Below are 115,343 nucleotides of genomic sequence, written 5' to 3'. Positions count from 1 at the left end.
ATCTGCATGAAGGTTGCCAATGAGAGGGCGATAGTTATGCACCATAGCTTCCCACCGGTTAATGGCGCTGGCGTTTGTTGAGTAATTACCATTACATTTGTCCATTACGAGATATAATTGTTTTAATTTCTTTCTCTATCGGACTGGTATCTATCACTAGCGCTTTACTGACATAAGCAGGCATAGCAGTAACAGCCGAAGCAAGAACTGGCATATCACCAATATCCTCATTTTTTGTATCAATCGTCGCCGTCATAGATAAACCAATACGTAATGGGTGTTGTTGTAATTCCTTTGGGTCGAGAGAAACATCAACAGGTACACGCTGGACAACTTTAATCCAGTTACCTGTGGCATTTTGTGCAGGCAGTAATGAGAAGGCATTCCCGGTCCCCATTTTTATGCCGACAATATGCCCATGAAAGACGATATCTTCGCCATACAAATCGCTGATAATGTTTACAGGCTGACCAATTCGTATATTCGTTAATTGCGTCTCTTTGAAATTGGCATTCACCCACATTTGGTGCGCAGGTACGACAGCCATTAAAGACTGACCCGGACTAATTGTTTGACCTACTTGCACGGATCTCTGAGAGATATAACCTGTTACAGGACTTCTGATATCTGTACGTTGAAGCGCCAGCCACGCTTCTTTTGCCGCGTCTGCAGCCTGTATGACTTGGGGTTGGCGGTTTAATGGCGTGTCCATTACTAATGCCTTATTTGCGTTATAAGCCAGAATGGCAGCATTAAGGCCAGCTTTATTGCTAACTAACGTATCTTTGGCATGTTCTAACGTTTCTTTTGAGATGACACCATTCTTTGCTAATGGAAGGCGGCGCTGGTAATCTTCTAGCGATTGTTGATACTGAATACGAGCCGAAGCGACTTCTGCATTGTATTGCTTATCCTGTAAATACAGTTTATGAGTCTCACGAACGATATTTGCCAGATTATTTTTAGCTTTATTAAGTGCTATTGTTGCATCTGTCTTATCCAATGAAACTAAAATATTCCCTTGACGAACAAAGCTCGTATCTTTATTATTTACAACAATAACACTACCTGATACTTGTGCTGAAATTGGATTTGCATTTCCTACAACATACGCATCATCAGTGCTAATAGTATCTTGTAATACCATTGACCAATATGCATATGCAAAAGTGAACACAATAAATAAAACCACGGCTAATATTGAAAAATACTTCTTTCTACTAGTCTGTTTTTTATTTAAATTAATCTGTTCCACTATTATCTCTCATATCGTATATGATTAAAGTCATGACGTGAATATGAAAATTCATTCACCATAAGTACCCGACCTGTTTACTACAGCACAAATCTTCTCAGGAACTTTAGAGTAATAATTCTACAATAGTGATAACCAAATAATAGAAGACAATGCCTCACCTTTTGAAATACAATTCTTACACGTGTAGGCACAATGAGATAAAAATAGTATAGAAACGAAACTATAATTTAACGGTATAGTCCCTCTTTTTATTATTGATATCTTATCTTTGACGTCTATTTAAAAGCTCAAAATTTCTGTTTTTTATCAAGAATAATGAGATGAAGCCTTATGTCTGTTTTGCTACAGAAAGAAGGAAGATGCTTCATTTCGAAGGGAATAATGCATGAAAGCAATAATTATTGATGACCATCCTCTTGCGATCGCCGCCATTCGTAATTTACTGACTAAAAACGATATTGAAATTTTAGCCGAATTGGTGGAAGGGGGAAGTGCCGTTCAACGTGTTGAAACACTCAAGCCCGATATCATCATAATTGACGTCGATATACCCGGGCTAAATGGTATCCAGGTGTTAGAAACGCTCAGAAAACGTCATTACGCTGGGATTATCATTATTGTTTCTGCCAAAAATGATCATTTTTACGGTAAACATTGTGCTGATGTTGGTGCTAATGGATTCGTGAGTAAAAAAGAAGGAATGAACAATATTATTGCTGCTATTGAAGCAGCTAAAAATGGTTACAGTTATTTTCCTTTTTCTCTTAATCGATTTATTGGAAGCTTAACTTCTGATCAGCAAAAATTAGATGCCTTATCCAAACAAGAAATCAGTGTTATGCGTTATATTCTGGACAGCAAAGATAATAACTATATTGCCGAGAAAATGTTTATCAGCAATAAAACAGTCAGTACTTATAAAAGTCGCCTGATGGAAAAGTTAGAATGTAAATCACTCATGGATCTCTACACATTCGCCCAACGCAACAAAATCGGCTAATATTATGAAGTTTATACCGTATATTTTTTTCCTTTATGCTTATCTGTGGTCGGCATATGGCCTTGCCAACTCAGATTATATTGACTATCGTGGAATCAGTAGCAATAGCAGTGTTACGCTTGACTCTTTACGTTTAAGTAATACAGAGTTACGTTGGTTGGCTAATAAAAAGAATCTTGTCATTGCAGTCCATCCTTCGCAAACAGCAACATTGCTGCATAAAGACTCACAACAACGAACTCGTGGTATTAATGCAGACTATTTAAATCTTTTGAAAAGAGCTCTGAATATCAAATTAATACTTCGTGAGTACTCTGATCATAAAAAAGCTATGGATGCATTGGAGGAGGGAGAGGTCGACGTAGTGCTGTCGCATTTAACTGAGTCAGCCCCTGAAAATAAGGACATTGTTGCTTCAAAACCACTGATCATTACCTTCCCCGCTCTGGTAACCACCGTCCACGATTCTATGCAGCCGCTGACCACCCCCAAACCAGTCAATATTGCACGGGTTGCTAATTATCCCTCCGATGAAGAGATTAGAAAATCGTTTCCAAAAGCAAAAATAATTTCTTTTTCAAAAACTTACCAAGCACTAGCATCAGTATCTTCAGGCAAGAATGATTACTTTATTGGTAGCAATATCATTGCCAGCAGTATGATTTCACGTTATTTCACGCATTCATTAAATGTTGTGAAATACTATGACGCTCCACGTCAGTTTAACTTTTTCTTGACCAGAAAAGAATCAGTCACTCTTCACGAAGTACTCAATCGCTTTGTTGATGCGTTAACAAATGAAGTTCGATATGAAGTTTCACAAAATTGGCTTGATACTGGGAACCTTGCTTTCCTCAATAAACCATTAGCGTTAACAGAACATGAAAAGCAGTGGATTAAACAGCATCCCAATTTAAAAGTGCTTGAGAACCCTTATTCACCGCCATTTTCAATGACAGACGAAAATGGCTCTGTACGAGGAGTAATGGGTGATATTCTTAATATTATCACTTTGCAAACCGGGTTAAACTTCTCCCCTATTACTATCTCGCATGATATTCATGCAGGGACGCAACTCGCCACGGGCGGATGGGATATTTTACCCGGGGCAATTTATAGTGAAAAACGTGAGCAATCTGTTTCCTTTGCCGAAACATTTATTACGACACCTTACGTTTTTGTCATGAAAAATGCCCCTGACAGTGAACAAGCCCTTAAAAAAGGGATGAAGGTTGCTATTCCTAACTATTACGACCTTCATTTACAATTAGAAGAGATGTATCCAGATATTGAGTGGATACAGGTTGATAACGCAAGTGCTGCATTTCATCAGGTCAAGGAAGGAAAACTCGATGCTTTAGTTGCCACACAACTAAACTCTCGTTACATGATTGATCATTACTATCCTAATGAACTCTTTCATTTTCTCATCCCAGGAGTGCCATATGCATCTCTTTCATTTGCTTTTCCCCGTGGAGAACCTGAACTAAAGAATATTATTAACAAAGCGTTAAATGCAATTCCTCCTAGTGAAGTTCTGCGTCTGACAGAAAAATGGATCAAAATGCCTAATGTGACAATTGACACATGGGATCTCTATAGTAAGCAGTTCTATATTGTCACGACATTATCGGTTTTATTGGTTGTCAGTAGCCTTTTGTGGGGCTTCTATCTGCTGCGGTCTGTTCGTCGTCGTAAAGCTATCCAGGGAGACTTAGAGAATCAAATATCATTCCGTAAAGCATTATCTGATTCATTACCCAATCCAAGTTATGTTGTGAACTGGCAAGGCGTTATCATTAGTCACAGTCGTGCCTTTGAACATTTTTTTACTGATGATTTTTACAAAATTGCTTTATTACCCTTAGCGGATAGCGGTTCCCCATTTAAAGATATCTTCTCTGACTTAAATGAAGTAAAAGTTGATACGAAAGAAAATAGAAAAATATGTAAGCAAGTCTTTGAAATTAATAATGGCTTAGAAAAAAGATGTATTAATCACTGGCATACATTATGTAATCTGCCCGCAAGCGAACATGCTGTCTATATTTGCGGTTGGGAAGATATTACGGAGACGCGTAACTTAATTCGCGAACTCGAAGTAGAAAAAAATAAAGCAATAAGCGCAACAGTTGCTAAAAGTCAGTTTCTGGCTACGATGAGCCACGAAATAAGAACGCCTATCAGCTCAATCATGGGGTTCCTTGAACTCCTTTCCGGTACTGGCCTTAACCAAGAGCAACGCGTTGAGGCCATCGCGCTTGCCTATTCCACTGGGCAGTCACTACTTGGCTTGATTGGTGAGATTCTGGATGTCGATAAAATTGAATCCGGTAACTATCTGCTTCAACCACAATGGGTGAACATTTCTTCTATTGTCCAGCTCACTTGCCACTCTTTTGATGCGATTGCAGCGCGAAAAAAAATCGCATTAACCTGTATCAATACGCTTCCCGAGCATTATCTGATTAACATAGACCCTCAGGCGTTTAAGCAGGTTCTATCAAATTTGCTCTGTAACGCTCTCAAATTTACAACAGAGGGTACAGTAAAGATCAGTACTACAATGGATCAGCTAGACGAAAACCGTGCGGTCATTAAGTTGATTATTGCCGACTCTGGAAGCGGAATTTCACAGGAAGAGCAACAACAACTGTTTAAACGTTATAGCCAAACTAGCGCAGGACGTCAGCAAACTGGCTCTGGTTTAGGTTTAGGTTTAATGATATGCAAACAGTTGATTGATAAAATGAAAGGCGATCTTACGCTGGTTAGTCAGCCCGGTGAGGGAACGACATTTACAATCACACTCCCAGTAGAATTTACTCAACAAAAAAATATTGCCAATGAAAAACCTGAACAAACCCTCGTTCTCCCAAGGCAGCTGAGTATTTTAATTGCTGATGACCATCCGACAAACCGATTATTATTAAAACGCCAGCTCAAGCTACTGGGATATGATGTTGATGAAGCCTGTGATGGTGCGGCGGTTTTGCACAAAATTGGTATGCAACATTACGACCTGCTAATAACTGACGTTAATATGCCGAATATGGATGGGTTCGAACTCACACATACTCTGCGTGAGCAACATTATTCACTACCCATTTGGGGGCTTACTGCCAATGCACAAGTTAACGAGCGTGATAAGGGGTTAAGTTGTGGCATGAATTTATGCCTATTTAAGCCGCTAACCCAGGACGTTTTAAAAACTCACTTAAGTCAATTACCCCAAATTGAGGTAATCCCCCCCCGGTATGCACATCTTGATATCGATGCGCTTAAAAATAATACTGCAAACGATCCTGAACTGATGCAGGAAATGCTGCTCACCTTTCAAAATGAGACACATAAAGATCTTATCGCTGCGCACAAAGCCTTAGATACTGGAGATAATAGGACCTTCCATCTGTGTATACACCGTATCCATGGCGCTGCGGATATCTTAAATTTACAGCGATTGATTGATATCAGTCATCAGTTAGAAATACAGCCAATATCACCTGCTAGTAAGCCTGACATTATTCAACTGTTAAATTCCTTGAGTGAACATATAGGAGAGTTAGGTCAGGAGATTAATCTTTTTTGTCAGCAGCATCCATGAAATTGATGCTCCCACAATACTTAAATGTGGGAGCTCACTGACAACTGCATTCAGTAATAAAACTTAAATTGGCCTATGAAAACTCCCGCCGAATCTGCACACCATGTTGATCGAGCGTTGCCGCTCCGGGTAAAACTTGCGGATCCGGGCAGCCACTAATCTTTATGGGATTGCCCGGCATCATTATTCCCCCCGCTTCGACCAACATATTTCTTGCCTGTGTTTGTGGCAATTGCATTGCTTGCGCCACATTCAAAAGTGGGGCCACAGGTACACCTACCTGATGAATGCGCGCTAACCAGACATCTGCTGGCTGCGTCTTTAATACGCTTTCAATGTACTGCTTTAGTACCGCTTGATTTTGTACGCGCAAAATATTGCTAACAAAGCGCAAATCACTTACGAGTTCAGGAAGCCCCATAGCCTCGCACAAAGCAGAAAAAAGCTTGTCATTACCACAACAAATAGTAATGGGTTTATCCTGAGTTTCGAAGACGTCAAAAGGTGCCATATAGGGGTGGCGATTACCAAGCCGTTGTGGTGCCTGACCCGTAGCGATATATGCCATAAGGCCATGCTCCAAAAAGCTCAAGGTTGAATCAAACATGGCTATATCCACATGAGCGCCCCGTTGACTCTTTTCACGTCCATAAAGAGCGCTGACAATACCACTGAACAGATACACCCCCGCGCAGAGATCAGAAAGCGATGTCCCAACACGCACCGGTGGAGCATCAGGATAACCGGTCTCCATCATTATGCCGCTCATAGCCTGAATTATCGTATCGTAGGCAGAAAAATCCTTTAAGGGACCGGTATGGCCGAAACCTGAAGAAGAAGCATAAATGAGTCGCGGATTAATTTGCTGAAGCGTTTCCCATGAAAAACCTAATTTTGTCATGGTGCCTGGGCGGAAGTTTTCAGCTAATACATCTGCTTGTTTGAGCATATTAATAAAAATGCTTTTATCTTGCTCATTTTTTAAATCAAGAACAACACTCTCCTTTCCGTGATTAATAAAACTATAATAAAGTGACTGACCATCAACATAGGGTCCGAAAGTTCGTGTGTCGTCTCCATGACCTGGGGGTTCAATTTTAATTACCCTGGCGCCCATATTGCAAAGAAGTTGCGTACCAAAAGGGCCATTTAAAACATGTGTTAAATCGATAACCAATAGTCCGTCAAACGGCCCTTTATTTTCTATATATTTCACTGACTGGTGCCTCGCAAAAAAAATACCGAAGTAAAATATGTACTTCGGTGGCATTATTAAATGAATAAATAACATTATTTATTATGAAACCAGTCGGCTGATATATATCCACAATGGTGCCGTGACGATAAACCCAAGCACACTGACGGCTAAAGAAGCAGTACCAGTACGGGTATAAACATTAAAACGGCTGGCAATAATGATCCCTGAGAATGCCGGAGGTAACGCACCTGCCAGAACCATCATCTGGAGTTGTTCGCTGTTAAGATGACAAGCCAGACCAACAAGAAGCAGGGCCAATGGCATTAAGATTAATTTCAGGAATGTGTTATAGGCAATTTCCGCACTGAACTCGAATTTATGTACTGCCAGAGTCAGACCCGCAGCAAATACAGCAACCCCAGAGTTGGCTTTAGCAATCAGGTCGAATGTTGGAGCCCATGCTAAAGGAATTTTAACCCCAACAAGTACCAGTACCGTCGCGAGGACAGGTGCCCATACTACCGGTTCCTTTGCCGCCGATAATAACGCGCTCAGATTACTATTCTTTTTGCCATCCGGTCCTGATGCTGGATTCAGCAAATATAGGCCAATAGGAATAGTAATAGCATTAACAATAATAGATATAATCGCTACGACTAAACCCGTTGATACCGAGTCACCATAAATAGGATCAAGGACCGCAAAACCCAAGAATCCAATAGTTGGTGAACCTGCAATTAATGCGCATACAGCGGCTTCAGCACGAGTACGCTTAAAGAATTTATAGCACCCGAACCAGGAGAAAAAGAAACATCCGACGACAACCACAAGTGAAACGAGGGTTAGACGGGCGTCTGCAAATATCATATCCCGATTCGCCCGAGTAATAGAGACAAATAAAGCCGCGGGAAGGGCGTAATTCAATACCAGTTTATTAAATGCCCGAGTTTGATCTTCTGAGAATGTTTGACGTTTGCCGCCCACATAACCCAACAGCATGATCACAATAATAGGCAATAAATCGCCAATAAAAAAAGTTAACATAATATTTTTCCGATAAGAGTCCCCCTCACCAAAATATAATTAAACGGTGAGAGGAGATGGTGTCAGTATTTAATTACCAGAAACTTTTTTAGGATTAAGTTTGGTAATATGGCCGCTTTCAGTTCCAGCGGCTGGATCGATGGCCACATTAATAATGGTCGGTTTCCGCGACAAGATGCTGGCCGCCAATGCATGACGAAGCTCATCTGATGTTGAGACGTTATAACCAACGCCACGAAATGCATCCATTAACCTGTCGTACCGTGCGTGATGCAGCAGATCAGTTGGCGACGGCGCGCCAGCTCCACTGAGATCGACTCCATCTCCCCTGTAGATGCCACCATTATTGAAAATGACAATGGTCACCGGCAGGTTATAACGACAGATAGTTTCGACTTCCATTCCACTGAAACCGAATGCACTGTCACCCTCAATTGCCACCACTGGCGAACCTGATGTCACACTTGCGCCGATGGCATACCCCATCCCAATACCCATGACACCCCATGTGCCGCTGTCCAGTCGGTGGCGAGGCTTATACATATCAATAATATTTCGCGCATTATCCAGTGTATTTGCTCCCTCATTAACCAAATAGACATCATGGTTTTCACTGAGGACATCGCGTACGGCACTTAATGCATTAAAATAATTTAATGGTTGGGTATCAGTATTTAATTTTTCCTGCATTTTCTGCGCATTTTGCTGCTTGTGAATATTTAAAATATCGCGCCATTCCAAAGAGGTGGTAAAGGGGCTGCGCTTCAGTTCCGCCAACATAAGTTTCATACTGGAGGCTATATCACCAACTACCGGCGCAGCAATTGGGCGGTTGCTGTCAATTTCCTGAGGCTCAATATCCAATTGGATAAATTGTGTATCGCTTGCCCACCCTTTTTTACCATGAGCCAATAGCCAATTGAGACGAGCCCCTACAAGTATCACCACATCCGCATTTGCCAGAGCAAACGAACGGGCTGCTGAAGTACAAAGTGGATGGGTATCTTCGAGAATACCTTTAGCCATAGACATCGGAAGATAAGGGGTCTGCGTGCTTTCAATAAAATCACGGATCTGCTCTTCAGCCTGCGAATATGCAGCACCTTTACCAAGAATAATTAATGGCCGTTCTGCCTTTGCCAGAAGCGATATCGCTTTACTTATTGACTCCGGGCATGGCAGCAGTGCTGGTGCAGGGTTTTCAACCTTCACAATGGTGTTTACAGCGGTATTTTTTTCCATCGTCGCGGCCAGTACATTGGCGGGTAAATCAAGGTAGACACCACCAGGACGACCAGAAACAGATACCCGAATAGCGCGCGCCAATGCAATACCGAGATCCTGAGGTTGGTTAACGCGAAAAGCGCCTTTTGCATAGGGTTTAGCTGCATTCATTTGATCCAGCTCTTCATAGTCCCCTTGCTGCAGGTCCACAATCGCACGATCGCTGGAGCCACTGATCATGATCATAGGAAAGCCATTTACCGTCGCATTGGCTAATGCTGTTAAACCATTCAGAAAACCAGGCGCAGAAACCGTTAGACAGATCCCCGGTTTCTGAGTGAGAAAACCGCTGGCTGCAGCGGCATATCCTGCAGACTGCTCATGGCGAAAACCAATATAGCGAATTCCTTCTGCCTGAGCGTGACGCGCCATATCCGTTACAGGAATTCCCACGACACCATATATAGTGTCAATATTATTCTGTTTTAATGCTTCAACGATGATATGCATACCATCCGTCATTTGAAGTTTATCCGGCATGTTTAATAACCTCGAATTTCTTGTCTAAAAAAGTGGGCACGAGAGGCCCCCTTAAATATCAGATGACATGGTTTCACTTCATCGCAGCGATTTGATCTTTGCTATAACCTAATTCCTGCAAAATATCAGCGGTATGCTCACCTAATAGCGGCGCAGCTTTAATATCAGGCGTAAATGCTGAGAATTTCATTGGGCATCCAACCGTCAGATATTTTCCACGCAGTGGTTGTTCAACTTCCACTACACTTCCACTTTTGCGTAAAGACGGGTCGAGTGCGATTTCTTTCATACTTAATACTGGCGCACAAGGAATATCAAACTGGGTCAAATAAGCTACAGCTTCATGCTTATCAATCGTAACCGTATATTTTTCTATTTCGGAAAATATATCGAAAATATGTGGCTGGCGAGCATGAGCAGTATTATATGCCGGATCGGTAATCCACTCTGTTTTACCAATAGCTTTACATGTATTTTCCCAGTTTTGCTCCTGAATGGTAAAATAGATATAAGCATTGGGATCTGTTTCCCAACCCTTACATTTTAATATCCAGCCAGGTTGACCACCGCCACCAGCATTACCACCGCGCGGGACGGCATCACCAAAAGTACCATTTGGGTACTGCGGGTATTCTTCCAGAAAGCCAAGTTTATCAAGACGCTGCTGGTCACGTAATTTCACTCGACAGAGATTCAAAACCGCATCCTGCATAGACATTGTTACCCGTTGACCACGCCCCGTTTTTTCACGGTGCAGCAATGCGGCCAGTAAGCCAATCAGCAAATGCATCCCAGTATTGCTGTCACCCAAGGCTGCGGCACTAACTAGCGGTGGGCCATCCCAGAAGCCGGTAGTGGACGCTGCGCCACCAGCAGCCTGAGCAACGTTTTCATAAGCTTTCACATTTACGTAAGGAGAACACTCATCAAACCCTTTGATGGAACCAAAAATCAAACGTGGATTGATCTGCTGAATACGCTCCCAAGTAAAACCCATATGATCAATGGCGCCTGGGTGAAAGTTTTCAACTAAAACATCGGCTTCACGGATAAGCTTTTCCATAACTTCTTTGCCTTCCGCAGTTTTGGTGTTCAGCTCAATAGAACGTTTATTACTATTGAGCATGGTGAAATAAAGTGCATCTATATCAGGAATATCACGCAGTTGATGGCGAGTTACATCACCAACGCCGGGACGTTCAATTTTAATAACATCGGCACCAAACCACGCCAGCATCTGGGTACAGGATGGGCCGGATTGTACACCCGTAAAATCGAGAACTTTAATTCCTTGAAGTGGAGTTGACATAGCATTACCTATTGGTTAATAAAAAATTGACTTTATCTATTTGGCGTTTATTTAAGAAATAGCCCATCACTGAATAACTCAGAAACATGGGTTATCACCGTAAATTAAATTAGCCACATATCATATATAGAGTTAATGAGTTCATCTCTACTCTAGGCTCACAATGGATTTTTGTGAGATGAGTGGTGAGGACGGAAATAATAATAAAAGAAATATGTATAAGGTGTAATCAGAGAGATTCGCGAGATTTGTGATGTTATTCTTACGCGTGTAAGAATTGGGGGTTAAGTTACACAGAGGCGAAAATAATAACCAGAATTGGTGGCATAATCCCCCAACTATAGAATTATTTTAATCGTCTACTAGAAATAGGGTTTCATTGGAGATGAGAAATAAAAGAAAGGTATTAATTGATATAAAACTGAAGAGTACTACAGAGAGTTTTATGACCACAAACAATCATATTGTGGTCATAAAAAGAAACTTGCAGGTATGACGCCCACACCTTAAATAAAATGAATATCAGGCTTAATCAACCAGTAATGCTTCGCTTTCAACGATGATTCCATCTTCAGCACCTTTGAGAGCAAGGTTTGCTTCATAGTATTGTTTTTTATCAAGTAGTTTCTGGGCTTCTGCAAGTGCATTCCGTGTTTGTTTCAACGGCATCAGATACTGATTTTCCATCACTCCGACACCAACCAGGCGAAGTTCCTCCAATGCCCCCTTTTTATCTCCTTTTGCCATTTTTTCATTAGCAATTTTTATTGCAGCCTTTTTTTCAGGTGTCGCAATATAGCTCTCAGATATCCCAACCGTAGCATTAATGACAATATACTGATCATCACTCAAATTGGTTTTCTTACCCGATTTGGCAAATTTTTCCCATTCAGTACTATCATCTGCTAACAAAGCCGAGGCTTCATTTGTCAGTTCTTTTGCCTTTTCAGGGTCGCCATGGAATAGAGCTAAACGCGCAACCTGAATGTTACGCATCGCATATAAGCCTTGCTCAGAAATCCGCTCAGCCGCCACAGATTGCTGAGTCTGTTTTTCTGTTGCTGTTGGCACCTCACCGCTAGCCCATACTGATGACGATGCCAGAGTTGCTGCAACCATAGTAGCCATAATTAAACGTTTCATACTTACCTCATTTTTAACAGTTTTTTGGAATACCGCCATCATATTTAGTAAGCATAAAAAGAGAAATCAGATAGGGGCTGCCAATATGAAAGGATTATCTGACAGCTGTAGTTATTATCGCAAAAGCATTTTAGGTCTTATACCGGTAAGAATATGACGCCAATGACAAAGAACTAATACGGTGTAACGTATTCTTTTCCTCACTATTATTTAATCCGTGTCCCTGTTTCATCTATGATTTTTTCACCATCTTCTTTCGCGAACGCCCCTTTTTGTGAATCTGGAAGGATATCCAGAACCACTTCAGAAGGACGACACAGGCGGGTCCCCAACGACGTCACTACGATCGGACGATTAATCAGGATAGGATGTTGCAACATAAAATCGATTAACTGATTGTCAGTAAAGCAGTCTTCGGCAAGCCCTAACGCTTCATAAAACTCAACGTTTTTACGCAGCAGCGCCCGCACAGTGATTCCCATATCCGCAATGAGTTTAACCAGTTCATGGCGTGACGGTGGAGTCTCAAGATAATGAATAATGGTCGGCTCAGTACCGCTGTTGCGGATTATCTCCAGCGTATTACGCGACGTTCCGCAGGCCGGATTGTGATAAATAGTGATATTGCTCATCTCAGTATCTCATGACAAAGTGAAAGAGAGACGTAGCGCCAGCGCGGCCAGCGTTACAAACAGCACAGGCAGAGTCATGACGATCCCGGTGCGGAAATAGTATCCCCAGGTGATGGTCATATTCTTCTGTGAAAGGACATGCAGCCAGAGCAGCGTTGCCAGGCTACCAATAGGTGTAATTTTCGGCCCCAGATCGCAGCCAATCACGTTGGCATAGATCATCGCTTCTTTGATAACGCCTGTTGCGTTACTGCCATCGATTGAGAGAGCGCCAACCAGCACAGTAGGCATGTTGTTCATGATGGAAGACAGGAAAGCCGTCAGGAAGCCAGTACCAAAGGTCGCGGCCCAGAGGCCTTTATCTGCCAGCTCGTTCAGTACACCAGAGAGATATTCTGTTAATCCAGCATTGCGCAGGCCATAGACCACCAGATACATCCCCAGTGAGAAGACCACAATCTGCCACGGCGCACCGCGCAGCACCTTACCGGTATTAATAGCATGACCTCGTTTCGCCACAATAAAGAGGATGACTGCCCCCACCGCCGCAATAGCACTAACGGGTATCCCCATCGGCTCAAGCACAAAAAAACCGATCAGTAGAAGGAGCAATACAACCCAGCCGGTTCTGAACGTTGCCAGATCTTTTATCGCTTTTTCTGGTGCTTTCAGGAGAGCTAAATCGTAAGTCGGCGGAATATCTTTTCGAAAGAACAAATGCAGCATCACTAGCGTGGCAATAATAGCGGCGATATCCACGGGTATCATCACTGATGCATATTCCGTGAATCCCAGATGGAAGAAATCAGCAGAAACGATGTTAACCAGGTTTGACACGATAAGCGGCAGACTGGCCGTATCGGCAATAAATCCGGCTGCCATGACGAATGCCAGTGTAGCCCCTTTGCTGAATCCTAATGCCAGCAGCATGGCAATAACAATCGGCGTCAGAATAAGAGCTGCACCATCATTGGCGAACAGCGCCGCCACCGCTGCACCGAGCAGGACGATATAGGTAAACAGCAAACGACCACGACCATTGCCCCAACGTGACACGTGCAGCGCCGCCCACTCGAAAAAGCCGGACTCATCCAGCAGCAGACTGATGATAATAACGGCGATAAAAGTTGCGGTAGCATTCCAGACGATATTCCACACCACAGGAATATCTGCAATGTGTACCACACCGGAAATCAATGCCAGCGTCGCACCCAGCGCCGCACTCCAACCGATCCCTAATCCCTTCGGCTGCCAGATAACCAAAACAATGGTCAGGACAAAAATAGCGCCGGCCAGTAACATAAATCCTCCAGACAGAGCGGCAGAACCACCCTGTGCGTGTAACAAATTAACCCGCAAGTTGTTTGAGTTGCTGATACTGGTTATGTACCGCCAATACGACAGCACGTAACCGAATAGAACACTATTAACGCGTTATCTTATGCACTATACATTCGAAAAAACATATATATTAAAGGAAAATTTTTAGGTGCAGACAGCCTTACCGCTACCAGAGCCGTGAGCCGATGCCAGCTTACGGGCGATAGCCTGTATATCCTCCTGCTGACTTAACCAAGCTTGTTCAATAACCTGAGCTGCCCATGAAGGAATATGCGGAGATAAGCGGTAATGAACCCACTTCCCCTGTTTGCGATCCAGCAATAGACCACTTTCTCGTAGCATTGCCAGATGACGGGAAATCTTGGGCTGCGATTGTTCCAGCGCCGTGCAAAGATCACACACACACAGCTCCCCCATCTCCCTGAGCAGCAACACGATACCCAGGCGGGTCTCATCGGATAGGTTTTTGAAGAGTTGTAAGGAAGTTAGTCGCATCGTTCCTCCTGTTCATTTTGAGACAGGATACTCTGCAGAGAAATAAAATCAACAATATATATGAAAAAACAAATATGAATATCTAACCAAAGAGAAATTGATGCTAAAAATTATTTAACGACCTGACTTTATTGACACCCAATGATGGCCATACAGATACTTTTTACATATATGTGAGGACAGATACAGGCCACCACAGCCGCGAAAGATGCACTGGCGAAAGGTGGTAATCTCAACCCGACCCAGAAAGAGATAGAAGCGTCGCAAGTCTATAAAGATGCCATGAAAGATTACGGCATCGGTGGCACTTACCAGAAAATTGCGCAAGCCGCCACCGCCGCCCTGCAAGGGTTGGCGGGTGGTGATATGACCAAAGCACTGGCCGGTGCATCCGCCCCGTATCTGGCACAGATGATTAAAGATGTCGCCGGTGAAGATAATGAAGCGGCACGCATTGGCGCACATGCGGTGCTGGGTGCGGTGCTCTCTCACCTGCAAGGCAACAGCGCCGCCGCCGGTGGTATCGGTGCGTTAAGCGGTGAACTGGCCGCCATCTACATCAAAAACAGCCTGTACCCAAATATCGAGACCAAAGACCTGACCGAAGCACAAAAGCAGGTTATTGTTAACCTCAGCTCCCTAGCGGCGGGACTATCCGGTGGCCTAGTAGGCGATAGCACGGGCAGTGCCGTTGCCGGTGCGCAGGCCGGGAAGAACGCGGTCGAGAATAACTTCCTGCTACAAATGATTGCTCCTCCGTCGCCTGTAGCAGGACAAACGCCACAAAGCGAAGCTAATGCTGCGATAGCGCAAAAGCTGGATGTGGCGGTGAAAGAGTTTGGCAAAGATGCTGTGACAAAATGCCTCTCCGGTGGTGATTGTCCAATGGCCGCGCAAGTTGCGATTTTGGCCATTCAGACAATGATGGGGCGAAGTGAAACTGGTCCTTCTAATACTGGTGGTGACCAGATGGCTGAGACTGGCCCAACCAACACGGGTGGAAACCAACTACCAGACCAGAGCGTAAATCATACAGGTAACAATAATGGTCAGACTGACTCGGAGCCAAATAATACTGGTGGAAACCAAACTGTAGACACATCGCCAAACAACACGGGTAATACCGAAGCTATACCTGATTTACCAAATCATATGACAAGTGATGGTTATGATAATGGGGCAGAAAAACCATCTAATATAAAAGTTGCTGACGATAAGTTCCTGAAAAATAATGGCGTGGATGCTCATCAGATCAAAAAGGATTTCCTTGGTGCTAAAGCAGAAATAAAGCTTTATGACATTTATGTTGATAAAGATAGTGGGCAGTTGTGGATTTTCAGAAAAGGTGGGAAAGGTGAAGATATCCCAACTGGCGAATTTATTAATAAGTAGGGCAGTTATATGGATAAAACAACAGTAAAAGCAGAATTTTCCATTTGCGGGGATGTCTTTGATCCCAATGAGATAACTGCTTTGCTACAGATAGAACCTATGGAGGTTCATCTCAAAGGTATCATCAGCGGAACGAGAAAAAGACCGAGTACAGAGACTAGTTGGTCAATCTGTACGGAGAAGGAAGAGTCCTATGATGTAGATGAGCAAACAAGAAAGTTATTGTCGCTATTAAAATGTAAAATTAATGTATTGGAAGAAATAAAAGAGAAATATGGTGTTACGTTCATTTTTTCTCTTTTAATCGAAGTAGAGAATGGGGAAAAACCATCTATCTATTGGTCAGCAGAAACGAATCGGTTCTTAGGTAGTATTGGGGCTGAAAGTTCTATTGATTTATATATTTATAGTTAAACTCAATATCGATTAGCTGTATAAGCTCCCGGCCAACTCACATTCCAATTGATTTTCGTCTAGCGCTTTCAGGCCAAAAACGCACGTTGGGAAAAAATCCCCGGCGGGTAAAGGCACGTCCGCTAAGAGTGGTTGTAAGTTATGGAAAGTACAAGGAAAATACGCTTTCGGGTCTGATATGCACGTCGTAGTTAGTTGTTGTGGAGAATAACTTCTTGCTCTCCCTGCTTGTACGGCAGCAAACCATCCCTCTATATCAACAAGCCAGGTCTTTTTTCTAAGCTGCCTGTACGGCAGCAAACCAATTAGGGTAAGTCTGCCGAAAGCATCTACCTTTCTAAGCTGCCTGTACGGCAGCAAACAAGGCGTAACTACCGTAGTTGACGCCGACACTGGTTTCTAAGCTGCCTGTACGGCAGCAAACGTAAAGCTCCTGATTAATATCCGGTTCTATCATTTCTAAGCTGCCTGTACGGCAGCAAACAGCTGATACTCCGCAAATGCGCGCGCGTCATTTTTCTAAGCTGCCTGTACGGCAGCAAACCGAACACCCTAGCATTGTCTGCTTTAAACATTTTTCTAAGCTGCCTGTACGGCAGCAAACCGAATGTGTTCGCTGGAATATCCGACGAAACCTTTCTAAGCTGCCTGTACGGCAGCAAACAATGCACCCAGGCCGACAATCTCATAGTCGCATTTCTAAGCTGCCTGTACGGCAGCAAACTCGCGATGCAGTTGCGCGGAAATATGACTCAATTTCTAAGCTGCCTGTACGGCAGCAAACATCACCTTGATTATTGCTGCACTGGCCGCGCTTTTCTAAGCTGCCTGTACGGCAGCAAACTACTGATTAACTTGATTAATCGCGCTGCCAGTTTTCTAAGCTGCCTGTACGGCAGCAAACATCGAGTCACGCTGAACGCCTCTCGCTTAGCTTTTCTAAGCTGCCTGTACGGCAGCAAACTCGGTGTGGGTAGCTTGCGCGAAGCTATCTATTTTCTAAGCTGCCTGTACGGCAGCAAACGCTTTGAAAATCTCGCGACACCATCTTATCCGTTTCTAAGCTGCCTGTACGGCAGCAAACGACGCCAGCCGAAAGACGGTTCGTGACCGGTTTTTCTAAGCTGCCTGTACGGCAGCAAACATCTCACGCTTGGCTTTATCCGATGCTTCCTTTTTCTAAGCTGCCTGTACGGCAGCAAACCTGTTGATGTGGCAGAGGCTATATATAACGCATTTCTAAGCTGCCTGTACGGCAGCAAACGTGATGCGCGGATTAGCATTCGCAACATTGCCTTTCTAAGCTGCCTGTACGGCAGCAAACATGGCTATGGTTACGGCGGTGGAATTGGCGTGTTTCTAAGCTGCCTGTACGGCAGCAAACACGATAATATACAGAATTACAATTTACTTTTATTTCTAAGCTGCCTGTACGGCAGCAAACGATAGTTATCCATATCCCTGACGCGCCGATCTTTTCTAAGCTGCCTGTACGGCAGCAAACTTGGCAGAGTTGGTAGGGCGCTTGGGTGATTTTTTCTAAGCTGCCTGTACGGCAGCAAACGGATCACAACGCCAAGTTCTTGCTGGATGAATTTTCTAAGCTGCCTGTACGGCAGCAAACTTCCTGTACTGGTAAATTTGGCGCACGCTATCTTTCTAAGCTGCCTGTACGGCAGCAAACATACATGCGTTTTCCAATCAAATTTAGAGTAATTTCTAAGCTGCCTGTACGGCAGCAAACCGTAACGTCTTTCGTTGTTGTGTTACTCGCAATTTCTAAGCTGCCTGTACGGCAGCAAACAATGCTGTGAAGTCTTGGGGCTTGATATCAATTTTCTAAGCTGCCTGTACGGCAGCAAACGCGGTTCGGCTACACGTGTTGTTTCGATTGTTTTTCTAAGCTGCCTGTACGGCAGCAAACGTAGATGCTAGTGAGTCGTCATTCTGGCTTAGTTTCTAAGCTGCCTGTACGGCAGCAAACTCGGCAACATGAAAGTTATTAGTGACGGTTTATTTCTAAGCTGCCTGTACGGCAGCAAACATAAACGCTAGTTGTTTGTCCGTTTCCATTAACTTTCTAAGCTGCCTGTACGGCAGCAAACAGGGTGGAAGCTTGTTCCGATTGAGCCAAATTTTTCTAAGCTGCCTGTACGGCAGCAAACCCGGTACCGGAATAATTTCAGGAATATTTTGTTTTCTAAGCTGCCTGTACGGCAGCAAACATTTTATTTAACTTGCTCACTATCCAGTTATATTTCTAAGCTGCCTGTACGGCAGCAAACACAACGAGAGGGTATCAATCCGTAAATCTAATTTTCTAAGCTGCCTGTACGGCAGCAAACATGTCACTACTTTTGCTTTGGTTGCTATTGCTTTTCTAAGCTGCCTGTACGGCAGCAAACGTAGATTGTGTTCTCGTTACGCTTGAACTCAGTTTCTAAGCTGCCTGTACGGCAGCAAACAAGCGGTTGCAGCTCAACGCAACGTGTGGAAATTTCTAAGCTGCCTGTACGGCAGCAAACGAGTTACCTCAATCAGTATGCGTTTACTGCTTTTTCTAAGCTGCCTGTACGGCAGCAAACCATTTCTATTGAAGCGTTTTCACGTTCGCATTTTTCTAAGCTGCCTGTACGGCAGCAAACCCGATATTACCGAAGCCATGTGTAAGCGTGCTTTTCTAAGCTGCCTGTACGGCAGCAAACGGTCACATCGAGATTAATCGACAGGCCTACCATTTCTAAGCTGCCTGTACGGCAGCAAACATCATGGCGTCAAATTCATAACCGACATGCAATTTCTAAGCTGCCTGTACGGCAGCAAACGATAATAACTCCCCAAAAGAAATAATCATCCATTTCTAAGCTGCCTGTACGGCAGCAAACATAATTCCGGCGCGGTTAGCTGGTGGCCCTCTTTTCTAAGCTGCCTGTACGGCAGCAAACCTCATGACCGCAATCTCACAATATTGCGTTATTTTCTAAGCTGCCTGTACGGCAGCAAACACTCAGCAGCGCTCTGCAAAGCCAGACGAGTTTTTCTAAGCTGCCTGTACGGCAGCAAACTGACCGACTGCTAGTTGGGGTCACTGGCCGCCTTTCTAAGCTGCCTGTACGGCAGCAAACGGTGATTACGTCAATCTGGATGCGTTGGTCATTTTCTAAGCTGCCTGTACGGCAGCAAACAGCTTCACTCCTCCACCTCGAAAGAGCTTGTTTTTCTAAGCTGCCTGTACGGCAGCAAACAGCAACTTACTTACCTTGCTGAGGCCGTCAGTTTTCTAAGCTGCCTGTACGGCAGCAAACTTACTGTATCAAATGGTGCGATGAACCGGCATTTTCTAAGCTGCCTGTACGGCAGCAAACATGATTATCACCCTAAACACCATGATGGCTATTTTCTAAGCTGCCTGTACGGCAGCAAACTATGTCCAGACCATCACCGCCACGGAATGAATTTTCTAAGCTGCCTGTACGGCAGCAAACGTCTATAACTATTAATGGTGATTTGTTTCTCTTTTCTAAGCTGCCTGTACGGCAGCAAACACGATGCATCGTTTACCGTTGTTGCAGTGAATTTTCTAAGCTGCCTGTACGGCAGCAAACAAAGTATTGAGTAGCCATTTTAATTTCCTTTCTTTCTAAGCTGCCTGTACGGCAGCAAACTTATGGCATTACTGCGCGGATGGTATGCAGGATTTCTAAGCTGCCTGTACGGCAGCAAACAATCTCAACCCTGATGATTGCCTATTAATACATTTCTAAGCTGCCTGTACGGCAGCAAACAATGAGTTGTGTACATATGAGTGTACATATCATTTCTAAGCTGCCTGTACGGCAGCAAACACCATCGGCAAGATGCTGGATGAAAAAGTAACTTTCTAAGCTGCCTGTACGGCAGCAAACTAGCAAATTCAGTGACCAGCTTTGCCGTTTTTTTTCTAAGCTGCCTGTACGGCAGCAAACTTCAGTTGCGGGATTAGAGGCCGCAATGTGCCTTTCTAAGCTGCCTGTACGGCAGCAAACTCGCGAAGCTAACCCAAACATCGTCCGATTCTTTTCTAAGCTGCCTGTACGGCAGCAAACCACCGCATTTACAGACCGTTGGTTCTCATCTCTTTCTAAGCTGCCTGTACGGCAGCAAACACCGTAGTCCGGCTAGTAGTGTTCCAACCTTTTTTCTAAGCTGCCTGTACGGCAGCAAACGATCTCAATGCTCTAAAGATTCTGGTGGTACATTTCTAAGCTGCCTGTACGGCAGCAAACCACATCGAGCGGGTCGCCTTTAGCAATGTGTTTTTCTAAGCTGCCTGTACGGCAGCAAACCGTAATAAAAATATGCCATCACCCTGTTTATTAAACATAAAGCAGGATAGTGACAGGAAAACCCTTTTTTCTCCCCCTTTAATTACACCATGATAAAACAATGACTTAGAAATAGTCGAAAAAAAAGGGTTAAAACCAGGGTATGGTGGTACTGCTACTTAGACCGTAGGCAGAAAAACTTCCCAACTGAGCTTGTTCCCGCAATTCACCATGCTGAATATAAATTCGCATCGTATTGCCGTTCGAAAGGCTACGCAGTTGAATAAAAGGCAACCTAAGAGATTTCTGTTGGGTGTCAGGAATTTGTTCAAATGCCTGCTGTTCAGTTAGCCACCCTTTAGCAATCGATCTCTGCCGCTTGTTATGGGCGCTTTTTGCCTGTACTCGCCTCACCGTTCGGTATTGTACTGCCTTAGGCACTGGCAATACCGCACTGCATCGAACGTAGTCACGCAGACCTTGTAACCAGTTTTGCTGCATCAGATTAGCGATGTCTTGCGCCGAGCCGTGTAAACGCAACACGCTGCCCAACGTCTTATCACTACAGGGAAAACTCACGCCTATTCTCCCTGCTGCATAATGCCCTAACGCGCGGTGTAATTTAGCAAACAGATTATTGAGCAAATCCTGTGCTGAGGTTTCCAGATCGGGTTGAACCTTAATATCCAAATAGTGATCCATAATCACCTCGTTTAGCTTGCATCACCAAAGACGCCACCGCGAATCAACATAGCAATGACATAATTCTGCTGTGCCAAATCAGGCTCTTTACCTTTCAGTACCCAAGCGTCCAGCAGGTTATAAAAATCCAACTTTTCTCGAGGTTGCCGGTAAGCCTTGCCGCGATTGGTGACGGAGCCATAAGGCTCTACCGCAATCGCCCCTACCTCAGCTGACTCTGGGTGCCAGGTATCAATCGTACGCAGAGCATTACCAATTTTTTGCGAGTGCATGGCGGCCACTTGGTTCAGTTGGAACAAGAATTTGCTCTTATCTCCTTTACCGCCCCCCATCACCAATTCCTGCGAAGGGTAAACCGCCTGCCCTTGTCCCAGTCGAACAAAAGCTTGAACCTCAATAAAGGTATACTGCTGCCCTTGCAGATCCGCTTCTATTGCTTTGCTTAACTCCAGCAGATCGCCAGTCACCGGAGGAAATTCATGCAAACCGTGTGCGTAGCCATCAAACACCCAAGTGCGGCCACCACAACTCACCCGCACCTCGACCTGCTCAGCACCCACTCGGTTACGCCATAGGAAACGACCACTGGCAATATTGGTTGCATAACGTCTGGCAAGTTCACCAAATCCTTGACGGGCAACATAGCCCTGGATCACTGCAGCCAGAGCGGCCTGATAATCGGGATCGTTACAGGTGGAAGGCGTTGCTAAATCGCCAAGCACACGCAGAGTAAAGCTCACTTTCAATGTGTCACAGTCAAAGGGTAATGCCGCTACATCCACGGTTTGCAGGTTGGCTTTTTGTATCTCTGCATCTAGTTTCGTTGAATCACTACTAATAGCGGCCTTTAAACGGTTGGAAATCGTACCGCGTACCGCCTTTTCCTGCACCAGAATAGCCTGCCAGCAGGTTACATCCGTTCTCTCTTCCCAATTGCCCGCCGCCATAATCGCGTCAGAACAAGCCAACTTGCTTTCAAATGCCAGCACGGATGCCGTTTTTAATGTAATCGTTGCCATGATCCAATTCCTTTTTTATTAGAAAAAGTCGAAATCTTCTTCGAGTTGAAAAGCGCTGCCTGTAACGGTGTTAGGTTGTGCCTGGCAGAGATACCAGTCTTGGTCATGACTGTATTGCCAAAACATCTGTCGCAAGTCGTCAATATTGTGTGGGCTTTTCCATTCACCAATACCGTATACCGCCTCTGCGAAACGGAAAGGCGTAGCCCAATCGCGGCTGTTGTTTACGATGCCTGGCTCGTAGCAAGGCGAAATAGCGCGGAATCCTGTCATGATCGGCACCAACCAACCGCTTTCTGGCTTGGGTTGATAAGCCCATTGCGCTTTGTTGTTATCATCTTGCACGCCGTTCTCATCTTGCAAAGGTATTGCCTGATATTTCAGCGCAGAAAAATCGAGCCAGGCATCCAAGAGATCGGCTTCAGGTTGGTCTTGCTGCAGGCGTAATAGATGCTGCTGCAACAGGGAGGAACGATCGAGCAAGACAAAACCGGGCAGAAGACGCCGGGTAAAACGTGATCGCTCCTGTGCCGTCATTGGAAAAGCAACAATGTCGATATCCTGTAGCCTGCTGATCGTCCCTCCAGCCAATCGCTGGCTCTGGCACAACGGAAATAAATACTCACGTAGCGCCGCAATACCAGCTTCACCGCCAGAAATCAGCCCCTGACATTCCAGAACCAGGGAGATCTCCATCTGCATACGCCCCTCTTCAACAATAGGGGCCGTATTTCCCTCTTTAGTCAGCGGATTACGCGTTAATGCAAACACATAATCTCCCCATCCCGAAGGCTGATAGGTATGAATCTGATGATGATGGCACACCACTGCGCAGCCCTTTAACTCGATACCGTGGCTCTGCTGGAGCTTGCGCGATAACGCATGGGTATAACCCAAAAGTTGAGTGATGGCAGGAAAACCGTAAGTCAGTCCGGCAATGGTGTTTACATTGCTAACCTGAAGGTGGCGTAGGGTAATTAATGTACTCATACATCCTCCCTCCGCCCAAGGTCAAACTCCCAGAGGCGTTGACTGAAGACTTTCTGCCAGGCATGGTTTTCAGCTAGGGCAAACGTCATCCGCTTATGCTCCAGTTTCTCATTCAACCAAGAAGCAAACTGCTTGGCTATCTCGCCCGGCCAATTATTTTTACTGCGTTGTTGCTGAAACTCTGCGGAAGGATGATGAGGGTCTAGCCATATTTTCTGCGCATCAAGTAATTTACAGTCAGGATGCGAGCTCCAACCTGCTAATTCGGTCAGAGACTGTATCTCTGTAGCGTAGTTTAATAAGGTATCCACCAGCGCCACTACATAGCGCCCACGCCGTTGTCGTATCTCCAACGTACTCTCTTTTTCCGCCACACTGAGCAGATAGTTTTTCAGTTGATTGACCTGTTGCCAGGTACGGCGGTTAAATTCACTGCTATACAAAATGTCTTTACCGCTGGGAGGGGTTAAGCGGCCACGCCAACTGGGCGGCGCACAAGAGAGCAATAGCATTTTGCCCCCGCGTGAGACATTCAGGCTGGATATGTTCAATGGCTTGGAGCCACCGTAGATCTGGATTGCCGTTCCGGGATAACTCACCTGAAGTTCAGCATGATATTTCCCGGCCTTTTTTGCTTCACGGATCTCTTTGGCCTGTTCACCAAAACGGCTCTGCCCGATACGGGCATAAATCTCATGCGCCAGAGAAGAGGGAAACAACGGGCTTAACAGGTGATATTTCTGTTCTGCAACAGGAAAAAAGATCTGCTTGGCAAGAGGGTGCGAACTGGGATCTTTATCCACCAATGCCAGCTTAAAACCCGCTAACCACTCCCCCAACAACTGCGGATCGTCAGTAAAAGAGGTAAAAGGAGAGATATCGTCTTGCGCGATGCAATCCGCCACGCTGATACCATCCACGGTGAGCAGTAACAACGTAGCCGAATTCGCAGCTGCTGCGTTACCAATGGTATCTATTTCCGGTTGGCTTAGTACCAATGTGGATAAGTACCCCTTGGCAACGGTTGGCTCTCTGTCATCGAGCACACCACTGCCTTTCGCATCGCCATGGGTAAATTTCGGTGCGTGAGTCACCAGGCTGATCTGTTTGGCTCGTTTAGCCGCATCGGTTAACCAAGGTATATAGGCAAACTGATTATCCAGTGCCTGAAGTTGTGCCTGATATTCCGTACTGATTGCCACACGTCTGGCTGCCTCCGGCTCCTCCTTTAACGCCTTTTCGCAACTCTTCTCTACAGGTTCCTTTTTAACTCTTCGTCGCTCATCGATATAGCCAGCAATTGCAGCTGAGAGCCCCGTATATTCCATAAATTGATCCTCACATTAATGTAGCGAGTACGACATAGAACAACTAATAGCGTTCAAATATTAACCTTCCGATAAGTTTATTTAAACCTACGTATTTATATATTTAAAATGCCAAAAAGGACTTAACATTCATCAACCAATACGATTGCACTCCTACCGAATAGGTAGCTTAGAAGTAAGTACTTATGACCTCACTATCGTGCAGGTAACCCGCGCCCTTACTCAAGGGTGCGGAACACACCTAACACAGGATGATAGCGCCATGTCACAGAGGAATGATCCGTCTTCCGCAAGCGGATCTCACCGTAGCGAGCGCTGATTTCGTTGAGCTCCAGATCAAAACGTTCAGCCAAGAGTGGGTAAACATAGTCGGCATCTAGATTGAACCAAGGCTGATTACCTACAGCGAGTGTTAGCGCTACCGGTTCAATCACACTCACCGGCACATAACAAGGTGGCCTGGCATTCATGTCATACAGGCGAAAATCGGCAACCTCGCCGATCTCTTCCAGATAAAGAAAATACTGTTCATCCGCCGCAGATTGACGAAACGGGGTGCAACGTTGAAATTCAGCGTGCCAGGTGGGCTGGTTCAACCACCAGCGAGAAGCACTGAGCAGAGGCTTCTCACCACTTTTTTGTTGGAATAAGGCACACAGCAGTTGAGCATGTTCCAGCTCGGCAAAGTTGTCGTATTGCGTTTTGAGCTTAAGCGGCTCTGGTGACAAAATACGGGGTAATGCATTAATTTCCTGGTACTTGATGTCTCGCAGCAATACGGATAAATCGTGACTGGAAAAGCGGCGCCCCTGGCTTTCAAAACCTGGGTGGCGGTAAGCAATTTCCTGCCCGGCCAACGCATTAATGTTGTGCGTAAGAATGACGATATTCTCAGTTGCAGGTGGACACTGCCGATGCCGTTGTACCCGCCCTGCCAGTTGGACCAGTGAGCGCATAGAGCTGGGTTCGACAATTGCCCAGTCATAGTCATGATCGCGCCCAACCTCTGCTACCGAGGTTGCCAGCACCACAAACAACTGATTCTCCTCCGGTGCCTTTTGTATCGCGGCCTGAATTTCTGGCTGATGCCAGAGCGCGTCAGGATCGTGACGCGTCAACGCCGCATCAAGCCGTGTTTCAATATGGGAGCGCTGTGCCAAAGGGTGTTGGCTGTGATAAACACAGTAGTGAATCCGGTAATTTGTTTGTGGTGCCGTCGCCATCAATTCTGAAGCGAGCGCCACTAATGGGTTGATATTGGCTATCCGCACCAGACCGATAGAAACCCGTTTTTTACCCGGTGTGTGACACTGGTGGTGGGCTTGATGCAAAATCGACATCTGCTGCTGGATCACGCTAGCTATTGAACGCACCGCTTCCAGCTTGCCACCATGATTGCCACTGACTGCCGCCAGCCTAACCTTACGTAACACCTGTTGCCGGCTCAGCAAATTCTTCGCACGTTGCAGAACAAAAGCCTGATGCTTTTGCTTGAAGCTTTCTCGGTCTGCGATACTACCATTGCCGGTATCATATTCATCTACCCAGGCACAACAAATCTCGCCATGTGGATTAGGTTCGCCGTTGACGCGGGTATAATCCATCCACCCTTGTTGGTAGGCTTCAAATAACGCCACAATCAGGGCCGGTGGTAATGTTGCCGACGAGAGTAATACTCTGCTACCCAGCATCCCCGCCCAGTTGACCAACCGACATAATGCATGAAGGTCTGCTTGGTCAAAATCATCAGGTTCGTCCAACACCAGATCCGACGTTAGCAAGCGCAGCATAGGCGCAATCTGCTTACCCCCTCGGACACCTTCAGTCGCGGGTATCAAATGGTCGATAGTACTGACGAGGATCGGGGCACTCAGCAATTGCTGTAGTTTTGGGCTTGCCTTCAACCAACGGCTTAAGCGGCCATCTTCAAGACTACCGTCGTATTTTACATACATATGCTCGGCAAACAGATCGTCTGCCGACTCGCTGCCTGAAGCCTGTTGTTCTCGCTGTTGCACCTGCTCGTTCAACTCCTTGACGGCGGCAGAGCCGATCATAACGGCCAGATCATCATCCTGTAAGTGCAACCTATCGCGCAACGCCTCACCAGTCTGCAATGTCAATGTCCGTAAACCTAACGCCACGCTAAAACGGCAGCCCAGCGTCTCATCCGCCAAACCATACATAATCCGAGCATTGGCAAACGTCTTTCCACAGCCGGTAGAAGCCATATTGACGCCAAAAAAACCTTGCTGCCGAGTTTGTTCTCTTAACGAGCAAGCGAGATCATATGCCTTATCCTGCCAACGAAACTGGCTTTCGGTTGCTCGCTTTTTAAAGCCTTTATGCCGAGTTATCGCAGGAAGAGAGTCTCTCAGTGCCGGTAGACTACGGGCCAGCAGGAACGCATTATGAGCAACGCCGATGTTATGTTCATCCAGTCGCTGTTTACATTCGTGGGTGATACGGTCGGTGTTGGCAAAAGCGGTATAGTTGCGATCTTGCCACTTTCCCGTCGAGGGTTGAGCTGAATAAAAGTGATCTGCCAGCATCAGAACCAGACGAGAAAGATGTAACGTAAAGCGCTGTTCAAACCACCCTTCCCCGTTATAGAGCACATTACTTTGCAGGGCACGCCGAGCAATTTCCTGCGCCTTCATGCACCAAATTGCGCTCTTGAACGGTGTCCCCTTCGGAAACTGCCAGTTATGTTCACGTACCGACTCCGCATAGTCATTCATAAACTGCGGGGAATTCCAGCCGGGTGAAAAGCATTCGCTGAGCCAACGATCATGGTATTCAAGCTTTGGTGGATTTTTATATTCCGGCCAGCGGGATGACGCAGGATAAACAGGTAACCGATGATGAGAGACAATCAACCAGGCAACAACTTTCGCCAACGGCGGCAGTGCGGTGAATGGATTCTGTAGTGTTTGTACATCATCAGCAATCAAATGAGCCAGCAGCGTTGACTCATCCTCAGTACTCACGGTTGCCAATGCTTGCAGCCACAGTGCATCCTCCCGCTCAGCGACAAAAGCAGTAAATAACCGCAATGAGACCCATTCATGCCGGCAAGGCTCAAAAGAAGCCCCTTTTTTCAATAGTTTGTTTTGAAACAATCGGTTAGCTTTACCGAAATCGTGAAACAGCCCGGCAATTCCCGCTAACAGCGCGATAACCTCCGCATTGTGCCATTGATTCTCATCCCTACTACGCAAGATATCGCGCTGCGTGCTGTTCGTCGGTACCGTGCCCTGCGCATTAAAACGGCGTAGATTGCCCACAATCCACAGCAGTTCTGTGTTGTTAGCTCCCCGGACCCAATGACAAGCCACTGCCGTATTACGCTTGGCGGTTTTACGCAGCAGTTTCCTCAACGTATTCAAACCCTCTTGGGTAACCGGTGTTTGCCAAGTACGATCCCCTTTACGCTCGGCAAACTGGTCAAGAATACGACGCGTTTCTATCAATGCCTTTTTACTGCACTGAGCAACCAGCAATATATTCATTTACCCACCTGTGACAGACTTTCTGCGGTGTCCTTAAGGGTATCAATCATCACATCCAGTGCATCCGCCTGCTGAAATCCAGTGAGGCAACGCTGGCGAAACTGCTGTTCATCCTCCCCGGCCATCGCAGCAATAAAGGCTTGTGGCAGAATCAAAGCATCTTTAATCAAATCAGCAATATCAAACACCAAACCACCGCGTCGGGTTTTTCCATGAAGTATCGACAAACCATGCGGCAGGCCAATAACCCAAGCCGCAGTAGCACCAAGGCCATAAGCCAGATAGTTACCGTGATCTAAAAATCGATTAGCGATGTCGATACCGCTGCCGCGTTTGGCACGGAGGAACTCGCCATACTTCACACCATTAGCCGCCAATTTATAGAGCGCTTTAGTCATGACCGCCTCTTGTGCCAGAACATCGTTGCTATTCTGACAAGCGGATAAGCGCTGGATAAAATTGTCCAGCACGGAATTAAGTTGAGCAGCATCGACATCGAAAGCCTGTTCACGCTGCATACGCGCCGAGAGCCAATGAGTACGAATTTGAGCAATGCGCTGTTGCTGAAAAGCAATGGCTGCAGCCAGACGCTTATCATCGTTAAACCAGAAACTCACCCAATGCTGTAGATATTCCGTTGGCCGGTATTCGCTTTGTGGCGTTAACCAGGAAACATCCACTTCAACTTCATTAGCAGTAAACAAAGGCGTGCCCCCACCGCCACAAAATCCAACCAAAACTCCCGCTTTAGCAAACTCACGCATGGCTGCCTGAGTGACTGAAGTTCCTGTTCCCAACATCACCGCCGTAGTGTTGGCAATAGGAATGTTCCAGTACAAAGATTGCTTACCTTCGTCTGTGACATATTCAACCCGCCCGCCATTGACCAGAATTCGACAATGTTGAAGATAATAGAGATTGGCGCGTTTTGAATGCAGAATGGTTTTCATATCGGAGGGCGAGAATGGATTATTCATGGAAGGGCAACATCCCTATTTTCAGCTATAACATCTTCCATACGTGATTTTTCAGGCAAGATGTCGACGGGTTTCCCCAAGTTTTAGCATGCCGCGAATTCAGATAATAAGTACAACGTTAGGTCATTATGGTGAGGAAGGGGTTAACAGCTGATAAGCTTTCCCTCTTCCAGCGAAAGATGAGCGAGTAACCATGAAGTACAGCAGCTAACTGAAGAGCAACGATACCAGATTGCCCTGTTTTTTAAAGAAAATTGTAGTTATCGTGAGATTGGTCAGCCCGTCGACGGTTTCCCGTGAACTCAGGCGTAACAGCACAGCAGAAGGCTATGCCCCAGAAAATGCTCAGCGCTTGTGTGAGCAACGGCGTGCTATGTCGGCAAAGCGGTCCATAAGTCAGAGTGCAATTGATTTTATTGAGTTTGCACCGGAGTGGAAGTGGAATCCTGAGCAGATAGGCACAGTTCGAAGGTGATAGAGTCTTCCCCGCGCACCTGGGGGTATTTCTTTTTTCACCATTACCAGTGCTCCTTCCGAAGTCCTCAATGGTAAACCCGCGTACAGGTGCCCAAGTCTAGCCAGAGTTTTTACTATTGCATCCCATGCAATCAATACTGTTCCATGTGAGCTACAAACAAAATGACATACAGACATCTTTATGCCTGGATGTCTTTTTTGGGTTATTCCTAGACTGATGGGTAATAACCAGATGATATTATTTCAATCCGTGTAGTTTAGCAAAATCAAATGGACTAACCCCCTTCTCCCGATTTGCATCCAAGAAGTCAGCCCACCACTGCAGCATCAGCTTGCGTTCATCCAGATGCTCAGCCTTATGGATATAAGCAGCGCGAACAGAGTTGCGTTCCATATGGCTCATCTGCCGCTCAACGGCATCCTTCGACCATAATCCCGACTCAATCAATGAACTACAAGCCATGGTTCTGAAACCGTAGCCACATACTTCAACCTTCGTATCATATCCCATAACTCGTAGGCCTTTGTTTACCGTATTTTCACTCATTGGTTTAGTAGTTCATAATCACCAATAAAAATCAGCTCATGACTTCTACTCACGTAGAATGAATTACGAAGATAAAATACACTCAGCCGAGGTTATAACTGGGTGACTTAAACCCTAGTTATGCTGTTTTACCAAAAGTCCCATGAACAATGGTTCCGTCATCAGCAAGGTTCTCAAGGTAATCTGAATACCACTGCATCATATCCCGTCGTCCATCCAGATATTGTACATGGTTGTATGTGCCACGAATTGAGTTCTTATCCACATGAGCAAGCTGTAACTCGATCCACGCTGTGTTATAGCCTTTCTCGTGCAGGATAGTACTCATTGTGTGGCGAAAGCCATGACCCGTTGCTCTTCCAGAATAGCTATAGCCTGTCGGGATAATGGAATCATATGTGGCCGACGCATTTTCATTCGCACCGCGGGTATCTCCCATAAGGCATTATGAAAATCAAACTCTGCCCATTCGGCCTGCCGCAATTCACCCGGGCGGGTACCGGTGAGGATCAGCAACCGCGTCGCTAATTTAACCAACATGCTGCCGCTATAACTGGCAAGGCTGGAAAGAAATTCAGGGATTTCATTAATCGTAAGATGTGGATAGTGCTCGCGTTTATGGGGAGCAAAAGCACTGGCAAGGTCAGGGGTGGGATTATATTCGGCTCGGCCAGTGATGATGGCGTATTTCCAAACCTCACCACATCGTTGCCGAACCTTACGCATTTTCTCAGTGGCACCCCGTTTTTCTAACTTGGACAGCACGACCATTAGCTCAAGTGGTTTAATTTCTTTGATTGGCCGGTAACCGATATATGGAAAAACATCTCTTTCAAACGTGCTCATCATTTCTAAACGATAGGATTCAGACCATCTATCATAACGACGCAGATACCACTCTCGGGTAATAGCTTCAAAGGTATTCGTCGCTTCACCTTGTCGGGCTAGTTTTTCCTGTTGTTTGTTCTGGCTGGGATCACCGCCACCAGCGACAATCTTCTTAGCCTCGTCACGTTTCACTCTGGCAACCGCTAACGACGCATCTGGATACACCCCCCACGGCCAACAACTTCTCTTTCCCCGCAAAGCGGTACTTTAAACGCCAATAACGCGAGCCATTGGTATTGACCAATAAGTACAAACCGCCCCCATCCGCGAGCTTATAGGCTTTGTCTTTGGGTTTGGCTGTTTCAATCTGCCGGGCATTTAGCTTCATCTGGGGGTGCCTTTTAGGTGGGTACAATTTGATACCCCCATACATACCCCCCGCTATAAGTAGATTTCAATAGACGAACAGGTATATAGGAATAACTAGATTAACCTGAGAAGTACGAATTTACTGGGGTTTTAAAGACTTCGAGAGATACTGCGAGACGTTAGATTGGAGCGGGTGAAGGGAATCGAACCCTCGTATAGAGCTTGGGAAGCTCTCGTTCTACCATTGAACTACACCCGCTTCGGTGTGCGGTTTGCATTATAACCGGTTCTTTGACATGGGCAAGCGAAGATATAGCCTAAGCGCCGGTATTTTAAGCGGTTAGATTAAATAAGGCATAACAGCCGCTGTTTTTATGGAAATATTTTGCTCAGTAAAAAGGGCGCCGTAGCGCCCTAATCGATTACCGCTGACCGGATTATCTTATTTTACCGGGCGCATAGCCGGGAACAGGATAACATCGCGGATAGTATGGCTGTTGGTAAACAGCATCACCATACGGTCGATACCAATACCCAGACCTGCGGTTGGCGGTAGACCGTGCTCCAGTGCCGTCACATAGTCTTCATCGTAGAACATCGCTTCGTCATCACCGGCTTCTTTGGCGCTAACTTGATCAGCAAAACGTTGGGCCTGATCTTCAGCATCATTCAACTCGGAGAAGCCGTTACCAATTTCACGACCACCGATGAAGAACTCAAAACGGTCAGTGATAAACGGATTATCATCATTACGGCGTGCCAGCGGAGAAACTTCTGCCGGGTATTCAGTGATGAAGGTTGGCTGGATCAGGTGGCTCTCTGCGGTCTCCTCAAAGATTTCACATTGAACACGGCCCAAGCCCCAGCTCTTCTCGACTTTGATACCCAATGACTCAGCAATCGCAATCGCTTTGTCCATATCGTCTAAATCGGCCACATTGGTTTCAGGACGATATTTGCAAATAGCTTCTTTCATGGTCAGTTTGGCAAACGGCTTGCCAAAATCGAATTCCTGTTCGCCATACTGTACAACGCTGCTACCCAGAATGGTTTCAGTCAGTGTACGGAATAGCTCTTCAGTCAATACGATCAAATCTTTGTAATCCGCATAGGCCATATAGAGTTCCATCATGGTGAACTCTGGGTTATGACGCGGTGAAACACCTTCGTTACGGAAGTTACGGTTGATTTCGAACACACGCTCGAAGCCCCCCACAACCAGACGTTTCAGATACAGTTCTGGCGCGATACGTAAATACATATCGATATCCAGCGCATTGTGGTGTGTCACAAATGGGCGCGCAGAAGCGCCGCCAGGGATCACTTGCATCATTGGCGTTTCGACTTCCATGAAGCCTTTTTCCACCATGAACTGACGGATACCGGACATCACCTGAGAACGCACTTTGAACGTATGGCGAGATTCGTCATTAGCGATCAGATCTAGATAACGTTGGCGGTAACGGGTTTCCTGATCAGCCAAACCATGGAATTTATCCGGCAGTGGGCGCAGCGCTTTGGTCAACAAACGCAGCTCGCTACAATGGATAGAAAGTTCGCCTGTTTTGGTCTTAAACAACTTACCGCGAGCACCTAGGATATCGCCCAGATCCCACTTTTTAAATTCTTCGTTATAAACGCCTTCCGGCAAGTCATCACGGGAAACGTATAACTGAATACGACCGCCGACATCTTGCAACGTGACGAATGAGGCTTTACCCATGATACGGCGGGTCATCATTCGGCCAGCAACAGTGACTTCGATATTCAGCGCTTCTAATTCTTCATTTTCTTTACTGTCGTACTCAGCATGCAGCTGGTCAGAGAGGTGCTCACGACGGAAATCATTAGGGAAAGCAATCCCCTTCTCCCGTAATGCAGCCAGCTTCTCCCGACGAGCTTGCAACTCACTATTGAGCTCTTGCGCTTGCTCTGCGACTTGTGGTTTTTGCTCTGACATCTCAGTTCCTTATAGCCCGGCTTTCAAACTTGCTTCAATGAATTTGTCTAGATCACCGTCCAATACCGCTTGCGTGTTGCGTGTTTCCACACCAGTGCGCAAATCTTTGATACGGGAGTCATCCAGTACATAAGAACGGATCTGACTACCCCAACCAATGTCAGACTTGTTGTCTTCCAGAACCTGTTTATCAGCATTTTTCTTTTGCATCTCAAACTCATACAGCTTTGCCTTCAGCTGCTTCATCGCTTGATCTTTATTTTTATGCTGTGAACGGTCATTCTGGCACTGAGTCACAATATTGGTTGGAATATGGGTAATACGTACCGCAGATTCCGTTTTATTGACGTGCTGGCCACCCGCACCCGATGCACGGTATACGTCAATACGCAGGTCCGCCGGGTTGATTTCGATATCAATATCGTCATCAACTTCTGGGTAGACAAAGGCAGAGCTGAAAGAGGTGTGGCGACGGCCACCGGAGTCAAACGGGCTTTTACGTACCAGACGATGTACGCCAGTTTCAGTACGTAACCAACCAAACGCATAATCGCCAATGACCTTAATGGTGGCAGACTTAAGGCCAGCAACATCACCATCAGATTCTTCAATGATTTCGGTTTTGAAGCCTTTTGCTTCAGCCCAGCGCAGATACATCCGCAGCAACATACTGGCCCAGTCCTGAGCTTCAGTACCACCAGAACCGGCTTGCAGATCCAGATAGCAGTTGGCGCTGTCGTATTCACCAGAGAACATGCGGCGGAATTCAAGCTGGCCTAACTTGCCATCAAGGATATCTAACTCGGCAACAGCTTCGTTAAACGTCTCTTCATCATCCGCTTCAATGGCTAATTCCAGCAAACCAGAAACATCTTCCATACCTTGATCCAGTTGATCAATGGTGGTGACAATCTCTTCCAGCGCAGAACGCTCTTTACCCAGCGCTTGGGCGCGCTCAGGTTCATTCCAGACGTCGGGCTGTTCCAGCTCGGCGTTTACTTCTTCCAGTCGCTCTTTCTTGGCATCATAGTCAAAGATACCCCCTGAGAACGGCTGTCCGATCAGACAGGTCCTGAATTCGGTTTTTTACCGGGTTAATTTCAAACATTTTTTTGATGTCTTAGGTTGAGTCGTTGATGGCGGAATGCCATTCGAACCGATAATTCTAGCGGATCTCAACGACGGTTTATAGCAAGTTGACCGTATTTATGGCGCTATCTCGGCAAATCATGCCATTTGATACAGTTTTAGCATGCTGGTTAATAGGGCCAGATATGCTGAATCAGTAGTTGAACGCTACGATTACCACGGAATTCATTAATATCGAGTTTATAAGCCAGTTTAACTTCACGCACGCTGCTGTCCGGCCATAAGGTAGTATCGATATTAAAGGCAATACCATCCAGCAAAGGCCCGCCGTTCATTGGCTCAACCATCAGCTTCAAATGACGCTCACCCACCAGCCGTTGTTGCAAAATGCGGAATTTACCATCAAATGTCGGTTCTGGAAAAGATTGCCCCCACGGGCCACCATCACGCAGTAACTCTGCGGTTTCCAGCGACAATTCGTTGCCTTTCAGTTCACCATCGGACCAGATAACGCCCTCTAGCTGCGAGGCGTCCATCCATTCACCGACTAGCTCGGCAAAGCGCTGGCGAAACTCATCGAATTTATCCTGCTCCAGTGATAACCCCGCGGCCATGGCATGACCACCAAACTTCAGCATCAACCCTGGGTTTAAGGTGTCCAAACGCTCAAGAGCATCCCGCATGTGTAAACCTGCGACGCTACGACCTGAACCTTTCAGTAGCCCATCACCCGCTGGGGCAAAAGCAATCACAGGCCGATGAAAACGCTCTTTAATGCGCGACGCTAAAATCCCCACGACACCTTGATGCCACTCTGGGTGGAACATCGCGATACCATAAGGTAATTCAGTACTAGTGCGCTCTAGTTGGTCACACAGTTGCAGAGCTTCAACCTGCATCCCCTGTTCTATCTCGCGGCGTGTTTGGTTTAGTGCATCAAGATCAATTGCCAAAGCTCTGGCCTGAGCAATGTCATCACTGAGCAGTAGCGCCACCCCAATGGACATATCATCCAAACGCCCGGCAGCATTTAGCCGTGGGCCAAGAGAGAAACCAAGGTCATTTGCCGCCAATTGGCGTGCATCGCGGTTGGCAACTTCCAGTAGTGCACGAATACCTGGACGACATTTCCCCGCACGAATACGGCTTAGGCCCTGATGCACTAAAATCCGATTATTTGCATCTAGCGGCACCACATCAGCAACTGTACCTAATGCGACTAAATCGAGTAACTCAGCCAGATTAGGTACGGCCAAAGTGCGTTGTTCAAACCAACCGCATTCTCTGAGTCGGGCACGTAACGCCAACATCAGATAAAAGGTCACCCCTACCCCCGCCAGTGCTTTGGAGAGAAAATTGCACCCGGTCAAATTCGGGTTAATGATAGCTTCGGCCGCTGGCAGGGTTTCACCTGGCAGATGGTGGTCAGTCACCAGCACTTGGATACCCTTGGCATGTGCCAAGTCCACTCCAGCATGGGAGGAGATACCGTTATCGACAGTGACGATTAATTCCGCACCACGCGCAGCAACTTGCTCGACAACTTCAGGGCTAAGTCCGTAACCATCCTCAAAACGATTTGGCACCAGATAATCAATATTGCTGCCGCCCATGCTGCGCAGGGCAAGTACCGCCAATGCGGTACTGGTGGCACCATCAGCATCAAAGTCACCGACAATCACAATGCGCTGCCGATCGGCCAACGCTTGCTGCAACAATGTGACTCCGGCATCAATGCCATCAAGCTGCTGCCAAGGCAATAAACCTTTTACGCCACGCTCCAGCTCCTCGGCGTTTTTTACCCCTCGGCTAGCATAAAGACGGCGCAACAATGGGTGTAGCTGTGCGGGCAAATAGCTATCATCCGCCACCTCACGGCGACGGAGTTGAGTTTTCAATGTCACGGATGATTAACCCGCCGCTTTTACTGATGCCTGATGCTTATTGAGCATCTGTAACATCTCTTCTGGTTTCAGATAACCAGGAACGATGGTGCCATCTTGCAGCACAATGGCTGGCGTTCCCTGAATACCAAACTGCACACCGAGCTGATAATGCTTACTGATATCTGTTTTACAGGTTGCAGGAGAAATATCGACGCCTTTCATTACATCATCGAAAGCTTTATTGCGATCCGCCATGCACCAGATAGAGCGCATGTCTTTTTCTGCCTGAGAGCTTAAACCTTGACGCGGGAATGCCAGATAACGCACGGTAATGCCCAGCGCATTATAGTCTTTCATTTGTTCATGTAACTTGTGGCAATAGCCGCAGGTGATATCGGTAAACACGGTCACAACATGTTTTTCCTGTGGCGCTTTATACACAATCATTTCGCCGCTTAATGCTTCCAATTTTTTCACCAACATTTGGTTGGTCACATTGATAGGCTGGTTACCACTGACGTCATACAGCGGGCCTTGCAACAGATGTTTACCGTCTGCTGAGATATAAAGCACGCCGCTTTCTGTCATCACCGTGCTCAACCCCGGGATGGGTGACGGTTGGATATCAGCTTGCTGAATATCTAATTTCTTCAGTGTTTGTTGGATAGCGGCATCATCAGCATGAGCCAGCCCCGTGAATGCAGCGATGAGTATCGGCAGCAGCAATAAACTTTTTTTCATTTATAAATCCTATCTCTTTCCACACCGCGACTATGCGCGTGGGTGATGCTGTTGATGTAGCTGCTTCAAACGTTCAGTGGCTACATGGGTATAAATCTGAGTTGTCGACAGGTCACTGTGGCCCAGCAACATTTGTACCACACGCAGATCCGCACCGTGATTTAGCAGATGCGTGGCAAAAGCATGCCGTAATACGTGGGGTGATAGCCGTTCACTATCAATACCGGCAAGGATCGCATAGTGTTTGATTCGATGCCAGAAAGTCTGTCGGGTCATTTGTTGGCTGCGATTGCTGGGGAACAGCACATCCAGTGATGCCCCATTAATCAGCCACGGGCGCCCGTGCTCCATATAATTTTCAATCCAGTACACCGCCTCTTCGCCCAAGGGAACCAGTCGCTCTTTGTTACCTTTGCCGATAACTCGCACGACGCCTTGGCGTAAGCTGACATCACTGATAGTCAACCCAACCAGCTCTGATACCCGTAATCCCGTGGCATAAAGCACTTCCAGCATGGCCTTATCACGCAACTCCAGCGGAATATCAACGTTGGGGGAATTAAGCAGTGCATCAACCTGTGCTTCGCTTAAATCTTTGGGTAGGCGCTGCGGTAATTTAGGCGATGAAAGCAGCGCCGTTGGATCATCTTCGCGTAATTTTTCGCGGTATAGATATTGGAACAATCGCCGCATGGCGCTGAGTAAACGAGCAGAACTGGTGGCTTTATAACCGCCCTCAATGCGCTCGGCAAGGAAGGACTGCAAGTCCTGCGAACCGGCACGCAATAAATCACTGCCATGATGCTCTAGCCATCCACTCAGTGCATGTAGATCCAGACGGTATGAGGCCAGTGTATTCTCCGCCAGATTCCGCTCCAGCCACAAGGCATCAAGAAACTGTTCAATCAGCGGGTTATTTTGCTGTTGCATGACTGTTTCTCTCTTTGATTGAACTCAGTGGCCATTATGCCTGATGACGTGACAAATCTGGTACACTCGATGCTATTCCTTATTAGTAATGCTATGGCTATACATCATGAAGATTGGTCTCTTTTACGGCTCCAGCACCTGCTATACCGAAATGGTGGCAGAAAAAATCCGCGATATTCTCGGCGAAGATTTGGTTGATTTACACAATCTGAAAGATGTCAGCCCCCGCCTGATGGAAGATTACTCCGTTTTAATTCTAGGCATTCCTACTTGGGATTTCGGTGAGCTACAGGAAGACTGGGAGACCATTTGGCCACAGTTAACACAGCTTAATCTCAAGGGAAAGATTGTCGCTATGTATGGTATGGGCGATCAATTCGGTTATAGCGAATGGTTTCTGGATGCGCTGGGCATGCTACATGACCATATTGCGCCATTAGGTGTGAAGTTTATTGGTTTTTGGCCAACCGACGGGTTTGAGTTTACCAGCCCCAAACCGCTAAGTGCTGATGGTAAAAACTTTGTGGGTCTAGCGTTAGATGAAGTCAACCAATACGATTTAAGTGAAGAGCGCATCGAACAGTGGTGTGAGCAAATTCTGCTTGAAATGGATGCCCTACTTTAGTCAACCAAACGGGCATATTATGCCCGTTTTTATTGATATTAATTGATGTCTGTTACCGATTTACTTCCACAAGCGAAATGAATCTTGAGCACCGTTTCCCGCAGGAACTACATCCATTGCCATCTCTTCCGCTTTAGGTTCACCGCGGGTCGATTCCCTGTTTTTCTGCCCAGCAAAACGCTGCGGATTAGCCACTTGATACCAATCCAACCGCCTTGTCAGTAACATGACCGCCGCCAGAATGATAAACAGTAGAGCCGCCCCCAATAGCAGCGCATTGTCCTCTGATTGCAGTAAGCCAAACAACACGCCGTACAACAATAACAGGCCACCGGCAAATAACGCACCGCGCAACCACCCACCCAATACCGCACTCAGATAAACAGCAATTAACAGGCTGCAACTTAAGCTGGCGATAAGATAGGCCAGTGTGAAGCCAAGATGTTCAGAGAAAGCCAATAACATCAAGTAGAACAAGACCAGTGCAGCGCCCACCAGCAAATATTGAATAGGATGCACACGAAGCGAGGTCAGGCTCTCAAACAGGAAGAAGCTAAAAAATGTCAGGCCGATAAATAAAATTGCATATTTAATGGCGCGTTCAGTTAGCTGATAGTGATCGACTGGCTCAATCAAGCTGGTGGTGAAAGCCGGTAACCTGTCAAAATTAAAGCGCGCATCATCACTGGCGAAATTAATGTTCATGTTGTTCGCCAACCAGTTACTGCTCCAATGCGCACGAAAACCACTGTCGTCCACTTTGCGCTGCAAGGGGAGAAACTCACCAACAAAATTCGGATGTGGCCAATTACTCTGTAAGGTCAGCTCGCTGCTACGCCCTACTGGGATGATAGAGAGGCTGTTGGTGCCCATCAGCGTCAGTTTAAAACCAACATTGAATTTACCCTGTTGAATCTGCGCGAGTGTCAGTGGTGCATGAACACCTTGCCCCGTGCGCCCCAAAAAAGCCCCCGGCTCGAAATTAATTTTTGAGCTACCCAAACTTAGTGGCGAAATCTGCTGGATCCCTCTGGAGTCACTCAGCGCCAACACCAGTGATGGTGTACCGATAGTAATACCCTCATGGTTTAAATCCTCTAATGAAGAAGATTCAAATTGCCCATGAAAATAGAGTTCCCCCTGATAGACCTGTGCTTTATAAATGCCCAATTGACGCACTTCAACATCAGGTGAGCCAGTGACTGTCATAACTTCTGGCAGTATGTAGCGGTGGCGGTTGATGCGCTGCCCTTGCTTTTTGCCATCAACTTCAGTTTCTACCCACTCGCTGTAAGGCACCACAATCAGTGGACCAAGGATCTTTTGCGCCCGGCTGGTACTGTCGCTCACTTTATCAACCACGCTCTCACGATAGCCACTGCGTTCATTGATAACGTTCAACAACATTTCTTTTGGAATCATCATCAAAAGAATTAATCCCAACAACGTGGCTATTTTCCAAAACAGTACCGATTTGAACATAACTTGCACTCCTTTTAAGGTCAGGGGAGCAGCTTAAGCGGGTGAAGTGAAAGGAGAATGAGGTTATGTGAAGTGAAAGTGAAGTCGACAGATTAAGTGATATCTAGTGGCAGAGTCAGGCGAGCACGAACCCCGCGCGGCTGGCGATTTTCAAGGGCGATACGCCCTCGGTGAATAGCAGCAACCTCGTGCACAAAATTTAACCCCAGCCCAGTACTTTTTGGGCTATTAGCTCTCGGTAGCGAATAAAAACGGTCAAAAATCTTCTCTTGAGCATAATCAGGAATACCGCTGCCATTATCTTCAACGGTTATCCAGTATTCATCATCTTGGCGTTGACCACTCACGGTAACCACCCCTTCGGGTGCGGTGAAATCCAGTGCATTATCAATCAGATTAGTCAGCGCCTGACTCAACAACAGAGCGTCGCCAGTTAATGTCGCACTATCAACACCGGTGAGCTGCAAGCGAATTCCACGACGGGTAGCCTGAGCTTCTTTGCCATTGACCGCTTGCTTGATGATGTGGCTGATTTCCAATGATGTGAGTTGAAAATCAACCCGGCTCTCTAGTCGAGCCTGTATCAACATTTTATCGACCAATTGTTGGATGCGCGCGCTTTGCTGTTCAATATTGATCAGGAAACGCTGCGCAGTGGCGGGAGGGGGCGACTCTCTCAATAGCTCGGCAGCGCCGGTAATTGCCGCCAATGGACTTTTCAATTCATGGGTCAGCGTATGAACATATTGTTCGATGTAGGCTTTACCGTCCAATTTAAGGCGCATGCTTTCTAATGCTCGAGCTAAATCATTCAGTTCACTGCTCCCCATCATGGGCAGGGCCACGGCCTGTCCTTCGGAAACACGCTCGGCATAATCCACTAACTTACCGATAGCTCGATTAATCCACCAAACAAATCCCAAGCCGATCAGTAAAGCAATGCCCAGTAGCACTCCGCCGGCCAATAAGATTTTACGTTCACTACGCTTGATAACAGGGGCCATAGAAATATTGGGTTTGCCCACACTCAGCACGCCAATAATTTGATTCTCCCCGATAACCGGGGCTGCCACATACATCACCGAGCTTTGCTCATCATTGGGGTCTGTGCGGCTACTACGAGCGCCATACTCACCCCGCAATGTTAACCACACATCATTCCAACGTGAATAATCTTGCCCTACAGCTTTACCCGATGAATCAAAAATCACCCGCCCATCGGCATCCGTGAGATAAACACGATACTCATTACGGTCCTTGCGGATACCTTCAATATTCGCACCAATTGGGCGCAGATTCAGTGAGGCAAAAGCTTGAGCCAACTGACCGCCAGCCACTTTATTCTGCAACATATCTTGGCGAGCAAATTGTGCCAGCAGCGTCGCCGTATCCACCAAAGTCCCCTCAGTGGCTCGTCGTACACCGGGCTTAACTTCTTGTACGAAAATACGAATGACAAAGTAACCGGCAATGGCGACTATCAAAAAATATCCCAGCAACAAACGCACGCCTATCTTCATGTGTCATCGCTCATGTTCGATATGTCAGGCTATAGCCCAACCCGCGATGCGTGCGAATTGGCGACTCTTCATCACAAGCTACCCGCAACTTTGAGCGCAGGGTTTTAATGTGAGTATCAACCGTGCGGTCTTGGCTCTCTTCTGCCTGCGCCCAAACGATATCCATCAGTTGTTGGCGTGAGAATACACGTTCAGGTGCCAGTAATAGAGTCTTTAGTAGCAGATATTCATAGCGAGTTAACCACAAAACCTGTTGATGATAAGTGACTCGCGCCCCTGCCTCATCCAGTGTGAAATGACCAAATTGGTGTAAAGCGGCAGAAGCCGCCGGTGTTTGCGATTTTTGTAAACGCCGTAGCACCGAGCGCACTCGGGCACTCACTTCACGAGGCGAAAAAGGTTTAGCAATATAGTCGTCAGCCCCCATTTCCAGACCGACAATCCGGTCTAGCTCTTCGCTACGGGCAGTTAAAAAAACCACGGGCAAATCTGGAACCTGTGATAGCAGGCGGCGACAGAGGTCAAAACCATTGATATCAGGCAAGCCAATATCCACTATTGCCAGAGCGGGTACGCCATTAGCCAATGCGGCAAGCGCAGGCTCCCCCCGGTCAAACCACCGGAGGGTAAAACCTTCGCTTTCCAAGGTATAAATCAAGGTATCGGCGATGCTCGGTTCATCTTCTACTAACCAGATTAAGGGTTTCATTAATGAAGACTCTCATCCGAACCAAATGAATGGCGCAGCAGCAGGCACAATTGCCGCCACTCCTCTTCGGACATGCTATCCGCGGCTAGCCATAACCGTTTGTGGATTGAACGCGTTCCCGTCTGTTGCAAACTTAATAACACGCCATAGCGGGTGATCCACGGCTGTTTAACGACAATCCATTCGTGTCTTTTCCATAGCACCACATTGCCGGGTTTTAGCCGGATCTCGCCCTGACAGGACGTAATATTTTTCTGGCTGCGGATACACTCAAACACCACTAGCGTCAGTAATACCAACCAAAGCGCGGTATAGCCCTGAGGCCAAGGCGCAACTAGCGTTAATATCACCAAGACACCATGTGCCAATAAAGAGAAGAGTTGAGTGTGCCAGGATACCCGCAGGTCACATCGCCACTGGGCCACGGGCTTTATTTCGTGCTTGAATCAGTTTAACCATTTGGCGCAGTTCGCTGTCCTGCGGTTCCCCGTGATTCATCAGCCAGTTAAATAAGTCTGGATCATCGCATTCAAGCAAGCGGATAAAAACCCGCTTCTCATTGTCACTCAAGCCATCATATTCATATTCGAAAAACGGCATGATAGAGATATCCAGTTCACGCATACCCCGACGGCACGCCCAATGAATACGAGCTTTATTATCGATTTCCATGTCCTGATTGACTCCTCAATGAAGGATATTGTCCGAAGCTGGCAACCGCCCAATTCGGTGTATGGGGTTATTGTACCTCAGAATAATGGTTAATTAAGATATTGGGATAATAATGGTAAATCCGTCGAATAACTGCTTGCAAAGCTACCCGGCTATTTTACCATTGGGGCATCAGTCACAGCACTTTTTTGATATGCGGGTAACCCATGGCCTATAACACTCCATTTGCTGCACAACCACTGCTCGCTGCTTCCGAGCTGCCATTAACCTTGATTTCACTTGATGACTGGGCACTGGTGACGTTAACCGGTGCCGATCGCGTTAAGTATCTGCAAGGGCAAGTGACAGCAGATATTGATGCCCTTCCCACTGACCAGCACATACTTTGCGCCCATTGCGATGCTAAAGGAAAGATGTGGAGCAACCTGCGGTTATTTTACCGAGGTGAAGGGTTGGCATTTATCGAGCGTCGCAGTGTGCTTGAAAGCCAATTAAGTGAGCTGAAGAAATATGCAGTGTTCTCCAAAGTAGCGATCACTGCACAACCTGACGCTGTTTTGTTAGGCGTGGCCGGCGCTCAGGCAAAAGACGCATTAGCACAAATCTTTGCCGAACTGCCTAATGCGGAGCATCCTGTTATTCAGCAAGACACTTGCACTTTGCTGCATTTCTCGCTGCCCGCCGAGCGCTTCCTTTTGGTGACCGATACCGAACAAGCGCAACAAATTGTAGAAAAACTGGCTGACCGCGCCAAGCTGAATAACAGCAAGCAGTGGCTGGCGTTGGATATTGAAGCCGGTTTCCCAATCATTGATACAGATAACAGCGCGCAATTTATTCCACAAGCAACAAATATTCAGGCGTTGAATGGCATCAGCTTCAGTAAAGGCTGTTACACCGGGCAAGAAATGGTTGCCAGAGCAAAATACCGTGGCGCTAATAAGCGCGCACTCTACTGGTTAGCGGGCAATGCTCATCGTGTCCCGGCAGCCGGTGAAGATTTAGAGTGGCAATTAGGTGAAAACTGGCGGCGCACCGGCACCGTTCTGGCCGCAGTTCAGCTCAGTGACGGTACTGTGTGGGTCCAGGCGGTATTGAATAATGATCTGGCATCAGACAGCGTATTACGTGTGCGCGATGATGTAGAAAGTGTGCTCAGTATTCAGCCACTGCCTTATTCGCTGGTAGAAGATAAGTAATCGTTGGATTAAACACCAGGAGGCTGACAATTCGGCCTCCGAATAACTCTAGCTCCCTTCGCGATATCCAGCATCAAAGTGTAGCCAAAGTCACTGGTAGGCAGCCAAGGAAGTTATCCCGATAAGCTTACTCAAGTCAGTGATTCGGGTAAGTGAGCGCAGCTAACACCCCTGTGAATTCAAGCATCAAGGTATAGCCAAAGTCATTGGAGTCACAGGTAGGCAGCCAGTGAACTTATCCCGATGAGCTTACTCAAGTCAGTGATTCGGGTAAGTGAGCGCAGCTAACACCCCTGTGAATTCAAGCATCAAGGTATAGCCAAAGTCATTGGAGTCACAGGTAGGCAGCCAGTGAACTTATCCCGATGAGCTTACTCAAGTAAGTGATTCGGGTAAGTGAGCGCAGCTAACACCCCTGTGAATTCAAGGACGAAGGCTATTTCAGACATACAGATAAATCGCCATAAAATGGCAAACACTGCCGCCAAGGACAAAACCGTGCCAAATAGCATGGCCAAAGCGAATGCGTTTAGAGGCATAGAAAATCACGCCCAGCGTATATAACAAACCGCCGATGGCTAGCAGCGCCAACCCACCTACCTCAAGTTTGACGGCCAACTGATAAATCACAATTAAAGACAACCAGCCCATCGTCAGGTAGGTCACCAGTGAAAGCACCTCAAAGCGGTGAGCAAAAGCCAATTTAAATATGACGCCAACCAGCGCCAGCCCCCATATAACGGCCATCAATCCACGTGCTAATGGGGAATCTAATCCCACCAGAAGAAAAGGGGTGTAGGTCCCGGCAATCAAAATATAAATGGCGCAATGGTCAAACTTCTGGAGCCAGAGTTTTGCCTTACGATGTGGAACTGCGTGATACAGCGTGGAGGCCAGAAACAGCAAAATGATGCTTCCACCATACAGGCTATAGCTGGTCAGCGCCTTAGTATCGGCCCCACTGTCTAATGCTTGTACCAAGAGCATAACCAAACCAATAATGCCAAATACCACCCCAATACCGTGGCTAATGCTATTGGCGATTTCTTCTGCCCATGGATAAGCGGGCGTGGTAGTCGTTACGGGAGTCGCCGACGCTGTCGGTGTTGCTGATTTATTCTTCAATACTGATTACCCTGAAATATGAAATAGTTATCTCATCCATAAGTACAATGACCACACAAAAATACCGTACTCAGGTTAACTGAGAATGATTCCAGTGTACACGTGTAAGCTTAAATAATCTGTCAGCACATGTAACCCTCCGTGTCTTCGACTCATAAGTCGAAAAAAGGAGAACAATAGCGGATAATCAGTTCACTTATTATTGGCTTATTTGCCATCTTATTTTGAGGTTAACTATGTCATCAGTTCTGGATTTTGGCCCACTGACAGAGACTATCCAGTTTCTGATGGAAATCGATAAGCTAAAAGATATACAGCGGCGAACCAAAGTGATTGCCAGCTTGCGTCAGGAAAACTCCGCCGAACACAGTTGGCATTTTGCGGTAGCCGCCATGAGCCTTGCCCCTTATACCGGCCCAGATGTCGATATCAATCGCGTGATAAAAATGGCGCTGCTGCACGATATTGTTGAAATCGATGCTGGCGACATCATTGTTTATGACCTCGCGGCCAGAGCCGCTATTCATGAGCAAGAAGTCGCCGCCGCCAAACGACTATTTGGCATGTTGCCATCAGCATTAGGCGCGCAATTTACTCAATTGTGGGATGAGTACGAAGCCGAAGAAACTGCCGATGCACGTTTTGCCACTGTACTAGACCGCATTTTGCCGATGCTGATTAACCTGCATACTGAGGGACAAAGTTGGATAGAAAATGGCATTCGGTTGCAACAAGTCCTTGATCGCAACCAAATGGTGGCTGAATACTACCCTGAAATCTGGCGATATTTATTGCCACAGTTACAGGCCGCGCAGCAAAAAGGCTGGCTAAAGTAACAAAATAGTACGGCAGTTTATTTCCCACCCGCTAAATCCAGAACACTGCCAGTGACATAAGAGGCATTGTCTGACAACAACCAGACAATGGCTTCTGCCACTTCTTGCGGATAGCCACCACGTTTCATTGGCAGCGAACTTTGTACGCGATCCACTCGCCCCGGTTCACCGCCACTGGCATGTATGTCGGTATAGATTAAACCCGGTCGAACGCCATTGACTCTGATACCTTGAGCCGCGACTTCTAGTGACAAGCCAATGGTCAATGTATCAATCGCGCCTTTGGAGGCGGCATAATCCAGATATTCGCCAGGAGCCCCCAAACGGGCAGCAGCAGAAGAGACATTAACAATCGCGCCGCCATTGCCGCCGTGGCGCAATGCCATGCGTTTGACCGCCTCTCGACTGCATAAAAAATAGCCCGTCACGTTAGTGGCCAACACCCGATTAATGCGCTCGGCAGTTAGCCCTTCAATGGTGGTTTGTGTGAATAAAATCCCAGCATTATTAACCAATGCCGTGATAGGCCCCAGTTGCGCTTCAAGTTTTTCAAATAGCGCAATCACCTGTAATTCATCGGCAATATCGGCCTGCAATGCCACCGCCAACCCACCTGCCGCCGCAATTTCAGCTACCACCTGTCGGGCTGCCTGCTCATCATTAATGTAATTCACCGCCACTCGGTAGCCGTGTTTTGCCAATAGTAATGCGGTGGCACGACCTATTCCCCGACTACCCCCTGTCACTAATGCGACTTTTTTATGCATATCCTTGCTCCTTATTGGATCCTGAGTCTGTTTTCACGTTTGCAGAGTAAGAGTAATCATTGATAGCGGGAATACCAATAAAACAAAAGGGCCGCTTGCGCGACCCTCTAAATGATATAGCAGGGAAATGTATCAAACTATTCGTAATCAGCCATTGGCACACATGAGCAGAACAGATTACGGTCACCGTAGACATCATCCAGACGTTTCACAGTCGGCCAGTATTTGTTCTCCATCACACCTGCAATAGGGAATACCGCCAACTCGCGGCTGTAGGGATGCCGCCAGTCACCGACTAACTCACCCTGAGTATGAGGTGCATTGACTAATGGGTTATCTTCCAATGGCCATTCACCGCGGGCTACCTTCTCGATTTCAGCGCGGATAGCCAACATGGCATCGATAAAGCGGTCTAGCTCGACTTTACTTTCAGATTCAGTCGGCTCCACCATCAAAGTGCCGGCCACTGGGAAGGACATGGTTGGCGCATGGAAACCGAAGTCTATCAAGCGCTTGGCGATGTCCATCTCACTGATTCCGGTTGTTTCTTTCAGCGGGCGAATATCCAAAATACATTCATGCGCTACACGGCCATCGTGCCCGGTATACAGCACCGGATAGGCCCCTTTCAGGCGAGTGGCAATGTAGTTGGCATTCAAAATAGCAACCTGACTGGCTTGTTTTAAGCCATCGGCCCCCATCATGCGAATATACATCCAACTGATGGGTAAGATTGACGCGCTGCCGAAAGGAGCCGCAGAAACCGCCCCTTGCTGAGTGGTCATGCCGTCAATTTGCACCACGCTGTGGCCGGGAACAAAAGGTGCTAAATGCGCTTTAACACCAATTGGCCCCATGCCTGGGCCGCCACCACCGTGTGGGATACAGAACGTTTTGTGCAAGTTAAGGTGAGAGACATCCGCGCCGATATAGCCCGGAGTCGTAATCCCCACCTGCGCATTCATGTTCGCACCATCAAGGTAAACTTGACCGCCAAACTGATGAACAATCTGGCAAACTTCACGGATGGTTTCTTCATACACCCCGTGTGTTGACGGGTAAGTCACCATAATACAAGACAGTTCATCCCCCGCCTCGCCCGCTTTTTGGCGCAAATCATGCAAATCAATATTGCCTTGTTTATCACAAGCCACGACCACCACAGACATTCCAGCCATTTGTGCAGATGCGGGGTTCGTACCGTGAGCAGAACTTGGGATCAAACAGATATGACGACTCGCCTGATTACGACTCTCATGGTAACGGCGGATAGCCAGCAATCCGGCATATTCACCTTGCGCACCGGAGTTTGGCTGCATGCACACGGCATCGTAGCCTGTCAGTTGCACCAACCATTGTGATAGTTGACCAATCATCTGCTGATAACCGGCAGCTTGCTCTGGCGGGCAGAATGGGTGCAATTCCGCAAATTCTGGCCAAGTGATCGGGATCATTTCAGCCGCCGCATTTAGCTTCATGGTGCAAGAACCCAGCGGAATCATCGCCTGATTCAGCGCCAAATCCTTGCGTTCCAAACGATGCATATAACGCATCATTTCGGTTTCACTGTGGTAACGGTTAAACACCGGATGAGTCAAAATAGGATCTTGACGTAACATAGATGGCTGAATTGACTGACTATCCTGACTCACTTTGGCATCAAGTTGGTCAATATCTAAACCGTGGTCATCGCCCACCAATAAAGCAAACAGTGTCTGGATATCTTCACGGGAGGTGGTTTCATCCAATGTGACACCTACCGCGCCATGAATATCAGTGCGCAAGTTAATCCCGAAGCTCAATGCTCGAGCCAGCACTGCCGCTTTGTCTTTAACCTCAACAGTTAAGGTATCGAACCAGTGCTGGAAGCGCAGAGTCAAACCGGCCTGCTGCAAGCCAGCAGCCAAAATATCGGTCATGCGATGAATGCGGCCAGCGATACGCTGCAAGCCCTGCGGGCCATGATATACCGCATACAAGCTGGCGATATTCGCCAATAGCACCTGAGAAGTACAAATATTGGAATTGGCTTTTTCGCGGCGAATATGTTGCTCACGGGTTTGCATCGCCATACGCAACGCGGTATTGCCGGCTGCATCACGGGATACCCCGATAATCCGGCCCGGCATCGAACGTTTAAATTCGTCACGACAAGCGAAGAAAGCGGCATGTGGGCCACCGTAGCCCATCGGCACACCGAAGCGCTGTGCCGAACCAAAGGCCACATCAGCGCCCTGTTTACCCGGAGCAGTGAGCAGCACTAATGCCATAATATCGGCGGCAACACTGGTAATAATCTTACGTTTTTTCAGTTCAGATAGCAGTGCTGAGTAATCATGCAATTCGCCGGTCGTGCCCACTTGTTGCAGCAGCACACCAAAAACGCCCTCCAACTCCAGCACTTTGTCTGCGCTATCAACAATGACTTCAAACCCAAAAGTTTCTGCACGGGTTTTGACTACATCTAACGTTTGCGGGTGCACATCATCGGCAACAAAGAAACGATTCGCATCTTTTAGCTTACTGGCGCGTTTGGCCAACGCCATAGATTCAGCCGCAGCAGTCGCTTCATCCAATAAAGAGGCAGATGCCAAGTCCAGACCGGTCAAGTCTTGAGTCAATTGCTGGAAATTCAACAGTGCTTCGAGGCGACCTTGAGAAACTTCAGGCTGATAAGGAGTATAGGCTGTGTACCAACCTGGGTTTTCCAGCATATTACGCAGAATAACCGGTGGCGTCAGCACCGGGCTGTAACCCATACCAATATAAGATTTATAGCGCTGATTCTGGCTGGCAATCCCTTTAAGTTCCGCCAATGCTTGATGTTCCGTCGCAGCATCACCGACTGGTGGCGGGCTTGGCAATTGGATATCTGCCGGGACAATCTGCTGGATTAAGGTACTTAACGAGCTGGCGCCAACGGCGGCCAACATCTGTTGCTGCTGTTCAGCGGAGGAGCCAATATGGCGCTGAATAAAAGCATCGTTATGTTCGAGCTGGCTGAGATTTTGAGTCATTTGCTACAAATTCCTGAATAGAGCATGGGACGGGAAGCTGGGCTTTCTCATAGGGCGTCATTGTTGCAGGCAATTTGGACTCAGACAGTGCACCAGAACCAGAACCTACACCATGACCTTGTAAATCATGAGTAGGTAAGGATTCTGAGCACCGCCCAGACTCAAAATGGCAAATAAAATAGCCCTAACTTCATTTACTCTTCGATAGACGCTAAATAAGCCTCGGCATCTAACAGATTTGCCAGCTCACCTTCATCAGAGGCTTTGATGCTGAACAACCAGCCATCGGTATAGGGTGCGCTGTTGACCAGTTCTGGTGAACTTTCCAGTTCGGTATTCACGGCGATGATTTCACCGCTAATAGGAGCATAAATGTCTGAGGCCGCTTTAACTGACTCGGCAACAGCGCAATCGCTGCCAGCAGAAACTTCGCTGCCCACTTCAGGCAAATCAACAAACACCATGTCGCCCAGAAGTTCTTGTGCATGCTCAGTGATCCCGACGCTATAGACGCCATCACCATCGGCACGAACCCACTCGTGAGATGACGCATATTTCAATTCTGCTGGTACATTGCTCATTGCTGCTCCTTAAAAAGGGTTGAGCCGAAAAATGTTGGCTCGTTTAATTCGGAATAATGACAGACAAATTTACAGCGCGACCGGTTTACCCGCCCGCACAAAACCCGGTTTTGTGACCCGTACCGGCATTTCACGGTTACGGATTTGTACCACTGCGCTTTCACCGATACCCGCAGGAACACGCGCTAACGCAATACTGAAGCCCAGTGTGGGTGAGAAAGAACCGCTGGTTATCACCCCTACATGCTGATTGCCCGAAGCATCAGAGAAATGCACTGGCAACTCATTACGTAATACGCCTTTTTCGGTCATGATCAAGCCGACCAGTTGCTCTGTGCCGTTGGCACGTTGCTGTTCCAGTGCTTCACGGCCAATAAACTGACGGTCCTCTGGCAGCCAAGCTACAGTCCACCCCATATTGGCGGCGAGTGGTGAAATACCCTCATCCATTTCCTGACCGTAGAGGTTCATCCCGGCTTCCAAACGCAAAGTATCGCGCGCGCCCAGCCCAGCAGGTTTCACACCCGCTGCCAACAATTGCTGCCAGAATTCAACTACCCGATCTTTTGGCAACGCGATTTCATAACCGGCTTCACCGGTATAACCCGTAGTGGCGATAAACAAATCGTCAACTTGAATACCAAAAAACGGCTTCATGCCCGAAATGGCTTGTTGCTGTTCAGGGGTCAGTAAAGTAGCCACTTTCTGCTGTGCTGTGGGGCCTTGTACCGCAACCAGCGCCAAGTCATCACGTACAGTGACATCAACCTGATAAGGCTGCGCATGCTGAATTATCCAGTCCAAGTCTTTATCGCGGGTGGCAGAGTTAACCACTAAACGGAAATAGTCTTCGCGCAGGAAGTAGACAATTAAATCATCGATGACACCACCGGAAGCATTCAGCATCCCAGTGTAAAGGGCTTTGCCCGGCTGGGTCAGTTTGGCAACATCATTGGCCAATAAATAACGTAAGAACTCACGGGTGCGGGCACCGTGCAGGTCGACAATAGTCATATGCGAGACATCGAACATACCAGCATCGGTACGCACGATATGGTGTTCGTCGATTTGGGAACCATAATGCAATGGCATCATCCAGCCATGAAAATCTACCATGCGTGCACCGCATGCCACGTGCTGATCATACAGAGGGGTCTGCTTAGCCATCTTTATTCCCTTCACTTTGGGTCACATGTAATGAGTGTCTGGTATCGGTACTATAAACCCCAGAAAAACAGGCATGAGTCACACGACGCAAACGATACCTTTTACCCAACGTTATCACCGAATTCATCAGGTAACCATAAGCTAAAATAGGCAATAACAGGCGGTAAGAAAGCAAAAGGCGGGGGTATTGTGCAGAGTTTTCCACTACAAAACTGCGTACTTAGGCACACAATTAACAATTAAACAGTAAAAATTACGATGTTATATAACTAAACAACCAAAACTCTGTCGTATTCAACTTTTCAGGTTTTAGTTATGCGTGAAAAAAACTAATGCGAAAACCACACTGAAATTAGATTATTTCAACTGAGAGGACGATATCCGAGTCATCACTCCCAATAGGCGTAATTGTTGCTGCCAACTGTTTGCGAATAAATAATGGATACAGACAGCGTACAGACGAAATGGATGCATTTTGCAGGCCCCTTTTAAGGGGCTCATCAGGGTGAGTACCGTGAATTAGCCAGAACGTACAAGCAGCACGTGAAGATTTCGAGCACGACCCAAATTCAAAATGACAAATAAAATAGCCTTATTGGGGCTGCTCTAGCCAATCGGGTAAACTATTTAACCCCATCGCCTGACGCACGAGCTGTGGTTTTACACCCGGTAAGTTATCTGCCAATGTTAACCCGATATCGCGTAGCAATTTCTTTGCAGGGTGCCGGCCGTCAAATAAGTCACGAAAACCTTGCATGCTGGCGAGCATCACCGCAGCACTGTGTTTGCGGCGACGTTCATAACGGCGCAGATAGAGATGTTGGCCGATATCTTTCCCTTGATGTTGTAAACGTCGAAGCTCAGAAACCAACTCGGCGGCGTCCATAAAGCCGAGGTTTACCCCCTGCCCAGCCAATGGGTGGACCGTGTGAGCGGCATCGCCCACCAGCGCCAAACGGTGGCCAGCAAAGCTACGAGCATAGCGCCCCGTCAGAGGAAAAGTCTGGCGTTCACTCTCAAGCTGGCATTGCCCCAGCCGCATATCAAAGGCGATCCCCAGCTCATGATTAAATTGCTCGGAGGGTAACACAGCCAATTCGGCGGCTCGTTCAGGCGGTAATGACCAGACAATAGAACTAAGATGAGCGTCGCTAAAAGGCAGGAAAGCCAGAATACCATCACCATGAAACACTTGGCGCGCAGTCGCTTGATGGGCCTCTTCAGTGCGAATAGTCGCCACGAGTGCATGATGGGCATAATCCCAAAATGTCAGCGGGATATCCGCATGCTGACGCAACCAAGAGTTCGCACCATCAGCCCCAACCACTAACTTGGCACTGAGCATTCGATCGTCAGTCAACGTGATAAAAGCCTCACTTTCCCCCCAAGCGACCTGTTTTAGGCTCGCTGGGGCCAATAGAGTAACATCGGCCAATTGGCTGGCCCGCTGCCACAAAGCCTGCTGGATGACGCTATTTTCGATAATATGACCGAGGTGACTGAAGCCGTATTCATTCGCGTGGAATGCAATTTTCCCAAAGCTGTCCTGATCCCAAACCTCCATACCACGATAGGGGCTGGCGCGTAGCGCTAAGATACTGTCCCACACGCCAATTTTTTGCAGTAAGCGCTCACTGGCCGCATTAATCGCCGAGACTCGCAGCGCCAATTCACCGGTCACAGGAGCAGATAGTGGTTCCTGCGCTGGCTGATGTTCCAGAATGGCAATACGCAGACCACTGCCTTGTAAGCCGCAAGCCAGTGCGAGACCGACCATTCCGCCACCGGCGATCACTACGTCATATGATTGCATTAAAAAGTATTCCTTAATAAATACTCACTTTGCCTACCCAATAGATTTCAGGATGCGAGAGGCTGGCAAACGAGATCATTCCGATGAGCATATACCCGTCAGTCGTTCAGGTGACCAAGAGCAGCCAACACGCCCGCCACTTGAAAGATGAAGAGAAGACAACGCTAGCGCTTAACCCAGCCCAGCGTCCGCCTCGCAAAAGCATCTCGAATGGTAGGGATACATTCCATTGACATCAAAGCAAGGTTACGTCCAACCACGAGTGGCCCATAGCGATTGGCAAACAGGTGAATTAAGCCATCAGTCACCCCGATAGTCGCCTGTTGATCTTGCTGTCGCCGTTGTTGGTATTGGCTTAGTACACCATAGTCGCCGGGATCTTCACCTGCTTGTGCGATGGTTTCAGCCAACGACATCACATCGCGCAAACCCAGATTAAAACCCTGACCCGCTATCGGATGCAGTGTTTGGGCCGCATTACCGACCAATGCCAAACGATGGCTAATATGCCGTGAGGCGGTCAACAACTGCAATGGATAGCTATGACGCTTGCCCGCATGAAGAAATCTCCCTAGACGCCAACCAAAAGCCCGCTGTAACTCTGCCAGAAAACGGGCATCATCCCAGCTATCGACGTGTTGTTTATCATCTTTGGCATGACACCAAACCAGCGAACTGCGCCCTTGCGACATAGGTAATAATGCCAATGGGCCATTACGGGTAAACCGCTCAAAGGCGCGGCCATTGGGCAGTTCAGAGGTAGTAACATTAGCAATCACTGCAATTTGTTGGTAATCCTGCTGCTGCCACTGAATATTGCACGCCTGAGCTAATGCAGAATAAGAGCCATCCGCCGCCACCAGCAATTTTGCACTCAGCTGCTGGCCGTTATTCAGCATCACATTAGCTGACTCTGTCGTGCGGGTCACGTCCACTACTTTTGCCGGGCAATACAAAGTGACGCCCGGCGCTGTCTGTAATAAAGCAAATAACCGTTGCCCCGCATCGTGCAGCTCAATCACTTGACCCAACGCCGGTACACGATAATCTTGCGCCCGTAAATTCACAAAGCCAGAATGCCCATTATCACTGACGTGAACATGTTCAATGGCGGTGGCACAATCGGCCAATGCCGACCAAACACCGATATTCTCGAGCTGCTGGCATGTTCCCTGCGCCAGTGCGATGGCTCTGGCATCAAAACCCGGGTGCTGACGATTATCCGGCAGTTGGGCTTCAATCAGTGCCACCGGCACTGCCCCTTGCGTAAGGGATGAAATAGCCAGCGCCAATGTTGCACCAGCCATACCGCCGCCGACAATTATCACGCTCATCAGTTATCTCGCTGCCGCCATAAGAGCTTCAATTGCATCGGGATCTTTTACTACACTGGCGGTAAGATTTTCGTTACCGTCGGCAGTAATCACGATGTCATCCTCAATTCGGATACCAATACCGCGATATTGTGGCGGCACGTCGGCATCCGGCGCGATATACAGCCCAGGCTCAATGGTTAGCACCATGCCAGGTTCAAGAATACGCCCACGATCACTGTTAGCATAATCGCCAACATCATGCACATCCATCCCCAGCCAGTGGCTCAAACCATGCATAAAGAATGGCCGATGCGCCTGCTCAGTAATGAGTTGTTCAACATCACCTTTCAGGATGCCCAAATTGACCAAGCCGGTAATCATAATCCTCACGACCTGTTCTGTAACTTCACGAATACTGGTGCCGGGCCGGTATAGTTCGAGTGATTTGTTGATGGATGCCAATACGATGTCATAAATCTCACGCTGCGCCGGGGTAAACTTGCCATTCACCGGGAAGGTACGCGTGATGTCGCCCGCATAACCCTGATATTCACAACCCGCGTCAATCAGTACCAGTTCGCCATCACGCAGCTCACACTCATTTTCGGTGTAATGCAAAATGCAGCCGTTTTCACCGCCACCAACGATCGTGTTATATGCCGGATAACGCGCACCATGGCGAGTAAACTCATGCAGAATTTCCCCTTCCAACTGGTACTCAAACATCCCCGGACGGCATCTTTCCATCGCGCGAGTGTGGGCCAACGCACTGATTTCACCAGCGCGGCGCATCACCGCAATTTCTTCTTCTGACTTAAACAGACGCATTTCATGCAGCCATGGACGCCAGTCCGTTAAAGTTGCTGGTGCACGCAGATTTTTACGAAAACCATTGCGTAATCGCTCCAACGCGGCAAACACAATTTTATCGGCATAGTCATATTGGCCCTGCGCGTGATAGACCACATCAAGGCGATTAAGCAGCAAATAGAGATGTTCGTCGATTTCGTTAAAAGATAATGCGCGATCGACCCCTAACTTTGTAGGCGCAGCCTCTTGCCCCAAACGACGACCAAACCAGATTTCAGCAGTTAAATCCCGTACCCGGTTAAACAATACGCTGTGGTTGTGTGTCTCATCACTTTTCACCAGAATCAATACCGCTTCCGGCTCATTGAAACCCGTCAGGTAACTAAAATCGCTATTCTGCCGATAAGGATATTCGGAATCCGCGCTGCGTGTGGCCTCTGGTGCGGCAAAAATAATGGCTGCACTGCCTGGAGCCATCTTCGCTAACAACGCCTGACGGCGGTTCTGGTATTCTTGCTGAGTCATCACACCCTCCTGAAATATCCGGTTTTCATCATTCAAAACACAACATGGATTTGTTTAGTGTAATGTCGGCTTACGTATTTCCGGAGCTGTCGGCTTTTCTTGCGTAAATTCGATATGGCACAAGATTGCCGCGACACGCACATACTCAATCACTTCTTCCAATGACTGAGCCAGTTCTTCTTGATCTTCATCTTCGTCATACCCTAACTGAGCGATATTACGCAAATCATCGATCGCTTCGCCGACTTCATCTTTCACTTGCGCCAGCTTCGGTTGCAGCATCCCAAGCCCTAGCAGGAAATGGTTAACCCAGCCTGATAATGCATCAGCACGGTCAAAAACCGTGATCTCTTCCCCTTCAGGAATCAATAACTGGAACATAAAACCTTCGTTTTCCAGCGCTTCTTGTGTTGCTTCATGTAACTGTTGTAACGGTAAATCCAGTGATTGTGAAAACGCGACACCTTCATTGGTCAGGTCATGCACCAAGGTGCGCCAACCGTTGTCTTTACTGCCACCACAGAGCATTCCGCTGATCAAACCATGCATTTCAGCGGGGGTTAATGCCACTGCTTGCTGGTTCAATGCCAGGGCAAGTGATTGGTAAGTCGGTAATGTATTCTCTATAGACATGCGTATTGGTCATCGTTGGCAGGATAAGTTCGTGTTATGCTACCACCAAGAAAGGTCGCTATACCAGAAAACGCAACGCTATATACCCTATAGATTTCAATATGCAGGAAGGCAGCAAACAGATTTGCAATTTGAAAGATGGGGGATAAAGGGGTTGTATCTTGGTATCGAGGTATATATAGTGACGCCCGCTTTGCAGCTACGAGCAATTTGCCTCTGGTTTTCAGGGCTGGCGCGAAATTAGTCAGGAAGGTCGCATGTCTGCACAACCGGTAGATATTCAAATTTTTGGTCGCTCGTTAAGAGTTAATTGTCCGCCAGAACAACAAGATGCGTTGAACATGGCAGCAGAAGATCTTAACCAACGGTTGCAAGATCTGAAAGTTCGCACTAGAGTCACCAATACTGAGCAGTTAGTTTTTATCGCGGCATTGAACGTATGTCACGAATTAGCTCAGGAAAGATTAAAAACCCGTGACTATGCTTCCAATATGGAGCAACGTATACGAATGCTACAACAGACCATTGAACAGGCATTGCTTGAACAGGGTCGCATCTCTGAACGTCAGGATGCACAATTTGAATAAATCTCTGTTGAATGATAGATTCAGCAGTGAGTAAAGAATTTCTCTGAGGTGTTTGTCAGCGGGTCAGTCCCCTGAGCCGATATTTAATACCAACAGAATGTAGTGCCTCCGTAACCGGTGCGCATGCTCGGTCCGCCGAGAAGCCTTAAGGTTGCGACGCTGCGTTCACCTTGAACCATGGGTTCAAGGGTTACAGCCTGCGGCGGCATCTCGGAGATCCCTTTCTTATCGTGTAACCGGCACTTTTTGGTTATCACGTTCGTTGTGATACAGGCAATTTCCTCCTTACTTAGTTAACAACTTGTTTTTTAAGTCAATAAAATGCCCTTGAATCCGCAACATGCCCTTGAGCGGCAAAAAATTCGCAGTGAAATTCGTGAGCGCCGGCGCTTGCTCACTCCGGAGCAACAGCAGCAATCAGCTCATCTCGCCGCCAGTCATCTCGCCTCCCACCATAAAATTCAACAAGCGAATACGGTCGCGATATTTCTCTCTTTTGATGGCGAGCTGAATACTGACCCGGTTATCGAGTTGCTGTGGCAGCAGAAAAAGCAAGTTTATCTCCCTGTTCTCCACCCCTTCAGCCCCGGGAATTTACTCTTTCTCAGCTATCGGCCTGATAGCCAGCTTATACGTAACCGGCTGAAAATCTTTGAACCTCAGTTAGATGTGCGCGATGTTCTGCCCTTAAACCAGCTAGACGTGGTGATAACCCCGCTGGTGGCATTCGATCAACACGGGCAGCGCTTAGGGATGGGGGGTGGTTTTTATGACCGCACACTACAACACTGGCAGCATGGCGGCCCCTATCCTATTGGTCTTGCTCATGATTGTCAGCGCGTAGAATATTTACCCAGTGAACATTGGGATGTGCCACTACCCGAGATAGTCACACCGGAAAAAGTCTGGCGGTGGTGAACCAAGACTTTCCGCATAAAAAAACACCCGAAATCTCGTGATAGCGGGTGTTCAGTCATTTTTTACTCACGCGGACATCACATAACCATACCCAAAGACATTGACGTTGCCGCTAGGCAGCAATGCCAAGACGAAGAATATGTTAGTACAATAAACGCGCGCGTATAGTCCCTGGAATCGCCTTCATGGCTAACAATGCTTTTTCTGCATTTTCCGCATCATCAGTTTCTACGTCGATAACGACGTAACCGATTTCAGCGCTGGTTTGCAAATATTGCGCCGCGATATTGACGTTCTGTTCAGCAAAAATTTTGTTAATGCTGGTCAGAATGCCAGGACGGTTTTCATGGATATGCAGCAGACGGCGGGTATTGTCGCCGTGGGCTGGCAGAGAAACTTCTGGGAAGTTAACCGCAGACAGCGTTGAACCGTTGTCAGAGTACTTCGCCAGTTTACCGGCCACTTCGTCACCGATATTTTCCTGCGCTTCCTGAGTGGAGCCACCGATATGCGGAGTCAATAACACATTATCAAACTCGCACAATGGTGAATTGAACGGGTCTTTATTGGTTGCTGGCTCTTCAGGGAAAACGTCAATTGCCGCACCGGCCAGATGATTACTAGCCAATGCATCACACAGCGCCGGAATATCAACCACGGTACCGCGTGAGGCGTTAATCAACATCGCACCGGGCTTCATCAGTGCTAATTGCTCTGGGCCAATCATATTTTTAGTGGAGTGATTTTCTGGCACATGCAGGCTTATCACGTCACTCATGTTCAATAAATCAGACAGATGGCGAACCTGCTGCGCATTCCCCAACGACAGCTTATTCTCGATATCGTAGAAGAAGACTTTCATGCCGACACTTTCAGCCAAAATACCCAACTGAGTACCGATATGACCATACCCGATGATACCCAGCTTTTTGCCACGGGCTTCATAGGAGCCAACCGCCAACTTATTCCACTCGCCACGATGCGCTTTGGCATTAGCTGAGGGAATACCACGGAACATCAACAGTAACTCGCCCAGTACCATTTCGGCGACCGAACGGGTATTGGAGAAAGGTGCATTGAATACCGGCACACCGCGTTTGGTTGCCGCATTTAAATCAACCTGATTAGTCCCGATACAGAAACAACCTACTGCAACTAATTTTTCTGCTGCAGCAAAAACTTCTTCGGACAGATGCGTGCGCGATCGAATCCCGACGAAGTGAGCATCACGAATAGATTCTTTCAGTGATTCGGTGTCTAAGGCACCTTTATGATATTCAATATTGCTATAACCGGCCGCACGCAGATTATCAACCGTGCTCTGGTGCACCCCTTCCACTAACAGAAACTTAATTCTGTCTTTCTCCAGTGATACTTTTGCCATGTCCCCGACCCTATTTTCAGACTTCAGATGTGGCTGCCGATATCGAATGAATCCGGTCAGCACCCTGCCAACATAACAAATATTACGCGGGCGGCAATACAAACGATTGCCTGTCTATCAGCATAACAATCAGTGCGGATGTTAATTTATGGAATAAAAAACTGGCTGAGGGAGAGTTAATGGCAGGTTAATAAAATGAAATGCAAAATTGTGATATATATCACCAAATTTAACCATTTAAAGAAAAGATATTTAAAGACAATAATTATCAGGGTGAAGTCAATAAACCACACCCTGAGCAAGGTTTAACTGATCACTTTAGAAGCACAGTCTTCACACCGTCAGCGGTGCCAATCAGAGCCACATCAGCACCCCGGTTGGCAAATAACCCCACAGTGACAACGCCAGCAATGCCATTAATTTTATTTTCTAACGCGACTGCATCTAAAATAGTCAGGTTATGGACATCCAGAATAACGTTGCCGTTATCGGTCAGAACATTTTGGCGATATTCCGGTAACCCACCCAATTTAACCAGCTCACGGGCAACATAAGAGCGAGCCATCGGAATAACTTCTACTGGCAGCGGGAACTTACCCAACACGTCAACCTGCTTAGATGCATCGGCAATACAGATGAATTTACGCGCTATAGCGGCAATAATTTTCTCACGCGTCAGGGCGGCACCGCCCCCTTTAATCATCTGCATCTGGCCGTTAATTTCATCTGCACCATCGACATAAATATCCAGCGTATCTACTTCGTTGCAATCAAATACCTGAATACCGTAACTTTTCAGCTTGGCTGTAGATGCGTCAGAGCTGGAAACCGCCCCTTCAATTTGGCCTTTGATGGAAGCGAGAGCATCAATGAAATGTGCCGCAGTTGAGCCGGTCCCGACCCCAACAATAGTGCCAGGTTTGACATAATCTAATGCTGCCCAGCCCACTGCCTTTTTAAGTTCATCCTGAGTCATGGTAAATTCGCGCCTTGATATGAAAGAAAACCTGAGGTCATTATAGAGCATATACACCAGAAATCGCCGCAATAAAGCCCGTTTAGGATACGGTTAATTCTAGCAAGCTCACAGTTATGTCCGTTTATTTGTGGCGAGCACTCAGGCATTCCGACATAGAAAAATGATCAAAATGTGGCATAGTGCGATATCAACTTAATATTTGGAGAGATGACTCCGATGAAACGCCCAGACTACCGTACGCTACAAGCGCTGGACGCGGTGATCCGTGAACGCGGTTTTGAACGCGCGGCACAAAAACTCTGTATCACCCAATCGGCGGTATCTCAACGCATTAAGCAGTTAGAGAACCTGTTCGGTCAGCCTCTATTGGTGCGCACAGTCCCCCCTCGCCCAACGGAACAAGGGCAGAAGTTGCTCGCATTACTGCATCAGGTTGAACTGCTGGAAGAGGAGTGGCTAGGCAATGACAATGGCGGGGATACCCCTTTGCTACTGTCGCTGGCGGTCAACGCCGACAGTCTGGCAACCTGGTTACTTCCAGCATTGAAACCGGTGTTGGCTGACTCCCCGATTCGGCTTAATTTACAAGTCGAAGATGAAACCCGAACACAAGAACGCTTGCGCCGTGGTGAAGTCGTGGGCGCGGTCAGTATCCAACCGCAACCACTACCAAGTTGTTTGGTCGATCAATTGGGGGCGCTGGATTATCTGTTTGTTGCGTCGAAACCTTTCGCAGAGCGTTATTTTCCCAATGGCGTCACTCGTTCAGCCTTGCTGAAAGCGCCAGCGGTAGCTTTTGACCATTTGGATGATATGCATCAGGCGTTTTTGCAGCAGAATTTCGATTTATCGCCGGGGAGTGTCCCCTGCCATATCGTTAACTCCTCAGAAGCCTTTGTGCAACTAGCGAGGCAAGGCACTACTTGCTGTATGATCCCGCATTTGCAAATCGAAAAAGAATTGGCGTCCGGTGAGCTGATTGATTTGACCCCGGGATTATTGCAACGGCGGATGTTGTTCTGGCATCGATTTGCGCCAGAAAGCCGGACGATGAGAAAAGTCACTGACGCCCTGTTATCTTACGGGCGTCAGGTATTACGGCAAGACTAGCTTTTATTTAGCCGCCGCTGCTGGTGTGCTGGCAGCGGTTTTTAGCTCAAACACGACATCGACCTGATCATCAAAGTGGATGGTTTGTTGCTCGTAAGTTTGAGCTGCATCTGTCGCGGGCGCGGCTTCAGCGCTCTTAAACATACGCGCTACCGGCATTGGCTGGTAGTTCGCAACATGATAGCGAATGCTATAAACCGGCCCTAATTTGACCTTAAACCCTTCCGCTAAAGAACCGGCCTGGCTAATGGCATTCTCAATGGCTTTTTTGCGCGCTTGTTCACGGTAAGTCTCTGGATTAGCGACACCCAGTTCGACTGCACGAATCTCATTAAGGCCAGACTTGAGTGCGCCATCCAGCAGGTCGTCTAATTTTTCAAGCTGGCGCAGTGTGACTTGAACCTGACGCACGGCACGGTAGCCTTTCAATACTGCTTCACCGGTTTTCTGGTAATCATATTCAGGCTGGGTGCGGATATTGGCAGCGTTAATATCTTTCTTATCGATGCCACTTTTACGTAGGAAATCAAAATATTGTGAGACGCGGGTATCCGCTTGTTTTTTGGCATCTGCGGCATCTTTGGCAGACACACTGACTTCAATAGCGATTGTGGCAATATCTGGAGTCGCATCCACACTGGCAGTACCGGAGGTGACAACATGCGGCCCTTCTGGCACTTCGGCGGCTTGAGCTTGTAGCGCCAAAGGTAACGTCCCTAATCCCATCATTGCGGCCAAAGCCAATGTCTTCAACTTCACGGAAGCCTCCTAAAATATGCATAACAAATAAATTAGCTGCAGCTAGATAACCAGTGAATTTAATTAGTCACAAACACATTTGCAGTTAATTACACTCACATGTATCTCATTGGCAAGATGATTCATTTGCTGTCGGTAATCTGATTAACACATCAACCGTAGCATATCTTAGGGGTCATGGGATTCAGATTAGTGATAAAAAATCACAGATTTAACCCCTGACACGCCAACTGAAAAGCAATAAACCACATCACGCCTCCGACCAACAGATTAATCACCCGCTGCGAGGTCGAACGGTTTAGCCACGGTGATAACCATGCAGCTAATAGCGCCAAGGCAAAAAACCAAGTAACAGAGGCGCTTACGGCGCCAAATGCAAACCAAGGCCGGACATCAGGTAAGAGTTGCCCCCCCAAACTCCCCAGCACCACAAAGGTATCCAGATAAACATGTGGATTAAGCCAAGTCACCGCCAATAGCGTCACGATGATGCGCCAGCGCCCCTGTGTACCGGCGACAGCAGAGGATGAGGTATTCTCCCCCCGCCAGGCTGCTAGCAGTGCTCCCCAGCCATACCACAGCAGGAAAACCACACCACCCCAAGTCACCAGAGCCAGCAACAGTGGTGAGCGGCTTAATAAAGCACTGCCGCCAAAAATACCAGCACAAATCAAGATGATGTCACTGAGCGCACAAAGCCCAGCACTCATTAAATGATGCTGCCGCTTAATTCCCTGATTCATCACAAACGCATTTTGTGGCCCCAAAGGCAAAATCATGGCGGCGCTAAGAGCAAAACCTTGTAAAAACACAGCTAACATACTGTTACCTTTAAATAATCATCAGAATTCACTGAGAAAAGAGGAAAGCAATTAGCAGCATATTACGGGGAGAAAATCATCAGAGGAAATTGATATTTCTTATCAACTATAAGTAAAGCTAATGGCGATTAAATGGGTATCGAGGATAAACGGGAAAATAAGAAAAAACGGGCCGATAGCAGCCCGTATTAACATCATTCACTGCTTTTATGCTGACGGAGTCGATTCTGCAGTGGCGACCTGATGCAAATGCACATCCATCTGCGGGTAAGGAATGCCAATTTTATTGGCATCCAACGCACGTTTGAAGTTTTCCATCAAATCCCAATATACGTCCATTGCATCGCCGTTGGTAGTCCAGACTCGCACAGTGAAGTTTAGTGAGGACGCTGCCATTTCATTGAGGCGTACGGTCACGCCTTTGTCATGCATAATACGTGAATCAGCGGCAATGATATCGCCCAGAACTTTCTTCACCACATCAATATCAGCATCATAAGCTACGCCAATAACCATATCAGTACGACGGTTCGGTTCACGGCTAGTATTGATGATATTGTTGGCAATGATTTTGCCATTTGGCACTACGATGATCTTATCGTCTACGGTGCGCAGCGTGGTTGAAAAAATCTGTACCTGTACCACGGTACCAGCGACACCACCCAGATCGACATATTCACCCGCTTTAAACGGACGGAAGGCCACCAGTAGTACACCAGCGGCAAAGTTGGACAGTGAGCCTTGCAACGCCAAACCGACGGCTAAACCGGCAGCACCGATAACGGCAATCACCGAGGCAGTTTGTACTCCAAGACGGCCCAGTACAGCAACGATAGTGAAGGCCAGAATGCTGTAACGCACCATTGCTGCCAGAAAATCTGCCACCGTGACATCAATGCCCCGTAGCTTCATTACCCGGCCAAGCATCCGTGAGACCACTTTGGCAATAATTGAACCGACAATCAGGATTAGCAGCGCCGCAACAAGATTGACAGCATATTGAATCAGCAAATCCTGATTATTAATAAACCAGCTACTGGCTTCATTGATACTATCAACTACGTTTAACTCTTCCATTTAAACCATCCTACAAAAAAGTCCCCATGACTGGAGAAAATTACACATAAAATAACAATAAGTCGTAGGTTAGTTTAGCGAACAATCTGGCGAGGGTAACGAATAATATTTTATATCATGATAATTAATAGGGGATTAACGGTAGTATCCCCAAGGCATGAAAACAAAAAAGCCAATTCAAAAATAAATTTGAATATGGCTAACCACTGAATTTCCCGTGTTATTCAGATATCAACAACTGAGCAATAACAGACTGAAGTTTATTCCGGCGCCGTCGATGTTACTGAATGTAAATGTACATCCATCTGCGGATAAGGAATGCCAATATTATTGGCATCCAATGCACGTTTGAAATTTTCCATCAGATCCCAGTAAACCGGCATAGCATCCACATTGGCCGTCCAAACTCTGACAGTGAAATTAAGTGATGAAGCTGCCATTTCATGTAATCTAACAATAACGCCACGCTGATGTATAATTCGAACATCTGCAGAGATAATATCTCCCAGCACTTTTTTCACCAGATCTATATCTGCATTATAGGCTACTCCAATCATCATATCGGTACGACGATTAGGCTCCCTGCTGATATTAATTATATTATTGGCGATTATTTTACTATTTGGCACGACTATAATTTTATCATCGGGAGCACGCAATGTTGTCGATAGTATTTGTACTTGAACAACTGTCCCGGCAGCACCGCCCAGATCGACTTGTTCTCCTGCCTTTAATGGCCGGAATGTCACTAATAATACCCCGGCAGCAAGGTTGGAGAGTGATCCCTGCAAAGCGAGTGCGACCGCTAAACCTGCGGCACCAATAACAGCAATAACTGAGGTGGTTTGAACACCGAGGCGGCCTAATACTGCAACAAAGGTAAAGACCAGAATACTGTATCGAACAATTGCAGCAATAAAATCAGCAACGGTAGAATCGATACCACGGGCACTCATCATTCTTTGAACTGAATTTGAAACAACTTTTGCGACAATGACACCAATAATCAGAATAAGCAATGCCATCAGAATATTAACTATATATATGATTAATAAATCCTTATTATCCACCAACCAAACTGTCGCTTCATTAATACCGTCAACAACATTCAGCTCTTCCATATAGTTATTCCTCTTAAATCGATAAAAAAAGAAACCATGTAATAGGTTATCTATCTCAGCACGTTAATTATTGCCTTAGCACTTAAAAAGAAGGAATTATAGGATTATTCTTGTTTGTTCCGGTTCATAATTCAAAACAACAGAATAATCATGAATATATGAAATCCATCAACACCTCCTTGTGTTTTATATGTCAATAGCACTTAGAAAGAGAATGATTGAATCATATTTAAAGATGAATATTGTGAATGTGACTTAATCGATGTATCCGATAATAATGTAAAAAGGCCCCAGAGGGGCCTTTAAGCGTATGGCAAAAAACTGAATTACAGTACGTTGATTGCGTTCAGTTCTTTAAATGCCAATTCTAGGCGAGCGATCATGCTTACCTGAGCAGCACGTAACCACACACGTGGGTCGTAATGCTTTTTGTTCGGCTTGTCAGCACCTTCTGGGTTACCCAGTTGGCCTTGCAGATAGCCTTCGTTCTTCTTGTAGTAGTTCAGAATACCTTCCCATGTTGCCCACTGGGTATCGGTGTCGATATTCATTTTCACTACGCCGTAGCTTACTGCTTCTTTGATTTCAGCAGCAGTAGAACCTGAACCGCCGTGGAACACGAAGTTCAGGCTGTTATGCGGCAGATTGTGTTTCTTAGAAACATAATCCTGAGAGTCACGCAGAATCGTTGGGGTCAGTTTCACGTTACCTGGTTTGTAAACACCGTGTACGTTGCCGAAAGAGGCAGCGATGGTGAACCGTGGGCTGATAGCGTTCAGTTTTTCGTACGCATAATCAACGTCTTGTGGTTGAGTATACAGAGAAGATGCGTCCATATGGCTGTTATCCACGCCATCTTCTTCACCACCAGTACAACCCAGTTCGATTTCCAGCGTCATACCGATTTTTGACATACGAGTCAGGTATTTGCTACAGATTTCAATGTTTTCTTCCAGAGACTCTTCGGACAGGTCAATCATGTGAGAAGAGAACAGTGGTTTGCCAGTGGCAGCAAAGTGTTTTTCACCCGCATCCAACAAGCCGTCTAACCATGGCAGCAATTTCTTGGCGCAATGGTCGGTATGCAGAATAACAGGAACACCGTAATGCTCAGCCATCTGATGTACATGGTGTGCGCCAGAGATAGCGCCCAGAATTGCAGCACCTTGTGGCACGTCAGTCTTCACGCCTTTACCTGCGATGAATGCTGCACCACCGTTAGAGAACTGAACGATAACGGGTGCGCCCACTTTGGCTGCTGTTTCCAGCACTGCGTTGATAGAGTCGGTGCCGACACAGTTAACCGCAGGCAGAGCAAATTTGTTTTCTTTTGCTACTGCGAAGACTTTCTGTACGTCATCACCTGTGATGACACCTGGTTTTACGAAATCAAAAATTTTAGACATGTAAGTTGTCCTGTTTCGTCGACTGAAGATAGCAGCTATCCGGGAGGATAGGCCCTAAATGTAAATCGGTTTTTACACTACTCACGCCAGCAGGCGGTGAGTTAAAAGCGAAACGGGCGGCTTTCGCCCCCCGTTATCTAAATTACTGCTTAGCGCGCTCTTCCAGCATCACAACCGCTGGCAGTTTTTTCCCTTCTACGAACTCAAGGAAAGCGCCGCCGCCGGTAGAGATGTAAGAGATTTGGTCAGCAATGCCGAACAAGTCGATTGCTGCCAGAGTGTCACCGCCGCCTGCGATAGAGAATGCTTCGCTCTCTGCGATGGCGCGCGCCACAATCTCGGTCCCTTTACGGAAGTTAGGGAACTCGAACACACCAACCGGGCCATTCCACAGAATGGTTTTGGCGTTTTTCAGGATCTCAGCCAGACGTTCCGCAGACTCGTCGCCCAGATCCAGAATTTGCTCGTCATCTTTGATTTGGTTAGCTGGTTTCAGTGTCGCAGTGGCTGTTTCAGAGAACTCGGTAGCAACACGAACATCGGTAGGAACTGGGATATTGCAAGTTTCCAGCAGGCGTTTAGCTTCTGGAATCAGGTCTGCTTCATACAGAGATTTACCTACGTTGTTGCCTTGCGCGGCAACAAAGGTATTGGCGATACCGCCACCGACAATCAGCTGGTCTGCAATTTTAGACAGTGAACCCAGTACAGTCAGTTTGGTCGAAACTTTAGAACCACCAACGATGGCGACCATTGGACGCGCTGGGTTACCCAGTGCTTTACCTAATGCTTCCAACTCGGCAGACAACAGCGGGCCGGCACAGGCGATAGGCGCAAATTTACCCACACCGTGAGTAGAAGCCTGAGCACGGTGAGCTGTACCAAAAGCATCCATCACATACACATCACACAGTGCGGCATATTTCTTGGACAGAGTTTCGTCGTCTTTCTTTTCGCCTTTGTTAAAGCGAACGTTTTCCAGAACAACCAACTCGCCAGCTGCAATTTCAATGCCATCCAGATAATCTTTCGCCAGACGTACCGGAGCAGACAATTTGTCTTTCAGGTAGTTAACGACTGGCAGCAAGGAGAACTCTTCGTTGTACTCGCCTTCGGTCGGGCGACCCAAGTGAGAAGTAACCATTACTTTAGCGCCTTGCTTCAGTGCTGCCTCAATTGTCGGCAGAGATGCACGGATACGCGCATCTGAAGTCACTTTGCCCTCTTTTACCGGAACATTGAGGTCCGCACGGATCAGCACGCGTTTGCCAGCCAGATCCAGATCGGTCATCTTAATTACAGACATGGTGAATCCTCTTGTTGATTCTCTTTAAAGTTGCATAAGCTGCACACCAACCGTTGATGAAACCGCAATAAATCACGGAAAAACAATGTGTTAGCATGCCATACTAGAAACCACTTCTGGCCATCGCCAATGTCGTATCCAACATTCTATTGGCGAAACCCCATTCGTTATCGCACCATACCAGCGTCTTAATTAGGTGCTGCCCACTCACCCGCGTCTGGGTGCAATCAACAATCGCACTGTGCGGATCATGGTTAAAATCGGTCGACACCAATGGTAATTCCGTATAGTCAACTATACCACGAAATGAACCTCTTGCTGCCTTTTGCAAAAGCTGGTTAACCTCAGCCACGCCAACCGGGCTTGTCACGCTGACACTTAAATCGATCGCGGTGACGTTGATGGTTGGTACCCGCACCGAGATTGCTTCAAACCTGTCGCAAAACTTCGGAAATATGCGGGTAATCCCTGCCGCCAGTTTAGTATCAACCGGAATAATTGACTGACTGGCTGCCCGGGTACGGCGTAAATCCTGATGATAAGCATCAATAACGGGCTGGTCATTCATTGATGAATGAATGGTGGTGACAGTGCCGGACTCGATGCCATAAGCCACATCCAACAACTGAATAATAGGAATAATACAGTTCGTGGTACAGGAAGCGTTGGAAACAATTCGATGCTCTGCCTGTAAATCTTGATGATTAACACCATAAACCACTGTAGCGTCTAAATCATGGCCACCGGGATGGGCAAACAGTACCTTTTTGGCACCGGAGGTTAAATGCACCTCACCATCAGCACGGCTACCATACACGCCGCTACAATCCAGAACGACATCAATTCCTAACTCACCCCAGGGTAACTGCCCAATTTCTGGCTGATGTATCAGCCGGATAATATCGTCCCCGACGTATAATTTGTCGCATTCCTGACGAACATCCCAAGCAAATCGCCCATGGCTAGAGTCATACTTCAACAGATGGGCCATTCCTTCTGCATTAGCCAACTCATTAATAGCAACGACTGAAATCTCTGCCCGGCGACCTGATTCATACAATGCGCGTAAAACGCTACGGCCAATTCGGCCAAAGCCATTTATCGCTATACGGATTGTCATGTTACTTCCTGTTTCTGGTTATTATCATGCAACCCCATAGCGTACTTCAGCGCACCCTAAGATGTTAATCGTCTTATCACAATTCAGCCAGAATACATCCGGCTTTTTCCTCAGCGAAATGTGCTGAAATAGAAATTGAATTATGACTGAAACGCTTCAGCCAGAATAAACCAAACTAATCATAAAAGGAATATATCCCTGATAAAGGGCACAATTCATCCATCAATTGGCGAAAAAAAAGACTGCCGAAGCAGTCTTTTAACAGGTGTATTACCGGGATTATCATCACCATTTACACCCGACTATAGCTTCTTACGTAAAGCTACAGCATGTGTTGGTCACGTTGTGGCTTATTTCAACAACGCTTGAGCTTTTGCCACCACATTTTCTACGGTGAACCCAAACTCTTTGAACAGCAATTCCGCAGGAGCAGATTCACCGAAGGTGGTCATGCCCACAACCGCGCCATTCAGGCCAACATATTTGTACCAATAATCAGCAATACCCGCTTCTACCGCAACGCGAGCGCTCACTGCAGATGGCAATACAGATTCACGGTAAGCCGCGTCTTGCTTGTCGAATGCATCAGTTGATGGCATAGAGACAACACGAACTTTACGACCTGCGGCAGTCAGTTGGTCTGCAGCTGCAACCGCCAGTTCTACTTCAGAACCGGTCGCAATAAAGATCAATTCTGGCTGGCCTGCACAATCTTTCAGCACGTAAGCGCCTTTAGAAATGTTGGCTAACTGTTCAGCAGTACGTGGCTGTTGTGCCAGATTCTGACGGGAGAAGATCAGGGCACTTGGGCCGTCTTTACGTTCCAACGCGTACTGCCACGCTACCGCAGACTCAACTTGGTCACATGGACGCCAAGTGCTCATATTTGGTGTGACGCGCAGGCTCGCCATCTGCTCAACTGGCTGATGGGTTGGGCCGTCTTCGCCCAGACCGATTGAGTCATGAGTGTAAACAAAGATGCTGCGGATTTTCATCAGTGCAGCCATGCGTACTGCGTTACGGGCATATTCCACAAACATCAGGAAGGTTGCACCGTAAGGAATAAAACCACCGTGCAATGCGATACCGTTCATGATGGCAGACATACCAAATTCACGGACACCGTAGTGAATGTAGTTACCTGCCAGATCATCGCTCAGTGATTTAGAGCCAGACCAGATAGTCAAGTTACTGGGTGCCAAGTCAGCAGAGCCACCCAAGAATTCTGGCAAGACTTTACCGAAAGCCTCCAGCGCATTTTGTGATGCTTTACGGCTAGCAATCTTGGCTGGGTTGGCTTGTAACTCTTCGATGAATTTCTTGGATTCAGCTGCCCAGTTAGCTGGCAGCTCACCACTCACGCGGCGTTTGAATTCAGCAGCCAGTTCTGGATGTGCTTTAGCATAAGCGGCGAACTTCTCGTTCCAAGCGGCTTCTTTAGCCTTGCCTGCTTCTTTGGCATCCCACGCAGCATAAATATCTTGTGGAATTTCAAACGCTGGGTATTTCCAGCCTAATGCTTCACGAGTTGCTGCAACTTCATCAGCACCTAATGGTGCGCCATGAGAGTCATGAGTACCGGCTTTTTTCGGCGAACCAAAACCAATAATGGTTTTGCACATCAGCAATGATGGTTTGTCGGTAACTCTGCGGGCTTCTTCGATAGCGGCTTTGATAGCATCAGCGTTATGGCCATCAACACCACGAACAACATGCCAACCGTATGCTTCGAAACGGGCAGCGGTATCATCAGTAAACCACCCCTCAACGTGACCGTCGATGGAGATACCATTGTCATCATAGAAAGCGGTCAGTTTACCCAGCTTCATGGTACCCGCCAGAGAGCACACCTCGTGGGAGATACCTTCCATCATGCAGCCGTCACCCATAAAGGCATAGGTGCGGTGATTGACAATATCAAAACCTGGACGGTTAAACTGCGCGCCCAAAGTACGTTCTGCAATGGCAAAACCTACTGCGTTAGCAATGCCCTGACCCAATGGGCCAGTGGTTGTTTCTACGCCTGCGGTATAACCATATTCAGGGTGACCTGGCGTTTTAGAGTGCAACTGGCGGAAGTTTTTCAGTTCTTCCATTGGCAGATCATAGCCAGTGAGGTGCAGCAAGCTATAGATCAACATGGAGCCGTGACCATTCGACAAGACGAAACGGTCGCGATCTGCCCAGTGTGGATTGGTCGGATTATGGTTCAGGTAATCACGCCACAGAACTTCGGCAATATCTGCCATGCCCATAGGGGCGCCGGGGTGGCCGGAATTCGCTTTTTGCACGGCGTCCATGCTTAGTGCGCGGATCGCGTTGGCAAGCTCTTTACGAGAGGACATGTTTTACTCCAGGTCGGATTAAAAAAAGCGTTCAAGTTTACCATTTTCTCAGACTCAGCATTGAAACGGCAATCACTAAAACCAAATGAGCTATAACTTCCATATTAATGGCTAATGGAATCTGCTGATTTTCAGACAAAAGCTATAGCTGTAACGCCCAAGGCGCGTTAACCTCGCTGCGTTTTTAGCCGCAGATGAGCGAGTTAAACTCACGCTGGGCCACAAGTGCTCGTTTTTGCAAACAAACCAGTATAAATCCTACGTTGCAACAACGATTTCGGGCAAGACCTATTGCCGACAGAGTAGAACAACCGCAGGCGTTTCAACAGCTATTAATGCAATAGTTGAGGAGAATGTAATAGTGGTTTTAAGCCCTAGCCATGAATAGATAACAGCAATTAATACGTTGTCGTCACAGGTCGAACGACCCTATCCCATGATAAAAATCGCATAACCACAGGATGAAAGTGTTATGAAAATTCGTACTTCCATGATTGCACTGAGCCTCACAGCCTTACTGAGTGGCTGCCAAAACATGAATACTGATGGCTTGATGCAATCTGGTGCGCAAGCATTTCAGGCGGCAACACTGAGTGATGCTGATGTAAAAAACCTCAGTGAGAAATCTTGCGCGGAAATGGATCAAAAAGCTCAAATAGCCTCCGCAGATAGTGCCTACGGTCAACGTTTGGCAAAAATCTCAGCGGCCTTAGGTGACAATATCAATGGTACGCCAGCCAACTATAAAGTTTACGTCACAAAAGATGTCAATGCGTGGGCAATGGCCAATGGCTGCATCCGTGTCTATAGCGGCCTAATGGATATGATGACAGATAATGAAGTGGAAGGGGTGCTCGGCCATGAAATGGGCCATGTGGCATTAGGTCACACCCGTAAAGCGATGCAAGTAGCCTATGGGACTACCGCCCTACGCACTGCCGCTGCATCCGCAGGTGGCGTTGCAGGCCAACTTTCGCAATCTCAGTTGGCTGATATTGGTGAGAAATTGGTAAATGCTCAATTCTCCCAGAAGCAAGAGAGCGAAGCGGATGACTACTCATTCGATTTACTGAAAAAACAGGGCATTGATCCAAACGGCTTGGTCACCAGCTTCGAAAAACTGGCGACTATGGAAGCAGGACGCTCCAGTAGCATGTTCGATGATCATCCATCCTCACAAGCTCGGGCCGACCATATCCGTCAGCGCATTGCCAGTGGCCAGTAAACTTCATTAGTATTGATTCACTGTGCCTGCTCAGTGCAGGCATTTTCATTTCCCTGCTTCACTCACTTTCAGCGACATCAACCTGAATCTGTCCGGTGTCTACGCGTACTGGGTAGGTTTGCAAATCGCGATCACCTGGCTCTCGCAAACACTTGCCTGTTCGCACATCAAACACCGCACCATGCAATAAGCATTCAATAGTGCCCTCATCAAAAAAACCGGGGCTGAGTAACGCATTAGCATGAGGACAAACATCATCCATCGCAAAATATTCACCATCAATAATATAAATTCCAATACGTTTATCGCCGACACTCGCTGAAAAAGGCGAATCCGGTTTAACATACGATGCTTTGCATACGTTGACCCACCCCATAGAAACACTCCCCACATGCAGCATGCCAAAATTGAACTCACTACTATGAGTGTGTGCCAAATTCAGCTAATCGCCAGCGGTGGCATAAACAAAAAGGGCAAACCGAAGTTTGCCCTTTTATTGATATTGAGTCAGACGCTAAGGGTTACTCATCTTCAAGATAAGTGTAACCGTACAAGCCAGATTCGAACTCTTCCATAAACTGGGCTTGCAGCTCAGTATCCAGATCCGTTTCTTTCACTTGATCATGGAACTGTTTCAGCAGTTTCTCTGGGTTCAGTTGAACATATTCCAGCATATCCGCGACGGTATCGCCTTCGTCTGTCTGTTCAAACTCAACAGTGCCATCAGGGAAGACATACACATCTACTGCGGCGGTATCACCGAATAAGTTGTGCATGTTGCCCAAGATTTCCTGATAAGCCCCAACCATAAAGAAGCCCAAAAGTGGCGGATTTTCTGCATCGTACGGCGGCATTGGCATAGTGGTTGCCACCCCATCACCATCAATATAATGGTCAATGGTGCCATCGGAATCACAAGTGATATCCAGCAAGACGGCGCGACGCTCTGGTGGCTTATCTAACCCTTCCAGTGGCAAGACCGGGAAGAGTTGGTCGATACCCCATGCATCCGGCATTGACTGGAACAGCGAGAAATTGACATACAGCTTATCAGCCATACGTTCTTGCAGCTCATCAATGATTGGCCGGTGTGCACGATTGCTTGGATCCAGTTGCTTTTGAATCTCATTACAAATGCTCAAATACAGTTCTTCAGCCCAAGCGCGTTGGGTCAGTTCCAACATGCCATGAGCATATTGAGTATGAACATCGTGCAAATCCATCTGGCTATCATGCAGCCATTCGCGTAGCGAGCGACGATTTTCTGGCTCTTGCATTTCCAGCCAAGTATCCCACAGGCTTTCCAGCGCACGTGGCGCATCAGTAGCGGGTGGTTGAGGTTCAGTGAATTCGTTACGTTCCACCCCAATCACGTTGGAAACCAGCACCGTATGGTGCGCGGTGACTGCGCGGCCCGATTCCGTAATGACGGTTGGATGCGGTAAACCGTGCTCATTACAAGCATCACCAATCCCCCAGATAACGTTGTTGGCATATTCATTCAAGCCATAGTTAACTGAGCAATCGGATTGTGAGCGTGTCCCTTCGTAATCCACACCTAAACCACCGCCCACATCGAAACACTGAATATTGACACCCAGTTTATGCAGTTCCACATAGAAACGGGCAGATTCACGCACACCGGTGGAAATATCACGAATGTTCGAGAGCTGTGAACCCAAATGGAAATGCAATAATTGCAGACTTTCGAGGCTGTTAGCTTCACGCAGCATATCAACTAGCTGCAATACTTGAGTGGCTGATAAACCAAATTTGGATTTTTCGCCACCACTGGCCTGCCATTTACCAGAACCTTGTGACGCCAGACGTGCGCGAACCCCCAAGCGTGGTACAACATTCAAACGCTCGGCCTCTTCCAGTACCATTTTGATTTCTGACATCTTTTCGATGACCAGATAAACCTTGTGGCCCAGTTTTTCGCCGATCAACGCCAGACGGATATATTCACGGTCTTTATAACCATTACAAACGATAACTGAGCGAGTCATACCGGCATGCGCTAGAACGGCCATCATTTCCGCTTTAGAGCCCGCCTCCAACCCTAACGGCTCACCAGAATTAACTAATGACTCAATAACCCGCCGATGTTGGTTAACTTTAATGGGATAAACTAAAAAGTAATCACCTTCATAACCAAACGACTCACGCGCACGTTTAAACGCACCATTAATTGAGCGCAGACGGTGTTGCAAAATTTGCGGGAAACAGAATAACGCTGGCAAGCGCTGCCCGCGATCCTTCTGCATATCTTTGACCAGTTGCGCCAGATCGACACGTGCCTCACGGACATCCGGATCAGGGCAAACACTGATATGACCCAGTTCATTGATGTCATAATAGTAGTTACCCCAATGGGCGACGTTATACGTGCTCAGCATCTTGCTGGCATTACGATCATTCATGGCAACCTCCTGCATGGAGCGTAAAGAAATATGTGCGCCCGCAGCTGACGGACGGTCAATCAAGTTATCATCAGACATAATTCGCCTCTATTGCGATACTGACGATAAAGTCAGCTACTATCGCAGCTACAACCAGCAAGGACAACCCGCGTGAATGCCAAAATGGCAGGATATTGCGCTGAAAAGCGCACTCCACAAGCAGTTATCACTCAGCTATTCATTACCCAAACAGGGTAAAACACGTTTAAATGAAGAATACGTTGGACTGTAAATACGTATTGAGATTTTGTGAATCAGATTAGCCGCAAAGTCGCCAGGCCAGCCAGATTCAGTGCTTCAGGCAGTAATTAACCCGCCCGCGAATCCTGAGTTGCACCCATGTGGGTATAACATCGGGTTGATGGCGTACAAGAAAGGAAGGTTGCAAGGGGAGATTGAACGTCAGAACGACGTAGCTGTTGATGTGCAGCAACCAGTAGACAACGGATCATTAATCCAACCACCTCCACGCAAGCCGCTCATGATGAACGGACAAGACTTAATAGAATAGACAATTTAGGTAACAGTTCGATGACGCTGCCGTATCAGTGTTTACCTGCGATCCTGGCCCATTGTTGATGGCCCCATCACTCAGCGCAAAACACCGAAAACCTCACAATGAGCGAATGTCATCTTCTGCCATCTTCATCATTGCATATCAAATAAGCTGCGCGCGCAGTTTATACCTATAACGCGGGCAAAATGCAAAATGAAAATGACCCGTAACTGTATCAAGCGGTAAATAAATCAAGCGACAACCAAAGTGAGAAATATCTTGATGCAAAAAGGGCTGGCATTAATGGGGAAAGCTGACCTAAAATAGACGTCCAGATGTTAATACATCCATACATTTTAATTGCTAGAATGCCTCTTGTGCCATAAACACATCAGGTTTCTTAATATAGATAGACTGCTAAAGGCTTTGCCTAAAGGGGCATTGTAAAGCGCAATGCAGCAATAACCTGCTCAGACTTGGGTTTCTGTTGCCTGGCTTCAATGCTATGCAGTGACTTTTCACTTGTATTCAAGGTAAAGAAAATAATGGCTAAACACCTATTTACGTCAGAATCCGTTTCTGAAGGGCATCCTGATAAAATCGCGGACCAAATTTCAGATGCGGTACTTGACGCAATTCTTGAACAAGACCCAAAAGCACGTGTTGCCTGCGAGACCTATGTCAAAACGGGTATGGTATTGGTTGGTGGCGAAGTCACCACTAACGCATGGGTTGATATCGAAGAGATCACCCGTCGTACCGTGCGCGAAATCGGTTATGTAAATTCTGAGATGGGTTTTGATGCGAACTCTTGTGCTGTGTTGAGCGCAATTGGTAAGCAGTCTCCTGACATCAACCAAGGTGTTGACCGTGCAGACCCACGGGAACAAGGTGCGGGTGACCAAGGTTTGATGTTCGGTTACGCCACCAACGAAACCAGCGTGTTAATGCCTGCGCCTATTACTTATGCTCACCGTTTGGTTGAACGTCAGGCTAAAGTGCGTAAAAACGGGACATTGCCATGGTTGCGCCCGGATGCCAAAAGTCAGGTGACTTTCCAGTATGACGACGGAAAAATTGTTGGTATCGACGCGGTAGTGCTGTCAACTCAGCACTCAGAAGATATCAATCAGAAAGATTTACATGAAGCGGTAATGGAAGAAATCATCAAGCCGGTTCTGCCTGCTGAGTGGATTACTGCATCGACCAAATACTTTATTAACCCAACTGGTCGTTTTGTTATCGGCGGCCCAATGGGTGACTGTGGTCTGACAGGCCGTAAAATTATCGTTGATACATACGGCGGTATGGCTCGTCATGGTGGCGGTGCATTCTCAGGTAAAGATCCATCCAAAGTTGACCGTTCAGCCGCCTATGCTGCTCGTTATGTTGCCAAGAATATTGTCGCCGCAGGGCTGGCGGATCGTTGTGAGATTCAAGTGTCTTACGCCATCGGCGTGGCAGAGCCAACCTCCATCATGGTGGAAGCATTTGGTACTGAGAAGATCCCAGCAGATCAACTCACTGCGCTGGTACGTGAATTCTTCGATCTGCGTCCATATGGTTTAATTGAAATGCTGGATCTGCTGCACCCGATCTATCGCGAAACCGCAGCCTATGGTCACTTTGGTCGTGAAAACTTCCCTTGGGAAAAAACCGACAAAGCCGCACTGTTGCGTGATGCTGCTGGCCTGAAATAAGTTTTCGCACCACCATTAAACGTGCAAAAACCCCGCTCTGCGGGGTTTTTTTATCACTCACATAGTTGATGAGTTACGTTAGCGATATCGACGATAGCGCTCAATCGCACTGAATATTCCCATCCCTGTCAGCATTGCTGCGACAAAGATAATGCCTTTGAACATCCCTGCCCCCACTAACACCAAGGCCGGCCCTGGGCATATCCCCGCCAGTCCCCAACCGATACCGAACAGTAAACTCCCCGAGATTAACCGCCTATCAATATGAGTCGCAGTGGGTAACTGGAGAGGCTGCCCCAGCAAACTGGTTTGACGCTTTTTGGCCCAAGTAAAACCTATGGTTGCCACCCCGACCGCAGCAGCCATCACCAATGCCAGCGAAGGATCCCACAGACCTCCAATATCCAGAAAACCGAGCACTTTCGCCGGATTTGCCATACCCGCAATAATCAAACCTAGCCCAAAAATCAGCCCAGAGACCAATGAGAAAAGTAAATTCATATTCCCTTCCTACGTTAGCCTATCGACTAAGCGAATAAATGGCGAACAAGCCATACAGTGAGAAAGCCGGTAAACATAAAACTGAGTGTTGCTACCAGTGAACGCAATGAAAAACGCGCCAAGCCACAAACGCCATGTCCGCTGGTGCAGCCTGCGCCATAGCGGGTTCCGATCCCCACCAATAATCCTGCCACTATCAAAGTAGGGAAATCAGCCTCAATCTGGATTGCGGGTAGCACGGTGAAAAGTGAATAGATAAAAGGAGAAATAATCAGGCCGATGATGAAAGTGACGCGCCAAGAGATATCCTCGGATTTTGGTGGTAACAAGCCGCCTAAAATGCCACTAATACCGGCAATTCTGCCATTCCAGAGTAATAAGAGGGTCACTGCGATCCCCAATATTGCCCCACCTGCCAGTGCACTATAAGGGGTAAAGTTAGCCCAATCGATAGTCATACGCCCTCCTTCTCTTGCGGGCAGTAAAGCCGATAAAGCACTTCAAGCAGAGCCAGAATGTTATTATCAGCTATTGAATAAAAAATTCGTTTTCCCTCGCGGCGAGTGTTTACCAGCCCATCACTGCGTAGTACACCAAGCTGCTGTGACAGTGTTGGCTGGTGAATACCTAATGCCGCTTCCAATTCACCCACCGCTTTTTCTCCCTGGCTCAGTTGGCATAGCAATAGCAACCGATCCTCATTTGCCAATATGCGTAGCACATCACAAGCTTGCCCGGCCGCTTGCCGCATCAGGTCTACACTGATTTCTTTATCGCCATCCATAAGTATCCCTGACATTTATATTCAATATATATATTTATATTATATATTTTAATATAATGATCAACTAAAAATAGTTCTCTCTGCTGGCTTGCATCTGGATATCTGCCGTTTTATTCTTCCGCAATATGAGTTCACGAAGAATCCCCATCGCGTTACAGCAAGCAGTTATGCGCTGTCTGCGCCATAAATTACAGCTGGCAAACCAGCATCTTGGCACCGACTACCCTGAGCCAAAAATCAACTATCATCAACGTGGCACCAGCGCGGGTAGCGCCTATCTGCAATCCTTTGAAATTCGCCTCAATCCGGTTTTACTGCTGGAAAATCAACAGTCTTTTATTGATGAAGTTGTACCCCATGAGCTGGCGCACTTGCTGGTTTATCGTCAGTTTGGTCGCGTGGCTCCCCACGGTAAAGAGTGGCGTTGGATGATGGAACAAGTACTGCAAGTCCCGGCTAGCCGTACCCATCAGTTTGAAGTCGCCTCTGTGCGTAGCAAAACCTTTAATTATCAATGCAAGTGTCAGCAACACGCTCTGACTATTCGTCGCCACAATAAAGTGCAACGCGGTGAGAGTGAATACCGTTGCCGTCATTGTGGTGAAAAACTACAGTTCGTGGTCGTGAAAAGCTGTTAGATATTAATGTTATTTGTTATAAAACAGCATGTTAACTTGCCATTTATTGCCATTGTCTATAACCTGCCTGCTTTTCATTATCGGGCTGTTTTGAGACATGTTACGCAAACTTCTATTCCTGCTGGTTTTATCCTCCCCACTATTTACCCCCACAAGCTACAGCCAGAGCATCAATAACTTTTCCCAAGCCAAGGCCGTCGCCGCAAAAATTAATCGCGATGCACCCGGTAGCTTTTATTGTGGATGCAAGATTAACTGGCAAGGTAAAAAAGGCATACCCGATCTAAAGAGTTGCGGCTATCAACCGAGAAAAAATGCACAACGTGCGGCACGGATTGAATGGGAACATGTGGTTCCGGCTTGGCAATTTGGCCACCAGCGTCAATGCTGGCAACAAGGCGGGCGCAAGAATTGCGCTAAAGATCCCGTCTATCGCCAGATAGAGACTGACTTGCATAATCTGCAACCCGCTATTGGTGAAGTAAATGGTGATCGCAATAACTTCATGTATTCCCAATGGAATGGTGGCAATGGTCAATATGGCCAATGTGATATGAAAGTCGATTTCAAAAATAAGCAGGCAGAACCTCCAGCACGTGCGCGTGGGGCTATAGCACGGACTTATTTTTATATGCGCGATCAATATCAATTGCGTCTGTCCAAGCAGCAAAGCAAGCTATTTGAAATCTGGGATCGCCAGTACCCAGTCACTCGTTGGGAATGCCAACGCGATGAACGAGTAGCAAAAGCGCAAGGGAATCATAACCCTTATGTACAACAGGCTTGCCAGCAGCAAAAAGGCTAATCTAGTATACTGGTCAATATTTTCGTTTCAGGACGTCACTCATGCGAATACCCCGCATCTATCATCCGCAGCCTTTGCAGGCCAATACTGAACTGGCACTCAGCGATGAGGCGGCGAATCATGTCGGCCGCGTTCTGCGAATGGGCGAAGGGCAAAGTCTGCAATTATTTGATGGCAGTAATCAGGTTTTTGCGGCTGAAATTATCCGGGTTGATAAAAAAAACCTGATTGTCCGGCTGGCAGAGGGGCAGGTAGAAGATCGTGAATCCCCTTTAAATCTGCATTTAGGCCAGGTTATCTCCCGTGGGGAGAAAATGGAGTTTACGGTTCAAAAATCTATTGAACTGGGTGTCAATGTCATCACACCACTGTTCTCTGAGCGCTGCGGCGTAAAACTTGATGGCGAACGCTTGGCGAAGAAAATTCAGCAGTGGCAGAAAATTGCTATCGCCGCCTGCGAACAATGCGGGCGCAATACTGTCCCGAAAATTCGCGAAGCCATGCAGCTATCTGACTGGTGTGCAGAGCAAGATGACAGTCTGAAACTTAACCTGCACCCACGCGCCAGCAACAGCATCAATACCCTCCCCTCGTCACTTAACAAAGTACGTCTATTGATAGGCCCGGAAGGCGGTCTCTCTGGTGATGAAATTGCTATGACCTCGCGCCTTGGATTTACTGATATCCTGCTAGGACCACGCGTCCTGCGTACCGAAACTACCGCCCTTACCGCCATCACTGCTTTGCAGGTGCGGTTTGGCGATCTGGGATAAATTTTGTTCCCATTAGGAGAGAAGAATGATCAAGCTCGGCATCGTAATGGACCCAATCTCGTCCATTAATATTAAGAAAGACTCCAGCTTCGCCATGTTATTAGAAGCACAAAAGCGTGGTTGGGAACTGCATTACATGGAGATGGGTGACCTTTATCTGCGTGGTGGCGATGGTCGCGCCCGAACCCGCCTGCTGAGTGTGAAGCAAGACAAAGAAAGTTGGTTCAGCTTTGGCACAGAACAAGACCTGCCACTGCATGAACTTGATGTCATTTTGATGCGTAAAGACCCTCCATTTGATACTGAATTCATCTACGCCACCTATATTCTGGAGCGCGCAGAAGATAAAGGTACATTGGTGGTAAATAAGCCACAGAGCCTGCGCGACTGTAATGAGAAACTGTTTACTGCATGGTTCCCAGAACTGACCCCAGATACATTGGTTAGCCGCAGTAAAGACCATATCCGCAAATTCCATCAGGAACACGGCGATATCATCCTTAAACCTCTGGATGGTATGGGCGGTACATCTATATTCCGCGTGAAACAAGATGATCCAAACCTATCCGTCATTATTGAAACTCTGACTGAACTGGGTAGCCGCTTCTGTATGGCGCAAAACTTCCTGCCTGCTATTAAAGAAGGCGACAAGCGTGTGTTAGTGGTTGACGGCGAGCCAGTCCCATATTGCTTGGCACGTATCCCAGCTCAAGGTGAAACCCGGGGTAATCTGGCCGCTGGTGGTCGTGGTGAAGCTCGTCCACTGAGCGAAAGCGATTGGAAAATTGCTCGTGCCGTGGCCCCCGTTCTAAAGCAGAAGGGCTTAGTTTTTGTCGGTTTGGATATCATCGGTGATCGTTTGACTGAAATTAACGTCACCAGCCCAACATGCATTCGCGAAATTGAAGCTGCCTTCCCGGACGTTTCTATCACAGGTATGCTGATGGATGCGATTGAAGTTCGTTTAGCGGATAAAAAAGCGTAATTCGCCTCCCCAAAAAAATTAAAGTTGCAGTCAATCCCGATGAGCTTACTCCGGTAAGTGATTCGGGTACTTCCCTCTCCCTCTGTAATTTGCAGCATCACAAGCATCTAAATATAAACACAGAGCTAAAATTTCTTTCTAGGAAATATTCTATATTTAATTAAGAAAAATAGTCTACTAATACTCTCATTGTAATTCTTAATAAATAAAAAGACTAATTCATCATGATTATTTTCTAGGAAATATTCTCGGTTTACTTAGAGTAATGTCCAAACCAACAATAACACTTCATTAAGTTTATTTTAAAACTCAATTTTAATGTTCTTTTAATCCCATATAGACACAAAACTTAAATGAAAGAACACTTTTCCCCTCTGATATAGTAACCACCTGCAAGCCATTAAAATAAACCAACAAAATCAACATCTTAATCAACATGAAAACTAATAACCATGATGCTATAATCTAGAATTAATCCTGAAAAAAATATTAAAAAAATATTAAATACAAAAAACAGATCTTGTAGCACGAAAGTAACGTGTTGATTGGATTATTTTTCATCTATATCTTTGCCGCATCGATTGTTAAGCAATCCTCTCTATTCTATTTGATATATTTAAATCAGGATTAAACGAAACCATGAAAAAGCAAATTGTATTACGTACACGTGTATTGCCATTATCACTTATTGTCTCTGCGTTAGTATCTGGTAATGCTACCTCCAGCTCGAGTACTTTAGTTATTGATACAAAGAAAGAGACAGCGACAATAACCGAAACTAAAACATTGCTTGAAAAATTAGCGGAAGACAAAGCACAGTTAGCAAAACAAGCACAACAAGATGCTGATCTAGCGGCCAAGCATGCCGCAGATAAAGCGAAAATAGCGCAACAAGCTCAGATAGAAAAAAGCCTAATAGTGGCTAAAAAACGCCAAGCTGAAAAGGAAAGACAAGAAACATTACATATAGCTGAAAAAATTAAAGAAAATAATGCTAACGCACAAAAAAAACTCGAAGAAAAAACTAAAGAAAAAAATTTTGCAGAACAACGACTTACTATTCTAAATAATATTGTAGAAAAACAGCAGCAAGCCCTAGCTTCAGCAAATAGTGAGCTTAAAACATTAGAAGAAAAAGCGGCTAAATTAAAAAAAGAAAATGAAGAGTCCAAGACTCCCCCTGGTTTCATAAACATTGGTGAGCAAGAATTAAAAGATGTTTTAAAAGAGATTGATCAGACAAATGAGTTAATTAACTTATCCAATGAAATGATAAAAAATATGAGTGGGAATATAGCGATCGAGCAAAATAAAGCTGCTGACGCAGAAATATTGATCAATGAGGCGAAGCAGGACATTAAAAGTGCAGAAAGCAGTCTGAACAATACTAATGACTTCATCAAAAAAATAGAAAATGAAGTTAAAGAGTTAAAAGAAAAGAAAGAGTTAGCTGAAACCCAAGAAGCTAAAGCTACAGCTGAAAAAGAAGAGGCTGAGAAGCAACAACAAATTAAGAATGAATTAAAAATAGAGACAGAAAAACAAGCAAATGAAGCCCAACAACAAGCTAACAAAGAGAAAATGACAATCATTGTTACTAAAGTTAACAAAAGTAACTTAACCGCGAAAGCAGGCACATATATTACCGTTAGTAAAGATGCCAGCACGCTGGATGCCAAAATTAACGGTGGCATTCAAAAGGTGCTCGCCGGTGGTGTAGCCAAAGGCAGTATTATCACTGACGACGGCAAAGTAGTTCTGGAAACTGATTCTCTGGCGGAAAATACTGTCGTTGAAAATGGTACCCTAACCAATGACTCGGGCACGGATATCGGTACTGTTGTCATGGCTGACGGCAAGTATATTCTGACCGGTACCGCCCTCTCTAAAAATGCCGTGATTAATGGTAATGAAGCCACCCTTTATCATGGTGATCACACCGTCGATCCATACACTCTGAATCCAGAGGTGCTGATCACTGACCAAGCTCAGACCAAAGACATGGCGATTAACCTCCGTGCCATGGCGATGCTGAACAGTAAAGACGCTAACATGAGTAACACTCAGGTATCGGGCATGTTGTACAACGAAGCCGGCACTGACACCGGGACAAATATCGTTGCGGGCGGTGTACTTATCGTCAACGGCACTGATGCCCTTTCCGTTAGTGCCAATATCGCCAAAGGTGGCGAGGCAGTAGTGGTTAATGGCGGGACAGCCAGCAATATGGTCAGTGCCGGTAATGTCACGGCTGCTAATGGCGGTATCATAAATACCTTAACCATGAGCGGCGGTAACTTCGACTTGCAGGAAGGCGCTCAAGTTAATGGCCTTAACGCAACTCGCAGTACCATTACCGCGCAAGGTGCTTTAAACGGGGCTGTACTTCATAGTTCCACGATAAATATCAGCAATACTGCCACAGTATCTGGTGCACTGAATGCGGATAAAGACAGCATTATCGATATATTTGCCCGCGCTAATACAGCAAAAACGGATTTATACTTAGCGGGGCAGATGAATTTCTTGGCGAGCGAGCCGGAAGAAGCTCGTGGCCTGCGCACTAAACGCAGTGCTGTCCGTACCCTTGCCGCACCACAGGGCACACAACATCGCTTTAAGTCTGTGGTACTGGATGGCGGTGTCGTGGACTTAACTCAAGTAACCAATAATACCCAACTGCAAATGGGGACATTGAGTGGTAAAGGTACTTTTAAACTGAACACCTTGAGTAATGCCACCGGTGCACCGATTCAGGTCATTGGCAAAGCTGACGGTAGCTTTGATATTGAAGTGAAGGACAGTGGTACCACGCCAACTAACTTGAATGTCGTCCAAGTCGGTAGCGGCAGCAGCGCCCACTTTAAGCTAAACAGCACGATCAGTCAGGGGAACTATCAATATGACCTGGTTGATGCTGGCAATGGCACCTTCAAGTTAGTCGCTAATACCAGCAAACTGACCGCCAGTACCGCGGGTATCCTGGCAGTGGCAAATACCAGCCCGGTGATTTTTAATGCCGAACTGAGCTCAGTCAATAACCGCTTAGACCGACTGGCTACTTTTTCGCATGATGATGGTGTCTGGCTGACTTACTTGAACAACAATTTCAAGGTTAATGGCACTGCGACCAACTTCGATCAAACCTTAAATGGTCTGACATTGGGGGCAGATAAAACCGCAGAGATGGATAATGGCAGTTTCACATTCGGTGGCTTTGCCAGTCACAGTCATTCATCAGTTAAAACGGATTATCAAAGCAGTGGCAAAGTGGATAGTTACGCGCTAGGTGCTTACGCATTATATCAACATCATACGGGTTACTTCGTTAATGGCGTGTTGAAAACTAACCAGTTCAGTCAGGATGTCAATATCGCCATGCGCGGAGCGGAGGCAGCAAAAGGGACATCAAAATTTGCAGGCCTTGGTCTGGCCGTAAAAGCGGGTAAGAATATTCAGCGGGGTGCGCTATCTGTCACGCCTTATGTCGGCATCAGCGGCTTCAATGGATTTAACGATAACTATAAGTTATCTAATGGTATGCAAGCCCAAAGCAAAAGTAACCAGTCGGTTATTGGCACCCTTGGCGTGAACACTGGTTATCAGATCAAATTGAAAAATGGCGCGACTATCAAGCCCTATGCCATGTTGTCGGTAGATCAGGAGTTTGCTAAAGGCAACAAGATGATGATTAACAACGAGCAGTTCAGCAATGATTTATCCGGTACTCGTGGGAATGTTGGTCTGGGGATGAATGCTCAGTTAACCAAAAATGTTTCGCTGACTTCTGAAGTGAAATTTGCCAAGGGTAAGAACATCTCTTCTCCGGTGACAGCGAATGTTGGCATCAGCTATAGCTTCTAATGAAAACAAGCTAAATCATTAACAACAAATGCGGGGGTGGCGTTTTTCTGAGCGCTGCCCCCGTGACTTTACCGGCATTTATCCGCATACTGACATCAGTTCACCCCTTAACTCAGCGAATCCCCTATATAACATAATGAATTTACAGCATCACTTTCTTATCGCTATGCCTTCATTGCAGGATCCTCAATTTATGCGCTCGGTAATCTATATCTGCGAGCATAACGAAGAGGGTGCAATGGGTCTGGTGATTAACAAACCCCTGGAGCAGTTCACCGTAGAGACGGTGCTGAAAAAACTGAAAATCACCCCATCACCGCGTGATCCGGCAATCCGATTGGATAAGCCGGTATTGTCGGGTGGCCCACTGGCAGAAGATCGTGGGTTTATCCTGCATTCGCCGCGGGAAGGTTTTGGTTCCAGTATCCCGATTTCAGCAGAGACCATGATAACCACCTCCAAAGACGTATTGGAGACGTTAGGCACATCGGAGCAACCTAAAAATCTGCTGGTCGCTCTGGGTTATGCGGGCTGGCAGCAGGGGCAATTAGAACAGGAATTGCTGGATAATGCTTGGCTGACCATTGAAGCAGATACTGACATTCTATTTCACACCCCCATCTCTGAACGCTGGCAAGCGGCGGCAAATAAGTTGGGCATTAATATCTTTAATATTGCTCCGCAAGCAGGGCACGCTTAATGGCTAATCGCACGATTATCGCCTTTGATTTTGGGACTAAAAGTATCGGTGTGGCTATCGGGCAGGAAGTTACTGGCACCGCCAGAGCGCTGACCTCATTTAAAGCGCAGGACGGCACACCAGACTGGCAAAAAGTTGAAAAACTGCTGAAAGAGTGGCAACCAGACTTAGTGGTTGTCGGGTTGCCGCTGAATATGGATGGCACCGAACAGCCACTGACAGCCCGGGCGCGCCGGTTTGCCAACCGCCTGCATGGGCGTTTTGGTGTACAGATAGCCTTACAAGATGAACGCCTCAGTACCGTTGAGGCTCGCGCTAATTTGTTTGACAGTGGGGGCTATCGTGCGCTGGACAAGGGCAGTGTTGACGCGGCTTCAGCAGTCATCATTCTGGAAAGTTGGTTTGATGAACAGGCTAGCTGAGTGAATTCCCGTGACTTTATCACCCACTGTTTTCCACTTTCCATTTTTATGGTCTGACCCGGCCCCTCCTGCATAGCATGGCACCCAAGCCCGTGGAATTGTATACTACCTTTATACCTTTCTTGCTTAACGCGCGGGTTGCTCACCGCCTACCCGCGCCGCTAAATTATTTAGGTATGCGCCAATCAGCGGCTTAAAATATTGCACACCCCTCGCGGGTGTTTTTTACATTTATTGAGGTTTTCTCATGACAAAAGTAACTGTTGCTGCGACTCAAATGGCCTGTTCTTGGGACCTGCCTAAGAACATTGAAAATGCCGAAAAGCTGGTACGCCAGGCACACGCCAAAGGCGCACAGATAATCCTGATTCAGGAGCTGTTTGCCGCACCTTATTTCTGTATTGATCAAAGCCCAGAACACTATGCTCTGGCCCAAGAGCTGGACAATAGCCCGTTAATTCAACACTTTTCCAAGCTAGCGGCAGAGCTGGAAGTCGTGTTGCCATTGAGTTTCTTTGAGAAAGCCAACAATGCTTATTATAACTCGCTGGTGATGATTGATGCCGATGGCACCGTTATGGATGTCTACCGTAAAACGCACATTCCTAATGGCCCGGCTTATCAAGAAAAACAGTTCTTTATCCCCGGCGATACTGGCTTTAAAGTCTGGCAGACTCGCTACGCTAAGGTTGGTGTCGGTATTTGTTGGGATCAGTGGTTCCCGGAAACGGCCCGCAGTCTGGCACTCCTTGGGGCTGAAGTCATTTTCTACCCAACGGCCATTGGTTCAGAACCTGCTTTCCCTGACATCGACAGCCAGCCGCACTGGACCCGTGTCCAGCAGGGCCATGCCGCAGCAAATCTGGTGCCAGTGATTGCCTCTAACCGTATCGGTACTGAGAAAAGTAAATTCATCGACGGCTTGGAGATGACCTTCTACGGCTCATCATTTATTGCTGACCAAACTGGCGCTCTGCTGGCTCAAGCCAACAAAACGGATGAAGCGGTTTTAGTGCATGAATTTGATTTGCAGGAAATCGCCGCCCAACGCGCATCATGGGGTTTGTTCCGCGATCGCCGCCCGGAAATGTATCAGGCATTAGCCACTTCTGACGGTAAGACCCGGAGATAACTTATGTCTGCACAGGACAAGATTTTACAAGGTTCATCCGCATTGTCGGGTACTCCATTGCAGGATGGTTTCTTTATGCCTGCAGAATGGGCCAAGCAGGATGCCGTCTGGATGTTATGGCCATATCGTCAAGATAACTGGCGCGGCAAAGGCATTCCTGCACAGCAAACATTTGCTAAAGTTGCGCAAGCCATCAGCCGCACAACTCCTGTTTTTATGGGCGTGCCCGCTGAGTTTATGGCACAGGCAAAAGCCACTCTACCTGCCAGTGTCACACTGGTAGAAATGGCCAGTGATGATGCCTGGATGCGTGATACCGGGCCAACCATGGTCATTAATGGTGCTGGCGAGCGCCGCGCAGTTGACTGGCAATTTAATGCTTGGGGTGGTCTTAACGGCGGCTTGTATAGTGACTGGCAGCAAGATGAAAAAGTTGCCGTTCAAGTCAGTGACTATCTAAATAATGCTCATTACAGCGCCCCATTGGTGCTCGAAGGTGGCTCCATTCATACTGATGGTGAAGGCACCTTACTCACCACCGCTGAATGTTTACTGAACCCCAACCGCAATCCGCATTTGAATCAGGCGCAAATTGAACAGTTGTTGCGTGAATATCTTGGTGTCACGCATTTCATCTGGTTACAGGACGGCGTGTATAACGATGAGACTGATGGTCACATCGATAATATGTGCTGCTTTGTACGTCCAGGAGAAGTTGCACTGCATTGGACTGACGATCAGCAAGATCCTCAATACGCACGTTCAGTGGCTGCTTTTGAGGTGTTATCCAATGCCGTCGATGCCCAAGGCCGTAAGCTGAAGATCTGGAAGCTACCAGCCCCTGGGCCGCTGTATAACACTGAAGCCGAAACATTCGATGTATTGTCCAGTGATGCAGTACCCCGTACCGCCGGTGAGCGGTTGGCAGGATCTTATGTCAACTTTCTGATCAGTAATCAGCAGATTATTTATCCACTGCTCGATAGCCGTACAGATGGGCTTGCGCAGGATCTATTGCAGCAGATGTTCCCCGATTATGCGATTGTCGGTGTCCCTGCCCGTGAGATCCTATTGGGCGGGGGTAATATTCACTGTATTACCCAACAGATCCCAGCAGCATAATTTTCTTAAAGATCACCTGAATCTTCTAATTCGGGTGATCTTTTACGGTTACCCAGCATCCCCTGCTTTTGCCGCTGCACAATGCTCTGCTCAAAAGTTTGCATTCCCCATTGCCCACCAGCTTGTATCACCGTAGGTAATTGGTAGGTTTTACCTTCACGAATCAAATGGCTGGCTGCGGTTGTTTGTGTCAGCACTTCAAATATAGCAATTCGCCCTCCCCCCACTTTCGAGCACAACTTTTGCGCGATAACCCCGCGTAAACTGGCGGCTAACTGCGCCTGAATGACCATTTTCTCTACAGCAGGAAAAACATCCACTAACCGATCCACCGCCTGAGTTGCCGTACGGGTATGCAATGTTGCCAATACCAGATGCCCGGTTTCAGCTGCGGTCAGCGCCAACCTAATCGTTTCTTGATCCCGTAACTCCCCTAGCAAAATAATATCTGGATCCTGCCGTAGCGCCCCACTTAAAGCACTGCTAAAAGAATGGGTATGACAGCCTAACTCCCGCTGCTGGATCAAACATAATTTACTGTTATGGATAAACTCGATCGGATCCTCCAACGTGATAATGTGACGTGCTTGCTGCTGATTCATGGCATTGACCATCGCGTTCAATGTAGTGGATTTGCCACTGCCTGTGGCACCAGTAACCAGAATCAAACCATTCTCTTGTTCAATAAGTTGATTAATAATCTGCGGGGCATCTAATTCCTCCAATACCGGACAATTGGCTGAAATTAAACGAAAAGCTACCGACACCCCTTGCCGTTGCTGAAAAATATTCGCCCGCAACCGTTGGCCTATGGACGTGGTGTAAGCACAATCTACCTGCCCCATGTGCAGTAACTGATGTTGCTGCGCCTCACTCAGCAAATGCCGACTAAGCCCATTGAGCCATGAAGCACTGATTTGTGGCCAATGCGTCAAGGTCTTCAATTCTCCCGCTATGCGTAATACTGGGTGATAACCGGTACAAAGGTGCAGATCCGATGCATTATGATTTACACTAGCCGCCACCTTATTTTCGAAATCCTGTTCAGTGAAATCCATATCAAACTCCTGGGGCCATATGAGTACAATTGAGCGAAATCTACAGGATGTCAGAGCGAGAATCGCAACCGCTGCACGCAATTGCGCACGTTCTCCAGAAGAAGTGACATTACTTGCGGTCAGTAAAACTAAGCCTGTGACCGCTATCGAAGAAGCCATCGCCGCTGGGCAATATGCCTTTGGCGAAAACTATGTGCAGGAAGGGGTGGATAAAATCCACTATTTTGCTGATAGCTCCCATACAGCTAATCTTGAATGGCACTTTATCGGCCCACTTCAATCCAATAAAAGCAAATTAGTGGCAGAAAATTTTGCTTGGTGCCATACCGTCGACAGGCTCAAAATTGCACAACGACTCAGTGCCCAACGCCCGGGCGAGATGCCCGCGCTGAACATACTGATTCAAGTCAATATCAGTGATGAGCAAAGTAAATCCGGTATTACCTTGGCAGAATTACCTGCATTAGCGGCCAGTATTAGCGATTTACCTAACCTACATTTACGTGGGCTGATGGCTATTCCTGCGCCAGAAACAGATTATCAACGCCAACTGGCCGTATTTGAGCAAATGAATCAGGCATTCTTGACTTTAAAAGCCAGCTACCCTCAGATGGATACGCTTTCCATGGGGATGACAGATGACATGGCAGCCGCCATTGCGGCGGGTAGCACGTTAGTGCGTATTGGCACCGCCATATTCGGCTCTCGCGCGTAAACATTCGATATCATCGGGCCACGGTTGAGGCGCTAACGCCGCAGCGGCTTCAAGTACGACGGGTAAAGGAGAACTGACTCAATGCAGCATCGCAATATTACATTCATTGGCGCGGGCAATATGGCACGCGCAATTATCGCAGGTTTGATTGCCGGTGGTTACCCTGCCCAAATGATCAGCGTTTGCGCACCTTCAGGTAAAAATCGCGATGCTTTGGCCACTGAATTTGGTGTTATCAGCACTGATGATAATATCGCCGCAGCACAAAAAGCCGAGGTGGTGGTTTTGGCGGTCAAGCCTCAATTAATGGCGACGGTATGTCAGCCATTGCAAGAAAATATCGATTTCACCGGTAAACTGGTGCTCTCCATTGCCGCTGGTGTGCAAGTTGAACGTTTCTATGCGTTATTGGGGAATAAAAAACTCAATCTGGTACGTATTATGCCAAATACTCCGTCGCTGGTAGGCAAAGGGATGAGCGGTCTTTATGCACCAGAACAGGTGTCTATTGCCGACCGTGATTTTACAGCTTCACTGATGAGTTCGGTCGGAAAAGTCTGCTGGGTGAATGATGAAAGTGGCATCAATAGCGTGATTGCTGCCGCAGGCAGTGCACCTGCTTATTTCTTCCTGTTTATGGAAGCCATGCAGCAAGAAACTGAACGGCTAGGTTTTGACAGTGAAACCGCCCGCCTGCTGGTACAACAGGCCGCTTCAGGCGCCACCGCACTGGTGGAAGCCAACCCGCAATTGCCTCTTGCGACATTACGCGAACAGGTCACCTCTAAAGGAGGAACCACGGCGGAGGCAATACGGGTATTTAATGAACAACATTTAACAGAAACTGTTGCCAGCGCGATGCAAGCAGCCATCGCACGCGCAAAAGAGATGGAAAAGTTGTTCTAGCGGCAGTAAAAATTTACAAAATCCGACACTGCCCCTGTCACTTTCTCGTTAAGATAGGGGTCTATAAGTATGCGAGTACATTTCCGTTTGTACGTATATTCCAATATTAAGGACTAAGGCAACTCATGCTAACGCTGACTTTTCTGGCCAAAACGGTCATTGACCTATATGTGATGGTACTGCTGTTGCGCATCTGGATGCAGTGGGTTCACAGCGATTTTTACAACCCATTCTCGCAATTTGTAGTGAAAATAACCCAGCCAATTGTTGGCCCATTGCGCCGGATTATCCCCTCTCTGGGGCCTATCGACAGTGCCTCGTTGCTGCTGGCATTCCTGTTGATGACCATTAAATACCCGCTGCTGGTACTAATTCAGAGCGGCTCAATGTCAGTTAGCCTGTACAATCTGCTGTTCGGTGTGATTTCGCTGGTGAAAGCAGCCGGTTATCTGATTTTCTGGGTAATGATTATTCGAGCATTAATGAGCTGGGTCAGTCAGGGCCGCAGCCCGATGGACTACCTGCTGTATCAGTTAACTGAACCATTAATGGCACCGATTCGTCGTATCTTACCTGCTATGGGCGGTATCGATTTCTCCGCGATGGTGGTCATCCTTATCCTGTATCTGATCAATTATTTAGGTATGGATTTGCTAGGCGAGCTTTGGTTCGTGCTGTGAGTGTAGTCACCCCCTTGCTGGACGGGCTGATACTCAGGCTATATATTCAGCCGAAAGCCAGCCGTGATCAGATAGTCGGTTTACATGGCGATGAACTCAAAGTCGCCATTACCGCCCCACCCGTTGATGGTCAGGCTAATGCCCATTTGGTTAAATTTATCGCGAAACAGTTCAAAGTTGCGAAAAGCCAAGTGATTATCGAAAAAGGTGAATTGGGGCGGCATAAACAGATCAAAATCGTTAACCCGCAACAGATCCCGCCAGAAGTTGCGGCACTGCTCGAATAGCAGAGACTTTCCGCTAGAATTGGGCGGCTGACAGTCAGCCCAAATGAAATTCAGGACCCTTCCATGCAAAAAGTAGTATTAGCTACCGGTAACCCCGGTAAAGTGCGTGAACTGGCAAACTTGCTGGCCGATTTTGGTTTGGATGTTGTCGCGCAAACCGAACTGGGTGTCGAGTCTGCCGAAGAGACAGGCTTAACCTTTATCGAGAACGCCATATTAAAAGCGCGTCACGCGGCACTGACCACCGGTTTACCCGCTATCGCCGATGACTCAGGTTTGGCTGTTGATGCTTTAGGCGGTGCGCCGGGGATCTATTCTGCTCGCTATGCCGGCCCTGATGCCAGTGATCAAGAGAATCTTGAGAAGCTACTTGTTGCATTAAAAGATATTCCAGATGGGCAGCGCGGAGCACAATTCCACTGCGTGCTGGTCTATATGCGCCATGCTGAAGATCCAACCCCATTGGTGTTTCACGGCCAATGGCCAGGTGAGATTGCTCATCAGCCTGCCGGTACGGCTGGATTTGGCTATGATCCTATTTTCTATGTCCCCGAATTAGGTAAGACCGCTGCGGAATTAACCCGCGAAGAGAAGCATGCGGTTTCGCATCGTGGTCAGGCCCTAAAACTGATGTTGGATGCTCTGCGCAATGCTTAAATTACCACCGCTGAGTCTCTACATTCACATCCCTTGGTGTGTGCAAAAGTGCCCTTACTGTGACTTTAATTCCCATGCACTAAAAGGCGATGTGCCCCATCAGGAATATGTAGAGCACGTGCTAGCGGACTTGGATGCCGACGTGCCATTGGTCGGTGACCGTGAAATCAGCACTATTTTTATTGGTGGAGGCACCCCCAGTTTACTCAGTGCTGAAGCCATGCAGCAGTTGCTTGATGGTGTTCGTGCCAGATTATCTGTTGCTGTTGACGCTGAAATTACCATGGAAGCCAATCCCGGGGCGGTTGAAGCAGATCGCTTTAGTGGCTATCAACGCGCCGGTATCAATCGCATCTCTATTGGTGTGCAAAGTTTTAGTGCCCAGAAGTTAACGCGTTTGGGGCGGATACACGGGCCAAATGAAGCGAAACGCGCCGCAGAACTGGCAACCTCATTGAACCTGCGCAGTTTTAATCTGGACTTGATGCACGGCTTGCCGGATCAATCGCTGGAGGAAGCGCTGGACGATTTGCGCCAAGCCATCGCATTGAACCCTCCTCATCTGTCTTGGTATCAGCTCACTATTGAGCCAAACACCGGTTTCAGTTCGCGCCCACCGACACTGCCGGATGACGACGCGCTGTGGGATATTTTCCAACAAGGGCATCAGTTACTTAGCGCCGCTGGCTATCAGCAATATGAAACTTCTGCCTATGCTAAACCGGGTTACCAATGTCAGCACAATCTTAACTACTGGCGCTTTGGTGATTATCTGGGGATTGGCTGTGGTGCGCACGGCAAAGTCACCTTCAGCGACGGGCGTATTTTACGCACGATAAAAACCAAGCATCCCCGTGGTTTTATGCAGGGTAACTATCTGGATAAGCAATACGAAGTAGAGGCTGCGGATCGGCCTTTTGAGTTCTTTATGAACCGTTTCCGCTTGCTGGAGGCCGCACCGCGTGCAGATTTTACCCATTTTACCGGGTTGCCCGAAAGCACCATTCGCCCACAGTTAGACGCCGCATTAGCAAAAGAATACTTAATTGAGACAGAGGAGTACTGGCAGATTACCGAGAAAGGTAAGTTATTCCTTAACTCGCTGTTAGAGCTGTTTTTGTAAGTCTGATGGATAAAAGCAGGCTCAGGCGGTATTTTCGGCCCGAGCCTGCTTACTCTATCAATTAAGAGATTTGAGTAAATCCTTCCGCTGCTGCTCCAGTGCCGTCACGCGCCCACACACTTCGTGTCCGAACTGCTGGAAGTCCTGTTCCTGATTGTTCCATTCGTTTTGGATAGCCTGCTGTAGCCCACCCAAATTACCCATAATGGCCTGCAATGGATTATTTCCCCCACTGCCACTGGTAGCTTGCTTGACACCCATCTCATTCAAGCTATCTTGCAATACCCCCCCCATACTTTGCTGTACCAACTGACGGCCATCTTTTTCTACTTGATCAATGGCCTGATGGTGGAAGGTTAAGCCATCACTGCGTTTTTCAATAATGCGGCTCATTTGTTGCTTGAGCTGGTCATTCAAGGTGGTCAGCCGGTTGCGCACATTACTGTTGCTCCCCAACTGCTGAACAATCACTTTATCCAGCGAAACCCGCGCTTTTTCGAGATGCTGTTGAGCGCCCTGATCTATCCAAGGTAAATCTTTACGCAATGCCGTCTGATAGCGAAAAGCTTGTTGGCGCTGCACATCGGTCAACGTTAATGTCTTGCCATTGCGGATAACATCACCGTCAGGCGAAATCTGTAAATTACCACTGGCCCCAACCACCTGTACGGATTGCGGGCTGATAATCACATCATCCTGCGGTTTTACGCTGCATTGATAGTCAGCTTGCGCCTGCCAAGCGGTGAACATTAATACCGCCAGACCCACAGTTCGCCATACTTTCATTTTAGGTAACATAAGACTCCTAAGAAACTGTGCCATACAATATTCCTATGGCTTTATCGCTAGTTATAACGTACTAGTCCCCACCCGACGTAGGGGAGCAGTCCTAAAAAATGGAGCGGCCAATCCGCTGCGCCAATAGTTCTAAGGCAGCCGTTCCGGCAAGAGAGTTCCCTGCACGGTCTAGTTCCGGTGACCAAACCGCAATACACAACTCATCGGGCACGATGGCAATAATCCCACCACCGACACCGGACTTGCCGGGCATACCCACACGGAAGGCAAACTCACCCGCCCCATCATACATGCCACTGGTAATCATCAGCGCATTGATTTGTCGCGCCTGCATTGGTGTAATCAATGATTCATGCTCACCAATACTGCGCCCCTGATTCGCCAGATAGACAAAACAGCGAGCCAGCTCGACACAGCTCATGCGTATAGCACAGTAGTGGAAATAGGTTTGAAGCACCGTCAGCACATCATTGTTGAAATTGCCAAAAGACTTCATCAGATAGGCGATGGCAGCATTACGATCGGAATGTTCAAATTCCGATCGAGCCACACGAGAATCGTAACTGATGCTATCGTCATTAACGAGTTGGCGCACCACTTCCAACATCCGCTGCTTCGGAGCACTTAGGCGGCTTTGCAGCATATCGCATACCACTAGCGCCCCTGGATTAATAAAAGGATTGCGCGGTTTACCCTTTTCTAATTCTAACTGAACCAAAGAGTTAAAAGGTTGGCCGGAGGGTTCTTTGCCCACCCGTTGCCACACATCTTGCTCAGGATAACGAGATAAAGCCAAAGTCAGACTTAATACTTTCGAAATCGACTGAATAGAGAAGCGTTCATCAGCATCTCCAGCCTGAAATAGGGTGCCATCCAGCGTGCAGACCGCAATACCCAGCTTGCCCGGGGAAACCTCAGCCAAAGCGGGAATATAATCAGCCACTTTTCCCTGACCAATCAACGGCCGAACTTGCTGCAAGATATCCGCCAACAAGGCATTATCTAAATCTGTTGCCACAGCGATGCTCCCAATAAATTGCCAGTAACTGCTTTCGCTAACTGCGCCTGATAAAAACAAAGGCGCCTGCTTAGGCGCCCTTATTCATTATCTGCCGTCATAACGGAAGATCAATCCCACCAAATATCAAATAGCTCAGTGGTTTCTACATTTTTCATTTTGCGGGCTTCCAGCCATTTGGTCACCAACTCACGGTGTTCATCGGTACAATGGCCGATCTCTTGCAGACAAATCAGACCTTCCCACTGCATATAGCCACTGCCATCAAATGCCAGACCGTTTGCTTCAATAACTTCATCGATAAAATCATCGACAGTTTTATCAATCACTTCAACGCTGGTCCCTTCAGGGAAGGTCCACTGCACAGAAAAACCTAACTCCTGAAACTCATCGATATGCATCTTTTTGCGTAAACGACGACTACGATTCTTAGCCATTATTCTTTCCTCTCAAACATCAGATCCCAAACGCCATGTCCCAGACGCTGGCCACGTAATTCAAATTTTGTCAGCGGACGTGAGTCCGGACGAGGAACATAATCATTCTGTTCAGACAGGTTGCGGTATCCGTTCGCACCTGACATCACCTCCAACATATGTTCCGCATAATGCTGCCAGTCGGTCGCCATATGGAACACGCCACCCACTTTTAATTTACTTTTTACTAATTCGACAAAAGGAGCCTGAACGATACGACGTTTATTATGGCGTGCTTTGTGCCATGGGTCAGGGAAAAACAGCTGAACCATGTCCAACGATGCATCCGGGATCATATTTTCCAACACTTCGACCGCATCATGGCACATCACTCTCAAGTTACTCAGCCCCGCTTCATGGGCCGAGCCAAGACAAGCGCCGACACCTGGAGAGTGAACTTCTATTCCCAGAAAGTTCTGCTGTGGATTATTGGCGGCCATAGCCACCAGCGAAGTTCCCATACCAAATCCGATCTCTAATACAACCGGCGCTTCACGGCCAAATAATGCAGTTAAATCAACAGGGGTCGCCTGATATTCTACGCCCATCACCGGCCAGTAGTTATCGAGCGCCTGTTGTTGGCCCTTGGTCAGGCGCCCCTGACGGCGAACAAAACTACGAATACGCCGCATGGCACGGCCATTTTCATCAAATTCCGGGGATATGACGTCATTTATCATGGTGCTTTCTGTCTGTTGGTTGCGGATGTGAACGCGCATTATGCAAAGATACGCCAGTTTATCAACTATGGACGTCATAAGTACAAAATTAAGCTGTAAATATCCTATATATCCCTAATATTAGCGATTCAGGCGAGTGAGCGCCGATGAGCTTACTGAGGTAAGTGATTCGGGCGAGTGAGCGCCGCTAACACCGCTGTGGTGCCAAATACAAAAATTCCCCGAAGTAGTTGGTATCACAGCAAGGCAGCAAACGAATGAGTCCCGATGAGCTTACTGAGGTAAGTGATTCGGGCGAGTGAGCGCCGCTAACACCGCTGTGGTGCCAAATACAAAGGGGAAAGGCGGAAAGTTCCGGTTTACAGCCACTAAACTCTATGCTGCAATCCAGCCCTCATTTATTTATCTGCCGGATATCGATACCTGCTTATGATGCAAGCGCAACAATTCGCGCACGTGGTACTGGAGTGGTACCAACGCTTTGGTCGCAAAACACTGCCATGGCAGTTGGATAAAACGCCTTACCAAGTCTGGCTATCAGAAGTGATGTTGCAACAAACACAGGTTGCGACAGTCATTCCCTATTTCCAGCGTTTTATGCAGCATTTCCCTGATATTCGTGCTCTGGCCGCCGCATCGCTGGATGAAGTTTTGCATTTATGGACGGGATTAGGCTACTACGCTCGTGCCAGAAACCTGCATAAAGCAGCCCAAACCGTGGTTGAACGCCATCAGGGGGAATTCCCGACTACGTTTGACGAAATACTTGCGCTCCCCGGAATTGGCCGCTCTACCGCTGGGGCGATTTTATCGCTCTCTTTGGGGCAACATTTTCCTATTTTAGACGGCAATGTGAAGCGAGTATTAGCACGTTGCTATGCCGTTGAAGGGTGGCCCGGTAAAAAAGAGGTCGAAAGCCGCTTGTGGCAAATCAGTGAAGATGTCACTCCCGCCAAAGGTGTGGGCCAATTTAATCAGGCGATGATGGATTTAGGCGCGATTGTTTGTACCCGTTCGAAACCTAAATGCGAACTTTGTCCCTTGAATACTGGCTGTGTTGCTTATGCCAATCATAGCTGGGCGCGCTATCCTGGGAAAAAGCCCAAGCAGACGATACCAGAGAAAACAGCCTATTTTCTTTTGCTGCAAAATGATGCTCAAGTATGGCTGGAACAGCGCCCTCCCGTAGGGTTATGGGGTGGGCTATTTTGTTTTCCGCAATTTGCGGAACAAGAAGAACTGAATAATTGGATACAGCAACGGGGTATCGCGTCAGACAGTTTGCAGCAGCTAACCGCTTTTCGTCACACCTTCAGTCACTTCCATTTGGATATTGTCCCTATGTGGTTGGATACTGCATCAAACCGTGGATGCATGGATGATGGCGCGGGTCTCTGGTATAACTTAGCACAGCCACAGTCGGTAGGATTGGCCGCCCCAGTTGAGCGTTTATTACATCAATTAGCAAAACAGCAGCTAGCAAAGTAATCAACGGGGCACACCCAACCATCTACCCAAACAGCTTTATTTGGAGAGGATTTAGCATGAGCAGAACGATTTTTTGCACGTTTTTAAAGAAGGATGCTGAAGGGCAAGATTTTCAGTTGTATCCGGGTGAGATTGGCAAACGTATTTATAACGAAATCTCAAAAGAAGCTTGGTCACAATGGATAGCGAAACAAACCATGCTGATTAATGAGAAAAAACTCAGCATGATGAATGTCGAAGACCGTAAATTGCTAGAACAAGAGATGGTTAATTTCTTGTTCGAGGGGCAGGATGTTCATATTGAAGGTTACACACCTCCAAGTCAGTAACCACTTGGGATCTATTGACCCCACTGTTATCCCCTAAATACTTCAAATCGCAGGAAGGCTGGCGACTTGAAGTATAGCGGGGATATTTTTCATCAATATATGGCTTGTAAGATGAAGAAAATTTTAGCTTTGCTGGTAATCGCACCCTTATTAGTGTCTTGCTCAGGCAATAAAAATCAGGCAGAAAACGAAGCCTTTATCAAAGACACTAACGGTTTTGAGATTTTAATGGGCCAATTTGCCCATAACATTGAGAATATTTGGGGATTAAAAGAAGTCTTAATTGCGGGTCCAAAGGATTACGTTAAGTATACGGACCAATATCAAACCCGCAGTCATATCAACTTTGATGCCGGTACGATTACAGTTGAAACCATTGCCACGACCGATCCGGCAGCTCACTTACGTCAGGCAATTATTACCACATTATTGATGGGCGATGACCCCGGCTCAATCGACCTCTATTCTGATGCTAACGATATCCAGATCAGTAAAGAACCGTTCCTTTACGGACAGGTACTGGATAACAACGGCCAACCCATTCGTTGGGAATGGCGCGCAGCGCATTTTGCCGATTATTTATTGCAAACCAAAATGCAAAAACGCACATCTGGTTTGCATGTTATCTGGTCGGTTACGTTGCAATTAGTGCCGAACCATTTGGATAAACGTGCTCACAAATATCTACCATTGGTTCGTCAATCTGCCGAAAGATATGGCGTGGAAGAGTCATTAATTCTGGCAATTATGCAAACAGAATCAAGCTTCAACCCATATGCTGTAAGTGGCTCGGATGCACTGGGTCTGATGCAGGTTGTTCAGCATACTGCCGGGCGAGATGTCTTTAAACTCAAAGGTAAAAGTGGCCAACCAAGCCGCAGCTATCTGTTTGATCCTGCAAATAATATCGATGCTGGCACGGCGTATCTGGCTATCTTGCAAAACACCTATTTAGGCGGCATTCAAAATGCGACCTCACGGCGTTATGCCGTTATTACGTCTTATAATGGTGGAGCAGGTAGCGTATTGCGGGTCTTCTCCAATGATAAAAATCAGGCAGTAAATATTATTAATAATATGGCGCCAGGAGATGTCTTCCAGACACTCACCACTAAACACCCATCCGGTGAATCTCGCCGTTATTTGGTGAAAGTGAACAGTGCACAGAAGAGTTACCGTCGCCACTAGATTTATTAGCATTGGATGAGCAAAATTAAAATGGCACAGTTCGCTGTGCCATTTTTTGTTATTAGCTCATTTAAATAACAGCCATTCTCAATAAAACTCTTATAGTAACGCTCATTATCTCCCAATCTCTGGCAGACTGAATAAATGGACTTTGGACTTACCGTTTTTGAAATGGCGGCCATCTTCTCTACCATGGTCATCGCCTATACTATTTTTGGCCTCACTGGATTTGGCTCTGCATTGATTGCTAGCCCGGTGTTAGCACTATTTATTCCCGTGGCTAAAATTGTCCCATTGCTGGCAATTGTCGATATGTTTGCCGCAATTACCAATGTGGCACGCCATAGTCGCCATGCGGAGATGGCTGAACTTAAGCGGCTGGTGCCCTTGATGATTATAGGAAGTCTGATTGGTGCAACAGTATTGCTACGTACCCGGCCCGATATTTTGCTCTTAGCATTGGGTATATTTGTCATCCTGTATGCAATTTACGCACTGAGTCGGCGCAAACCCCAAGGGCAATTCAAGCCAATTGCTGCCATTCCTTTCGGTTTAGTTGGTGGTATTTTCAGTGCATTATTTGGCAGTGGTGGGTTTATCTATGCCATTTATTTATCTGGGCGGATTGCCAGTAAAGATAATCTACGGATTACTCAAACAACACTTATTGGTCTAAGCACATTAACTAGAGTCATTTTATTTGCTCTGGCAGGGGTCTATATGGACCTTTCGATTTTATGGATGGTGCTACTGCTGGCGCCGGGGATGTTAATCGGATTGATTATTGCTAATAAAATCAGTTTGGGGATCAACCGCGACCAACTCATCCGCCTAATAAATATCTTATTGCTGGTTTCCGGCACTGTTTTGTTAGCGCGCTATTTCGGCTACTAACCAGCCTAACATTTTGCTTAAATTATAATAATCGATTCATTTTTAGGCAGCCGACCACTTTCATCGGCTGCTTCTCATTAATTCAGAACTCGGATCACTGAGTAATGACATAACCAAAGATACGACGCCACTCCACATCGCCTTTTTCGATATAAACGCCCTGTAATTCAGGAGAGAAGCCCGGTAATAAGTTTATGCCTTCTTCCAACGCCAGAAAGTATCGTTGCACCGCCCCGCCCCATACTTCACCTGGCACCACACACAGCACTCCTGGTGGATAAGGCAATGCTCCTTCGGCAGCAATGCGCCCTTCCGCTTCAGCAATAGGAATTAATTCAATATTGTCGCGGACAAACTGGATATTGGCATCCTGCGGGTTCATAACAATTTTCGGGAAGCTGGCTTTGCGGAACATATCCTTTTGTAATTGCTTAACATCATAGCTGACATATAAGTCATGCATTTCTTGGCATAACTGACGCAGGGTATAGCCACGATAACGCTCTTCATTCTTCCGATATATTGTCGGCAATACATCACACAACAGTGCGTCTTGCTCAAGATAGCGCTCAAATTGCACTAACATATCAACCAGATGAGTCATTTTGGCTGGATTTTCTGCCGGAGTCAGTAGGAACAGGATCGAATTAAGATCGCATTTTTCCGGCACAATACCATTCTCACGCAAGAAGGTCGCCAATATTGCCGCCGGCACGCCAAACTCAGTATATTGGCCACTGCTGGCATCGATGCCCGGCGTCGTCAGCAACAACTTACAAGGATCGACCAAATACTGATCTTGGTTATACCCTTCAAATCCGTGCCAACGCTCATTAGGTACAAAATTAAAGAAACGAGCATCATTAGCAATAATCTCAGTATCGTAGTCTTGCCAATTCTGACCATCCACGAGCGGTGGAATAAATGGCCGTAACATTGAACAGCGCTCTAATAATAACTTCCGAGTCTCGATACCCAATTTTACGCAGTCCATCCACATGCGGCGTCCACTGTCACCGGAATGTATTTTGGCATTAACATCCAGTGCCGCAAATAATGGATAAAATGGACTGGTCGACGCATGCAACATAAACGCATTATTAAAGCGCTTATGGTTACAGTGACGTTTTTGCCCTTTAATGTGATTATCTTTTTTGTGTACCTGTGAGGTCTGTGAAAAACCAGCCTGCTGCTTATGCACTGACTGAGTCACAATAATCCCAGGATCATTTTCATTCAATTCCAATAGTAGTGGCGAGAAATCCTTCATCATAGGAATAAATTGCTCGTAACCTACCCATGCAGAATCAAACAAAATGTAGTCACATAAATGACCAATACTATCAACCACCTGACGGGCGTTATATACCGTACCGTCATAGGTGCCTAATTGGATGATAGCCAGCCGAAATGGTCGAACATCATCTGCACGTTCAGGTGCAACTTCTCGCAACTGTTGACGCAAATAACGCTCATCAAAACAATGAGCATCAATCCCACCAATAAAACCAAACGGATTGCGGGCTGTTTCTAGATAGACAGGGGTTGCGCCAGCTTGAATCAGCGCACCATGATGGTTGGATTTATGGTTATTACGATCGAACAATACCAAATCACCGCGGGTTAATAAGGCGTTGGTGACAACTTTGTTGGCCGATGAAGTTCCATTCAGAACAAAATAGGTTTTATCCGCATTGAAGACCTTTGCTGCATATTTTTGTGCCTCTTTCGCTGCCCCTTCATGAATCAGCAAATCACCCAATTTGACATCGGCGTTGCACATATCTGAACGGAAAATAGTCTCGCCATAGAATTCAAAAAATTGACGACCGGCCGGATGTTTACGGAAAAACTCACCGCCTTGGTGCCCCGGGCATGCAAAAGTCGAATTTTGCATCTCAACATATTTTTTCAATGTTGAGAAAAAAGGCGGTAATAGATTCTTTTGATATTCACTAGCAGCGGCTTCTACCTGTGCATTGTAAAAAGCTTTATTGGCTTCGCCGAGAGTGATGACACCTTTAATCAGGGGCAAAAAATCCGCAGATACTGTCTGTTCTGCGGTGACAGCAACAAAAGTAGGAATAGCAAAGCCTAAATCATTCAGTTTTGCCAATAGACCGGCATTCGCATCTTCAACCGACATAACCACGGCGGCAACGTCAGTAAAATCGGTCTGATTGAGGTATACCATCCCTCGCTGACTTTCTACATAAGAAGCCAAACGAGCACTCGTTGCAATTTTTAACTGTGTCATATCACTTACTCTCAAACGGTCAGGTATGAGGCTGCCACTTTGGCATATAGATGACATCACACAATATTGGAAAACTTATGTGATGCCGGCAAATTGATATCTTTAACGCGCACTTTCTCGGGGCAAAAGAAAAGCCAGAATTAATGAGTGAATTGGTTTCAGCATCAACCAATAGACATCAGTAAAATCAGAGAATTGGCTCTATTTTTAATAATGCCTAACAGTGAGCAACAGATAGCCTTACCGCATGGAGGGGATAAGAGACTTAGCAGAAATAACACTGAGGAAATGACACCAGAAGCGCTTGATATGCATTGAATAGTGTAAAACTGTCATAACCGCCTCCTGCTTAAATTCTCGAAATAATATGGACTAGAGGAATGAATAGTAACGCTAAATTTGCGCAATAATTACATGTTTCCGAAGGTGATTCAACCCTTAGAATTCAATAAAAATGCATATTTAGTGAATATCTAAGCTATTGTTATCTAACGTGCTAAAAAATAAAAAATCGATAAATCAAGTAGATGAAACTTTGAATTTTGCGACAAAAATAACCACGCCAACCGATTTTTAGCTATTTTTGCGTGAAAAGAGAGCAACCGATCGCCAATATATGAGAAACTCATTGACGATTTAACGCCAATACGGTTTAATGCGCCCCGTTGCCCGGATAGCTCAGTCGGTAGAGCAGGGGATTGAAAATCCCCGTGTCCTTGGTTCGATTCCGAGTCCGGGCACCATCTTTAGAGAAACCAGCTTAACAGCTGGTTTTTTGCTTTCTGGCGTTTCGACTCTTCATCGAACACGTTCGATTATTCGCCCTGCAAGCAGCGCTCACCCCTACGGGGCCGTCGCAAGCGACGTTCAACACCGCTGCGCGGGTTGTCCGAGTCCGGGCACCATCTTTAGAGAAACCAGCTTAACGGCTGGTTTTTTGCTTTCTGGCGTTTAGACTCTTCATCAAATACCAAAGTCTCAACCACACATAGCACAAAGATGAACGGCTTAAGATGGTGGCCTCAGAACAATGGAACAAGCGACACAAATAGATTGCCTGATTTTCCTTTGAATAACTAACCGAAAAGATGTTCATGATAGACCCCGCAAGCGTAATATTCTGTTTTATCCAAGGCTGTTACGTTGCTTGTATGAAACGCCCCTAAAGAGAAATAACAGCCCATCTTTTTAGTCGAGAAATAATCATCAACCCATTATTGAAATCAAGTCTATCTCATAAGTCTAATTAACCAAATAATGTCAGTGTGTTAGTGCATATTAACCACTATTATTTATCATAATAATTAAGTTTTTATTTACGAACAGTAACGTTGTCAGTTTATTATTTTTTTAATCAACATCAATATGTTAAATGGATTTATTGGTTTTAATCATTTTATGCATTTGACAAAAATACACTTTAGACACAGAATTTATTTTGTTGGATTTTATAAATAAAGATAATCTTAGTCATAAATTTAACGTTATGACGGGATTTATTATTTATTACTTTCATACCTGCTTAACGATATTAATAAGGATAAAATATGACTAAAGACAATTCATTGCATAATGAAGTATTAGCCTCCATATCAAATATAGAGGATAAATTTAACATAGAACTTAAAAGTCTTTTCGACCATGATAAATATACACTTCAGGAGTCAATCAAAGAGTATCGTCGTAGAGTTATCGAAGGAGTAAATAATTTCAAAGGCTTCACAGATGAAGGGGATGATAGAATTCTTTCTGAAGCAAGTGTAGAACTTGAACCTAATATTTTTATTTCACGCAAAAATGCATTAATTGCCAGTGATTACACCGGTACTAAAGTAACCGATTGGGTAAAAACAACTAACAAAAATCTTAGAGCATTGGCTGAATCTACAAGTACTACACAGTTTGTGGTACAAACGCTAGGAGGAACTATTATCGCCGTTGGTGTTCCCGTCGCAATTAAAGTCGCGGCACAGTTAATTGGCGGGGAGACATTAAAAAATGCACTCATGATCGCAATCAAAGGTGTTGGGTTAAAATCAGCGATTGTGGCCGTTGTGCTCGCTCTAGCGGCCATTTTATACTGGCTTATTTGGGGTATTGAACAGAAGATTTTAGGCGTCATTATCAATGACAGTGATACTAATTATTATACCCCTAATTGGCGTACCAGTATCGATGGCTATAAGAAAGGTAACCTATACATGGAGCATGGCACAACTGTCAACTATATGTCAGTGACTCTGAACCAAGACCTTGATTCTCCTGAAATACAACTTAAATCTCGATTTGTTGATGTTAATGACTCAGAAACAATGGTTGCCATTGGATTATTTTTTGCAGATAGAAAAGCAGGATTTCGCGGAGCTGAGGGAGTATACGTATTTATTCCTTATCCTGGTTATGGTTCAGATAGTGGTTTTTCATATCAATTCGCAGTTCCTTATAGTAAGGACAATCGAGCCAATATTGATATTTATAATGGCGGCGAAATCACAGATAAAGAAAAAATCCAATCAATATTTCGCAACCTATATAACAGTGCCAAGGTTGATATATCAAAAAAAGTGGGAAATATGACAATGAAATCTCATCTTAATAGTTCTACCGGTGGTGATGTTTGTGGCATAGCGTCAGTTAGCACCCCCATTAACTATGCCTCAAAACAGAAATAACCAACAGAGATAAACTTAACACTTTAAAAAATTAATTTTCTATATGTATATTTATAAATTAGATATAACTCAACCCTGATCGTTATTTAACTCTGGAAAACATTGTGCAACCTGGGTTGAGTTCTTTTCGCTAGCCGACTATTTCTATCGATATTCAGTTATGTCCTTCAATCTTTCCGACAGCTTCACGCCATTTCATCATTGCGTGACTCAAGAGACGGCAGGTAAGGAGCCATTGTGATTTTTCTGCCTGATAATAAGACTATGCAGGATCTCTCGTTGATCAACAGAAATATCATCAGGGTAGACATGGTCAACATTCTCATTTATTCGAGTCAATAAGGCGACCAGCCAGTCATAAATGTATCCGGCATTGCCATGCTGAGTTTGTTCACCCAGACTCCTTAAACGGGTCGTCGCACTCGCCTGTGGTGATGAAGCAAAGATGGTCGATGATTTATTCACTCGACTCATCGGCCGTTCTTCTCCTGCGGCTTGATGGTTGTAACCCAGCCAACTGACAAAATCGTTTAGCACATTGGCCGCATGAGTGATAGCCGTTGCTGCGCTGTTATCATGCCGCGCCAGCACCCTTTCTAAGGTTTGCTGAAGACCACGTTGATGACTGATTCTGATCAGCATGTCACACAGTGTTTGCAGTTGCTTCCGGTCCAAATCTAGCGAGGGCATCAACAACAGCCGATAGCTGAGCTGGCGTAAATGATTTACCCACAACTCATAAACTGCGGAGGCAAAGCTGCGTTGATCACAAACACTTTGGGAAAGCGGCTCACGCTCATCAAATAAGTCGATATTGAGTACCAACTCTGCCGGTTTGCTGAATGATATCTGCTGATATTGCAGCCAACATTGATAAAGAGTTTCTCGAGGGAGCATAAACTTACCAATAATCTCCCCCTGTCTGGCAGCCTTAGATTGCAAAGTGCGAATGAGTGCTTCACCTTGCTGTTTAGCACTAACAGCATTGGCGCTCATGTCGAGGTGAATACTGTGAAATTGATTAATCACCCGTTCAGTCAGTTCCGTCTGCAATGACACTAACCGAGAGTGCCGAGAAGTGCTGCTTAAGGCAGCTGCTAGCCACTCCTGCAAGCTCGCCATATTGCGCTGATCCAAGGCCTGCAATGTCCCCCAACGAATACCTGATTGAGTCATAAAGCGCTGAACAGAATCATCCCTATGGTGAGGTTGAGTAAAACGTATATCAAACGGAGTAATCGCCCAGGCAAGCCGTGGCATAGTGTTTTGGCTCTGGGACTGTGTCTGTGTTGCCCACTGCATAAGACTCTTGGCGGCTGATATCATCGGCGAGCGTTCTGCCACCGGGTCACATATCAAGAGCATGTCGGGTTGTAATCTGTCCTGATAATAACTTAACTGATGGGCCGGAATATCCACCAACTCGACCTCTGTGAGGGATGACGAGTGGCTGAGAACAAAGGTCACCTCAGCACAAACACTTGCCAATGCCTGTTGGGTTAGGCTCTGGCAGGTCAGTTTTCTTCCACGATAAAGTGGGCAAACGATAATATCGGCATTTTGTAATGGCGCTTCTGAATGCCCATAAAACAAGAACCCCTCAGTTATGAGGCTAGAGGGGGCCAGCAGTTCAGTGACGCCCCCCAGGTATTGCAAGGTCTGAGCTTGCTGTTGCCATTGCGCTGTGAGTGCAGAGTCTTTCCCCCACAATAGTGCCAATAACTCAGCGCGATCACTAAGGCTCAACCAAGGAGCCAATTCTGCCATCTGGTGCAGGAGATGGTCATCAAGCTGATAGGAGCCACGGAGATAACGATGATAACAACAAGTGACTGATGAGAACTGTTCAGGCGTCATACCCGCGTTCGGTTCAATCTGACGACGTGCCTGCAGCTCCGAGAGTGTTGCGGCAATGACACTGTTCGGTACCCGATGGTGTGGATTATCCGTCTGATGTTGATGTATCAATCGCTGCGCCAAGTCACTTTCAGTCAAAAGTGTGAGCAACAGTGGATAAGCCTCATCCACCACGGATGGTGGCGTGTTTGTGAAGCGAACTGCTATGGATGCCGCGGTATTGCTGGGGTTGATCAGCGTCAGATAGTTGATCATCGTAGCCCCTAACTGGACATAAACCTCATCCCTGCCCTTCGCCGCGAGCATTTTCAGTAAATGATGTTTTCCCTCTACGGATTCGCCATACAACCCAAGTGTCATCGGCAAGGTATTCAGTGCATCAATTTGCTGCTGACGATAATGCAGATGCGTTAAACGTGCCAACAGTCCGTCGGCTTCAAGGTGCAGTAACGGAGAGTGTTCCCGGGTGCTCTGCACCCAATTCATCAATTGATTTAGCATGGTATTAGACTGATTCATTTCGGGTAGACACTCCCGCTGTCGATCCAGTAGTGATCAACACCGTTATAACTGTGAGTCAGGGTATTCAGTTTTAGTTTCAACCCATCGAGCGCCACTGGAGTGCCATCTTGCATTTTGGCTTGCGCCAGTGAAAATCCTTCATTTTTCGCATCGTATTGCAGGCGGACGAATAACACACCATCACCGGCAATACGTTTGGCCAGTTCTGAGGAGTTAATTTTCAGCAAATACAGCGGCGTTGCGGGCCAACGTGCATCAGCGAGTTGGCGAAAGCCCAGACACGTCTCTCCCCTCATCGGAAAATAGCTCGTTTCATCTAAGCGCGAGTCCGGATTGTCTAGATCAATGTCGGAATACCAGACATTCTCCTGATGTAAAACATGACGGCCATCAAGTGTGCCGAGGTGGCTAATGGTGGAATAAGCCTGGATATCTGCTGCTTTAAAATTGAACCCCGGCAGACGCAAATCCATCGCTAAACTACAGATCATGGCACCGAGTGCTGCCGTTGATTTAGGGTTATCAACACGCCCTTGGCGGCCAAAAGGAAACTGCTGGTGAATAGGATAGCTATCTAACCAAACAATACGATTGACCGGGACCGCTTGCAGGTCACTTAATAATGCCTGAATTCCCGGTAAGCATGACGGACGCCCTGTCACCAACAAAACATCACAGCAGTAATGGCTAATAACTTCGCACAGCGACTGCAAGGGCGCAGTGAGGCTAAATCGCCCCGCCAACAAAGCCTCTTTCAGGGTTGCCAACTCCACCAATAGCGGGGTTTCCAACACATCAAAATGTGGCGCGCCAGCGGGCAATAGAGGCTGAATGGCCTGATGAATGTAATTCATCACATTGTCTGTCGGTCGCTGACTTAATAGCTCGCCAAATTGCCCGTCGAATTGGGCAAAATGATCATGGGGATCGCTGTTCTCCCAGTGTGTCAAAAGAGCGTTAGCCAGCGGAATAAATAACTGTAACGTTGTTTGCTGACGCAGTGTAGCGCGCGCACCATCAAGCGGCGATGTGCCAAACAATTTGGCCATAATCCCTTCGGGATCATTCACACCCGCCAGATGCAAAGCCTGTTGCAATGCAGGCAAAACACTCTGCTGAATTACATCCAACAGAATGTCATCACCCGCCACTTTAAATCCTTCTCTGAACAGCAATTGTGGCGTGATTTTCACATTGCTGCCAATGCCATCATCCAACTGATATTGAGCAATTGCCATGTCAGTCGTGCCCCCACCAATATCAATAGAGGCGACGCGCAGAGTGCTGCCAGCAGAAGTATCCTTGTCCTGTAGGCGTTCGGGACGAATCAAATTCTGGAAAAATACACGGGAATGCCCCGCATAATTGTTCATCGCTTCATTATATAACCACACCAGTTGACCGCAGATGGCCTCATCCCATTCCATATGCACATCGGGAAGTGGCAATACATTGATTTCTGAAGATAAAGAAGGTAGGTCATCATATTTTGATACCCACCCTAGAGCCTCCCAGACTAACTTTATCGCCTCTTGCATCCGATGCCGAAAAATGGCGCGCTCTTGTTTCGGCATGGCCGAAGGCAGGGTCAGGATGAGATTGCGCAACTGACGAGGAGCCGATGCCAGTCCCATACTTTGCCGATGGCTGATGCTGTTGATTTGCACCAAGGCTTGCGTCAGCAATTCACACAGCAACATTGTCATCAAAGAGCTACGACTATAATTTGATGAGAAGACGGGCAGCCGCTCTTCCGGGGACAGATCCGATAACGGCTGCCCATCGTCATTGATCAAATTCATTAGCGGCAGCGCAATAGCGCGAGGATCACTCTGTTTCTTGTGGTTAAATTGGCTGAAGCGCCATGCCTGAGGGGCGGGTGTATCATCCCAGAGATAACGTCGCGGGCTTGAAATCCCGCTGGCCCCATCAGTTCCTTGGCGCTGCATGGCTAACTTTTGTGCTTCATCCCCCACGCGCACCATTGATGGCCAGACAAAAGCATCATCACGCCCTCCCTCCATTGAAAAACAGTGTTTACCAAACTTTGCTTCATGGAATTCAAGCCGGCTGCTGAACAGAGGCTCACTGAGATATTGAGGTTCGCTAAGTGAACGAATATGTAGCGCCGCACTCTGCTGCAAACCGGTATTCTTTTCACCATGATCTTCCAGTAATACCCCACAAGTATGGGTATTCCCGACATCAAGTATCAGGTCAACGGGCACCGCTGGTGCAGTCAGTGCCTGCCCCACTAATTGAATTTCTGGCACTGAGACTTGAGTGCCAAGCATCTCAAGTAGATTAAGGAAATGGGCCTGATACTCAAATGCTTTCATCGCGCTGAGAAGCTCGTGTTTATTGCGCCCCTCTTGCTCAGTGGCATAGTGAATAAACACTTCACGCAACCAACCGTCTACCCATGTTTGATCGAGAAATTCACTGATTTCGTTATCGTGCCATGCGAGAGCAAAACGGGTGCCGTTGCAAACATCACTGGTGGTGGGCATCAGTTGGCTTGCCGTTTCATCGGTATGAACTTTGGTATCAAAAGCGATACAGATCCGGAAGGTATTTCCCGCCGTATCCGGTTCGACCAAACGCCGAATATGCACTCGCGCCCAGTTAGCCGGGCTATTGCTAAATGCATGTCCAGGGCTAAAACGCATAAAAGGCAGCGGCAACCAGAGGTTATTTAACACCTTAAGAGAGTGTTCAAGTGGGAAAGTGCTCTCAGGCTTAACAATCTCAGGTGTGCCACCATTTTCACCGGGTAGGACAAATCGGCTTAACTGCGGGTCATAGTCGAGGCGCAGCAGTGGGCCATTGACACTTTGGCGGACAAAACGTCCGCTGTGGGGATGAACTTCCACCGGCGTCAGGCCAAAGTCCAAAAACTGGATGCTGCTGTTTTTGACCAGAGTGACACTCGATTTATAGTCGATGAGGTTTGCCAGCATGGGATTATTTACTCACTTTAATAAACGTGATGGGGACCAGGGTGTCATCGGCGTAGCGCGCGGTGCATTGCGCCGCACCGGTAAGCCCCTGTGTACAAGTTACCTCTGGGAACGAGTAACGTGTCCCATCACTGCATTTAGCTTGGCCCCGACTTTTGATGACCAAATTGCCGGATTGCATCAACCCTAATTCAATGTCTGATTTACAGGTCACGTTGTCGCCATGAACAGTACGCACGGTGCCGGTCTTGTTGTTTATCTGATAACGCAGACTCGCCGGGCGGCCTGTTACCGGGCTTTTAATATCAATGGTCGCTCGCCACGTCCCTGTCAGAAATTTAGTTGACCCTGCTTTGACGGCATTCGCTGGAAGCACTAATGCATTTTTGGCGGGAACATGATTGGTAAGAGCATTGTTGGCAGGTTCAACTTGGGCCGTTTCTGCCACTTTGACCGGGGCGATGATGGCTGGAGTGGCAACTGTAGCGTACTGCAATGGCAATTTATTAACTGGAATGACGATATCTTGTGTGGGTACGGGAATGACCGCCTCACTCACTGTCTCTGGGGACTCTGGCAATATTGTCTCTTTGGTTAAATAAGAGGATGCCAGAAAAATAGTCACAAGCACGATGATCAATACCGTGATTTTCAGTAGGGTACGCTGCCAAATAGAGCGTATTTTAGACTGTGGGGGGATGGATGGTGGTAATTCATCCACTATCTTGGCCGCGGGTGGCGGTAAAAGTGGCGCTTCCCGCTGGCTTAACGTGACGATAACCGCCTCGGGATCAACGATATCCTCCTCTGCCACAGCCAAAGGTTGCTCTGACGAAGGTTGCTCTAACACGGGTGGAATCTCATCGTCTACTTGAGGACAAACTCGCAGGCAATCAAACACATCTTCACGTGCTGAGGCATTCAGGTTAACAAAACCCCAAAAAGTGATAACGGGTTTATTATCAATTAGATATACATGTTGGCTGGCCGGAAATTGGAGAACCTTTATCATTAAGGAACCAAATAACTGAACAGCTATTTTCTCTGCTTGTAGGCAGCGCTGGCTTATCTCATAAGCCGCCACCAGACAGTTTTCCAGATAAACCAGTGCATCTTCACATTGCTGTTCACTGGCACATGCCCACGGCGTGATAGTTCCTTCCCGGGGGGTATACCAGTCCACTTTATCTTCCGCATCATTGCTCTGCGGTATTGCCAGGCAATCGAGAAGCATGTGCTGATTGCGCAGACGCAATGTTTCGCGAATCTGTAATGCCGCATCAAATATTGTCTGCCCGTTTTCACCCAATGCGATAAAATCATCCAGATAACCGCTGCGCAATATTATTTTTGCCACTTCATCAACCTTGCCTTTTAGACTTATTCACTCATTCATTCTGAGTTGTCTATTTTAACGGCTTTAGCAGCAAAAAAACGGTAAAGAGAACGCCCGAAGAGTGAACGAAAGTGTCAGGTAATAAAGCGATTGATTGACAGAAATAAACTTCCTTAATAAAGGAAGTTTAAATAGGAAGGAATGACTGAAAGAAATCTACACGCTAAAATTATAAACTTTTCCCGCAGAAGCAACATTCGACTGTCCTTCTGGGCTATACAAAGATGAATCCGAACCGGCTTTAACAACCACTTTGCTCAGGTTATTTGTTTTCTGCATATGCATATCGAGCAATATATAAATTTTCTCATTCAGCTCATTGGCCACTTTAACTTTCTGGATAATATGATTCCAGTAAGAGGACAATCTTGTATTCTGATGATAAGGTGCAGCCTGTTGTAGTATTATTTCCTGCTGCTTACGCAGTTCATCGTAATGACTGATTGTCGACAATAATTGGCTTTTGCTATCAGACACAATTTGCAGTGACACCGGGTTTATTTGTGTCCGCCTTAACTGATTCGCCTCCTCGATAAGAATAGCTTCTAGTTCTTCGAGAGATCCCTCCAATTTGAGCAGAATGGAGCGTAAGTTTTCCATTTTCATTTGTTTATTGCAGCTTATGAGAGTTGAAAGATGTCTTGTACCAAAGCCTGAGCAATTTGGTCACTGTCGAGGTCAAGTTCACCCGCGTCCATCGATGCCTGAATTTTAGCTAAACGATCGTAGTCGATATCACGAGAGTCATCGAGTTGTATCTGCTGGGTCAGCTTACTTAATTTAATTTGCGTACCGGAGCTTTCACCACTCTCAATATTCTGTGAGTTTAGCTCTCCTGTTTTTGCGCGCATTTTAAAATCCTGCTGAACATTAACAGGTGTTACTGATAGTGGGGGTTGTGTTCGGTCTATACTCATCATCATCCTCAACAATTCGTTTGTATTGCGACCTCGCGGTATAAATATACTATCGGTGGTTATCAAAAAAACTAAAATTTATTCTTCAAGGTTCATATCGACTTTGCCTTCCGAAGACACGACACCCGTCATTATTTTACCTGAACGCATTGTTATTCTTAAAGATTCCCCTAGTGCTGCATTGTCCAATGCTTTGCCTTTCGCTCGGATACGAAACCCCGGCCCGGTGGCGATAACTTCGACCGCCTGCCCTGACATGATAGCCCAGCGCGCCCGTAACTGATTTTGAAGCACGGGATTTCCCGGCGAGATAGAGCGAGTCGTTGTCTGACCAATAATATGTTCTTTGTTAAAAATCAGACCTGCAGGTAGACGCTCTAGCGAGCCAGTTCGGGATTCAATATCTTCAGATTGAATAACGACACCGGGCTTTATCGCGTGGCGTGCAGACCACCAAGTCCCTTGCGCCTGAACAGAGATCTGAACAAATTTACGCTTGTTCCCGCATTGGGCTATGACGCTTCTCTTTCCTGTCAGGCGCGTATTATTACCCGCAAGAGAAAGTTCAGGATTCGGACAAAGAGAGTCCAACTGCTCTGGAGGTGTAAGAATTTTTATGGTCTGAAGAACCGACGTATCCGCAGGTATTCCATTTTGAGAACTCACTAATGCTGTTATTTTTGCAGTCAATGACTCGTTTTCCGCAGAGGCAGCGAGTACCTTGAAACAGCAAAGAAATACTAATGATAAAATGAAGAAACCGCGCAAGAGAAACATGAAGTTCACTAACCTTAATATTATACAATCTGGGATGAAACTATTTATTATCCGTTTTCGCCAGTGAGCAGTATATGTCAGTCATTAAGTTTATTA

General features: G+C 46.8%; 96 protein-coding genes, 2 tRNA genes, 1 other RNA gene, 4 pseudogenes and 1 CRISPR repeat array (1 of these 104 only partly in view). Of the genes and pseudogenes, 36 read left to right on the top strand and 67 right to left on the bottom strand.

From position 1 onward, the window contains the following. Both HUZ92_RS02575 and HUZ92_RS02570 read right to left on the bottom strand, forming a co-directional pair. Positions 1 to 92: the 5' portion of a DHA2 family efflux MFS transporter permease subunit gene (locus HUZ92_RS02575; RefSeq protein WP_050296092.1), read on the bottom strand. The gene continues 1,447 nt to the left of window position 1, outside the view; 92 of the gene's 1,539 nt are visible here — the first part of the coding sequence; its start codon is at positions 90 to 92; its stop codon lies off the left edge, out of view. Then, complete coding sequence (locus HUZ92_RS02570; protein WP_050098044.1) at positions 92 to 1,255, bottom strand: EmrA/EmrK family multidrug efflux transporter periplasmic adaptor subunit; 1,164 nt, start codon at positions 1,253 to 1,255, stop codon at positions 92 to 94. The genes HUZ92_RS02575 and HUZ92_RS02570 overlap by 1 nt, the downstream gene beginning before the upstream one ends. A gap of 388 nt (positions 1,256 to 1,643) precedes the next feature. Here HUZ92_RS02570 and evgA point away from each other — a divergent pair, with 388 nt between their 5' ends. Beyond that, positions 1,644 to 2,258 (top strand): acid-sensing system DNA-binding response regulator EvgA, encoded by a 615-nt coding sequence (evgA, locus tag HUZ92_RS02565; RefSeq protein WP_050098043.1) that lies wholly within the window; start codon positions 1,644 to 1,646, stop codon positions 2,256 to 2,258. 4 nt (positions 2,259 to 2,262) lie between these two features. Beyond that, positions 2,263 to 5,862, top strand: coding sequence for an acid-sensing system histidine kinase EvgS (evgS, locus tag HUZ92_RS02560; protein ID WP_145579873.1), 3,600 nt, complete (start codon positions 2,263 to 2,265; stop codon positions 5,860 to 5,862). A gap of 73 nt (positions 5,863 to 5,935) precedes the next feature. On the opposite strand, the gene yfdE is transcribed toward evgS, so the two are convergent. From yfdE to arsR, 8 genes are all read right to left on the bottom strand, one after another. Further along, a complete protein-coding gene (gene yfdE / locus HUZ92_RS02555) occupies positions 5,936 to 7,078 on the bottom strand; it encodes a CoA:oxalate CoA-transferase (RefSeq protein ID WP_050098041.1) in 1,143 nt (380 codons plus the stop codon). Positions 7,079 to 7,159: 81 nt separating this feature from the next. Further along, positions 7,160 to 8,104 carry a transporter YfdV gene (gene yfdV / locus HUZ92_RS02550; RefSeq protein ID WP_050098040.1) on the bottom strand — a complete coding sequence of 315 codons (945 nt, stop codon included), beginning with the start codon at positions 8,102 to 8,104 and terminating at the stop codon, positions 7,160 to 7,162. A 69-nt stretch (positions 8,105 to 8,173) separates the two neighbouring features. Beyond that, on the bottom strand, positions 8,174 to 9,868 hold the full coding sequence (gene oxc / locus HUZ92_RS02545) for an oxalyl-CoA decarboxylase (protein WP_145579872.1): 1,695 nt from the start codon (positions 9,866 to 9,868) through the stop codon (positions 8,174 to 8,176). 73 nt (positions 9,869 to 9,941) lie between these two features. Beyond that, on the bottom strand, positions 9,942 to 11,177 hold the full coding sequence (gene frc / locus HUZ92_RS02540; RefSeq protein WP_050098038.1) for a formyl-CoA transferase: 1,236 nt from the start codon (positions 11,175 to 11,177) through the stop codon (positions 9,942 to 9,944). A 528-nt stretch (positions 11,178 to 11,705) separates the two neighbouring features. Then, positions 11,706 to 12,320 (bottom strand): YfdX family protein, encoded by a 615-nt coding sequence (locus tag HUZ92_RS02535; RefSeq protein WP_145579871.1) that lies wholly within the window; start codon positions 12,318 to 12,320, stop codon positions 11,706 to 11,708. Positions 12,321 to 12,526: 206 nt separating this feature from the next. Then, positions 12,527 to 12,952, bottom strand: a complete 426-nt coding sequence (gene arsC, locus HUZ92_RS02530; RefSeq protein ID WP_050098036.1) for a glutaredoxin-dependent arsenate reductase — start codon at positions 12,950 to 12,952, stop codon at positions 12,527 to 12,529. Positions 12,953 to 12,961: 9 nt separating this feature from the next. Next, positions 12,962 to 14,254, bottom strand: coding sequence for an arsenic transporter (locus HUZ92_RS02525; protein WP_050098035.1), 1,293 nt, complete (start codon positions 14,252 to 14,254; stop codon positions 12,962 to 12,964). Between the two features lie 183 nt (positions 14,255 to 14,437). Beyond that, a complete protein-coding gene (gene arsR, locus HUZ92_RS02520; protein WP_050098034.1) occupies positions 14,438 to 14,788 on the bottom strand; it encodes an As(III)-sensing metalloregulatory transcriptional repressor ArsR in 351 nt (116 codons plus the stop codon). A gap of 177 nt (positions 14,789 to 14,965) precedes the next feature. On the opposite strand from arsR, the pseudogene HUZ92_RS02515 reads away from it, so the two are divergent. The 3 genes and pseudogenes from HUZ92_RS02515 to HUZ92_RS02505 all read left to right on the top strand — a co-directional run. Further along, positions 14,966 to 15,526, top strand: a pseudogene (locus HUZ92_RS02515) (VENN motif pre-toxin domain-containing protein); the annotation flags it as partial. Positions 15,527 to 15,532: 6 nt separating this feature from the next. Continuing rightward, complete coding sequence (locus tag HUZ92_RS20970; RefSeq protein WP_318249404.1) at positions 15,533 to 16,180, top strand: polymorphic toxin type 33 domain-containing protein; 648 nt, start codon at positions 15,533 to 15,535, stop codon at positions 16,178 to 16,180. A gap of 9 nt (positions 16,181 to 16,189) precedes the next feature. Further along, positions 16,190 to 16,594: a DUF4279 domain-containing protein gene (locus HUZ92_RS02505; protein WP_050098032.1), complete on the top strand. Its 405-nt coding sequence runs from the start codon at positions 16,190 to 16,192 to the stop codon at positions 16,592 to 16,594. 274 nt (positions 16,595 to 16,868) lie between these two features. Next, positions 16,869 to 20,919: a CRISPR direct-repeat array (repeat unit 28 nt; unit sequence TTTCTAAGCTGCCTGTACGGCAGCAAAC). A gap of 129 nt (positions 20,920 to 21,048) precedes the next feature. Here HUZ92_RS02505 and cas6f read toward each other — a convergent pair. The 6 genes from cas6f to cas1f all read right to left on the bottom strand — a co-directional run bounded on the left by cas6f (position 21,049) and on the right by cas1f (position 29,426). Beyond that, entirely contained in the window at positions 21,049 to 21,600 is a 552-nt protein-coding gene (cas6f, locus tag HUZ92_RS02500) for a type I-F CRISPR-associated endoribonuclease Cas6/Csy4 (RefSeq protein ID WP_050098031.1), read from the bottom strand. A gap of 11 nt (positions 21,601 to 21,611) precedes the next feature. Further along, on the bottom strand, positions 21,612 to 22,619 hold the full coding sequence (gene csy3, locus HUZ92_RS02495) for a type I-F CRISPR-associated protein Csy3 (protein WP_145579869.1): 1,008 nt from the start codon (positions 22,617 to 22,619) through the stop codon (positions 21,612 to 21,614). A gap of 18 nt (positions 22,620 to 22,637) precedes the next feature. After that, complete coding sequence (gene csy2 / locus HUZ92_RS02490; protein WP_145579868.1) at positions 22,638 to 23,609, bottom strand: type I-F CRISPR-associated protein Csy2; 972 nt, start codon at positions 23,607 to 23,609, stop codon at positions 22,638 to 22,640. Next, positions 23,606 to 24,937: a type I-F CRISPR-associated protein Csy1 gene (gene csy1 / locus HUZ92_RS02485; RefSeq protein WP_050296085.1), complete on the bottom strand. Its 1,332-nt coding sequence runs from the start codon at positions 24,935 to 24,937 to the stop codon at positions 23,606 to 23,608. The genes csy2 and csy1 overlap by 4 nt, the downstream gene beginning before the upstream one ends. Positions 24,938 to 25,155: 218 nt before the next feature. Beyond that, the gene (cas3f, locus tag HUZ92_RS02480; RefSeq protein WP_050296084.1) at positions 25,156 to 28,449 is read right to left on the bottom strand and encodes a type I-F CRISPR-associated helicase Cas3f; all 3,294 of its coding nucleotides are present in this window, start codon (positions 28,447 to 28,449) and stop codon (positions 25,156 to 25,158) included. Further along, a complete protein-coding gene (gene cas1f / locus HUZ92_RS02475; protein WP_050296083.1) occupies positions 28,446 to 29,426 on the bottom strand; it encodes a type I-F CRISPR-associated endonuclease Cas1f in 981 nt (326 codons plus the stop codon). Before cas1f ends, cas3f begins: the two co-directional genes overlap by 4 nt. Positions 29,427 to 29,657: 231 nt before the next feature. On the opposite strand from cas1f, the pseudogene HUZ92_RS02470 reads away from it, so the two are divergent. After that, positions 29,658 to 29,898 (top strand): annotated as a pseudogene (locus HUZ92_RS02470) (IS30 family transposase); the annotation flags it as partial. 243 nt (positions 29,899 to 30,141) lie between these two features. On the opposite strand, the pseudogene HUZ92_RS02465 reads toward HUZ92_RS02470, so the two are convergent. From HUZ92_RS02465 to xerD, 8 genes and pseudogenes are all read right to left on the bottom strand, one after another. Next, a pseudogene (locus HUZ92_RS02465) lies at positions 30,142 to 30,503 on the bottom strand (tyrosine-type recombinase/integrase); the annotation flags it as partial. 65 nt (positions 30,504 to 30,568) lie between these two features. Next, positions 30,569 to 31,666, bottom strand: a pseudogene (locus HUZ92_RS02460) (tyrosine-type recombinase/integrase). A gap of 166 nt (positions 31,667 to 31,832) precedes the next feature. Further along, a tRNA-Gly gene (locus HUZ92_RS02455) sits at positions 31,833 to 31,906 on the bottom strand. Between the two features lie 183 nt (positions 31,907 to 32,089). Further along, the gene (gene lysS, locus HUZ92_RS02450) at positions 32,090 to 33,607 is read right to left on the bottom strand and encodes a lysine--tRNA ligase (protein WP_050098013.1); all 1,518 of its coding nucleotides are present in this window, start codon (positions 33,605 to 33,607) and stop codon (positions 32,090 to 32,092) included. Between the two features lie 9 nt (positions 33,608 to 33,616). After that, positions 33,617 to 34,715 (bottom strand): peptide chain release factor 2 gene (gene prfB / locus HUZ92_RS02445; RefSeq protein ID WP_128451582.1). Its coding sequence is split into 2 segments (ribosomal slippage): positions 33,617 to 34,639 and positions 34,641 to 34,715, totalling 1,098 coding nucleotides; the frame shifts between segments, so codons are not numbered across the junction. A 151-nt stretch (positions 34,716 to 34,866) separates the two neighbouring features. Then, positions 34,867 to 36,600 (bottom strand): single-stranded-DNA-specific exonuclease RecJ, encoded by a 1,734-nt coding sequence (gene recJ / locus HUZ92_RS02440; RefSeq protein WP_050098011.1) that lies wholly within the window; start codon positions 36,598 to 36,600, stop codon positions 34,867 to 34,869. 6 nt (positions 36,601 to 36,606) lie between these two features. Then, positions 36,607 to 37,323 (bottom strand): bifunctional protein-disulfide isomerase/oxidoreductase DsbC, encoded by a 717-nt coding sequence (dsbC, locus tag HUZ92_RS02435; RefSeq protein WP_050296079.1) that lies wholly within the window; start codon positions 37,321 to 37,323, stop codon positions 36,607 to 36,609. A gap of 30 nt (positions 37,324 to 37,353) precedes the next feature. Beyond that, positions 37,354 to 38,253 (bottom strand): site-specific tyrosine recombinase XerD, encoded by a 900-nt coding sequence (gene xerD / locus HUZ92_RS02430; protein WP_050098009.1) that lies wholly within the window; start codon positions 38,251 to 38,253, stop codon positions 37,354 to 37,356. Positions 38,254 to 38,359: 106 nt separating this feature from the next. Between xerD and fldB the strand changes: the two genes are divergently transcribed. Continuing rightward, positions 38,360 to 38,878 (top strand): flavodoxin FldB, encoded by a 519-nt coding sequence (fldB, locus tag HUZ92_RS02425; protein WP_145579867.1) that lies wholly within the window; start codon positions 38,360 to 38,362, stop codon positions 38,876 to 38,878. Between the two features lie 60 nt (positions 38,879 to 38,938). On the opposite strand, the gene creD is transcribed toward fldB, so the two are convergent. From creD to sdhE, 5 genes are all read right to left on the bottom strand, one after another. After that, the gene (gene creD / locus HUZ92_RS02420) at positions 38,939 to 40,360 is read right to left on the bottom strand and encodes a cell envelope integrity protein CreD (protein ID WP_050098007.1); all 1,422 of its coding nucleotides are present in this window, start codon (positions 40,358 to 40,360) and stop codon (positions 38,939 to 38,941) included. 92 nt (positions 40,361 to 40,452) lie between these two features. Next, a complete protein-coding gene (gene creC, locus HUZ92_RS02415; protein ID WP_145579866.1) occupies positions 40,453 to 41,880 on the bottom strand; it encodes a two-component system sensor histidine kinase CreC in 1,428 nt (475 codons plus the stop codon). A 10-nt stretch (positions 41,881 to 41,890) separates the two neighbouring features. Next, positions 41,891 to 42,589 (bottom strand): two-component system response regulator CreB, encoded by a 699-nt coding sequence (creB, locus tag HUZ92_RS02410; RefSeq protein WP_145579865.1) that lies wholly within the window; start codon positions 42,587 to 42,589, stop codon positions 41,891 to 41,893. Further along, positions 42,589 to 43,014 (bottom strand): protein YgfX, encoded by a 426-nt coding sequence (locus tag HUZ92_RS02405; protein WP_145579864.1) that lies wholly within the window; start codon positions 43,012 to 43,014, stop codon positions 42,589 to 42,591. The genes creB and HUZ92_RS02405 overlap by 1 nt, the downstream gene beginning before the upstream one ends. Further along, positions 42,995 to 43,261: an FAD assembly factor SdhE gene (sdhE, locus tag HUZ92_RS02400; protein ID WP_050098003.1), complete on the bottom strand. Its 267-nt coding sequence runs from the start codon at positions 43,259 to 43,261 to the stop codon at positions 42,995 to 42,997. The genes HUZ92_RS02405 and sdhE overlap by 20 nt, the downstream gene beginning before the upstream one ends. Positions 43,262 to 43,467: 206 nt before the next feature. Between sdhE and ygfZ the strand changes: the two genes are divergently transcribed. After that, a complete protein-coding gene (gene ygfZ / locus HUZ92_RS02395; protein ID WP_050098002.1) occupies positions 43,468 to 44,460 on the top strand; it encodes a tRNA-modifying protein YgfZ in 993 nt (330 codons plus the stop codon). 441 nt (positions 44,461 to 44,901) lie between these two features. Here the strand turns inward: ygfZ and trhA are convergent, their stop codons facing one another. Then, complete coding sequence (gene trhA, locus HUZ92_RS02390; RefSeq protein ID WP_050098001.1) at positions 44,902 to 45,585, bottom strand: PAQR family membrane homeostasis protein TrhA; 684 nt, start codon at positions 45,583 to 45,585, stop codon at positions 44,902 to 44,904. A 236-nt stretch (positions 45,586 to 45,821) separates the two neighbouring features. Here trhA and HUZ92_RS02385 point away from each other — a divergent pair, with 236 nt between their 5' ends. Beyond that, on the top strand, positions 45,822 to 46,421 hold the full coding sequence (locus HUZ92_RS02385) for an HD domain-containing protein (RefSeq protein ID WP_050296076.1): 600 nt from the start codon (positions 45,822 to 45,824) through the stop codon (positions 46,419 to 46,421). A gap of 17 nt (positions 46,422 to 46,438) precedes the next feature. Here the strand turns inward: HUZ92_RS02385 and HUZ92_RS02380 are convergent, their stop codons facing one another. From HUZ92_RS02380 to HUZ92_RS02340, 9 genes are all read right to left on the bottom strand, one after another. Continuing rightward, entirely contained in the window at positions 46,439 to 47,188 is a 750-nt protein-coding gene (locus tag HUZ92_RS02380; protein ID WP_050097999.1) for an SDR family oxidoreductase, read from the bottom strand. A gap of 137 nt (positions 47,189 to 47,325) precedes the next feature. Beyond that, positions 47,326 to 50,205, bottom strand: a complete 2,880-nt coding sequence (gene gcvP / locus HUZ92_RS02375) for an aminomethyl-transferring glycine dehydrogenase (protein ID WP_145579863.1) — start codon at positions 50,203 to 50,205, stop codon at positions 47,326 to 47,328. A gap of 194 nt (positions 50,206 to 50,399) precedes the next feature. Next, positions 50,400 to 50,786: a glycine cleavage system protein GcvH gene (gene gcvH, locus HUZ92_RS02370; protein WP_050097997.1), complete on the bottom strand. Its 387-nt coding sequence runs from the start codon at positions 50,784 to 50,786 to the stop codon at positions 50,400 to 50,402. 69 nt (positions 50,787 to 50,855) lie between these two features. Next, positions 50,856 to 51,953: a glycine cleavage system aminomethyltransferase GcvT gene (gcvT, locus tag HUZ92_RS02365; RefSeq protein WP_050097996.1), complete on the bottom strand. Its 1,098-nt coding sequence runs from the start codon at positions 51,951 to 51,953 to the stop codon at positions 50,856 to 50,858. After that, a complete protein-coding gene (locus tag HUZ92_RS02360; RefSeq protein ID WP_155409026.1) occupies positions 51,946 to 52,158 on the bottom strand; it encodes a hypothetical protein in 213 nt (70 codons plus the stop codon). The genes gcvT and HUZ92_RS02360 overlap by 8 nt, the downstream gene beginning before the upstream one ends. Positions 52,159 to 52,545: 387 nt before the next feature. Next, complete coding sequence (gene ubiI, locus HUZ92_RS02355) at positions 52,546 to 53,766, bottom strand: FAD-dependent 2-octaprenylphenol hydroxylase (protein ID WP_050097995.1); 1,221 nt, start codon at positions 53,764 to 53,766, stop codon at positions 52,546 to 52,548. A 164-nt stretch (positions 53,767 to 53,930) separates the two neighbouring features. Further along, a complete protein-coding gene (gene ubiH / locus HUZ92_RS02350; RefSeq protein ID WP_145579862.1) occupies positions 53,931 to 55,100 on the bottom strand; it encodes a 2-octaprenyl-6-methoxyphenyl hydroxylase in 1,170 nt (389 codons plus the stop codon). A 3-nt stretch (positions 55,101 to 55,103) separates the two neighbouring features. Next, on the bottom strand, positions 55,104 to 56,417 hold the full coding sequence (gene pepP, locus HUZ92_RS02345; RefSeq protein WP_145579861.1) for a Xaa-Pro aminopeptidase: 1,314 nt from the start codon (positions 56,415 to 56,417) through the stop codon (positions 55,104 to 55,106). A 54-nt stretch (positions 56,418 to 56,471) separates the two neighbouring features. Beyond that, on the bottom strand, positions 56,472 to 57,050 hold the full coding sequence (locus HUZ92_RS02340) for a YecA/YgfB family protein (RefSeq protein WP_004706810.1): 579 nt from the start codon (positions 57,048 to 57,050) through the stop codon (positions 56,472 to 56,474). Positions 57,051 to 57,307: 257 nt separating this feature from the next. Between HUZ92_RS02340 and zapA the strand changes: the two genes are divergently transcribed. The 3 genes from zapA (at position 57,308) to HUZ92_RS02325 (ending at position 58,555) form a co-directional block, all read left to right on the top strand. Next, positions 57,308 to 57,637 (top strand): cell division protein ZapA, encoded by a 330-nt coding sequence (gene zapA, locus HUZ92_RS02335; protein WP_004706812.1) that lies wholly within the window; start codon positions 57,308 to 57,310, stop codon positions 57,635 to 57,637. Between the two features lie 37 nt (positions 57,638 to 57,674). Further along, positions 57,675 to 57,858: non-coding RNA, 6S RNA (ssrS, locus tag HUZ92_RS02330), on the top strand. Positions 57,859 to 57,958: 100 nt separating this feature from the next. After that, positions 57,959 to 58,555, top strand: a complete 597-nt coding sequence (locus HUZ92_RS02325) for a 5-formyltetrahydrofolate cyclo-ligase (protein ID WP_050097992.1) — start codon at positions 57,959 to 57,961, stop codon at positions 58,553 to 58,555. 142 nt (positions 58,556 to 58,697) lie between these two features. Here HUZ92_RS02325 and serA read toward each other — a convergent pair whose 3' ends face one another. Together serA and rpiA are read right to left on the bottom strand one after the other, a co-directional pair. Continuing rightward, entirely contained in the window at positions 58,698 to 59,939 is a 1,242-nt protein-coding gene (serA, locus tag HUZ92_RS02320) for a phosphoglycerate dehydrogenase (RefSeq protein WP_050097991.1), read from the bottom strand. A gap of 313 nt (positions 59,940 to 60,252) precedes the next feature. Further along, positions 60,253 to 60,915, bottom strand: a complete 663-nt coding sequence (gene rpiA, locus HUZ92_RS02315) for a ribose-5-phosphate isomerase RpiA (RefSeq protein ID WP_050097990.1) — start codon at positions 60,913 to 60,915, stop codon at positions 60,253 to 60,255. Between the two features lie 219 nt (positions 60,916 to 61,134). Between rpiA and HUZ92_RS02310 the strand changes: the two genes are divergently transcribed. Beyond that, positions 61,135 to 62,028, top strand: a complete 894-nt coding sequence (locus tag HUZ92_RS02310) for a LysR family transcriptional regulator ArgP (RefSeq protein ID WP_050097989.1) — start codon at positions 61,135 to 61,137, stop codon at positions 62,026 to 62,028. Between the two features lie 3 nt (positions 62,029 to 62,031). Here HUZ92_RS02310 and HUZ92_RS02305 read toward each other — a convergent pair whose 3' ends face one another. The 8 genes from HUZ92_RS02305 to tkt all read right to left on the bottom strand — a co-directional run bounded on the left by HUZ92_RS02305 (position 62,032) and on the right by tkt (position 71,983). Then, positions 62,032 to 62,787, bottom strand: coding sequence for an oxidative stress defense protein (locus tag HUZ92_RS02305; protein ID WP_050097988.1), 756 nt, complete (start codon positions 62,785 to 62,787; stop codon positions 62,032 to 62,034). A gap of 203 nt (positions 62,788 to 62,990) precedes the next feature. After that, the gene (argO, locus tag HUZ92_RS02300) at positions 62,991 to 63,608 is read right to left on the bottom strand and encodes an arginine exporter ArgO (protein ID WP_050097987.1); all 618 of its coding nucleotides are present in this window, start codon (positions 63,606 to 63,608) and stop codon (positions 62,991 to 62,993) included. A 207-nt stretch (positions 63,609 to 63,815) separates the two neighbouring features. Beyond that, positions 63,816 to 64,685: a small-conductance mechanosensitive channel MscS gene (gene mscS, locus HUZ92_RS02295; protein ID WP_050097986.1), complete on the bottom strand. Its 870-nt coding sequence runs from the start codon at positions 64,683 to 64,685 to the stop codon at positions 63,816 to 63,818. Between the two features lie 260 nt (positions 64,686 to 64,945). Then, complete coding sequence (gene mscS, locus HUZ92_RS02290; RefSeq protein ID WP_145579860.1) at positions 64,946 to 65,806, bottom strand: small-conductance mechanosensitive channel MscS; 861 nt, start codon at positions 65,804 to 65,806, stop codon at positions 64,946 to 64,948. Positions 65,807 to 66,132: 326 nt separating this feature from the next. Further along, a complete protein-coding gene (fbaA, locus tag HUZ92_RS02285; protein ID WP_050097984.1) occupies positions 66,133 to 67,212 on the bottom strand; it encodes a class II fructose-bisphosphate aldolase in 1,080 nt (359 codons plus the stop codon). A 142-nt stretch (positions 67,213 to 67,354) separates the two neighbouring features. Next, positions 67,355 to 68,518 carry a phosphoglycerate kinase gene (gene pgk, locus HUZ92_RS02280; protein WP_050140243.1) on the bottom strand — a complete coding sequence of 388 codons (1,164 nt, stop codon included), beginning with the start codon at positions 68,516 to 68,518 and terminating at the stop codon, positions 67,355 to 67,357. Between the two features lie 103 nt (positions 68,519 to 68,621). Continuing rightward, entirely contained in the window at positions 68,622 to 69,638 is a 1,017-nt protein-coding gene (epd, locus tag HUZ92_RS02275; RefSeq protein ID WP_050097982.1) for an erythrose-4-phosphate dehydrogenase, read from the bottom strand. Between the two features lie 350 nt (positions 69,639 to 69,988). Then, a complete protein-coding gene (gene tkt, locus HUZ92_RS02270; RefSeq protein ID WP_145579859.1) occupies positions 69,989 to 71,983 on the bottom strand; it encodes a transketolase in 1,995 nt (664 codons plus the stop codon). Between the two features lie 472 nt (positions 71,984 to 72,455). On the opposite strand from tkt, the gene loiP reads away from it, so the two are divergent. Next, complete coding sequence (gene loiP, locus HUZ92_RS02265; protein WP_050097980.1) at positions 72,456 to 73,208, top strand: metalloprotease LoiP; 753 nt, start codon at positions 72,456 to 72,458, stop codon at positions 73,206 to 73,208. A 58-nt stretch (positions 73,209 to 73,266) separates the two neighbouring features. Here the strand turns inward: loiP and HUZ92_RS02260 are convergent, their stop codons facing one another. From HUZ92_RS02260 to HUZ92_RS02250, 3 genes are all read right to left on the bottom strand, one after another. Further along, a complete protein-coding gene (locus HUZ92_RS02260) occupies positions 73,267 to 73,584 on the bottom strand; it encodes a non-heme iron oxygenase ferredoxin subunit (RefSeq protein ID WP_050097979.1) in 318 nt (105 codons plus the stop codon). Between the two features lie 145 nt (positions 73,585 to 73,729). Then, complete coding sequence (gene speA / locus HUZ92_RS02255; protein WP_050097978.1) at positions 73,730 to 75,709, bottom strand: biosynthetic arginine decarboxylase; 1,980 nt, start codon at positions 75,707 to 75,709, stop codon at positions 73,730 to 73,732. Between the two features lie 269 nt (positions 75,710 to 75,978). After that, positions 75,979 to 76,122: a hypothetical protein gene (locus tag HUZ92_RS02250; protein WP_155409025.1), complete on the bottom strand. Its 144-nt coding sequence runs from the start codon at positions 76,120 to 76,122 to the stop codon at positions 75,979 to 75,981. 589 nt (positions 76,123 to 76,711) lie between these two features. On the opposite strand from HUZ92_RS02250, the gene metK reads away from it, so the two are divergent. Beyond that, positions 76,712 to 77,866 (top strand): methionine adenosyltransferase, encoded by a 1,155-nt coding sequence (gene metK / locus HUZ92_RS02245; RefSeq protein WP_050097976.1) that lies wholly within the window; start codon positions 76,712 to 76,714, stop codon positions 77,864 to 77,866. A 78-nt stretch (positions 77,867 to 77,944) separates the two neighbouring features. Here the strand turns inward: metK and HUZ92_RS02240 are convergent, their stop codons facing one another. From HUZ92_RS02240 to HUZ92_RS02230, 3 genes are read right to left on the bottom strand one after another with little or no spacing between them, the layout of a single operon-like run. Beyond that, on the bottom strand, positions 77,945 to 78,367 hold the full coding sequence (locus HUZ92_RS02240; RefSeq protein ID WP_050097975.1) for a DUF6691 family protein: 423 nt from the start codon (positions 78,365 to 78,367) through the stop codon (positions 77,945 to 77,947). Positions 78,368 to 78,393: 26 nt separating this feature from the next. Next, on the bottom strand, positions 78,394 to 78,825 hold the full coding sequence (locus tag HUZ92_RS02235; protein ID WP_145579858.1) for a YeeE/YedE family protein: 432 nt from the start codon (positions 78,823 to 78,825) through the stop codon (positions 78,394 to 78,396). Next, positions 78,822 to 79,151 carry an ArsR/SmtB family transcription factor gene (locus HUZ92_RS02230; RefSeq protein WP_050097973.1) on the bottom strand — a complete coding sequence of 110 codons (330 nt, stop codon included), beginning with the start codon at positions 79,149 to 79,151 and terminating at the stop codon, positions 78,822 to 78,824. Before HUZ92_RS02230 ends, HUZ92_RS02235 begins: the two co-directional genes overlap by 4 nt. Positions 79,152 to 79,276: 125 nt before the next feature. Between HUZ92_RS02230 and HUZ92_RS02225 the strand changes: the two genes are divergently transcribed. From HUZ92_RS02225 to aguA, 9 genes are all read left to right on the top strand, one after another. Beyond that, on the top strand, positions 79,277 to 79,789 hold the full coding sequence (locus HUZ92_RS02225; RefSeq protein WP_050097972.1) for a SprT family zinc-dependent metalloprotease: 513 nt from the start codon (positions 79,277 to 79,279) through the stop codon (positions 79,787 to 79,789). A 97-nt stretch (positions 79,790 to 79,886) separates the two neighbouring features. Further along, positions 79,887 to 80,594: a deoxyribonuclease I gene (gene endA / locus HUZ92_RS02220; RefSeq protein WP_050140239.1), complete on the top strand. Its 708-nt coding sequence runs from the start codon at positions 79,887 to 79,889 to the stop codon at positions 80,592 to 80,594. 41 nt (positions 80,595 to 80,635) lie between these two features. Continuing rightward, entirely contained in the window at positions 80,636 to 81,367 is a 732-nt protein-coding gene (gene rsmE / locus HUZ92_RS02215) for a 16S rRNA (uracil(1498)-N(3))-methyltransferase (protein ID WP_128451592.1), read from the top strand. A gap of 25 nt (positions 81,368 to 81,392) precedes the next feature. Beyond that, positions 81,393 to 82,352: a glutathione synthase gene (gene gshB, locus HUZ92_RS02210; protein WP_050097969.1), complete on the top strand. Its 960-nt coding sequence runs from the start codon at positions 81,393 to 81,395 to the stop codon at positions 82,350 to 82,352. A gap of 639 nt (positions 82,353 to 82,991) precedes the next feature. Then, complete coding sequence (locus tag HUZ92_RS02205) at positions 82,992 to 86,216, top strand: autotransporter outer membrane beta-barrel domain-containing protein (protein ID WP_050296069.1); 3,225 nt, start codon at positions 82,992 to 82,994, stop codon at positions 86,214 to 86,216. 136 nt (positions 86,217 to 86,352) lie between these two features. After that, positions 86,353 to 86,916, top strand: a complete 564-nt coding sequence (locus HUZ92_RS02200; protein WP_050098164.1) for a YqgE/AlgH family protein — start codon at positions 86,353 to 86,355, stop codon at positions 86,914 to 86,916. Then, positions 86,916 to 87,338 carry a Holliday junction resolvase RuvX gene (gene ruvX, locus HUZ92_RS02195; RefSeq protein WP_050296068.1) on the top strand — a complete coding sequence of 141 codons (423 nt, stop codon included), beginning with the start codon at positions 86,916 to 86,918 and terminating at the stop codon, positions 87,336 to 87,338. The genes HUZ92_RS02200 and ruvX overlap by 1 nt, the downstream gene beginning before the upstream one ends. A 247-nt stretch (positions 87,339 to 87,585) precedes the next feature. Beyond that, complete coding sequence (gene aguB, locus HUZ92_RS02190; RefSeq protein ID WP_050097967.1) at positions 87,586 to 88,470, top strand: N-carbamoylputrescine amidase; 885 nt, start codon at positions 87,586 to 87,588, stop codon at positions 88,468 to 88,470. Between the two features lie 3 nt (positions 88,471 to 88,473). Beyond that, positions 88,474 to 89,592, top strand: a complete 1,119-nt coding sequence (gene aguA / locus HUZ92_RS02185; RefSeq protein WP_050097966.1) for an agmatine deiminase — start codon at positions 88,474 to 88,476, stop codon at positions 89,590 to 89,592. Between the two features lie 5 nt (positions 89,593 to 89,597). Here the strand turns inward: aguA and HUZ92_RS02180 are convergent, their stop codons facing one another. Next, entirely contained in the window at positions 89,598 to 90,650 is a 1,053-nt protein-coding gene (locus tag HUZ92_RS02180) for a type IV pilus twitching motility protein PilT (protein WP_072087747.1), read from the bottom strand. A 19-nt stretch (positions 90,651 to 90,669) separates the two neighbouring features. Here HUZ92_RS02180 and HUZ92_RS02175 point away from each other — a divergent pair, with 19 nt between their 5' ends. The 6 genes from HUZ92_RS02175 to hemW all read left to right on the top strand — a co-directional run bounded on the left by HUZ92_RS02175 (position 90,670) and on the right by hemW (position 95,018). Further along, positions 90,670 to 91,365, top strand: a complete 696-nt coding sequence (locus tag HUZ92_RS02175) for a YggS family pyridoxal phosphate-dependent enzyme (RefSeq protein WP_145579857.1) — start codon at positions 90,670 to 90,672, stop codon at positions 91,363 to 91,365. A gap of 81 nt (positions 91,366 to 91,446) precedes the next feature. Then, entirely contained in the window at positions 91,447 to 92,271 is an 825-nt protein-coding gene (gene proC, locus HUZ92_RS02170; RefSeq protein WP_050296066.1) for a pyrroline-5-carboxylate reductase, read from the top strand. A 125-nt stretch (positions 92,272 to 92,396) separates the two neighbouring features. Continuing rightward, complete coding sequence (locus HUZ92_RS02165; RefSeq protein ID WP_050097963.1) at positions 92,397 to 92,951, top strand: YggT family protein; 555 nt, start codon at positions 92,397 to 92,399, stop codon at positions 92,949 to 92,951. Next, positions 92,948 to 93,238 (top strand): DUF167 family protein YggU, encoded by a 291-nt coding sequence (gene yggU, locus HUZ92_RS02160; protein ID WP_145579856.1) that lies wholly within the window; start codon positions 92,948 to 92,950, stop codon positions 93,236 to 93,238. The genes HUZ92_RS02165 and yggU overlap by 4 nt, the downstream gene beginning before the upstream one ends. A 63-nt stretch (positions 93,239 to 93,301) precedes the next feature. Further along, complete coding sequence (locus tag HUZ92_RS02155) at positions 93,302 to 93,895, top strand: XTP/dITP diphosphatase (RefSeq protein ID WP_050097961.1); 594 nt, start codon at positions 93,302 to 93,304, stop codon at positions 93,893 to 93,895. Next, positions 93,888 to 95,018, top strand: a complete 1,131-nt coding sequence (gene hemW, locus HUZ92_RS02150) for a radical SAM family heme chaperone HemW (RefSeq protein WP_050140234.1) — start codon at positions 93,888 to 93,890, stop codon at positions 95,016 to 95,018. Before HUZ92_RS02155 ends, hemW begins: the two co-directional genes overlap by 8 nt. 57 nt (positions 95,019 to 95,075) lie before the next feature. Here the strand turns inward: hemW and HUZ92_RS02145 are convergent, their stop codons facing one another. The 4 genes from HUZ92_RS02145 to trmB all read right to left on the bottom strand — a co-directional run bounded on the left by HUZ92_RS02145 (position 95,076) and on the right by trmB (position 97,990). Continuing rightward, a complete protein-coding gene (locus HUZ92_RS02145; protein WP_050097959.1) occupies positions 95,076 to 95,816 on the bottom strand; it encodes a YggN family protein in 741 nt (246 codons plus the stop codon). A gap of 91 nt (positions 95,817 to 95,907) precedes the next feature. Next, the gene (gene glsB / locus HUZ92_RS02140; RefSeq protein ID WP_050098162.1) at positions 95,908 to 96,834 is read right to left on the bottom strand and encodes a glutaminase B; all 927 of its coding nucleotides are present in this window, start codon (positions 96,832 to 96,834) and stop codon (positions 95,908 to 95,910) included. Positions 96,835 to 96,944: 110 nt separating this feature from the next. Next, positions 96,945 to 97,271 (bottom strand): YggL family protein, encoded by a 327-nt coding sequence (locus tag HUZ92_RS02135; protein WP_050097958.1) that lies wholly within the window; start codon positions 97,269 to 97,271, stop codon positions 96,945 to 96,947. After that, positions 97,271 to 97,990 carry a tRNA (guanosine(46)-N7)-methyltransferase TrmB gene (gene trmB, locus HUZ92_RS02130; protein WP_050098161.1) on the bottom strand — a complete coding sequence of 240 codons (720 nt, stop codon included), beginning with the start codon at positions 97,988 to 97,990 and terminating at the stop codon, positions 97,271 to 97,273. Before trmB ends, HUZ92_RS02135 begins: the two co-directional genes overlap by 1 nt. Positions 97,991 to 98,419: 429 nt before the next feature. On the opposite strand from trmB, the gene mutY reads away from it, so the two are divergent. The 4 genes from mutY (at position 98,420) to HUZ92_RS02110 (ending at position 101,889) form a co-directional block, all read left to right on the top strand. Beyond that, complete coding sequence (gene mutY / locus HUZ92_RS02125) at positions 98,420 to 99,478, top strand: A/G-specific adenine glycosylase (RefSeq protein ID WP_174846774.1); 1,059 nt, start codon at positions 98,420 to 98,422, stop codon at positions 99,476 to 99,478. A gap of 56 nt (positions 99,479 to 99,534) precedes the next feature. Beyond that, positions 99,535 to 99,807, top strand: a complete 273-nt coding sequence (locus HUZ92_RS02120) for an oxidative damage protection protein (RefSeq protein ID WP_050097956.1) — start codon at positions 99,535 to 99,537, stop codon at positions 99,805 to 99,807. 111 nt (positions 99,808 to 99,918) lie between these two features. After that, positions 99,919 to 100,995 carry a membrane-bound lytic murein transglycosylase MltC gene (gene mltC, locus HUZ92_RS02115; RefSeq protein WP_050097955.1) on the top strand — a complete coding sequence of 359 codons (1,077 nt, stop codon included), beginning with the start codon at positions 99,919 to 99,921 and terminating at the stop codon, positions 100,993 to 100,995. Between the two features lie 144 nt (positions 100,996 to 101,139). Continuing rightward, a complete protein-coding gene (locus HUZ92_RS02110) occupies positions 101,140 to 101,889 on the top strand; it encodes a sulfite exporter TauE/SafE family protein (RefSeq protein ID WP_050097954.1) in 750 nt (249 codons plus the stop codon). Positions 101,890 to 101,983: 94 nt separating this feature from the next. Here the strand turns inward: HUZ92_RS02110 and speF are convergent, their stop codons facing one another. Then, on the bottom strand, positions 101,984 to 104,146 hold the full coding sequence (gene speF, locus HUZ92_RS02105) for an ornithine decarboxylase SpeF (RefSeq protein ID WP_050140233.1): 2,163 nt from the start codon (positions 104,144 to 104,146) through the stop codon (positions 101,984 to 101,986). A gap of 667 nt (positions 104,147 to 104,813) precedes the next feature. On the opposite strand from speF, the gene HUZ92_RS02100 reads away from it, so the two are divergent. After that, positions 104,814 to 104,889 (top strand) — tRNA-Phe (locus HUZ92_RS02100). Between the two features lie 804 nt (positions 104,890 to 105,693). Beyond that, positions 105,694 to 106,818 carry a hypothetical protein gene (locus HUZ92_RS02095; RefSeq protein WP_145579855.1) on the top strand — a complete coding sequence of 375 codons (1,125 nt, stop codon included), beginning with the start codon at positions 105,694 to 105,696 and terminating at the stop codon, positions 106,816 to 106,818. A gap of 210 nt (positions 106,819 to 107,028) precedes the next feature. On the opposite strand, the gene HUZ92_RS02090 is transcribed toward HUZ92_RS02095, so the two are convergent. The 6 genes from HUZ92_RS02090 to flgA all read right to left on the bottom strand — a co-directional run bounded on the left by HUZ92_RS02090 (position 107,029) and on the right by flgA (position 115,160). Next, positions 107,029 to 109,194: a virulence factor SrfC family protein gene (locus HUZ92_RS02090; protein WP_145579854.1), complete on the bottom strand. Its 2,166-nt coding sequence runs from the start codon at positions 109,192 to 109,194 to the stop codon at positions 107,029 to 107,031. Further along, positions 109,191 to 112,157 (bottom strand): virulence factor SrfB, encoded by a 2,967-nt coding sequence (locus HUZ92_RS02085; protein ID WP_050295988.1) that lies wholly within the window; start codon positions 112,155 to 112,157, stop codon positions 109,191 to 109,193. The genes HUZ92_RS02090 and HUZ92_RS02085 overlap by 4 nt, the downstream gene beginning before the upstream one ends. A 4-nt stretch (positions 112,158 to 112,161) precedes the next feature. Continuing rightward, complete coding sequence (locus tag HUZ92_RS02080) at positions 112,162 to 113,514, bottom strand: SrfA family protein (protein ID WP_050140112.1); 1,353 nt, start codon at positions 113,512 to 113,514, stop codon at positions 112,162 to 112,164. 195 nt (positions 113,515 to 113,709) lie between these two features. Beyond that, positions 113,710 to 114,159, bottom strand: a complete 450-nt coding sequence (locus HUZ92_RS02075) for a flagella synthesis protein FlgN (RefSeq protein WP_050097948.1) — start codon at positions 114,157 to 114,159, stop codon at positions 113,710 to 113,712. Positions 114,160 to 114,173: 14 nt separating this feature from the next. Further along, positions 114,174 to 114,404 (bottom strand): flagellar biosynthesis anti-sigma factor FlgM, encoded by a 231-nt coding sequence (locus HUZ92_RS02070; RefSeq protein ID WP_087770135.1) that lies wholly within the window; start codon positions 114,402 to 114,404, stop codon positions 114,174 to 114,176. Positions 114,405 to 114,548: 144 nt separating this feature from the next. Next, entirely contained in the window at positions 114,549 to 115,160 is a 612-nt protein-coding gene (flgA, locus tag HUZ92_RS02065) for a flagellar basal body P-ring formation chaperone FlgA (RefSeq protein WP_230678369.1), read from the bottom strand. Positions 115,161 to 115,343: the final 183 nt, after the last annotated feature.

Source organism: Yersinia vastinensis (assembly GCF_902726565.1).
Classification (GTDB): Bacteria; Pseudomonadota; Gammaproteobacteria; order Enterobacterales; family Enterobacteriaceae; genus Yersinia; species Yersinia vastinensis.
Note: the sequence above shows the minus strand (reverse complement) of the source record. Positions and strands in the feature narration are given on the sequence as shown.

Bases quoted from the DNA above. Each gene is read 5' to 3' on its own strand.
- evgA (WP_050098043.1), top strand. From the start codon at position 1,644: ATGAAAGCAATAATTATTGATGACCATCCTCTTGCGATCGCCGCCATT.
- evgS (WP_145579873.1), top strand. From the start codon at position 2,263: ATGAAGTTTATACCGTATATTTTTTTCCTTTATGCTTATCTGTGGTCG.
- yfdV (WP_050098040.1), bottom strand. From the start codon at position 8,104: ATGTTAACTTTTTTTATTGGCGATTTATTGCCTATTATTGTGATCATG.
- oxc (WP_145579872.1), bottom strand. From the start codon at position 9,868: ATGCCGGATAAACTTCAAATGACGGATGGTATGCATATCATCGTTGAA.
- frc (WP_050098038.1), bottom strand. From the start codon at position 11,177: ATGTCAACTCCACTTCAAGGAATTAAAGTTCTCGATTTTACGGGTGTA.
- HUZ92_RS02535 (WP_145579871.1), bottom strand. From the start codon at position 12,320: ATGAAACGTTTAATTATGGCTACTATGGTTGCAGCAACTCTGGCATCG.
- arsC (WP_050098036.1), bottom strand. From the start codon at position 12,952: ATGAGCAATATCACTATTTATCACAATCCGGCCTGCGGAACGTCGCGT.
- HUZ92_RS02525 (WP_050098035.1), bottom strand. From the start codon at position 14,254: ATGTTACTGGCCGGCGCTATTTTTGTCCTGACCATTGTTTTGGTTATC.
- arsR (WP_050098034.1), bottom strand. From the start codon at position 14,788: ATGCGACTAACTTCCTTACAACTCTTCAAAAACCTATCCGATGAGACC.
- HUZ92_RS20970 (WP_318249404.1), top strand. From the start codon at position 15,533: ATGATTGCTCCTCCGTCGCCTGTAGCAGGACAAACGCCACAAAGCGAA.
- HUZ92_RS02505 (WP_050098032.1), top strand. From the start codon at position 16,190: ATGGATAAAACAACAGTAAAAGCAGAATTTTCCATTTGCGGGGATGTC.
- cas6f (WP_050098031.1), bottom strand. From the start codon at position 21,600: ATGGATCACTATTTGGATATTAAGGTTCAACCCGATCTGGAAACCTCA.
- csy3 (WP_145579869.1), bottom strand. From the start codon at position 22,619: ATGGCAACGATTACATTAAAAACGGCATCCGTGCTGGCATTTGAAAGC.
- csy2 (WP_145579868.1), bottom strand. From the start codon at position 23,609: ATGAGTACATTAATTACCCTACGCCACCTTCAGGTTAGCAATGTAAAC.
- csy1 (WP_050296085.1), bottom strand. From the start codon at position 24,937: ATGGAATATACGGGGCTCTCAGCTGCAATTGCTGGCTATATCGATGAG.
- cas3f (WP_050296084.1), bottom strand. From the start codon at position 28,449: ATGAATATATTGCTGGTTGCTCAGTGCAGTAAAAAGGCATTGATAGAA.
- cas1f (WP_050296083.1), bottom strand. From the start codon at position 29,426: ATGAATAATCCATTCTCGCCCTCCGATATGAAAACCATTCTGCATTCA.
- lysS (WP_050098013.1), bottom strand. From the start codon at position 33,607: ATGTCAGAGCAAAAACCACAAGTCGCAGAGCAAGCGCAAGAGCTCAAT.
- dsbC (WP_050296079.1), bottom strand. From the start codon at position 37,323: ATGAAAAAAAGTTTATTGCTGCTGCCGATACTCATCGCTGCATTCACG.
- xerD (WP_050098009.1), bottom strand. From the start codon at position 38,253: ATGCAACAGCAAAATAACCCGCTGATTGAACAGTTTCTTGATGCCTTG.
- fldB (WP_145579867.1), top strand. From the start codon at position 38,360: ATGAAGATTGGTCTCTTTTACGGCTCCAGCACCTGCTATACCGAAATG.
- creD (WP_050098007.1), bottom strand. From the start codon at position 40,360: ATGTTCAAATCGGTACTGTTTTGGAAAATAGCCACGTTGTTGGGATTA.
- creC (WP_145579866.1), bottom strand. From the start codon at position 41,880: ATGAAGATAGGCGTGCGTTTGTTGCTGGGATATTTTTTGATAGTCGCC.
- creB (WP_145579865.1), bottom strand. From the start codon at position 42,589: ATGAAACCCTTAATCTGGTTAGTAGAAGATGAACCGAGCATCGCCGAT.
- sdhE (WP_050098003.1), bottom strand. From the start codon at position 43,261: ATGGAAATCGATAATAAAGCTCGTATTCATTGGGCGTGCCGTCGGGGT.
- ygfZ (WP_050098002.1), top strand. From the start codon at position 43,468: ATGGCCTATAACACTCCATTTGCTGCACAACCACTGCTCGCTGCTTCC.
- HUZ92_RS02385 (WP_050296076.1), top strand. From the start codon at position 45,822: ATGTCATCAGTTCTGGATTTTGGCCCACTGACAGAGACTATCCAGTTT.
- HUZ92_RS02380 (WP_050097999.1), bottom strand. From the start codon at position 47,188: ATGCATAAAAAAGTCGCATTAGTGACAGGGGGTAGTCGGGGAATAGGT.
- gcvP (WP_145579863.1), bottom strand. From the start codon at position 50,205: ATGACTCAAAATCTCAGCCAGCTCGAACATAACGATGCTTTTATTCAG.
- gcvH (WP_050097997.1), bottom strand. From the start codon at position 50,786: ATGAGCAATGTACCAGCAGAATTGAAATATGCGTCATCTCACGAGTGG.
- gcvT (WP_050097996.1), bottom strand. From the start codon at position 51,953: ATGGCTAAGCAGACCCCTCTGTATGATCAGCACGTGGCATGCGGTGCA.
- ubiI (WP_050097995.1), bottom strand. From the start codon at position 53,766: ATGCAATCATATGACGTAGTGATCGCCGGTGGCGGAATGGTCGGTCTC.
- ubiH (WP_145579862.1), bottom strand. From the start codon at position 55,100: ATGAGCGTGATAATTGTCGGCGGCGGTATGGCTGGTGCAACATTGGCG.
- pepP (WP_145579861.1), bottom strand. From the start codon at position 56,417: ATGACTCAGCAAGAATACCAGAACCGCCGTCAGGCGTTGTTAGCGAAG.
- HUZ92_RS02340 (WP_004706810.1), bottom strand. From the start codon at position 57,050: ATGTCTATAGAGAATACATTACCGACTTACCAATCACTTGCCCTGGCA.
- zapA (WP_004706812.1), top strand. From the start codon at position 57,308: ATGTCTGCACAACCGGTAGATATTCAAATTTTTGGTCGCTCGTTAAGA.
- HUZ92_RS02325 (WP_050097992.1), top strand. From the start codon at position 57,959: ATGCCCTTGAATCCGCAACATGCCCTTGAGCGGCAAAAAATTCGCAGT.
- serA (WP_050097991.1), bottom strand. From the start codon at position 59,939: ATGGCAAAAGTATCACTGGAGAAAGACAGAATTAAGTTTCTGTTAGTG.
- rpiA (WP_050097990.1), bottom strand. From the start codon at position 60,915: ATGACTCAGGATGAACTTAAAAAGGCAGTGGGCTGGGCAGCATTAGAT.
- HUZ92_RS02310 (WP_050097989.1), top strand. From the start codon at position 61,135: ATGAAACGCCCAGACTACCGTACGCTACAAGCGCTGGACGCGGTGATC.
- argO (WP_050097987.1), bottom strand. From the start codon at position 63,608: ATGTTAGCTGTGTTTTTACAAGGTTTTGCTCTTAGCGCCGCCATGATT.
- mscS (WP_050097986.1), bottom strand. From the start codon at position 64,685: ATGGAAGAGTTAAACGTAGTTGATAGTATCAATGAAGCCAGTAGCTGG.
- mscS (WP_145579860.1), bottom strand. From the start codon at position 65,806: ATGGAAGAGCTGAATGTTGTTGACGGTATTAATGAAGCGACAGTTTGG.
- fbaA (WP_050097984.1), bottom strand. From the start codon at position 67,212: ATGTCTAAAATTTTTGATTTCGTAAAACCAGGTGTCATCACAGGTGAT.
- pgk (WP_050140243.1), bottom strand. From the start codon at position 68,518: ATGTCTGTAATTAAGATGACCGATCTGGATCTGGCTGGCAAACGCGTG.
- epd (WP_050097982.1), bottom strand. From the start codon at position 69,638: ATGACAATCCGTATAGCGATAAATGGCTTTGGCCGAATTGGCCGTAGC.
- tkt (WP_145579859.1), bottom strand. From the start codon at position 71,983: ATGTCCTCTCGTAAAGAGCTTGCCAACGCGATCCGCGCACTAAGCATG.
- loiP (WP_050097980.1), top strand. From the start codon at position 72,456: ATGAAAATTCGTACTTCCATGATTGCACTGAGCCTCACAGCCTTACTG.
- HUZ92_RS02260 (WP_050097979.1), bottom strand. From the start codon at position 73,584: ATGGGGTGGGTCAACGTATGCAAAGCATCGTATGTTAAACCGGATTCG.
- speA (WP_050097978.1), bottom strand. From the start codon at position 75,709: ATGTCTGATGATAACTTGATTGACCGTCCGTCAGCTGCGGGCGCACAT.
- HUZ92_RS02250 (WP_155409025.1), bottom strand. From the start codon at position 76,122: ATGATCCGTTGTCTACTGGTTGCTGCACATCAACAGCTACGTCGTTCT.
- metK (WP_050097976.1), top strand. From the start codon at position 76,712: ATGGCTAAACACCTATTTACGTCAGAATCCGTTTCTGAAGGGCATCCT.
- HUZ92_RS02240 (WP_050097975.1), bottom strand. From the start codon at position 78,367: ATGAATTTACTTTTCTCATTGGTCTCTGGGCTGATTTTTGGGCTAGGT.
- HUZ92_RS02235 (WP_145579858.1), bottom strand. From the start codon at position 78,825: ATGACTATCGATTGGGCTAACTTTACCCCTTATAGTGCACTGGCAGGT.
- HUZ92_RS02230 (WP_050097973.1), bottom strand. From the start codon at position 79,151: ATGGATGGCGATAAAGAAATCAGTGTAGACCTGATGCGGCAAGCGGCC.
- HUZ92_RS02225 (WP_050097972.1), top strand. From the start codon at position 79,277: ATGAGTTCACGAAGAATCCCCATCGCGTTACAGCAAGCAGTTATGCGC.
- endA (WP_050140239.1), top strand. From the start codon at position 79,887: ATGTTACGCAAACTTCTATTCCTGCTGGTTTTATCCTCCCCACTATTT.
- rsmE (WP_128451592.1), top strand. From the start codon at position 80,636: ATGCGAATACCCCGCATCTATCATCCGCAGCCTTTGCAGGCCAATACT.
- gshB (WP_050097969.1), top strand. From the start codon at position 81,393: ATGATCAAGCTCGGCATCGTAATGGACCCAATCTCGTCCATTAATATT.
- HUZ92_RS02205 (WP_050296069.1), top strand. From the start codon at position 82,992: ATGAAAAAGCAAATTGTATTACGTACACGTGTATTGCCATTATCACTT.
- HUZ92_RS02200 (WP_050098164.1), top strand. From the start codon at position 86,353: ATGAATTTACAGCATCACTTTCTTATCGCTATGCCTTCATTGCAGGAT.
- ruvX (WP_050296068.1), top strand. From the start codon at position 86,916: ATGGCTAATCGCACGATTATCGCCTTTGATTTTGGGACTAAAAGTATC.
- aguB (WP_050097967.1), top strand. From the start codon at position 87,586: ATGACAAAAGTAACTGTTGCTGCGACTCAAATGGCCTGTTCTTGGGAC.
- aguA (WP_050097966.1), top strand. From the start codon at position 88,474: ATGTCTGCACAGGACAAGATTTTACAAGGTTCATCCGCATTGTCGGGT.
- HUZ92_RS02180 (WP_072087747.1), bottom strand. From the start codon at position 90,650: ATGGATTTCACTGAACAGGATTTCGAAAATAAGGTGGCGGCTAGTGTA.
- HUZ92_RS02175 (WP_145579857.1), top strand. From the start codon at position 90,670: ATGAGTACAATTGAGCGAAATCTACAGGATGTCAGAGCGAGAATCGCA.
- proC (WP_050296066.1), top strand. From the start codon at position 91,447: ATGCAGCATCGCAATATTACATTCATTGGCGCGGGCAATATGGCACGC.
- HUZ92_RS02165 (WP_050097963.1), top strand. From the start codon at position 92,397: ATGCTAACGCTGACTTTTCTGGCCAAAACGGTCATTGACCTATATGTG.
- HUZ92_RS02155 (WP_050097961.1), top strand. From the start codon at position 93,302: ATGCAAAAAGTAGTATTAGCTACCGGTAACCCCGGTAAAGTGCGTGAA.
- hemW (WP_050140234.1), top strand. From the start codon at position 93,888: ATGCTTAAATTACCACCGCTGAGTCTCTACATTCACATCCCTTGGTGT.
- HUZ92_RS02145 (WP_050097959.1), bottom strand. From the start codon at position 95,816: ATGTTACCTAAAATGAAAGTATGGCGAACTGTGGGTCTGGCGGTATTA.
- HUZ92_RS02135 (WP_050097958.1), bottom strand. From the start codon at position 97,271: ATGGCTAAGAATCGTAGTCGTCGTTTACGCAAAAAGATGCATATCGAT.
- trmB (WP_050098161.1), bottom strand. From the start codon at position 97,990: ATGATAAATGACGTCATATCCCCGGAATTTGATGAAAATGGCCGTGCC.
- mutY (WP_174846774.1), top strand. From the start codon at position 98,420: ATGATGCAAGCGCAACAATTCGCGCACGTGGTACTGGAGTGGTACCAA.
- HUZ92_RS02120 (WP_050097956.1), top strand. From the start codon at position 99,535: ATGAGCAGAACGATTTTTTGCACGTTTTTAAAGAAGGATGCTGAAGGG.
- mltC (WP_050097955.1), top strand. From the start codon at position 99,919: ATGAAGAAAATTTTAGCTTTGCTGGTAATCGCACCCTTATTAGTGTCT.
- HUZ92_RS02110 (WP_050097954.1), top strand. From the start codon at position 101,140: ATGGACTTTGGACTTACCGTTTTTGAAATGGCGGCCATCTTCTCTACC.
- speF (WP_050140233.1), bottom strand. From the start codon at position 104,146: ATGACACAGTTAAAAATTGCAACGAGTGCTCGTTTGGCTTCTTATGTA.
- HUZ92_RS02095 (WP_145579855.1), top strand. From the start codon at position 105,694: ATGACTAAAGACAATTCATTGCATAATGAAGTATTAGCCTCCATATCA.
- HUZ92_RS02090 (WP_145579854.1), bottom strand. From the start codon at position 109,194: ATGAATCAGTCTAATACCATGCTAAATCAATTGATGAATTGGGTGCAG.
- HUZ92_RS02085 (WP_050295988.1), bottom strand. From the start codon at position 112,157: ATGCTGGCAAACCTCATCGACTATAAATCGAGTGTCACTCTGGTCAAA.
- HUZ92_RS02075 (WP_050097948.1), bottom strand. From the start codon at position 114,159: ATGAAAATGGAAAACTTACGCTCCATTCTGCTCAAATTGGAGGGATCT.
- HUZ92_RS02070 (WP_087770135.1), bottom strand. From the start codon at position 114,404: ATGCGCGCAAAAACAGGAGAGCTAAACTCACAGAATATTGAGAGTGGT.